Source organism: Micromonospora humi (assembly GCF_900090105.1).
Lineage (GTDB): Bacteria > Actinomycetota > Actinomycetes > Mycobacteriales > Micromonosporaceae > Micromonospora > Micromonospora humi.
On the sequence record NZ_FMDM01000007.1, the window covers coordinates 224464 to 338464 of the forward strand.

Here is a 114001-nt window from a genome sequence, read left to right on the forward strand (position 1 = left end):
GTCGCAGCCGCGTTCGGCGTAGAACGCCTCCATCCGGGATCGGGCCGCCCAGCGGGCGCCCACGTACACCCGGTCGATCGCCGGTCGGACCAGTCGCGCGTAACTCGCCGTCTTCTCCACGTCGCCGGACCTTACCGGCGGCGGGTGTTAAGCGGGGGCCCCGCCTATACCGGAGGCGTTAAGCGGGGGCCCCGCCTTACTCCGGGACGCGGCGGTAGGCGCCGTCGCTGGCGGAGGTGGCCATCGAGGCGTACGCGCGCAGGGCGGCCGAGACCGGGCGCTGCCGGTCGGTGGGGGTGTAGGGGCGGTCGCGCTTCTCCTCGGCCACCCGCCGTGCGGTCAGCTCGTCGGCCGGCACGTTCAGCTCGATGGAGCGGCCCGGGATGTCGATGACGATCTCGTCGCCGTCGCGGACCAGAGCGATCAGCCCGCCGGCGGCGGCCTCCGGTGAGGCGTGCCCGATGGACAGGCCGGAGGTGCCGCCGGAGAACCGGCCGTCGGTGAGCAGCGCGCAGGAGCGGCCCAGGCCGCGACCCTTGAGGAACGAGGTGGGGTAGAGCATCTCCTGCATGCCGGGGCCGCCCTTGGGGCCCTCGTAGCGGATCACCACCACGTCGCCGGCGACGACCTGCTTGGCGAGGATGGCGGTCACCGCGTCGTCCTGCGACTCGTAGACCTTCGCCGGCCCGCGGAAGGTGAGGCACTCCTCGGGCACCCCGGCGGTCTTCACCACGCAGCCGTCCGGCGCGAGGTTGCCGTGCAGGATCGCCAGCCCGCCGTCGGCGCTGTAGGCGTGTGCCCGGTCCCGGATGCAGCCGCCGGCCGCGTCGGTGTCCAGCGACGACCAGCGGTTGGTGGTGGAGAACGGTTCGGTGGTGCGCACTCCGCCGGGCGCGGCGTGGAACAGCTCGACCGCCTCCGGGGTGGCCTTGCCGCCCCGGACGTCCCAGTCGGCGAGCCACCGGTCCAGGTCGGGGGAGTGCACCGCGCGCACGTCGCGGTGGAGCAGGCCGGCGCGGTCCAGTTCGCCGAGGATGGCCGGGATGCCGCCGGCCCGGTGCACGTCCTCCATGTGGTAGTTCGGCGAGTTCGGCGCGACCTTGGCCAGGCACGGCACCCGCCGGGAGATGGCGTCGATGTCGGCCACCTCGAAGTCCAGTTCCGCCTCGCGGGCGGCCGCGAGCAGGTGCAGGATCGTGTTCGTCGAGCCGCCCATGGCGACGTCGAGGGCGACCGCGTTCTCGAACGCCGACCGGCCGGCGATCGCGCGGGGCAGCACCGAGGCGTCGTCCTCGTCGTACCAACGCTTGGCGATCTCCACGGCGGTGCGGCCGGCCTCGACGAAGAGTGACCGGCGCGCGGCGTGGGTGGCGAGCGTGGACCCGTTGCCGGGCAGCGCCAGGCCGATCGCCTCGGTGAGGCAGTTCATCGAGTTGGCGGTGAACATGCCGGAGCAGGAGCCGCAGGTCGGGCACGCGGAGCGCTCGATCTCGCCGAGCTGGTCGTCGGTGACCGCCTCGTTCGAGGAGGCGATCATGGCGTCGATCAGGTCGATCTTGGAGTGGACGACGCCCTCGATCGCCACCGTCTTGCCGGCCTCCATCGGGCCGCCGGAGACGAACACGGTCGGGATGTTCAGCCGCAGCGCGGCGAGCAGCATGCCGGGGGTGATCTTGTCGCAGTTGGAGATGCAGACCAGGGCGTCCGCGCAGTGCGCGTTGACCATGTATTCCACCGCGTCGGCGATCAGCTCCCGGCTGGGCAGCGAGTAGAGCATGCCGCCGTGGCCCATGGCGATGCCGTCGTCGACGGCGATCGTGTTGAACTCCCGCCCGACGCCGCCGGCCTCGGCCACCGCGTCGGCGACCAGGCCGCCGAGGTCCTTCAGGTGGACGTGACCGGGTACGAACTGGGTGAAACTGTTCGCGATGGCGACGATCGGCTTGCCGAAGTCGTCGTCGGTCATCCCGGTGGCCCGCCAGAGGGCCCGGGCGCCGGCCATCGTCCGACCATGGGTGGATGTCCTCGACCGCAGCTCAGGCATGGGTACCAGTCTTACACCGCCGGACCGGCCGTCCCCGGCCGTGCACCCTGTGTCCCAACAGTTGCACACCCGGTGCCCCACGGAGGGCGCGAATCCGGCAGAGTTGACGCGTGCAGTCGTCCCCGGGGATGGTCACCGTCACGGCGCTGAGCGGTCTCGCCGCGGCCGGCGCCGTCGTGCTGCTCGCCGGGTCGGCCCGCCGCGGCCCCTGCCGGCGCCGGCAGGCCCACGTGCTGCTCGCCGTCGCCGGTGGAGCCGCCCTGGTCAGCCTCCTCCTCGGCCTCGGTGGCCTGCTGCTCGCCGGCGACCACTGGGCGCACCGGCAGGGCCAGCGCACCGGCTGGGCCATGCTCGTCTCGGCGTCCGTCACGGTGGCCGGGCTCGGCCTCGGCGCCGCGCTGCTCCGGCTGCCCGGCGCGGCCGCGACCCGGGCCGCCACCGCCCGGCTGCTCCTCGACGGCGTCATCATGGCCACCGCGCTCTGGTTCGTCGGCTGGGTGGCGTTCAGCGAGCCGACCCGCCTGCTCGGCGCGGCCACCCCGGTGGGCTGCCTGCCCATCCTGCTGGCCACCGTCAGCGCGGCGCTCATCGCCGGGCTGACACTGATCCTGGTGCTGCGGGCCGCCCCGCCGCGCGGCTGGCTGGCCCTGCTGGGTGCCGGGGCGATCGCGGTGCCCGTCGGCGGCCTGGGGGTGTCCGCCGGGCTCTGCCAGGGCGGCCCCGGCATGCTCGCGGCGGGCGCCGCGGTGACCGCCGCCGGCCTGCTGGCCGTCGCCGTCGCCGGGCGCCGGGCCGACACGACGCGGTTCGACGTCGACCTCATCCGCCGCGACGGCGAGTACGCCTTCGTGCCGATGTTCGCCATCGCCGCCTCCGCGATGTACCACCTCACCCAGGGTGGCCGGTTCGACGGGTACGGCATCCTGGCCGGCAGCGTCGAGGGGTTCGCGCTGGTGGCCCGGCAATACCTGGCCCTCAACGACGTCCGGGGCTACGCCGTCCGGCTGGCCGAGCGGGAGGCGCACTTCCGCGAGCTGGCGCACACCGACCCGCTCACCGGCCTGGCCAACCGGCGCGGCCTGCTGCGTGCCCTGCAACGGTGCGCCGAGACCGGCGTGCCCTGCGTGCTGCTCGGGCTCGACCTGGACGGCTTCAAGAACGTCAACGACATGCGCGGGCACGACGTCGGCGACGCCGTGCTGGCCGAGGTGGGCCGGCGACTGCGCGGCAACCTGCGCCCGGGTGATCTCGCCGCCCGGCTGGGCGGCGACGAGTTCGCGGTGCTGATGCACTCCTCGGCCGAGCCCGGCCCGGTGGCCGATCGCCTGCTCGGGGTGCTCGGGCGCCCGTACGAGGAGGCGGACGGGCCGGTCTTCCTCTCGGTCAGCATCGGGGTGGCCGGCAGCCACGGCAACCACGACGTCGAGCTGCTGCTGCGCAACGCCGACCTGGCGCTGCGCTACGCCAAGCAGCGCGGCAAGAACCGGATCGAGCGCTACGACGCCACGTACGACCAGTTGCTGAGCCGGCGGACCCGGCTGGAGCACGAGTTGCGCGGCGCGATCGAGCGGGACGAGCTGCGGTTGGTCTTCCAGCCGGTGGCCTCGCTGCCCTCGGTTCGGCCGGTCGGTGCCGAGGCGCTGCTGCGTTGGCACCACCCGGAGCTGGGCAACGTCCGGCCGGACGAGTTCATCCCGCTCGCCGAGGAGTGCGGGATGATCGCCAAGCTCGGCGCGTGGGTGCTGCACCAGGCCTGCTACCAGCTCTCCCGGTGGTTGGCCGACGGGCACGACGTCTGGGTCTCGGTGAACGTGTCGCCGCGCGAGCTGCACGCCCCGGAATACGTGGTCCAGGTCGCCGACGCGCTGCGCGCGCACCACGTGCCGCCGCAGCGGCTGGTGCTGGAGGTGACCGAGCACGCGGTCGCCACCGACCTGGACGAGCTGATCCGGCGGCTGACCGCGTTGCGGCTGACCGGGGTGCGCATCGCGCTGGACGACTTCGGCGCCGGCTACTCCTCGCTGGGGCAGCTGCGCCGGCTGCCGATCGACATCCTGAAGATCGATCATGGCCTGGTAGCCGAGCACGAGCCGGTGCGGCCGGTCGGCAGGGAGGGCCCGGCGTTCGCGCCGATGGTGGACATCGTCATGCGCCTCGGCCACCAGTTCGGGCTGGAGGTGATCGCCGAGGGTGTCACCAACCCCACCGAGCTGGCCGCCGTGGTGGCCGCCGGCTGCCGCTTCGGCCAGGGCGCGCTCTTCGGCTGGGGGGTGCCGGCCGAGCATCTGGAGGCGATGCTGGAGGCGGCCACCTCGCCCGGCAACCGGCCGGCGCCGCTCCCGCCCGCGCCGCCGCCCCCGCCGGTGCGCACCCCGTCGCCGCTGCTGCCCCGGCTGCGCAACAACCCGCCCGCGCCACGCCCTCCGATTGACGCGTCGCCGCAGCTCGCGCCGGGTGCGGACGTGGTGCCGGCGGCCGACACGCCCACGTCCGTGAACCAGAATGTGGGATCAGTTGACTCATCGCGTGAGATGCGTCAGGCTTAGCCACATGTCGTCGAACCGGTCGCTGCGAGTACTTACCTGAGCGCACTCTCCTCCTGAGAGTGCGCTGGCCCCGTGCATCCTGCACGTGGGCTTTTTTGTTGCCGTCGCCCGCGTCACCCACTCACAGCCGAAGGCCTGAACCGCCATGACGAGACCCACGCCAGAGACCCTCGCCCACTCCGCCCGGCGGGCCCGCCCGGGCGCCGGCGCGGCCGGCGACGCCGACCACGCTCCCGCCCCCCGCCCGGGCGCCGCCCCGGCCGGCAACCGGGCCGTCCCGGCCGGCGCCGACACCACCGCCACGCCCGTACGGCAGTCCGCCACCGCGCAGGTCTCCGGCGCCGGCTCGCTGGTGCGGTCGCTCGAGGCGCTCGGCGTCGACGTGGTCTTCGGCATCCCGGGCGGCGCGATCCTGCCCGCGTACGACCCGCTCTACGACTCCACGGTCCGGCACATCCTGGTCCGCCACGAGCAGGGCGCGGGGCACGCGGCCACCGGCTACGCGCAGGCCACCGGACGGGTCGGCGTCTGCATCGCCACGTCCGGCCCGGGCGCGACGAACCTGGTCACCCCGATCGCCGACGCCTACATGGACTCGGTCCCGATGGTGGCGATCACCGGCCAGGTGGCCCGGCCGTCGATCGGCACGGACGCCTTCCAGGAGGCCGACATCCAGGGCATCACGCTGCCGATCACCAAGCACAACTTCCTGGTGCAGACCGCCGACGAGATCCCCCGGGTGCTGGCCGAGGCGTTCCACCTGGCCTCGACCGGCCGGCCCGGCCCGGTGCTCGTCGACATCCCCAAGGACGTCCTCCAGGCGCCCGCCACCTTCGCCTGGCCGCCCACGCTGGACCTGCCCGGCTACCGGCCCACCCTGCACCCGCACGGCAAGCAGATCCGCGAGGCGGCGCGGCTGATGACCGCGGCCCGCCGTCCGGTGCTCTACGTCGGCGGCGGCGTGCTCAAGGCCGGCGCCACCGAGGGGCTGCGCCGGCTGGCCGAGCAGACCGGGATCCCGGTGGTCACCACGTTGATGGCGCTCGGCGCGTTCCCCGACTCGCACCGCCAGCACCTGGGCATGCCCGGCATGCACGGCACCGTCGCCGCGGTCTACGGTCTGCAGAAGGCCGACCTGATCGTGGCGCTCGGCGCCCGCTTCGACGACCGGGTGACCGGCAAGCTGGACTCGTTCGCGCCGGACGCCACCGTGGTGCACGCCGACATCGACCCGGCGGAGATCGGCAAGAACCGGCACGCTGACGTCCCGATCGTGGGCGACGCGCGGCACGTGATCGACGAGTTGATCGCGGCGGTGACCGCCGAGCAGGCCGCGCACCCGGCCGCCGACCTGGCCGACTGGTGGACGCAGCTCGACGACCTGCGCGCGCGGTACCCGCTCGGCTTCGAGGAGCCGTCCGACGGCACGCTCTCCCCGCAGCACGTGATCAAGCGGCTGGGCGAGATCGCCGGGCCGGACGCGATCTACGTGGCCGGCGTCGGCCAGCACCAGATGTGGGCCAGTCAGTTCATCTCGTACGAGAAGCCGAACACCTGGCTCAACTCCGGCGGCCTGGGCACCATGGGTTACGCCGTGCCGGCCGCGATGGGCGCGAAGGTCGGCAAGCCGGACACCACGGTGTGGGCGGTGGACGGTGACGGCTGCTTCCAGATGACCAACCAGGAGCTGGCCACCTGCGCGCTGGAGGGCATCCCGATCAAGGTCGCCGTGATCAACAACGGCAACCTGGGCATGGTCCGGCAGTGGCAGACCCTGTTCTACGGGGAGCGCTACTCCAACACCGAACTGGGCACGCACAAGCACCGCATCCCCGACTTCGTCAAGCTGGCCGAGGCGCTCGGGTGCATCGGGCTGCGCTGCGAGAACGCCGCGGACGTGGACAAGACCATCGAGGCGGCCATGGCGATCACCGATGCCCCGGTGGTCATCGACTTCGTGGTCGGCAAGGACGCGATGGTCTGGCCGATGGTGGCCGCCGGCACCAGCAACGACGAGATCATGTTCGCCCGGGGCGTCCGCCCCGCGTTCGACGAGGACGACATCTAGGTCATGAACGAATGCAGCGAGGGCCATGAGGGCATGACGAGGAAGGTGCAGTCATGAACGAATGCACCGAGCGCAGCGAGGGCCATGAGGGCATGACGAGGAAGGTGCAGTCATGAACGAATGCACCGAGCGCAGCGAGGGCCATGAGGGCATGACGAGGAAGGTGCAGTCATGAACGAATGCACCGAGCGCAGCGAGGGCCATGAGGGCATGACGAGGAAGGCACAGCAATGACGCTGCACACGCTGTCCGTGCTGGTGGAGAACAAGCCGGGCGTGCTGGCCCGGGTGTCCGGGCTGTTCTCCCGGCGCGGCTTCAACATCGACAGCCTCGCCGTGGGCGAGACCGAGAACCCCGACGTCTCCCGCATCACCATCGTGGTCAACGCCGAGTCCTCGCCGCTGGAGCAGGTGACCAAGCAGCTCAACAAGCTGGTCAACGTACTCAAGATCGTCGAGCTGGACCCGCAGGTCTCGGTGGCCCGGGAGCTGCTCCTGGTCAAGGTCCGGGCGGACCGCAGCGCCCGCGCCCAGGTGCTGGAGACGGTCGGGCTGTTCCGCGCCCGGGTGGTCGACGTCGCACCGGACACGCTGACCATCGAGGCCACCGGCACGCCGGACAAGCTCGACGCGCTGCTGCGTGACCTGGAGCCGTTCGGCATCAAGGAGATGGTCCAGTCCGGCACGGTGGCCATCGGCCGGGGCTCCCGCGCCATCACCGCCGGCCCGGCGTTGCGCGCCGCCTGATCCGTACCCACCAGTTTTTCGACGGGCCGACGGGCACCGCCGTAGGAAAGGGAAGTCAATGAGCGTTGAGGTTTTCTACGACGACGACGCCGACCTGGGCCTGATCCAGGGACGCACGGTCGCCGTGATCGGTTACGGCAGCCAGGGTCACGCGCACGCGCTGTCGCTGCGCGACTCCGGCGTCGACGTGGTGATCGGCCTGCCCGCCGGCTCGAAGAGCCGACCCAAGGCCGAGGAGCAGGGCCTGCGGGTGCTCAGCCCGGCGGAGGCGGCGGCCGAGGCCGATGTCATCATGATCCTGGCGCCGGACACCGCCCAGCGCGCCCTCTACACCGACGCCATCGCGCCGAACCTGGCGCCGGGCAAGGCGCTCTTCTTCGGGCACGGCTTCAACATCCGGTACGGCCTGATCAAGCCGCCGGCCGAGGTGGACGTGGCGATGGTGGCCCCGAAGGGCCCCGGTCACCTGGTCCGCCGCCAGTACGTCGACGGCAAGGGCGTGCCCTGCCTGGTCGCCGTCGAGCAGGACGCCAGCGGCAACGCGTTCGGCCTCGCCCTGGCGTACGCGAAGGCGATCGGCGGCACCCGGGCCGGCGCGATCCGGACCACGTTCACCGAGGAGACCGAGACCGACCTCTTCGGCGAGCAGGCGGTGCTCTGCGGCGGCGCGGCGGCGCTGGTGCAGACCGGTTTCGAGGTGCTCACCGAGGCCGGTTACGCCCCCGAGGTGGCCTACTTCGAGTGCCTGCACGAGCTGAAGCTCATCGTCGACCTGATGTACGAGGGCGGCATCGCCCGGATGCGCTACAGCATCTCCGACACCGCCGAGTACGGCGACCTGTCCCGTGGCCCCCGCGTGGTGGACGCCCGGGTCAAGGAGGAGATGCGCAAGATCCTCGGCGAGATCCAGTCCGGCGAGTTCGCCCGCGAGTGGGTGGCCGAGGACGAGGCCGGCCGCCCCAACTTCGCCAAGTGGCGGGCCGAGGGCGCGGCGCACCCGATCGAGGAGACCGGGCAGAAGCTGCGGGCCATGATGAGCTGGGTGGACCGCCCGATCACCGAGACCGCCTGATCCGGCGCGCCGCGCGGCCCGACGCTCTCCCCGGCGTCGGGCCGCGCGCTGTCAGGGCGGGCCAGAGCGCTCGCCACCGACCGCCTTCTCGACGGCGGCGATCTCGTCCCGCACCCGCTCGGCCTCGGCCCTCCGGTCGAGCCGCCACAACGTGCCCCCGAGGTTGCGCAGCGGCGTGAGCAGCTCCGCCGCCTCGATCCGCGCCGGGTCGGCCCGCAGCAGGTCGAGGCACTCCCGGTAGATCTCCACCGCCTCCTCCAGCCGACCAAGGGCGTGTACCCGGTTGCCCAGGTTGCACAGCGCCTCGGCCAACCCCAGCCGGTAGGCCACCGGATCGTCGGCGAACAGCTCCCGGCGGACGGCCACGCACTCGCGCAGCAGTTCGGCCGACCCGTGCGGATCACCGGCCAGGTTCACCGCCAGGGCCAGCGCGAAGAGGCACCCCCCGAGCAGGCCCCGGTACGCCGGGTCCGCGCCGGCCAGCAACCGGGCCAGCTCGACTGCCTCCCGCCCGTCCGCCACCCCGCCCCCTTCCGTGCCGGACCCCGTCGGAACGTTTCCGGCCGGTCCGTCCGGCGGCGATGTCCCGTCCCGGAGCGGCAGCTCCGCCGTCGACGCGCCGGAGTCCGCGTCGGCCGGCGCCTCCGCCGCCGATCCGTGGGAGTCCGCGTCGGCCGGTGGTTCGGACACGGCCAGCGCGCAGCGGATCAGCAGGGCGCGGGCCAGCCGGGGGCGCCAGACCTCCGGAAGCCGCTCGACGTGCTCCCGGCAGATCGGAAGGGCCTCGGCCAGCAGGACGCCGACCGCCGCCCGCTCCTCGGCCGCGAGCCGCAGGTCGAGCAGGTCGAGCAGTGCCCGGGCCAGGAGATCGTCGTGGCCGTTGCGGGCGAGCGACGCCGCCTCGGTCAGATGAGCGGTCGCCTGGTCCGGCCGGCCAGCCCGGGCGGTCAGGTCGCCGAGAACGAGCAGCCCGTGGGCCAGTTCGGCGCGGGAGCCGGGCCTTCCGGCCGCCACCAGCGCCCGCCGGTCGTCGACCGCCTGCTCCGCCAGCCGCACGGCCGCCTCCGGATCGCCCAGCTGCGCCCGGCACTCCGCCTCGATCAGCACGGCCCGGGCCAGCAGCGGTCGCCCCTGCCCCGGCAGGAACCGGCCCAAGGTCTCCCGGTCGACGCGGGACCCCTCGATCAGGTCGAGGGCTTCGCGCACCGGCCCGGTGACCGACAGTCCCTGGGCGAGGTCCGTCGCGGCGGACACGGCGAGGGACGTCCACTGGAGCCGCCGGTAGGCGGAGAGGCTCCGGTGCAGTTCCAGCGCCTCCCGTCGGACGGTGTTCGCCTCCTCCGTCCGGCCCAGCGCCTCCTTGACGTCACCGATCGTCAGTAGCGCCCGCGCCAGCCGCATCCGCTCCATCGGGCGCAGCGGTCCGCAGGCGCGCCACGTCGATCGGGCCCGCAGCGCCAACCTGAGCGCCTCCCGCACCTCCCCGCGCAGGTGGAGGTTGAGCGCGAGGAGTCCGCGAGCGGTGGCGAGCACCACCAGCGCCGACCGGTCGTCGGTGTCCTCGACGTACCCGATCGCCTCCCGGAGCTGGTCGATCGCCTCGGTTGCAGGGGCGCCGTCGGGGGCGACGGCCCGGGCCGTCAGGGCCCGGGCCAGGGCGACCCGGTGCTGGTCCGGCCGCTCGGCGGCCAGTCGCCGGCAGAGCACCACCGCCTCCCGGGCCGCCGCGGCGCGCCGGGCGTCCGACCCCGGCAACCCGCTCACCTGATGGGACCGGGTGACCAAGACCTCGGCCAGCCCTGGCCCCCAGCGCTGCGGGCCGAGTCGGGCCAACGGTCGTAACAGCGCGATCCGGACCACGAGCGACATCAGCGGCTCCCTCCCCGTGCCGGTGCTGGTTCCGTTGTACGGGGGCGTCGCCAGTCGCCGCGCACGTGAACGGCGGATGTCGGGCGTGCGACGTGCTGTGTGAGGGCGCTCACCCGGCAGTCCGGGACCCGGAGGGCGGACCGCCCCCTACCATCCTTGGTGTGGTGCCCCGGCGCACCCGACGGCCATGGCACGGATCGGCGCAGGGCGCAGCGCGGCGTCCCGACGCCCCAGGCCGAACCGACACCGAGCGTCTACGAGGACCGATGAATCCTGTCGTACTGATCGCCGAAGAACTCGCCCCCGCCGCCATCGAGGTGCTCGCCCACGACTTCGACGTGCGCCACGTGGACGGCACCGACCGCCCGGCTCTGCTCTCCGCCCTCTCCGAGGCCGACGCGGTGATCGTACGCAGCGCCACCCAGATCGACGCCGAGGCGATCGCCGCGGCGCCCCGGCTGAAGGTGGTCGCCCGGGCCGGCGTCGGCCTGGACAACGTCGAGGTGCCCGCCGCCACCGCGCGGGGTGTCATGGTGGTCAACGCTCCCACCTCCAACATCGTGTCCGCGGCGGAGCAGGCCGTCGCGCTGCTGCTCGCGGTGGCCCGCAACACCGCCAGCGCCAGTGCCGCGCTGAAGGCCGGCGAGTGGAAGCGGTCCAAGTACACCGGGGTGGAGCTGCAGGGCAAGACCGTCGGCGTGGTCGGCCTCGGCCGCATCGGCGTGCTGTTCGCCCAGCGCATCGCCGCGTTCGGCACCCGGCTGATCGCGTACGACCCGTACATCCAGCCGGCCCGCGCCGCGCAGCTCGGCGTACGCCTGGTCGGCCTGGAGGAGCTGCTGCGGGAGGCCGACTTCATCTCGATCCACCTGCCGAAGACGCCGGAGACGGTGGGCCTGATCGGCGAGAAGGAGCTGGCGGTCGTCAAGCCGGGCGTCCGGATCGTCAACGCCGCCCGGGGCGGCCTGGTCGACGAGCAGGCGCTCGCGGACGCGATCGCCGAGGGCCGGGTCGCCGGCGCCGGCATCGACGTCTACGCGAAGGAGCCGTGCACCTCGTCGCCGCTGTTCGCGTTCGACAACGTGGTGGCCACCCCGCACCTGGGCGCCTCCACGAACGAGGCGCAGGACAAGGCGGGCCTCGCGGTGGCGAAGAGCGTCAAGCTCGCGCTCCAGGGCGAGTTCGTGCCGGACGCGGTGAACGTGCAGGCCGGCGGCGTCGTCGCCGAGGACGTCCGCCCGCTGCTGCCGCTGGCCGAGAAGCTGGGCCGGGCCTTCACCGCCCTCGCCGGTGGGGTGGCCGCCAGCGTGACCGTCGAGGTGCGCGGCGAGATCGCCGGCCACGACGTGTCGGTGCTGAAGCTCGCCGCCACCAAGGGCCTGTTCAGCTCCGTGGTGGAGGAGCAGGTCACCTACGTCAACGCGCCGCACCTGGCCGCCGAGCGGGGCGTCGAGGTCACCCTGGCCACGCCGGCCGAGACCGTCGACCACCCGAACCTGGTGACGGTGCGTGGCGCGCTGCCGGACGGGCGGACCGTCCGGGTCTCCGGCACGGTGGCCCACACCGGCGCCCGCGACGTGCTCAAGCTGACCGAGGTGGACGGCTTCGACGTGGAGATCGGCGCGGAGGGCATCCTGGTCTTCCTGCGCTACGTCGACCGGCCCGGCGTGGTCGGCACGGTCGGCACGCTGCTCGGCGAGGCCGGTGTCAACATCGCCGCCATGCAGGTGGCCCGGCGGGAGGCCGGCGGTGAGACGCTGATGACGCTCACCGTCGACCAGGCGCTCGGCGCCGACCTGCTCACCTCCGCCGCCGACTCGATCGGCGCGGTCGCGGCCAGCGCGGCCGACCTGCGCGACGAGTAGTCCGGACAGGACGATCGGGGCCCGGCCGGTCACGGCCGGGCCCTTCGTCGTGCGCTGCCGGGCGGGGGACCGCGGTGACCGCGCCGGTCAGGCGCGGACGCGGGCCGGCGGCGGGTAGACCGAGCCGTCCTGCGCGTCGAAGAGCATCAGGTCGTGCTCGCCGGCCAGCCGCTCGATGTCCAGCAGGACCTGGTCCGGGCACGTGGGATGCAGGTTCATCTCGACGTGGTCGGCGGCCGCGTGCAGCGGCGCCACCTCCCACGGGGTGTCCGGCCGGGCCGGACGGTCGGGATAGCTCGCCGTGATCGCCCGGTAGAAGCCGACCACCCGGGGGTCGGGGTGCTGCTCGCCGTGCCACCCCTCGCGGCACTGCCGCACCGCCGCCCGCACCTGCTCCGGTGTCGCCCCGTTCGGCAGGGCCCACACGCTCAGATCGAAACTCACGGCGGACAGCGTGCCATCCCGGCCGGCCCGCGTCACTTCTGCCCCACCTCGGGGATTCACCTGCTGATTGTTGACACGGTGACGATGGGTCCGCTGTGGAGACTCTTGCGTCGAGTTGCGTCGATTCGCTAGCGTACCGGTGCGGTGCACGGCTGAGTCGATTTCCCGGCCCGTCTTCGGGTGGCGTGGTCGGGCGTCCGACCTGTCGGCCCGCACCCCTCGATTGCGCGAGCCACGCGCATTCGTCGCTGACCGGCCCCCACGGTCGTTGCCGAGACCGCGGGGGCCGATCGCGGCCCACGCCCCGGATGCGAGAGCGGGACGTCGCCGCGCGTCAGCGGCGGCGGTGCGCGAAGAGCGCGCGGTAGTCCGATCCGTCGCGGAACCAGGCCAGGCCGGCCGGGCCGGCGGCGTAGAGCGCGGTGGCGTAGGCGTCGGCGACGGCCAGGTCCGGGCCGACCACGGTGGCGGCCACCAGCCGGTCGGTCGGCTCGCCGGTGTGCGGGTCGACGACGTGCCCACGCCGCCCGGTGACCCCGGAGGTGCCCACCGCACCGGCGGTCATCTCCAGCACCAGCGGGGCCCGGCGCGCCTCGGTGGGGTGGTGCACCGCGACCCGCCACGGGCCGCCGTGCGCGGCGTGTCCGCGTACCGTCAGGTCGGCGCCGCTGAGCACGGCGTAGTCGTGGATGCCGGCGGCGCGCAACCGCGCCGCGGCCCGCTCCACCGCCCAGCCGCCGAGCAGGCCGCCCGGGTCGAAGCCGCCCGGCACCGCCCACGCGTCGAACCACCCGTCGGTCGCCGCCCGCATCGCCGCGCAGCGATCGACCAGGTCGGCCAGCGGTGGGTACGAGTCGGGGCTGATCTCGTCGCGGCGCAGTCGCGACACCAGGCTGCCCGGCTGGTTGGGGCCGTAGGTGAGGTCGACGGCGCGCAGCTCGGCCACGGCGTCGCGGAGCGCCTCGCCGACGCCCCGGTGGCCGAACCAGTCGGGCGCGTTGAGCAGCAGCGTGTATTCCGCGGTGGTGGTGCTCACCGTGTGCCGGACGCTGATCCGGTCCCCGGCGGCGGTCCCGTCCCGTTCCACCCGGTGGCTGCGGGCGCCGAGGCGCAGGTCGGGGCGGGGCTGGCGGAACGCGGACTGGTCGACCCAGCGGGTCCGGGGTTGCTCGTCCGCCCAGTGCGTCCGCCGCTGGTCGATCCGCATGACACCCGCCCCCTCGCTGGCCGCCGCCGCGTCGCGGCGATGCCGGTCCCGGCCCCCGTCGACCCGGTCGTCCTGACCATAGGCAGTGGAGATGACCGCACCATGAATGCCGGCTGGGAGCCTCCTGTGCGTCGGGCTTCCCGCATTCTGGAAGACTCGTACCGGGAGACGGGACGGCGACGTACCGTTGCGCAGAACGACGAGGTGAGGAGCGCCAGGTGGCACGCATCGCGGTGGTGGCCGGCGACGGCATCGGTCCCGAGGTGGTGGGTCAGGCCCGCAAGGTCCTCGACGCGGTGCTGCCCGGGATCGAGGCCACCGGGTACGACCTGGGCGCGGCGCGCTGGCACCGCACCGGCGAGGTGCTGCCCGACTCCGTCCTCGACGAGTTGGCCGGCCACGACGCCATCCTGCTCGGGGCGGTCGGCGACCCGACCGTGCCGCCGGGTGTGCTGGAGCGCGGCCTGCTGCTCAAGCTCCGGTTCGCCTTCGACCAGTACGTCAACCTCCGCCCGTCCCGGCTCTGGCCCGGCGTGACCGGCCCGCTGGCCGCGGTGAAGCCCGGCGAGGTGGACCTCGTGGTGGTCCGCGAGGGCACCGAGGGGCTGTACGCGGGCGCCGGCGGCAGCCTGCACCGGGGCACCCCGGCCGAGGTGGCCACCGAGGAGAGCCTGAACACCCGGCACGGCGTGGAGCGGGTGATCCGCGACGCGTTCGCCCGGGCCGCCCGCCGGGAGCGGCGCAAGGTGACGCTGGTGCACAAGACCAACGTGCTCACCCACGCCGGCTCGCTCTGGTCCCGGGCCTTCGCCGAGGTGGCCGCCGAGCACCCGGACGTGACCACGGAATACCAGCACGTCGACGCCGCGGCGATGTTCCTGGTGACCAACCCGTCCCGCTACGACGTCGTGGTCACCGACAACCTCTTCGGCGACATCCTCACCGACATCGCCGCGGCGGTGACCGGTGGCATCGGGCTGGCCGCCAGCGGTTGCATCAACCCGGAGGGGCGCTACCCGTCGATGTTCGAGCCGGTGCACGGCTCCGCGCCGGACATCGCCGGCAAGGGCGTCGCCGACCCGGTGGCCGCCGTGCTCTCCGCCGCGCTGCTGCTCGACCAGCTCGGCCACGCCGAGGCCGCCGCGCGGGTCACCGCCGCCGTGGCCGCCGAGCTGGCCGGGCGTACGCCCGGGGCGCCGTTGCGCACCGAGGAGGTCGGCGACCGCCTCGCCGCCCACGCCGTAGCCTGACCCGGGCCGGCTTCCCTGGCCCGGTCACGGGCCGCCAGACCCGTTCCCGGGCCCGCTCCACCGCCGGCGCGGGGGCGGAGCTATCCGCTGAACGACCGTTCGGGGTAAGTTTCTGGCACCAGTGACGTCGGCGTGCGATCTCGCATGCCGTGGGACCGCAGGGAGGTCAGCGCGATGAGCGGTGGTGACAAGCTCGATTTCGAGATCCGTCCGAATCCCGCGCCGGTATCCGCCGCCGACCGGGCCGCCCTGCTGGCGAACCCGGGCTTCGGTCGGGTGTTCACCGACCACATGGTCACCGTCCGCTACGCCGAGGGCAAGGGCTGGTACGACGCCCGGGTCGAGGCGCGCGCGCCGATCCCGATGGACCCGGCGGCGGCGGTGTTGCACTACGCGCAGGAGATCTTCGAGGGACTGAAGGCGTACCGCACCGGCGACGGGTCGGTCACCATGTTCCGCCCGGAGGCCAACGCGGCCCGGTTCGTGGCGTCCGCCCGGCGGCTGGCCATGCCGGAGCTGCCGCCGGAGACGTTCGTGGACTCGCTGCGCAAGCTGGTCGAGATCGACCGGGAGTGGATCCCGGAGCACGAGGACGCCAGCCTCTACCTGCGTCCGTTCATGTTCGCCAGCGAGGTCTTCCTCGGGGTGCGCCCGGCCAACGAATACCTCTACTGCGTCATCGCGTCGCCGGCCGGCGCCTACTTCGCCGGTGGGGTGAAGCCGGTGACGGTCTGGGTCTCCCCGGACTACACCCGGGCGGCGCCCGGCGGCACCGGCGCGGCCAAGTGCGGCGGCAACTACGCCGCCTCGCTGGCGGCCCAGGCCGAGGCGATCGAGGCCGGCTGCGACCAGGTGGTCTTCCTGGACGCGGTGGAGCGACGGTACGTCGACGAGTTGGGCGGCATGAACGTCTTCTTCGTCTACGACGACGGCACGCTGGTCACGCCGCCGCTGGGCGGCACCATCCTGCCGGGCATCACCCGCGACGCGGTGCTGACCCTGGCCGCCGAGGCCGGGCACGAGGTGCGGGAGCAGCCGGTCAGCTTCGCCGACTGGCAGTCGGACGCGGCCAGCGGGCGGCTGCGTGAGGTGTTCGCCTGCGGCACCGCCGCCGTGGTCACCCCGATCGGCGGCGTGAAGTTCCCGGACGGCGAGTTCCTGATCGGCGGCGGCGAGCCGGGCACCGTCACGATGGCACTGCGGCAGAAGCTCGTCGACATCCAGCGCGGTCGCGCCGAGGACCGCCACGGCTGGGTGACCAGCGTCCTCTGACCGGCTCGACCGGCGCGGCCGGCCCCGTCCGTCGAGGAGGGGGCCGGCCGCGCCGCTCATTCGAGCAGGTGGGCGCGGAGCGCGTCGAGCTGTTCGGCGGTGACGCCGGCGTGGGTCAGGTAGCCCTCGACCGAGCCGTGGCCGGCGCGCAACTCCGCGAGGAACAGCTCCATCGCCTCGGCGGGGGAGGCCAGGAACGGCGGCGGGGGCTCCTCGGCGTCCGGCAGGGTGGCCCGCACCCAGGCGCTGAACCGCTCGGACGCGGCGGTGCTCAACGCGTAGTCGGCGACGATGTCGTCGTCCGGCACGCCGAGCACGGCCAGCGTGAGCGCGCAGACGATGCCGGTGCGGTCCTTGCCGGCGACGCAGTGCACCACCACCGGCGCGTTGGCGCTGTCGGCGATCAGGCCGACCGCCTCGGCCAGCCCGGCCGTGCCGGTGCGGGCCAGGTCGGCGTAGCGGTCGGCGAGGTAGCGGGCCAGGCTGACCCCGGACGACGAGTATTGCCGGGCGGCCCAGTCCTCGTGCTCCGGGTGGATGTGCCGGTAGGTCAACCCGTCGTAGGCGGGCACCCGGCCGTCGCGTTCCACCTCGGTGGGACGGCGCAGGTCGATCACCGTGCGGATGCCGAGCGCGGTGAACGCCGCCCGGTCGGTCTCGTCGATGCGGTGCAGCGAGTCGGAGCGGTAGAGCCGGCGGCGCCGGACGGCGCGCCCGTCGCGGGCGCGGTAGCCGCCGACGTCGCGGAAGTTGAACAACGCGGGAAAGGGAGTCTCCGGGGCGTCCACAGCTGACACGGTAACGGCCGGCGGCGGCATCGGTGTGCCCCCGCCGGCCGTGGCCGGTGCTGGTGTCAGATCCGGGCCGGGCCGTCCGGCGGCAGCGCGGAGTGGTTCTCGCCGTAGTAGCCGCCGAGCTTGTCCCGGTAGGCCGGGTCGGTGTGGTTGGCCTCGTCGTACTCCGGGGCCGCCTTGATCTGGTCCTTGTCCCGGTCGACGAAGACCTTCTGCGCGTCGTGGTCGACGTGGTTGACGGTGCCGGCCGGCAGCATGACCTTCTTGCCGAAGATCCACGGGCCGGTGTCGACGACCAGGTAGCTGTCGTCGACCTCGTGGCTCGCCTTGTCGATCTTGCCGATGCTGCCGTCGGTGGCCTCGACCTTGTAGCCGGTGAGGTCCGCGCTGGCCACGCCGGCCTCGTCGCGGTAACGCCACGGGTCGAACGCGCCGGCGGGCGCGCCGCCCGCGTAGGCGCCCTGGCCGCCGTCGGCGACCGGGTCGGTGGTGCCGTGCGTGGTGTGCGGGTCCAGCCTGTCCATAGGGGTGACTCCTGTCCCGGCGGGTGCCGTCGTGGGGAGCGAATGTGTCGTTGCTGCGTCGGTTCATACCCGTTGGCCGACTTTTCAATCCCGCACCGGCGTCCCGGAATGTGGATTGAGGCTCCCACCCAGCGGCGGAAGTGGCAGAGTACCGGTCGTGACCAGCTCCGTCCTGATCATTAGCAGCTAGCGCGCCGGCCTTTCCCCTCGCCGAGCGCGCAGACCTCCCGCATCCGCGGGGGGTCTTTTTGTTGCTCTCCCCAGGCACGAGAAGAGGACTCCGATGACCTTCCAGGTGTACGACACGACGCTGCGCGACGGCGCGCAGCGCGAAGGGCTCAGCTACTCGGTGGTCGACAAGCTGGCGGTGGCCCGCCTGCTCGACGACCTCGGGGTCGGCTTCATCGAGGGCGGCTGGCCGGGCGCGGTGCCCAAGGACACCGAGTTCTTCCGCCGCGCCCGCACCGAGCTGACGCTGCGGCACGCGGTCCTGGTCGCGTTCGGCGCCACCCGTAAGGCGGGTCGGGCGGTCGAGGACGACCCGCAGGTGCGCGGGCTGCTCGACGCGGGGACCCCGGCCGTGGCGCTGGTGGCGAAGGCGGACCTGCGGCACGTCGAGCGGGCGCTGCGCACCACCGCCGAGGAGAACCTGGCGATGGTCCGCGACACCGTGGCGTACCTGGTGGCGCAGGGGAGGCGCGTCTTCGTCGACGGGGAGCACACGTTCGACGGCTTCCGCCACGATCCCGGCTACACCGCAGCCGTGGCGCAGGCCGCGCTGGCCGCCGGCGCCGAGCGGTTCGTGCTCTGCGACACCAACGGCGGCATGCTGCCGTCCCAGGTCACCGCCGCGATCGAGGACCTGGTCGCGCGGACCGGGATCGCGCCGGAGCGGCTCGGCATGCATGCCCAGAACGACACCGCCTGCGCGGTGGCCAACACCCTCGCCGCGGTCGAGGCCGGCGTCCGGCACGTGCAGGGCACCGCCAACGGGTACGGCGAGCGCCCCGGCAACGCGGATCTGTTCGCGATCGTCGCCAACCTCCAGCTCAAGCTCGGCATGCCCGTCCTACCGGAGGGCTGCCTGGAACAGATGGTGCGGGTCTCGCACGCCATCGCCGAGATCGCCAACATCGCCCCCGACACCCACCAGGCCTACGTCGGGGCCGCCTCCTTCGCCCACAAGGCGGGGCTGCACGCGAGCGCGATCAAGGTCGACCCGTTGCTCTACAACCACGTGGACCCCGCCGTGGTGGGCAACGACATGCGGATCCTGGTGACCGAGATGGCCGGCCGGGCCAGCATCGAGCTCAAGAGCCGCGAGCTGGGTCTGGACCTGGCCGGCCATCCGGACGCGCTGTCCCGGGTCACCGGCCGGGTCAAGGAGTTGGAGGCCGGCGGCTGGTCGTTCGAGGCCGCCGACGCGTCGTTCGAGCTGCTGGTCCGCTCGGAGCTGCCGGACGCGGCGCCGGTCCGGCCGTTCGCGCTCGAGTCGTACCGGGTCCTCGTCGAGCACCGCGAGGACGGCGCGGTGGTCTCCGAGGCGACCGTCAAGATCCGGGTACGCGGGGAGCGGGTGATCGCCACCGCCGAAGGCAACGGCCCGGTCAACGCGCTCGACGAGGCGCTGCGGGTCGGGCTGGCCCGGCACTACCCGGAACTGCGCGAGTTCGAGCTGGCCGACTACAAGGTCCGCATCCTGGAAGGCAGTCACGGCACCGGCGCGGTGACCCGGGTGCTTGTGGAGACCGCCGGCGCCGGCCGGGACTGGACCACGGTCGGGGTGCACCCCAACGTGGTGGAGGCGAGCTGGCACGCCCTCGTCGACGCGCTCACCTACGGCCTCGACAAGGCGGGGGCCCCGCTCAACGCCGCCGGTAGCGGAAGGGGCCCCGCCTGACGTCCCGGCCGCTCAGGCCGCCGGCAGCCGCAGCTCGGTCAGCAGTGCCCGGTGGTCGCTGCCGGGCACCGGCCAGGTGCCGGCGGCGCGCACCGCGATGCGCCGGTCGACCAGCACGTGGTCGATGGTGACCGGCGGGATCGGGTCGCCGTCGTAGGGGCCCCACGTGCCGGCCAGCCCGGCGCCGGCCGCGTCGGCGGCGTCGGTGTAGCCGGTGTCGATCAGCGCGCGCAGCGCGGCGTGGTCCAGGGTGGCGTTGAAGTCGCCGGCCAGCACGCTCAGACCGGCGTTCGGGGTGGCCGGCGGCTGGGCCCGCTGGTCGGTCCACCACTCCGGCACCGCGTCGAATTCGTACGGCGCGCCCGGGTGCGCCGACTCCACCCGCAGCGGCGGCGCTCCCGGCACCGTCACTGTCGCGTACGCCTGGGTGAGGAAGTATCTCCGGTGGCGGCGGTGGCCGGGATCGCGCAGCGGATGGCGGGCGTACAGGCCGGAGCCGAAGGCGCCCGCCTCCGGGGTCAGCGACCGGTACGGCAGCAGGGTGGCCAGGCCCAGCCGGTCCAGGTCGGCGGCGAGCTGCGGGGTGAGTTCCTGGACGGTGAGCACGTCCACCCGGTGCGCCCGGACCAGTGCCACCAGCGCCGCCGCGTCGGCCGAGCCCAGCCGGAGGTTGGCGGTGAGCAGCCGCAGCGCCGGGCCGTTCGCGGCCGGCTGGTCGTCGGCGAACGCGCGGGGCGCCACCGCGCCGACCAGCGCCAGCGCGGCCAGCGCCGCGACCACCGCACCGGCGCGGCGCCGCAGCGCGAGCGCCAGCACCGCGACGGCCGGCGCCACCGCGGCGACGTACGGCGTGAAGGCCGTCGTCAGCACCAGCGGGCCTCGTTCCAGCCCGGTCAGGCGCAGCAGCGCCCAGGCGGCGACCGGCGCGGTCGTCAGCCAGCAGGCCGCCGTCGTCCACCGGCCGCCGCGGGTGCCGGCACGCGGGCGAGCGTTCACCGTGATCACGCCGGTCACCCTACCGAGGCCCGCGAAGCGGTTTTGTGAATGGTCGAGCGCTTCCTTCTCACAATTTCCGGCACGTTCGGAAACGGTCACTGACACGCGTTAGGCGCTATTGACCACCCCATTTCCCGGTGTTAGGTTCCACCTGTTGAGGCACTCAACTCTCCGTAGTAAGACCAGTTCAGCAGCGGTGCGCTCCCACACGGGTCCTCGATGATCCGCAATTGTTCGCGCCCGCCGTATCACCACGGTCAAAAAAGGGAGATCTGTCATGGCTACATTCTTCAAGCGAAAGGCCACGGTGGTGGCGCTCGCCGCGCTGTCCCTCACCGTGGCCGGTGGCGGGATCGCGGTCGCCGCCCAGCCCGAGGCGAAGCCGGGTCAGCCGGCCCGGGCGGGCGGTCAGCCGGCGGTCGGCGCGACCGAGCAGCGGGCGGCCCGGTCCGCCATGCGCGCCACCCTGGCGCCCCCGGCCGCGGGCCAGGTCGCCTGGGCGGTGGTGTCGTCCACCGGAACGCTGCTGCAGCACTCCGGCAACGTGGTGTCCGCGTTCCGGTTCGCGCCCGGGCCGGACGTGTCCCCGGGCCAGTACCAGGTGCTGCTCGACTACGACGTGAGCCACAAGGCGTACGTGGCGACCGTCGGCACCAACGACCCGAACAACGTCCCGCCCGGCGGCGAGGTGTCCGTCGCGCCGCGTTACCTGATCCCGAACGCGGTCTTCGTGCAGACCCGCACCTCCGGCGGTTCCTTCTCGCCCCGGCCGTTCCACCTCGTGGTCACCAGCTGACCTGCGCCACCACGCACCGGCCCTCGCCGAGACGGGGGCCGGTGTCGTGGTCCGTCCCGGTCCGGTGCGCCCCGCACCGGTTCGCGCCGTTGCCGCCGGATCGGGGAGGTCCTCCCGGTCCGGCCCGCCCCGGGCCGTCCTGGGGCTGATAATCCGACGTTTGTCGCGGCTCCGCCCCGGGAAGCAAGCACCGTGACGGACATCTCGGACACCCTGGCCAGCGTGCCCACCCCGGTCGATGCGGACGCGAGCGGCGTCGAGCTGGACCAGACCCTCTTCGAGGTCAAACGCGTGATCGTCGGGCAGGACCGGCTCGTCGACCGCCTGCTCACCGCGCTCGTCGCCGACGGCCACTGCCTGCTGGAGGGCGTGCCGGGGGTGGCCAAGACGCTCGCCGCGCAGACGCTCGCCACAGTGGTCGGCGGCACGTTCTCCCGGATCCAGTTCACCCCCGACCTGGTCCCGTCGGACATCGTCGGCACCCGGATCTACCGGGCGTCCACCGAGGCGTTCGATGTGGAGCTGGGACCGATCATGGCGAACCTGGTGCTCGCCGACGAGATCAACCGGGCCCCGGCCAAGGTGCAGTCGGCGCTGCTCGAGGCGATGGCCGAGCGGCAGGTCTCCATCGCCGGGCGGAGCTGGCCGGTGCCCGACCCGTTCCTGGTGCTGGCCACCCAGAACCCGATCGAGTCGGAGGGGGTCTACCAGCTTCCGGAGGCGCAACGGGACCGGTTCCTCATGAAGGTCGTGGTCGACTACCCGAGCGACGCCGACGAGCTGGCGATCCTCTACCGGATGAGCACGGAACGGCCCACCGCCCGCCCGGTGCTCGACCCGGTCCGGCTGCGCGAGCTGCAACGCCGCGCGGCCGACGTCTTCGTCCACCACGCGCTGGCCGAGTACGTGGTCCGGCTCATCCTGGCCACCCGCGACCCGGGCCGCTTCGGCCTGCCCGAGATCGCGCCGCTGCTGGCGTACGGGGCGAGCCCCCGCGCCACGCTCGGGCTGGTGGCCGCCGCCCGCGCCCACGCGTTGATCCACGGCCGGGACTACGTGCTGCCCGAGGACGTGCGCGAGTTGGCGGTGGACGTGCTGGCGCACCGGCTGGTGCTCTCCTTCGACGCGGTGGCCGACGGGGTCTCCGGCGAGGACGTGGTGCGTCGCCTGGTCGAGGCGGTGCCGCCGCCCCGACTGGTGACCGGACCCGCGCCGACGGCGCCGGACCTGGCGGCGGCGTGACCCGGCGGCCCGCTCCCGCCACCGCGCCGGCCCGGTTCGGCCCGGCCGCCCCCGCGCCGACCGGTCCCGGTTCGGCCGCCGCCCGCCCGGGCCTCGGCGTCACCGATCCGGGGATCGCCGACCTCGCCCCCGACCAGCGGCTGCGGCGGTTGGAGCTGACCGTGACCCGGCGGCTCGACGGGCTGCTGCACGGCCGTTACCGGGGCCTGCTGCCCGGTCCCGGCAGCGAGGCGGCCGGCAGCCGGGAGTACCGCCCCGGCGAGGACGAGGTGCGCCGGATGGACTGGGCGGTGACCGCGCGGACCACCGTGCCGCACGTGCGGGAGGTCGACGCCGACCGGGAGCTGACCACCTGGCTGCTCGTCGACGCCAGCGCCAGCATGGAGTACGGCACCTCCACACTGGACAAGCGGGAGCTGGCGGTGGCGGCGGTGGCCTGCGTCGGCTTCCTCACCGCCGGGGTGGGCAACCGGCTCGGCGCCCAGGTGCTCACCTCCGACGGGCTGCGCCGGTTCCCGGCCCGCAGCGGGCGCATCCATCTGCTCGGGATGCTCCGCGCGTTGCTCGACGCCCCGCGTACCGACGATCCGCCGGAGCCGCGCGCGCCGGGCCGGGCCGGCGGACGCGGCGCGCCCCCGGCCTCGGGCCTGGTCGACGGCCTGGCCGGGCTCCAGCGGGTGGCCGCCCGGCGAGGGCTGGTGGTGGTGGTCTCCGACTTCCTCGACGAACTGCCCGACGATCCGGACGCGGCGCCGCCCTGGGCGGCCGCGCTCCGCCGACTGGCGGTACGGCACCAGGTGCTCGCCGTGGAGGTGACCGACCCGCGCGAGCTGGAGCTGCCGGACGTCGGACTGGTCACCCTCGTCGACCCGGAGACCGGGCGGCACCGCGAGGTGTGGACCGGCGACCCGGCGCTGCGCGAGCGGTACGCGCGGGCCGCCGCCGCCCAACGCGACCAGGTGCGCCGCACCCTGCACCGGGCCGGCGCCACCCACCTGGCGCTGCGCACCGACCGGGACTGGTGCGCGGACGTCGTCCGGCACGTGCACGAGCAGCGCCGGCTGGCCACCGCGCCGGCCGCGGCCCGGGGAGGTGCCGCGTGAGCTGGCAGTCGCCCGCCCGGCTCTGGCTGCTGCTCGCGGTCGCCGCGCTGGTCGCCGGCTATCTGGTGGTGCAGCGCCGGCAGAGCCGGTACGCGGTCCGCTTCACCAACCTGCGCCTGCTGGACCGGGTGGCCCCACGCCGGCCGGCCTGGCGGCGGCACGTCCCGGCGGGTCTCTTCCTCGGCATGCTGGCGTTGCTGGTGGTCGGGTTCGCCCGGCCCGAGGCCGAGGTGCGGGTGCCCCGGGAGCGGGCCACCGTGATGGTCGCGGTGGACGTGTCCACCTCGATGCTCGCCGGTGACGTGGACCCGGACCGGCTGACCGCGGCGAAGGAGGCCGGCCGGAAGTTCGTGGACGGGCTGCCGGACGAGTTCAACGTGGGGCTGGTGGCGTTCGCCGGCAGCGCGGCGGTGCTGGTGCCGCCGAGCACCGACCGGGAGGCGTTGCACGAGGGGATCGAGCGGCTCGCCGAGGGGATCACCGGCGTGCAGGGCACCGCGATCGGCGAGGCGATCAGCACCTCGCTGGGCGCGGTGAAGAGCCTGGACGCCACGGCCGCGAAGGACCCGCCGCCGGCCCGGATCATCATCCTCTCCGACGGCGCGAACACCTCCGGGATGGACCCGATGGAGGCGGCCGACCAGGCGGTGGCGGCCAAGGTCCCGGTGCACACCATCTCCTTCGGCACGCCCGGCGGCTCGGTGGACCGGGGCGGCCGGGCGATCCAGGTGCCGGTGGACGGGCAGACGCTCAAAGCGGTCGCCGAGGAGACCGGCGGCGGCTTCCACGAGGCGTCCACCAGCCGCGAGCTGAAGGACGTGTACGAGGACATCGGCACCTCGGTGGGCTACCGCACGCAACGGCAGGACATCTCCGCCCGCTTCATCGGCCTCGGGCTGGTCCTGGCCATGGGCGCCGCCGCCGGATCGCTGCGGTGGTTCTCCCGACTGCCCTGACCGCGCTTTGCGAGGCGGACGACGCACGACACGTGAGGAGCCAGGCATGGCAGTGCAGACCGGACTCGGTGAGCCCCGCGGCCCGTGGTTCGTCTCGCCCGAGCTGGACCCGGACGGGCGCGGCGGCTGGTCCGACGTACCCGGATCCGGCGGGCCGGCGGGGCGGCGGAGCTGGCACGGTCGGTTGCTGAGCGCGGCGGCGGTGGTGGCGCTCTCCACCGTCTCCGGCGCGGCGGCCGGCACCTGGGCGGCCGACCGGGACGCGCCGGGCCCGTCGGCGGCGTCCGCCGCCCCGGTGCCGGCCGAGCTGGTCACCGCCGCCGGCAAGACGGTGCCCGGGGTGGTCTCGGTGATGGTCGGGGGGAGGTCCGGCGCCGGGGCGTCCGGCTCCGGCTTCGCCATCGACAACGAGCAGCACATCGTCACCAACGACCACATCCTGGCCCGCGGCGGCTCCGGGCCGGTGACGGTGGAGACCTCGGACGGGCGCCGCCTCGCCGCCGAGGTGGTGGGTCGGGCGCCGGACAGCGACCTGGCGGTGCTCAAGGTGCCCGCGTCGGCCGGGCTGCCACCGCTGCCGCTGGCCAGGGCGAACGCGACCCGGGTGGGCGAGCCGGTGCTGGCGGTCGGCTCGCCGCTCGGGCTCTCCGGCACGGTCACCGCCGGTATCGTCAGCGCGCTCAACCGGCAGGTGCGGATCGGCAACGGCCGGCACACCGCGGTGCAGACCGACGCCTCCATCAACCCGGGCAATTCCGGCGGGCCGCTGGTGAACGCGCGCGGCGAGGTGGTCGGGGTGAACACCGCCATCGCCACCATCGACGGGAACGGCTCGATCGGCATCGGCTTCGCCATTCCGATCGACCAGGTGCAGCAGACCGCCGACACGATCATCGGCAAGGGGGGCTGAGCTGCGCGGACGGCCCGAAAACTGTCGGATATCCGGCGTGGGAGCATCGGACCATGGAAATATTACGCTGAGTATGAATACTGGCGGAGGTGGAGCAAGCTGTCATCGCGGCCCTCCTCCTGGTGGGCCTGGTCATCGGCGCCGGAGTCGGCGCGGCGTACGCCCGTGCCCAGCGCGGCTGGAAGGACTATCAGACGGTCCGGACCAGCGTGCCGGGCGCGCGGCGCAACGCGTGGTCGGCGATCCGCGCGGTGGCCGTCAAGGCCGCCGTGATCGCCCTGCTGCTGGTCGGCGCCGCCGCGTACGCGGCGTCCGGCTCGGACGAGGAGCGGGCCGGCCCCGCCCCGACGGTGACCCCGAGCCCGAGCCACCGCCCGGGGCGCTAGCCTCGGGGCGTGGACGACGGACTGCGGGTGACCGACCGGCTCGTGGTGCCGGCCGCCGAGCTGCGGGAGCGGTTCTCCCGGTCCTCCGGGCCCGGTGGGCAGGGCGTCAACACCACCGACTCCCGGGTGGAGCTGAGCTTCGACCTGGCCGGTTCGCCGAGCGTGCCGGAGGCGCTGCGGGAACGCGCCCTCGGTCGGCTCGCCGGCCGGCTGGTCGACGGCGTGCTGACGGTGGCGGCCAGCGAGCACCGCGCGCAACTGGCCAACCGGGAGGCCGCCCGGGAGCGGATGGCGGCGCTGCTGCGCGAGGCGGTCGCCCCGCCACCGAAGGCGCGTCGACCGACCCGCCCGTCGCGGGGCGCGAAGGAGCGCCGGCTGGCCGACAAGAAGCGGCAGTCGCAGCGCAAGCGGGATCGGGGCCGTCCGGAGGATTGAGCCAAGGGCTTCGAAGCGCTTCAATGCGTACGGGAGCGTCAGGGCCGTCACCGACCGATCGTCACGTGACAGGAGTCCCCCACGCATGTCCCGAAACCGCCTGCGCGCCGCACTGACCGCGGTCACCGCACTGCTTTTCCTGCTCACCCTCGGCCCGGCTCTCGTCTCCACCGCCCCACCCGCCGTCGCGGCCGCCGCCCCGGTCCGCGTCATGCCGCTCGGTGACTCCATCACCGGCTCGCCCGGCTGCTGGCGCGCCGTGCTCTGGAACCGCCTCCAGTCCACCGGCTACACCGACGTCGACTTCGTCGGCACCCTCGGCCCGCAGGGCTGCGGCGTCACCTACGACGGCGACAACGAGGGCCACGGCGGCTACCTGGCGACGAACATCGCCAACCAGAACCTGCTCCCCGGCTGGCTCGCCGCCACCCACCCCGACGTGGTGCTGATGCACCTCGGCACCAACGACGTGTGGAGCAACATCGCGCCGGCCACGATCCTGGCCGCGTACTCGAAGCTGGTGGACCAGATGCGGACCGCCAACCCGGCCACCACCGTGCTGGTCGCGAAGATCATCCCGATGAATCCGTCCAGCTGCCCGGAGTGCGGGCAGCGGACGATCGCGCTCAACGCCGCCGTCGACGGCTGGGCGGCCGGGAAGACCACCGCCGCCTCGCCGATCGTGGTGGTGGACCAGTGGACCGGCTTCAACACCGCCACCGACACCTACGACGGGGTGCACCCGAACGCCGCCGGCGACCAGAAGATGTCCGACCGGTGGTATCCGGCGCTGACCGCCGCGCTGCGCCGGACCACCCCGACGCCCAGCCCGACGCCGACGCCCACGCCGACCTCGACGCCGACCGGCTCACCGACGCCGACGCCCACCGGCTCGACGACCGGGCCGCCGCACCCGGCCGACAGCCCGTCGCCGACGCCGACCGTCGGTGGCTGCGTCGCCACCTGGCGCACCGTCGGGCAGTGGCCGGGCGGCTTCCAGGCCGAGATCACGGTCCGCAACAACGGCGCCGTGCCGATCCCGTACTGGGTGGTCCGGTTCTCGCTCACCGGCGGCCAACGGATCACCCAATCCTGGAGCGCCCAGCTCGCGCAGGGCGGAACCGCGGTCACCGCGCGCAGCGCGACCTGGAACGGCGCGCTGGCCCCGGGTGCCGAGGCGACGTTCGGCTTCCTGGCCGATGGCGCGGTCCCGAATCCGGTGCCGCTGCCGGCCTGCGCCCTTGGCTGAGGGCAGGCCTCCGGTTCGCCGATCCGGCTCGCCGATCCGGCGGGCGGAGGCGGCCGGGCCCATCGGTCGTCACGTGGCGTGACGGCGGGAAGAGGGGCACCACTTTTCCGCGGTATGCCTCCTGGTCATAATTATGACCAGGAGGCATACGGGTCGGGAGCGCGAATCTCCCGCCACTCGACACGCCCGGCGGCACCTCGACGTCGGCTCGGCGCGCGGGCCGCACCGCGCCCGCCGGACGAGCGGTCTCAGGCCGGCGCGGCGCGGTCCAGCGCGGCGAGCAGACGGGCCCGCAGGCGGGCGGCCCGCTCGGCGAAACCGCGCTGGGCGGTGGCGTACTCCGCCCGGCCCTCCGGGGTCTCCACCCGCACCGGCGGGTGGCCCAGGTCGGCCAGGTCGTACGGGCTGGCCCGCATGTCCAGCTCGCGGATCTCCCGGGCCAGCGCGAACGCGTCCGCCACCAGCTCCGACGGCACCAGCGGGGAGAGCTTGTAGGACCACTTGTAGAGATCCATGTTGGCGTGCAGGCAGCCGGGCTGCTCCAGCGCGTGCTGGCTCTCCCGGCTCGGCTGCAGCACGTTGAGCGGCCGGGCCGGCGCGGTGAAGAACCGGAACGCGTCGAAGTGGCTGCACCGGACGCCGCGTTCCTCGACCACCGCCGCCGTCGCCGCCGGGCTCAGCCGCAGCGGCCAGGCGTTGTGCCGCACCTGCTCCTGGGTCTGCCGGTAGACCATCGCCCACTCGTGCATGCCGAAGCAGCCGAAGTGCGCCGGCCGCCCGGCGGTCGCCGCCAGCAGCGCACGGATCCAGGCGATCGACTCGGCGCGACGCGCGCGTACCCGCTCGGTGTCGAGGGTGAGCCCGGCGGCGCTCGCGGTGTAGTCCGCGCCGAAACCGGCCGGGTCGGCGTCGCGCAACACCACGCCCGCGCCCGGATGCCAGCGGCGCAGCTGGGCCGGGCGGTGCGAGTAGTAGGTGAAGAGGAAGTCCGCCACCGGGTGCTTCACCCCGGCGCGACGGCGGGCCAGGTGCGGCGCCAGCCAGGCGTCGACCCGCTCCTCGTGGTCGCGCCGGCGGGCGTGCCAGTCGGCCGCGTCGAGCACGGCGGCGGGGGCGAGGGCGGCGGTCACCGACCCAGGGTACGACCGCCGCCCGGCCCCTCGTCAGTCCACGTCCACCCGCACGCCGGCGGAGAACACGCCGCTGCGCAGCTCCAACTGCTTCGGCGGCTGCGCCCCGTGCACGGTGAACACCAGCGGCAGCAGGACCCGCCGCCCGGCGGCCACCGGTTGGGCGAACACGTCCCGGCCGAGGTTCGCCACCCGGGTGGCGTTCTCGTCCGCGGCCACCCAGTTGCCGCTGGGCAGGTACGCGCGCTGCAACTGCCCGTGCCAGGTCTGCTGCTCCGAGGTGACGTTGCGCACGCCCACCGTGGCCAGGCAGGGCTGCCCGCCGCCCGGGGCCGCCGGCACCACACCCGCGCCGCAGCTCATCCGGTAGACGGTGAACTCGAACGCGGTCTCCCGCAGCGGCACCCCCAGCCCGCCGTTGACCGTGCTGCCCACCCACGCGCCGCTGGTCGGCTGCTTGGTGGTGTCCATCGCGGCGACCCGCTGCGTGGCGGTCCACGCCGCCGCGCCGACCACGCCGGCCAGCACCGCCGCCGCCACGCCGACCGCCAGCCAGACCGGCGGCCGGCGACGCCGGGAGGCGGGCGTGGGGAGTGCCGGCCGCGGGTAGATCGTGCCCCGGTCGTCCGGGCCGCCCACCCCGGCGGCGACCGGCGTCCCGCCGGCACCCGACGGACCTTGCCGGCCGGTCCCGGCAGCGCCCGTCGGACCGGTCGGACCCGCGCCGGCCCGGGCCACACCCGCCGGCGCGCTGCGGGCGCGCTGCCGGCGGCGTCGCGCCGCCCACCAGAGCACCCCGCCGGCGACCACCAGCACCGCGGCGAACGCGGCCAGCAGCACCGGCGGGCGGCGCCAGGCCGGTGCCGCCGTCGCCTGCGCCGCCGGGGCGGTGGCGGTGCCCACCCAGGTCGCCGTGGCGCAGTCGTACGGCCGGGTGCCGTCGGTGCCGTAGACGCAGGTGGGTGCGGTCACCGAGCGGCCCGGTCCGGTCACCGCGAGCGCGGTGTGCAGCGCGGTGGTGCTCCGCGCCGGCAGCCGCAGCCGCCAGGTGACCTCGCCGGCGGTCGCCCCGACCGGGCCGGTGGCCTGCCCGCCGCCGGTCACCGTGGTGGCCCGGGAACCGCTCGGCAGCTCCTGCCGCACCATCGTCTCGACCGGTGCCGTACCGGCGTTGCGGACCTCGATCCGGTAACCCGGAGCCGGAGTGCCGGCCGCGCCGACGGCCACGCTGACCGGTGGCATCGTCGGCTGGACCGGCGCCGGTCCGGTGGTCGGCACCGCCGGGGGCACCGCCGGCACGCCGGTCGGGATCGGGGTGGCCGCCGTGGCCGGCCGGGCGGGTGCGGCGACCGCGGCCGGCGGCGGGGCGGGCCGGGTGGCCGCAGCCTCCGCCCGGGGCGCCGCCGGGGGCAGCGCGGGCACGGCGGCGATGACGCCGAGGCAGTTCACGAGCACTGCCAGGGTCCTGTGGTGTCGTCTCGATGCAGGCATACCAACGAACCTCCGGAACCGAAGCTATGGGCCGGGGGCCGTCGGGCGGGTACGAAGGCGGCATTCCCGCCCCGGCCGGCGGGATCCGGCGTACCCTGGCGCGCTCGACCGCGAGCGGCGTCACCTGCCGGTGTCCGGCGGACGGTCCGGCGGACCGGGATAGATTGGCCGGGTGCGTATCGCTCGTTTCGCTCATGCCAAGGGAATGTCGTTCGGGGTCGTCGAGGGCGAGATGGAGGCCGGGCCGCAGGGCCTGACCATCGCCGAGATCGAGGGCCACCCGTTCGGGCAGATCCAGTTCTCCGGCGCCCGGTGGGCGCTCTCCGACGTCCGGCTGCTGTCACCGATCCTGCCCAGCAAGGTGGTGTGCGTCGGCCGCAACTACGCCGAGCACGCCGCCGAACACGGCAGTGAGGTGCCGAAGGAGCCGCTGCTCTTCCTCAAGCCGTCCACCTCGGTGATCGGCCCGCGCGACGCCATCCGCCTGCCGATCTTCTCCAAGCAGGTCGAGCACGAGGCGGAACTCGCCGTGGTGATCGGCGCCCCCGGCGCCCGGCGCGCCGACCGGGCCGCCGCCGAGCGGGCCATCTTCGGCTACACCTGCGCCAACGACGTCACGGCGCGTGACCTCCAGCGCTCCGACGGGCAGTGGACCCGGGCCAAGGGCTTCGACTCGTTCTGCCCGATCGGTCCGTGGATCACCACCGGGCTGGACGTCCGCGACCTGGAGATCCGCTGCGAGGTGGGGCGTGATCCGGAGGAGATGGAGGTGCGTCAGCTCGGCCGGACGAAGGACATGGTGTTCGACGTGCCCGGCCTGGTGTCGTACGTCTCGCACGTGATGACGCTGCTGCCCGGCGACGTGGTGCTCACCGGCACCCCGGCGGGGGTTAGTCCGCTCACCGAGGGGGATACGGTCACCGTGCGGATCGAGGGGATCGGGGAGCTGAGCAACCCGGTGGTCCCGGTCGCCTGATCCGGCGCCGATGCCTCGTTTCCGCAGCTCACGTGCGGTTCGGGGGGTTGGATTTGGCCTGTCGGCACCGGGAGGGTAAAGTTCATTCCCGGCGCCGCAAGGGGCCAATGGGGTATGGGGTAATTGGCAGCCCGACTGATTCTGGTTCAGTTAGTCTAGGTTCGAGTCCTGGTACCCCAGCGCAGCCGCGGGTTCGCGAGAATCCCGGCCGCTGGATTCCGGCAGTTGCCGCTGCCGGAGTGCACGAAAAGTTCTGGCCCCGTCGTCTAGTGGCCCAGGACGCCGCCCTCTCAAGGCGGTAGCGCCGGTTCGAATCCGGTCGGGGCTACAGCACCGTCAGCCCGTCCCGTTACTCGGGGCGGGCTGTTCTGCTGTTCGGCCCTCGTGCGGGGGTGACCCCCCTCGGCGGCGCCGGACGTGGTGCCGCTAGACTACTGCCGCACCGCCCGCGCGGGTGGTGAAGCAGGAAAAGTGCCTGGCCCCGTCGTCTAGTGGCCCAGGACGCCGCCCTCTCAAGGCGGTAGCGCCGGTTCGAATCCGGTCGGGGCTACGTTTCGAACGGCCCGTCTCGCGGAGCGAGACGGGCCGTTCGCCGTTCCGGGTGGGTCAGAGGCCGGAGAGGCGTTGGCCGGCGCGGACGACGGCCATGGCGTGGCGTTCGCCGGGGCGGCGGCCGAGCCGCTCGATCGGGCCGGAGATGCTGACCGCCGCGATCACCCGGCCCGTCCGGTCCCGGATCGGCGCCGAGACGCTCGCCACACCGGCCTCCCGCTCGGCCACGCTCTGCGCCCAGCCACGCCGGCGCACCTCGGCCAGGGTGCGGCCGGTGAATTTGGCGCGCGGCAGCAGCGGCATGACCGCCTCCGGCGGCTCCCAGGCGAGCAGGATCTGCGCCGCCGAGCCGGCGGTCATCGGTAGCACCGAACCGACCGGGACGGTGTCCCGCAGGCCGCTGGCGCGCTCGGCGGCGGCCACGCAGATCCGCTCGTCGGCGCGGCGCAGGTAGAGCTGGGCGCTCTCCCCGGTGGCGTCGCGCAGCGCGGCGAGCAGCGGCTCGGCCGCGGTGAGCAGCACGTCGGGGGCCGCGTTGGCCAGCTCGCCCAGGCGTGGGCCCGGGCGCCACCGGCCCTGCGTGTCCCGGACGAGCATCCGGTGGATCTCCAGCGCCTGTGCCAGCCGGTGCGCGGTGGCCCGGGGCAGCTTGGTGCGTTCAACGAGTTCGGCCAGGCTGGCGCCGTCGACACAGGCGGCCAGGATGACCACCGCCTTGTCGAGAACGCCGACACCGCTCATACTGTGTCCCACAAGCCGAAATTTACCTCCCAGAATTTAGGATGTCCAGATGGTGGGAGTCACTCGACCGAGGACCCTGGCCGAGAAGGTCTGGGACGCGCACGTGGTCCGCTCCGCCGCCGGCGAGCCGGACCTGCTCTTCATCGACCTGCACCTGCTGCACGAGGTGACCAGCCCGCAGGCGTTCGACGGGCTCCGCCTGGCCGGGCGCGGGGTCCGCCGGACCGACCTGACGATCGCGACCGAGGACCACAACACCCCGACCGGGTACGACGACCCGGCCTTCCGCGCCCGACGCGGCGACCTGCTCACCATCGCGGACCCCACCTCCCGCACCCAGATCGAGACGCTGCGCCGCAACTGCGCCGAGTTCGGCGTACGGCTGCACCCGCTGGGCGACGAGAACCAGGGCATCGTGCACGTCATCGGCCCGCAGCTCGGTCTCACCCAGCCCGGCATGACGATCGTCTGCGGCGACTCGCACACCGCCACCCACGGCGCGTTCGGCGCGCTCGCCTTCGGCATCGGCACCAGCGAGGTCGAGCACGTGCTCGCCACCCAGACGCTGCCGCAGGCCCGGCCGCGGACCATGGCGGTGAACGTGGTCGGCGAACTGGCGCCCGGCGTCACCGCCAAGGACCTGGTGCTCGCGCTGATCGCCCAGGTGGGCACCGGTGGCGGGCGCGGCCACATCGTGGAGTACCGGGGCGAGGCGATCCGCGAACTCTCCATGGAGGGGCGGATGACGATCGCGAACATGTCCATCGAGTGGGGCGCCAAGGCCGGCATGATCGCCCCGGACGAGACCACGTTCGCGTACCTCAAGGGGCGGCCCCACGCGCCCCAGGGGGCCGACTGGGACGCGGCCCTCGAGCACTGGCGGACGCTGCCCACCGACGAGGGCGCGACGTTCGACACCGAGGTGACACTGGACGCGAGCCGGATCACCCCGTTCGTCACCTGGGGCACCAATCCCGGTCAGGGCGCGCCGCTGGGCGCGACCGTCCCGGATCCGGAGGACTTCGTCACCGAGCCGGAGCGGGTCGCCGCCCGGCGGGCGTTGGAATACATGGACCTCACCCCCGGCCTGCCCCTGCGCGACCTCGCCGTGGACGTGGTCTTCGTCGGCTCCTGCACCAACGGCCGGCTGGAGGACCTGCGGGCCGCCGCCGACGTGCTGCGCGGGCGCCGGGTCGCCGACGGCGTACGCATGCTCGTGGTCCCCGGCTCCGCCGCGGTCCGGGAGGCGGCCGAGATCGAGGGGCTGGACCAGGTCTTCACCGACGCGGGCGCCGAGTGGCGGTTCGCCGGCTGCTCGATGTGCCTCGGGATGAACCCCGACACGCTGAAGCCGGGGGAGCGTTCCGCCTCCACGTCCAACCGCAACTTCGAGGGCCGCCAGGGCCGGGGCGGGCGCACCCACCTGGTGTCCCCGCCGGTCGCCGCCGCCACCGCCGTGGTCGGCCGGCTCGCCGCCCCCGCCGACCTGTAGAAGGGCAGCCGAGAGATGGACAAGTTCACCGCACACACCGGCACCGCCGTGCCGCTGCGCCGGTCCAACGTGGACACCGACCAGATCATCCCCGCCGTGTACCTCAAGCGGGTGACCCGGACCGGCTTCGCCGACGGGCTCTTCAACGCGTGGCGGGAGGACCCGGCATTCGTGCTCAACAACCCCGCTTATTCGGGAGCGTCGATTCTTGTCGCCGGCCCCGAGTTCGGCACCGGCTCGTCCCGCGAGCACGCCGTCTGGGCGCTGCGGGACTGGGGCTTCCGGGCGGTGATCTCACCCCGGTTCGGTGACATCTTCCGGGGCAACGCCCTCAAGGAAGGACTCCTTCCGGTGGAGTTGGAATTGAAGGCCGTTGAGGAACTGTGGGATCTGGTGGAATCCGAGCCGACCACCGCCATCACGGTCGACCTCACCGCCCGTGAGGTCCACGCCGGGGACGCCACCTGGGCATTCCCGCTGGACGACCACAGCCGGTGGCGGCTGATGGAGGGCTTGGACGACATTGGACTCACCCTCCGCCACGAGCCCGAGATCGGCGCGTACGAGGCCGGCCGGCCGGCCTTCCTGCCCTCGATCGCCTGACCTCAGAGCCCTTTTCGCCCCCACCGGCCCGACCGGTGGGGGCGAATCCGTTACGACACAAGGGCTTTTTTCCACCGAATGTTTGTGTCCAGGCAGCACAGGGCATACGGTGCGCGCAGAATGGCTCGCGTCGAGTCAGTTGCACAATCGGGAGGAAGTCGTGAACAAGGCCGAGCTCATCGAGGCGCTCGCCGTTCGCCTGGGGGACCGGAAGACGGCGACGGCCGCGCTCGACGCGGTACTCGCTGAGGTCCAGGCGGCGGTCACCAAGGGCGAGAAGGTGGCGATCACCGGTTTCGGAGCGTTCGAGAAGCGCGTCCGTGGGGCCCGAACAGCCCGTAACCCGCGGACCGGCGAGGCGGTGAAGGTCAAGAAGACCTCCGTCCCGACCTTCCGGGCGGGTGCGGGCTTCAAGGAGATGGTGGCCAGCGGGAAGGTTCCGAAGGACACCAGCGCCGCGAAGAAGACCGCAGGCGCCGCCAAGACCACGGCGGCGAAGAAGACCACGGCGGCGAAGACCACCGGGGCCGCCAAGAAGACCACGGCGGCGAAGGCCACCAAGACCGCCGCGGCGAGCAAGAAGGCCGCGCCGGCCAAGAAGGCCGCCGCGACCAAGACGACCGCGGCGGCGAAGAAGACGACCGCGGCGAAGTCCGCCACGGCGAAGAAGACCACCGCGGCCAAGAAGACGACCGCGGCGAAGTCCGCCACGGCGAAGAAGACCACGGCGGCGAAGAAGGCGCCCGCGAAGAAGGCTCCGGCCAAGAAGGCCGCCAGCCGGCGCTGACCGGACGGCCCGCACGAGGGCGCCCACCGTTCGCGGTGGGCGCCCTCGTTCGTGGGTACGCGTTGACCGCCCGCCGCACCGCCCCGCAGAATCGCCGTGCCGAAACCCCCGTCGGTCACGAGAAGAGGCGCCCGTGCGGCACCGTCACCTCTCCACCCTCACGCTCGCCCTGGGCGTCGCGGTTCTGCTGGACGTGCTGCGGGTCTGGCTCCCGTCGGTCATCACCCTCTTCGGCCGGGCCGCCGAGACCCCCGCCGAACTGCTCGGCGCGTTCGCGCTCGGCTGGTTCGTGCTCGCACTCGGCGCGCCGGCACTGGTGCGCCGCCTCGGCGCCCGCCCGGTCGGCCTGGCCGCGGCCGGCGTGCTCGCCGCCGTCCGGCTGGCGCTGACCGCCGCACCCGGTGGCCCCACCCAGCTCTGGCTCGCCTGCGCCGGGCTGCTCGCCGGCCTGGTCTGGCTCGCGTCCGTCGCGGCGTCGGTCGACCGGCCGGTCCCCGGGCTGGCGCTCGGCCTCGCCGGTAACGCGGTCGGGCACGCGCTGCTGGGCACCGAGGACCTGGTCTGGCGCGGCGGAACGCTCGGCTGGACCCTGAGCGCGGCGCTGGTGGCCGCGTTCCTGGTCGCGGCGGTCGCGGACCGGCCGGGGGGACCGGCCGCGCCCCCGGCGGTGGCGGACCGGCCCGCACAGCCGATCGCGCCCTCGACGGATCCCGCGCCGGCTGATCCCGCGCCGGTTGATTCCGCGCCGGTTGATTCCGCGCCGGTTGATTCCGCGCCGGCGGATGCCGCGCCGGTTTCGCCGGTCGGCTCGGCGCCGTCCGCCGAGGTCGCCGGGTCGGTGCCGTCGCCGATATCGGCGGGCGGGCGCCGGGCGTGGCTGCTGTGCGGCCCGGCACTGCTGCTGGCGAACCAGATCGCGCTCGCCCCGGCGGTGTGGTCCGCCGCCGCCGGCGTCGGCCCGTCCGGCTTCCCCGGGCTCGCCCGCCCCGGCGGCGGGACGGTGCTGGGGGCGTACGCGGTCGGGTTGTTCCTCGGGGGCGCGCTGTACCGGCCGCCGGTCCGCCTCGCCCGGGTGGTCTGGCCGGTGGCGTTGTTCGCCGGGGCGGTGCTGTTCGCCGCCGGGCGGCTCGGGCCGGCGTACCTCGTCACCGCCGCCGGTCTCGGTGGTTGCCTGGCGCTGACCGACACGGACGAGCCGGGCCGCGGCGGCGTGGACGGGCGGGCGGCGGCGCGGCGCGGTCGCGCGGCCGTCGCCGGCATGCTCGTGTTCGCGGTGGCCACGATCGTCTACTACGCCGCCTACGACCTGGGGTACCCCAACGGGTGGGTGCCGGTCGCCACGGCCGTCCTCGTGGTCCTGGTGGCGCTCGGCGCGCCGTCCTGGTCGGCGCCGACGCTGTCCGATCCGGTGCGGAACTGGCTTCTCGTCAGCCTGGCGGGGCTGACCGGGCTCGGCATGCAGTCGCATGTCCCGTCGACGACCCCGCCGATCGCCGGCCGGCCGTCGGCGGTACGCGTCACCACCTACAACATCCGGATGGGCTTCGGGCTCGACGGCCGGCTCGACCTGGACGCGGTGGCCCGGCAGCTGCGCGGGTCGGACGTGGTGCTGCTCAGCGAGGTCGACCGGGGCTGGTGGCTCAACGGTGGCCACGACACGCTGGCGCTGCTGGCCGGGCGGTTGCGGATGCCGTACGTCTTCGCGCCCGCCGCGGACCCGGTCTGGGGCGACGCGGTGCTCAGCCGGTTCCCGGCGCGTTCCGGCCGGACCCGGCCGCTGGCCGCGCACGGCGCGCCGACCGGCGCGCAGGCCCTCGGCGTCACGCTCGACCTCGGCGGCCGGGACCTGGCCGTGGTCGCCACCCACCTGCAGCCGCCGCCCGGCCGCGACCCGGTGGAGCAGGCCCGCGAGGTGGCCGAGTTCGCCGCCGGGTACGCGGCCGGCCGGCCGCTGGTGCTCGGCGGCGACCTGAACACCGAGCCGGGCGCACCGGCGTTCGCCGAGTTCGCCCGCGTCGGCCTGGTGGACGCGCTGGCTGCGGCCCGACCGCTGCGCACCAGCCCGGCCGACGACCCACGCACCGAGATCGACCACGTCTTCGTCTCGCCGGGGCTGACCGCCGCCGAGGTGCGTGCCCCGCGCACCGAGGCCAGCGACCACCTCCCGGTGCGGTTGACCGTGGCGCTGCCCGACCCGCCTTCGCGTTAGGCGGGGCCCCCGCTTAACCGCGCCGGTTAAGCGGGGGCCCCGCCTATACCGAAAGCGTTAAGCGGGGCCCCCGCCTTACAAGCGGTCGGGGGGGAGGAGGCGGTCGCCGGCGAAGGCGAGCAGCCAGCCGCCGCCCTTGGCGGTGACGAAGTCGCCCGGCCCGCCGGTGAGCCTCTCCAGCGCACCCGGGATCACCTTGCCCTGGCTGCACACCGCGACCGGCTCGGCGGCGGCGGCCACCGCGGCCAGCCGGGCCGCGGTGGCCAGCACGCACTCCTCGGCGAGCTGGCCCGGCTTCGGCTCGTCCAGGTCGCCGCAGACCTCGATCGGCAGGTCCAACCGGGCCGCCGACGGATCCAGCGTCTGCACGCACCGGCGGGCCGAGGCGGAGAGGAGGCGCACCGGCCGGACCAGCGTCACCAGCGGGACCAGCGCCCGCGCCTGGGCCCGGCCCTCGGCGTCCAGCGGCCGGCCGGTGTCCGGCCCGCTCCAGGTGCCCCGTTTCCCGGCGTGCGCGTGTCGGACCAGCAGCACCGTCGCGGTGACCGGTGGCAGCGCCGCGAACGCGCCGATCACCTCGGCGTCGTGCGGATAGCTGACCTGGCGGGCCGCGGCGTCGACCGGGAACCAGGCCACCTCGTCCACCTCGGTGCCGGGTTGGAAGCCGCCGCTGCCGACCGCCCGCATCGACCACCAGTCGACCGCCTTGGCCCGGCCCTCGCTGCGGTAGCGGACCGTGGGCAGGCGCACCTGCGGCACCGCCCGGACGTCGGTCTCCTCGGCGACCTCCCGCACCGCGGCGGCGAGCGGGTGCTCGCCGGCGTCCAGCTTGCCCTTGGGCAGCGACCAGTCGCCGTAGCGGGGACGGTGCACCAGGCACACCTCGACGCCGGCCGGGCCCGGTCGCCAGACCACGCCGCCCGCCGCCCGGATCCGCACCGGCTCGTCGTCGCTCATCGGATCACCGTATGCCCGCCCGCCGCTCGGCACGGCCTGCTCAGTCCGCCCGACCGCCGACCCGGCGCAACAGCAGGTCCTGCAGGTGGGTCAGCGGCGTGTCGCCGTCGCCGGTACGCCGGTGCCAGGTGCCGTCGGCGGCCAGCTCGAACGCGTCCACGTCGCTGTCGAACGCGGCGGCCAGCACGTGATCCAGCTCGGCCCGGGCCACCGGGTCGCTCACCTGCACCAGCGCCTCCACCCGGCGGTCCAGGTTGCGGTGCATCAGGTCGGCCGAGCCCATCCAGAACTCGGCGTCGCCGTTGTTGCCGAACCGGAAGATGCGGGAGTGCTCCAGGAACCGGCCGAGGATCGACCGCACCCGGATGTTCTCCGACAGCCCCGGCACCCCCGGGCGCAGCATGCACATGCCCCGGATCAGCAGGTCGACGTGCACGCCGGCCCGCGACGCCCGGTAGAGCGCATCGGTGATCTCCTCGTCGACCAGCGCGTTCACCTTGAACTGCACCAGCCCCGGCATGCCGAGCCGGACGTGCTCGATCTCCCGGTCGATCCGCTCGATCAGGCCGCTGCGAATGCCCTGCGGCGCGACCAGCAGCCGCCGGAAGGCGGTCTGCCGGCTGTAGCCGGTGAGCACGTTGAACAGGTCGGTCAGGTCGGCGCCGATCTCCGGGTCGGCGGTGAGCATGCCGAAGTCCTCGTAGAGCCGGGCCGTCTTCGGGTGGTAGTTGCCGGTGCCGATGTGGCAGTAGCGCCGGATCTGGTTGCCCTCCTGCCGCACCACCAGCGCGGTCTTGCAGTGCGTCTTCAGGCCCACCAGGCCGTAGACCACGTGACAGCCGGCCCGTTCCAGGGTGCGTGCCCAACCGATGTTCGCCACCTCGTCGAAGCGCGCCTTCACCTCGACGAGCACCACCACCTGCTTGCCGGCGGCGGCCGCGTCGACGAGCGCGTCGACGATCGGGGAGTCGCCGCTGGTGCGGTAGAGCGTCTGCTTGATGGCGAGCACGTTCGGGTCGGCGGCGGCCTGCTCGACGAAGCGCTGCACGCTCGTCGCGAACGAGTGGTAGGGGTGGTGCACCAGCACGTCGCCGTCGCGCAGGGTGGCGAAGACGCTGCGCGGCACCTCGCCCTCGGCCAGGCGCGGGTGGGTGGCCGGCACGAACGGCCGGTCCTTGAGGTCGGGGCGGTCGGCCTCGCCGTAGACCTGCCAGAGCGCGGAGAGGTCGAGCAGGCCGCGCACCCGCAGCACGTCGTGGTCGTCCATGTCCAGCTCGCGGACGAGCAGCTCCAGCATGTGGTCGGAGATGGAGGCCGCCACCTCCAGCCGCACCGGGGGACCGAAGCGTCGCCGGGCCAGCTCCCGCTCCAGCGCCTGGAGCAGGTCCTCGTCGCGGTCCTCGTCGACCTCCACCTCGGCGTTGCGGGTGACCCGGAACAGGTGGCACTCGACGACCTGCATGCCGGAGAAGAGCTGCCCGAGGTGGACCGAGATGAGGTCCTCCACCGGCAGGAACCGGACGCCGGGCCGGTCGCGGGCGACCCGCACGAACCGGGGCACGTTGTTCGGCACCTTGACCCGGGCGAACAGCTCGGAGCCGCCGTCCGGGTCGCGTACCGAGACGGCCAGGTTCAACGACCGGCCGGAGATGTACGGGAACGGGTGCGCCGGGTCCACCGCGAGCGGGGTGAGCACCGGGAAGATGTGCTCCCGGAACCAGGTGCGCAGCCGCTCCCGCTCGGCGTCGTCCAGCTCGCTCCAGCGCAGGATGCGGACGTCTTCCTCGGCGAGCCGGGGGAGCACGTCGTCGACGAAGCAGGCGGCGTGCCGGGCGACCAGGTCGGCGGCCTTCTCGGTGATCAGTTCGAGCTGGGTGCGCAGCGGCAGCCGGTCACCGCCGCGCACCGGCAGGCCGGCGGAGAGCCGGCGCTTCAACCCGGCCACCCGGACCATGTAGAACTCGTCCAGGTTGCCGGCGAAGATGGCCAGGAACTTCGCCCGTTCCAGCAGCGGCGTGCGGGGGTCCTCGGCGAGCGCCAGCACCCGGGCGTTGAAGTCGAGCCAGGACAGCTCCCGGTTGAGGAAACGGTCCTCCGGCAGCGGCGCGGCGGTCGGCGGCTCGTCGTCGGGGCCGGCGACCGGGCCGGGCCCCTCGACCGGGTCGAGCGGCTCGTCCAGCCCGCTGGCGCCGGCCGCGTCCGGATCGGCGTCGAGGCGCTCCTCGGGCGGCCGGGCCTGGCGGAACCGCCCGTCCGGGCCGCGGGTCGGGCGGCCGTTGCGGGTCGTGCCGGGGTCGAGGAGGGGCGGCGGGCCGTCGGGGTGCTCGCGAGGGGTGCTCACCACCTCATGATTCCCTGACGAGGGTGAACGGAAAATGAACTCCGGCCAGGTTGTTCAGGCCATCGTCGGCAAGGTCACCCGGACGACCTCGCCGGCGGCGTCCCGTTCCACCCGCAGGCGCTGCCCGAGCCGCAGCAGCCGCAGCCCGGACGCGTCGAACGCGCGCGCCGGGAACGCCAGCTCGGTGCCGTCGTCGAGCAGCAGCACCCCGCTGCGGGTCGACGCGTCGTAGGTGGCCACCGTGCCCTGCATGCCAGCACCGTACCGGACCGGGTCGCCGGTTGAGGCCAGCAGCGCGCCCGTGCGCGGGCCCACCCCGAGCCGGGCGGCGGCGGACAGGTCGGCCGCGGTGTCCACGTCCCGGCGCAGGCTGGGCCAGTCGCCGGAAAGCGGCAGCGCCCCGCTCGCCGCGTGCGCGCCGGCCGAGCCGGGGCCGAAGCGCGGCGCCAGCGGCACCCCGGCCGGCGCGGCCAGCAGCACCGTGCCACCGCCCGGGGCGTCGGCCACGAACCCGCGTACCCCCTCGGTCGCCCGCAGCGCCGCGGCCAGCTCGCCCGGGCGCAGCGCGGGCAGGTCGGCGGTGACGCCGGCCACCGCGGCGCGCGGCCCGGCCGCCGTCGCGCCGTGCCGGAAGGCGGCGTTGAGGCCGGCGCCCGCGTCGGCGGTGACGGCGGCGCCCGCCGCGGTCACCGTCGCGGCGACCCGGGGGTCGTCGGTGACCACCAGCACCCGGCCGACCGCCGGGCAGGCCAGCGCCGCGCGTACCGTGTCGGCCGACAGCGCCAGCGCCAGCTCCTCGTGGGGTACGCCGGGCAGCGCGCCCCGCAGGCGGCTCTTCGCCGCCGCGAGTCGCTTCACCGGCATCACCACGGTCCAGCTGGGCTCAGGCACACCGACCATCCTGCCAGCGCCCGGCGGTACCCTCACTGGCCGGACCGGGGGCGAGCAGGCATGATTCTTCCCCGGGGCGCGTGGGGCGGAACGAGGAGGCACTGTGGCACCGCGGAGGCTGGGATTCTGGCAACGGTTCGCCGTGGTGCTGGTGAAGCCGGTGTTGACCGTCTGGACCCGGCGCACCTGGCGGGGCATGGAGCACCTGCGGCGCGACGGCGGCATCATCATCGTGCCCAACCACATCTCGCACGCGGACCCGCTGGTCTCCGCGCACTTCATCTACGACGCCGGGCGGTGGCCGCAGTTCCTCGGCAAGGCCAGTGTCTTCAAGGTGCCGGTGATCGGCTGGATCCTGCACCGGTGCCGGCAGATCCCGGTCGAGCGGGGCAGCGTCGAGGCGGTCAAGTCGCTGGACAAGCTGATCGCCGCGCTGGACGAGGGAGGCGCCGTGGTGATCTACCCGGAGGGGACCACCACCCGGGAGCCGGAGCTGTGGCCGATGAAGGGCAAGACCGGCGCGGCCCGGCTGGCGCTGGCCACCGGCGCCCCGGTGATCCCGGTGGCCATGATCGGCCCGGAGCGGATGTTCGACCCGCGTACCGCCCGGATCGGGCTGCGCCCGCGTACCCCGGTGACGGTGGTCGCCGGGCCGCCGGTCGACCTGGGCCGGTGGGCCGGCGCCACGCCGACCCGGGCGATCCTGGAGGAGATGACGGACACCATCATGCTGCGGATCCGGGACCTGGTCGCGGAGATCCGCGGCGGCACGCCACCGCCGCTCTGGCAGCGCCCGGCCCGCACCGGCGCGCCGGAGGTCTCCGAATGAGCGGGCACGTCGCGGTGCTGGGCGCCGGGTCGTGGGGGACCGCGTTCGCCAAGATCCTCGCCGACGCCGGCCGGGACGTGACGGTCCTGGCCCGCCGGCCCGCGGTGGCCGAGGCGATCCGCGACGGGCGGCACAACCCGGAGTACCTGCCGGACGTGCGCCTGCCCGAGCGGGTCACCGCCACCGGCGACGCCGCCGAGGCGATCGAGGGCGCCGAGGTGGTGGTGCTCTCGGTGCCCTCGCAGACGCTGCGCGGCAACCTCGCCGAGTGGACCCCGCACCTCGCGCCCGACGCCACGCTGGTGTCCCTGATGAAGGGCATCGAGCTGGGCACCACCAAGCGGATGAGTCAGGTGATCATGGAGACCGCCGGGGTGCCGGCCGACCGGGTGGTCGTCGTCTCCGGGCCCAACCTGGCCCCGGAGATCGCCGCCGAGCAGCCGGCCGCCACCGTGGTCGCCGGCACCGACAGCCGGCGTACGGCACTGGTCCAGGCGTCGATCCGGACGCCCTACTTCCGCCCGTACACCAACGACGACGTGATCGGCTGCGAGCTGGGCGGGGCGGTCAAGAACGTGATCGCGCTGTCGTACGGCATCGCCACCGCGATGGGCTTCGGCGACAACACCCGGGCCATGCTGATGACCCGGGGCCTGGCCGAGACCGCCCGCCTCGGCGTGGCGCTGGGCGCCGACCCGATCACCTTCGCCGGGCTGGCCGGCATGGGCGACCTGGTCGCCTCCTGCTCCTCGCCGCTGGCCCGCAACCGCACGTTCGGCGAGCACCTGGGCCGGGGCGAGACGCTGGAGCAGGCCCAGGCGGCCACCCGGCAGACCGCCGAGGGCGTGAAGAGTTGCCTGGCCATCCGGGACCTGGCCCGGGCGCACGGGGTGGAGATGCCGATCACCGAGCAGATCGAGCGGATCTGCCACGAGGGGATGGATCCCCGGCTGGCCGTGGACGCGCTGATGAGCCGCACCGCCAAGCCGGAGTCCTACGAGTGAGCGCGGGCTGGGGGGACGGCACCCGCAGCGTGCGCGCCGGGCTCCCGGACGCCGTACCCGGGCAGCCGTTCCTGCCCGGCCCGGTCTTCGCCGCGCCCTACCACCTCGACCCGTGGCGCGGCCCGGCGGCGGCGCCCGACGGGTACGGGCGGCCGGACAACCCCACCCGCCGGCTCCTGGAGGCGGCGATCGGCGAGCTGGAGGGCGGCGACTGCCGGGTCTTCGCCAGCGGCCAGGCGGCCATCACCGGGCTGCTGCTGACCGTGCTGCGACCCGGCGACACCGTGCTGCTCCCCGCCGACGGCTACTTCCCGGTGCGCGCGTTCGCCACCGACACCCTGGAGCGGATCGGGGTGCGCGTCGGTCTGGTGCCGACCGCCGGGCCGTACCCGTCGTTCGAGGGCGTGCGGCTGGTGCTGCTGGAGACGCCGGCGAACCCGGGCCTCGACGTCGCCGACGTGCCGGCGCTGGCCGCGGCGGCGCACGCCGCCGGCGCGTTGTTGGCGGTGGACAACACCACCGCCACCCCGCTCGGGCAGCGTCCGCTGGACCTCGGCGCGGACGTGGTGGTCGCCTCCGGGACGAAGGCGCTCACCGGCCACTCGGACCTGCTGCTCGGCTACGTGGCGACGCGCGACGACGCGCTGCGGGACGCGGTGACCGGTTGGCGGACCACCACCGGCGGGGTGCCCGGCGCGTTCGACTGCTGGCTGGCCCACCGTTCGCTGGCCACCGTCGACCTGCGGCTGGCCCGGCAGGCCGCCAACGCCGAGGCGCTGGCCGGGCTGCTCGCCGGTCGGCCGGACGTCGCGGGCCTGCGCTGGCCCGGGCGGCCGGCGGACCCGGCGTACCCGGTGGCGTCGGCGCAGATGCGCCGGATGCCCGGCGTGCTCTCCTTCGACCTGGGTGACGCCGACCGGGTGGCCCGGTTCCTCGACGCGTCCCGCCTGGTGGCCGCCGCCACCTCGTTCGGCGGCCTGCACACCACTGCCGACCGGCGGGCCCAGTGGGGCGACGACACCGCACCCGGCTTCGTCAGGCTCTCCTGCGGCATCGAGGACCCCGCCGACCTGGTCGCCGACGTGGCCGCGGCACTGGACGCCGCCACGGGCTGACGGCGGGCCGGGCGCTGGGCTATCGTGACGGCAGCCACGGCCCGTGCGGCCCCGACACCGAGGAGGTGAGTCCGATCCACCAGCAGAGGACCGGCGCTCCCTCCGAGTCCGTGTCGCCCCGGGGCTGAGGCGACGCCGGGGGCGCCGACGAGCGTTCCCCGAAAGGCTTGCCATGGCATCCACCGTGTTCACTCCCGACCGTTCCGCCCTCGTCCACCGGCTGCGCGCCGCCGGCTGTGTCTTCGCCGAGGACGAGGCGGAGCTGCTGATCGCCGCCGCCGACTCGGCGCGGGCGCTGGCCCGGCTGGTCGACCGCCGCGTCGCCGGCCTCCCGCTGGAGCACCTGCTCGGCTGGGCCGAGTTCTGCGGGCGGCGGGTCGCCGTCCACCCGGGCGTGTTCGTGCCGCGCGGGCGTACCGCGTTGCTGGTCGCCGCCGCGGCGGCGGTCGCCGGGCCGGCGCCGGCGGTGCTCGACCTGTGCTGCGGCTCCGGCGCCGCCGCGCTGGTGCTGCACGACCGGCTGGCGCCCCGGTGGCTGGGCGCCGCCGACGTCGACCCGGTCGCGGTGGCCTGCGCCCGGCGCAACCTCGACCCGCTGGGCGTGCCGGTCTACCAGGGCGATCTGTTCGACCCGGTGCCGGCCCGCTGGCGTGGCCGGCTGGACCTGGTGGTGGCGAACGCCCCCTACGTGCCGAGTGACGCGGTGGCGACGTTGCCGGTCGAGGCACGGGTGCACGAGGCCGCGGTGGCGCTGGACGGTGGCGCGGACGGGCTGGCGGTGCTGCGCCGGGTCGCCGCCGGCGCGGCCGAGTGGCTGGCGCCGGGCGGGCACCTCGCGGTCGAGGTGAGCGCCGAGCAGGCCCCGGCGCTCTGCGCGGCGGTGACCGCCGTCGGGCTCGACCCGAGCGTGGTGCGCGACGAGGAGTGGGAGGCGACCGCCGTGACCGCGCGCCGTCCAGGCTGACGTCGGCGTGGCGGGTGGCCGCGCCGAGAACTAACCTCGGGTCAGGCTCGACGGGGAGGCGGTGGCGGTGGGCAGCGCAGGGGTGCCGGTGGTGGTGGGGCTGGACAACGGCGGCACGAGCAACAACGCCACCGTGCTGACCGTCGACGGCCGTTTCCTGGTGGACGGGCTGCTGGAGATCCCGAGCGAGGTCGGCGCCGGGCCGGAGGCGGCGATCGAGGCCCTCGCGCGGGCGCTCGACGGCGTGCTGGCGCACACCGGGGTGCCGCGCGAGCTGGTGCGCGCGGTCGGGCTGGACACGCCCGGTCCGGCCAGCGCCACCGGGGTGATCTCGTCGCGCGGGTCGACCAACTTCGCCCAGCCGGCGTGGCGCGGCTACGACGTGCGCGGCGCGCTCGAGCGACGGCTCGGCCTGCCGGTGGTCTACGCCAACGACGGCAACGCCGCCGCCCTCTACGCCCATCACGTGCACTTCGGCGCGGACGCGATGGCCCGCTCGTCGGTGTCCGCGATCGTCGGCACCGGCCTGGGCGGGGGCGTGGTGCAGAGCGGTCGGGTGGTCGGTGGTGCGGCCGGCATGGCCGGCGAGTTCGGGCACGTGCACATCCCGCTGGACGGGCTGCTGGAGCCGGGTCAGCCGGCGCCGGTCTGCGCCTGCGGTTTCACCGGTGACGCGGAGAGCGTCGCCTCGCTCACCGCGATCCGGCGCAACCTGCTGCCGTACTGGCTGTCCCGGTATCCGGAGCACCCGCTGGCCGCGGAGGAGCCCGCCCGGGCCGCGAAGCTGCTACGCGAGCACGGCGAGCGGGGCGACCCGCTGGCCCGCCAGGTTTTCGGCCAGCAGGCCCGGGCGCTGGGGCGGCTGTTCACCATCGCGGCCAACTTCACCGACCCGCACGCGTACTTCGTCGGCGGCGGCGTGGTGGAGGCGGCGCCGGAGTTCCGCGACTGGTTCCTCGCCACGGTCGCCGCGCACACGGTGCTCCGCGACGAGCAGCGTGCCGTGGCGACGTTCGCCCTGGTGCCCGACCGTGACATGGCCGGCGCCCGGGGCGTCGCCATCGCCGCCCTGGAGGCGGTGAAAGGCGGGACCCCCGCTTAACACCTTTCGCATAGGAGGGGGCCCCGCTTAACAGGCGCGGCGCGTGCCGTCAGGCGCGCGGGGGCGCGGTGGTGAAGGCGGCCCAGGCGGCCGGCGGGAAGACCAGCACCGGGCCGGCCGGGTCCTTGGAGTCGCGCACCGCGACCGACTCCGGCAGCGGCGCCATCTCCACGCATGCGCCTTCGTCGCCGCTGTGGCTGCTCTTGCGCCAGCCGGTCGGCGTGGGGTGGGGCCGGTTCGTGCCGTTCATGCGGTCACCTCTCATTCAGCAGACGGAGGAGCTGGTCCCGACTGGCCGCCGGGCTCAGCGCCACGGTCCGCAGGTGCTCCATGATCTTGGTGCAGGTACGCAGGTCGCCCGGCCGGTCCAGCACCATCTGACCGGCGACGGTCTCCACCGAGGCGATGATCGGGTCCTCGGGGTCGGCGAACTCCAGGATGTGCAGCGATCCCCGGGTGCCCCGGTGGTAGCCGGCGGCCAGCGGGATCACCTGCACGGTGATGTTCGGGAGCTCGGACATCTTCAGCAGGTGGTGGAGCTGGTCGGCCATCACCGAGTGGCCGCCGACGGGCCGCAGCAACGCGCCCTCGTCGATGATGGCGTCGAGGATCGGCGGGTCCTCCCCGGAGATGCGTTGCTGACGGTCCAGCCGGAGCTGCACGCGTTGCTCGACCTGTTCGTCGCTGAGCGTGTGCGGGCCACCGCGCATCACTCCGCGGATGTAGTCGGCGGTCTGGAGCAGGCCCGGCACCACCGACGGCTCGAAGTTGGCAATGCCGGTGGCCTCGGCCTCCAGCGCGATGAAGTCGATGGTGCGGCGGTCCAGCAGGTAGGAGTAGGACACCCACCAGCCGGGCTTGCGGGCGTCCTTGGCCAGTTGCACCGCCGCTTCGATCTCGTCGGGTCCCACGCCGTAGCTGGTCAGCAGCGCGCGCACGGTGGCCGGGCTGATCAGCGTCTGGGCGTTCTCGTAGCGGGACAGGGTGCTCCGGGTGCTGTTGATCTCATCGGCCGCGGTCTCCAGGGTGAGGCCGGCGGCCTCCCGGTGGGTCCGTAGCGCGATGCCGAGCCGTCGGGCCCGCGCGGTCTTCGACGCCATGCATCGATGGTCGCACATCCGGTGGGAGAATGGGCATGAGAGAAAGCCGATGAGAGTTGCATTCACGCCTGTCCACCTGTCAATCTGTGACAGCGTCCTCACCGCCGGTTGTCGTGGCGACGGTGGTGGTGAGTGACCGGAGGGGATGGGGCGCGCGGCGATCGGGTTTTACTCCCCCACGACCCGATCGTCGCGTGCCCGTACCGGTCCACCAGGCGGGGAGGGGTTACGCGATGACGGTGACGGCCTGCCACCCCGGCGACGGGGGTGGCCGGAGATGACCCGGTTCCTGGTGGTCCTCACCGACGTGCGACCGGTCAACGGTCACGAGCGCGACGAACGCACCACCCCCGAGCGCCGCCGGCAGGTGGTCGGCGCGAGCAGCCGAGAGGCGGCCGAGCGGATCGCCGGCGCGTTCATGGCGCTGGGCATGGTCCGCGCCGGCCGCCAGCGGGTCAAGGTGATCGCGGTCGGCCGTCGGCCCCGGCATCCGGCCTCCTGAACCACACCGGGCCCGACCCCTGGACGCGGCGACCGGGGTCGGGGAGCCGGGCGGCCGGTGGCAGGTCCCGCCGCCGGTCGCCCGGGCCGCCGTCCCGGGTGCGGTCGGGACGGCGGCGTACCGGGTGGCCGAGGGCCGATACCGAGTCGTTACTCCCCGTATAAGTTGTCTTGACCGTTTGCCATGCGGCACCGCGTCTCCCCGGGTATCGGCCACCGCTCCCGACGACGCACAGTAAGGTCAACCGGGTGAGCGCCACCGGCGTGCACGGCCAGCCGCAGCCGCGAACGATGAGGTGACCATGACCACCCCAGGCAAGACCCGTGTGGCGATCGTCTTCGGCGGCCGCAGCCCCGAACACGGCATCTCCTGCGTCAGCGCCGGCAGCGTGCTGGCCGCCCTCGACCCGGACGAGTTCGAGGTCGTCCCGGTCGGCATCACCCGGCAGGGGCAGTGGGTGCTCGCCAGCGGCGACCCGGCGCAGCTCGCCATCGCCGACCGCAAGCTGCCCGAGATCACCGCCGGCTCCGGCGCCGAACTGGTGCTGCGCGCCGACCCGGCCGCCGGTGGCCTGATGGTGCTCGACCCGGCCCAGGGCCCGGTGGCGCTGGCCGACGTGGACGTGGTCTTCCCGGTGCTGCACGGCGCGTACGGCGAGGACGGCACCATCCAGGGCATGCTGGAGATGGCGGACATCCCCTACGTCGGTGCGAACGTGTTCGCGTCCGCCGCCGCCATGGACAAGGAGTTCACCAAGAAGCTCTGCGCGGCCGAGGGCATCCCGGTCGGCCCGTACGCGGTGCTGCGCGCCGGCATGTCGCTCACCGAGGAGGACAAGGAGCGCCTCGGGCTGCCGGTCTTCGTCAAGCCGTCCCGGGCCGGCTCGTCGTTCGGCATCACCAAGGTCGACGACTGGGCGCAGCTCGACGCCGCCCTGGCCACCGCGCGGGAGATCGACAGCAAGGTGCTGGTCGAGGGCGCCGTGGTGGGCCGCGAGATCGAGTGCGGCGTGCTGGAGGGCGAGGCCGGCGGCGCGCCCGAGGCGTCGGTGCTCGCCGAGGTGCGGATGATCGGCGACCGCGACTGGTACGACTTCGAGGCCAAGTACATCTTCGCCGACGAGGTGACCGAGTACGACGTCCCGGCCGGCCTGCCCGACGCGGTGACCCGGCAGGTGCGCGACTACGCCACCCGCGCCTTCACCGCGCTGGACTGCTCCGGGCTGGCCCGGGTCGACTTCTTCGTCACCCCGGAGCTGGACGTCTATCTCAACGAGATCAACACGATGCCGGGCTTCACCCCGACGTCGATGTTCCCGCGCATGTGGGCGGCGAGCGGGCTGGAATACCCGAAGCTGGTCAACCGCCTGATCCGCACCGCCCTGCAGCGCCGCGCCGGCCGCTGACGGCCGGCGCCGGTCTCACCCGGAGCAGCCCGAGGGGACCTGCTTCGCCGAGGGCACCGCGCTGACGATCGCGTCCGAGATCGGGGTGACCCACTGCAACGGCTGCTCGTACGCCTTCGGCACCCGGACCCGGACCGGGGTCTCCCGGTCGACGGTGGTCAACACCGTCGCGTCGGCCTCCTGCACCGAGTGCCAGCAGACCTTGTTGACGGTCCACACCTCGTCGGTCGGTTGCACCAGCGGCGCGCTCCCGCCGCAGGCCACGGTGAGCGCCGGGTCGCCGTAGGCGGCGTTCTGCTCGGGGCCCGCGGTGACCGGACGCTGCCGCAGGTCACGCACGCTGTCGGGCAGCTGCGACACCAGCGCGCGGCAGAGGACGGCCGGCCGCTGGGCCAGTGCCGGGGCGGGCAGCTCGACCGGTGCGCTCGACTGCGCCCGGGGGCTGGTCGAGGCGTTCTGCGTGGCCTCCGGCGACTCGGGGGCCAGCTTGGCGAACGTGAAGGCGGCCACCGCCAGGGTCACCGGCACCGCCACCACTGTCGCCCAGAGCGCGGCACGGCGGGTGCTGCCGTCCCGGCGCGGGGTGTCGTCCGTCTCGTCCACTTACAGTCGCACCACCGAACACGTGAGGGTGCGGGTGATGCCGGGCACCATCTGCACCTTGCTGACGATGAGTTTGCCCAGCTCGTCGACGGTGTTCGCCTCGGTGAGCACGACCACGTCGTAGGGCCCGGTGACGGCGTCGACCCGAACCACGCCGGCAAGGTCCGCGATCAGACCGGCCACGTCACGCGCCCGACCGACCTCGGTCTGGATGAGGATGTACGCCTGTACCACGACTCGACCTCCGTCCGTCGCCGCCTGGGGCGGCCCGAAGGGTGAAACTACCGCACCGGGCGAGGGTGATCCCTATCGGTCGCCAGGTGGACGCGGTGAGCGAGCACACGTCGGTACGGGGACAGGGGTGGGACGTGCGGGACGACGGAGCGGGACGAGGGGACGGCATGACGGTCGCGGGTGTCGGGGAGTTCGGGCTGATCGACCGGGTGACCGCCCGGCTGTCGTACGGGGAGAGCTGCCTGCTCGGCCCCGGCGACGACGCCGCGCTGGTGGCGGCGCCGGACCGGCGGGTGGTCGCCTCCACCGACGTGCTGGTCGAGGGGCGGCACTTCCGCCGGGACTGGTCGTCGGCGCGGGACGTGGGTCACCGGGCGGCGGCGGCCAACCTGGCCGACGTCGCCGCCATGGGGGCCACCCCGACCGCGCTGCTGGTCGCGCTCTGCATGCCCGCCGAGCTGGATCCGGCCTGGGCCGAGGAGTTGGCCGACGGGCTGGGCGCGGAGGCGGCCGGGATCGGCGCGAGTGTGGTCGGCGGCGACATGTCGGCCAGCCCGACGCTGACCGTCGCGGTGACCGCGCTCGGCGACCTGGCCGGCCGGGCACCGGTGGTCCGGTCCGGGGCCCGGCCGGGGGACGTGGTGGCACTGGCCGGGCGGACGGGCTGGGCGGCGGCCGGCTACACCGTGCTGTCTCGGGGCTTCCGCACGCCCCGCCTGCTGGTCGAGGCGTTCCGCCGGCCCGAGGTGCCGTACGCCGCCGGGCCGGCCGCCGCGGCGGCCGGCGCCACCGCCATGATCGACGTGTCGGACGGGCTGCTCGCCGACCTCGGGCACGTGGCGAGGGCCAGCGGGGCGGCGATCGACCTGCACCGGGACGCGTTCGAGGTGCCCCGGCAGATGCGCGACGCGGCGCAGGCGCTCGGCGTCGACCCGTACACCTGGATCCTGGCCGGCGGCGACGACCACGCCCTGGCGGCGACGTTCCCGGCGGGCGCGGCGCTGCCGGACGGCTGGCGGCCGGTCGGGCGGGTGACCGACGGCGCCGGCGTCACCGTCGACGGCGCCGGCTACGACGGCCCGCCCGGCTGGGACCACTTCCGGTAGCCGGTGCGCGGCAGTGATCTGCGTCCGACCTCGGGGGCGGGGAACGGCCCGGCGCCGGGGCCGGTCGTAACCTGAGCCGGTGAGCGAGATCGAGATCCTCCCGCGGCGCTTCGACGCCCCGGAGTCGCAGGCGTTGATCCGGGCGGCGCTCGCCGACCTGGGCGCGCGGTACGGCGGCAGCGGCGACGAGACGCCCGTCGACGCGGCCGAGTTCGTCCCGCCGGCCGGCGCGTTCCTGGTCGCCTACCTGGACGGGCGGCCGGTGGGCTGCGGCGGCTGGCGCAGCCACGGCGAGGACGGGGACGCGGCCGAGCTGAAGCGGATGTACACCGACCCGGCCGCCCGGGGCCGGGGCGTGGCCCGTTCCGTGCTCGCCGCTGTCGAACGGTCCGCGCGCGACGCCGGCCGCAAGCGGATCGTGCTGGAGTGCGGCGACAAGCAGCCCGAGGCGATCGCCCTGTACACGACGTCCGGCTACGAGCGGATCCCAAACTTCGGCTACTACCGGGACGCGCCGGGCTGCCTGTCGTTCGGTCGTACCCTCTGACCGTCAGCCGACGGTGATGCGGATCTCCCCGGCGGCCCGGCGGGCGGCGACCGCCGCCTCGTCCGGGGTGGCGCCCCAGGCCATCAGGTGCCCGCTGCGGTGCGCCGAGGAGAGCAGCTCCGGCACGGTCTGCCCGACCTTCGTCTCGACCTGCACGTCGAGCACCCCCGGCACCCGCAGCGCGGCCCGTCGGCCGTCCACCGCGGTGACCCGGCCGGGCGGGGCGACCAGGAACTCGATGGCCGCCGCGCCGGTCGGCCGCTGCGGCAGCGCCGGGCGTTCGCCGCACAGCACCCGCAGGTACGCCTCGATGACGTCCCGCTCGTAGGCGATCGAGATGAGCGCGGTGATCATGTCGCCGGGCATCCGGGCCGCGCACTCCACGAGCGTCGGCACGCCGTCGACCAGGATCCACTCGCTGTGCAGCATGCCGCTGCGGAAGCCGGCCGCCTCGGCGAGGCGGACCGCCGCGGACCGCAACGCGTCGTGCTCGGCCGCGGGCAGCGCGGACGGCACGGTGTGCCCGGTCTCCACCGGGTACCGGCCGCCGGCGACCCGCTTGTCGGTGACGTTCGCGAAGAGCACCTCGCCGTCGGCGACCAGCAGTTCCACGCTGTGCTCGGAACCGACCAGCAGCTCCTCGACCAGCACGCCGGTGGGCAGGCCGCGCTCGGTGGCCTCGGCCGGCTCGGGCGGGGTGGCGCTGGCCGCCCAGCGGGCCGGCAGCTCGGCCGGGTCGGTGATCAGCTGCACGCCGAGGCTGCCCGAGCGTCGGGTCGGCTTGAGCACGCACCGGCCGCCGTGCGCCCGGGCGAACGCGACCGCCCGGTCCGGGTCGTCGACCAGCTCGTAGGCGGGGTTGGCCAGGCCGATCTCGTCGGCGAGCAGGCGCATCCGGTGCTTGTCGGAGAAGACGTCCGCGGCGGTCGCGCCGGCGCCGGGCAGGCCGAGCCGCTCGGCCAGCCGGGCGGTGGCGCTCACCGCGTACTCCAGGCCGGGCAGGACCAGCCGCGCGCCGGCCAGGCCGGGTTCGCGGGCGACCAGGTCGTCGACGTCCAGGCCGGTCTGGTATTCCGCCGCCACCAGCCGGCCGATCAGCGGCAGCTCGGCGGCGAACCGGGTCAGCTCGCGGCGGCGGATCACGTCCGGCTCCTCGACCAGCACCACGCTGCCGGCCGGCAGCTCCTGGTCGAACCAGCGCAGTGAGCCGAACGACCCGCCGACCACCACCAGTTGCTCGCGACCCAGATCGAGGTGCACCGGTCGTTCCTCCCCACGGCTCGCGCCGGAACCGGACGGCCGACGCAGCAGCACCCTAACCGGCGGACGCCAGCCGGTCGCCGTACGGTCGGTCAGCCGTCGACGCGGGTCGGTGGACACGACAGAAGCCGGCGGCCCCGAGGGGGCCGCCGGCGACCGACGATGTCCGGTGGTGCTGCCGGGTCAGGCCCGCGCGACCTTGCCGGCCTTGATGCACGAGGTGCAGACCTGGAGCTTCTTGGTGGTGCCGCCACCGGCCGGGGTACGCACCGACTGGATGTTCGGGTTCCAGCGGCGGTTGGTCTTCTTCTTGGACCAGGGCACGTTGTGGCCGAAGCCCGGCCCCTTGCCACAGACGTCGCACACGCTAGCCACGGGATACTCCTGGGATTGAAACGTTCATGAGGTCGCCGCCAGGCGCAGCCCGGGCAACCTGGTCAGGTTACCCGATGCCGGTCCGTACGCCCAACCGGCCCCGCGCCGAGCCCGCCCAGCGTACCGACCGGCCGGGCCGGACCGCCGCGCCGGTCGGACACGCCGGGCGGAGGCGGACGACCCCGGCGCGTGTCGGCGCGCGCCAGTAGGCTTCCCGACGTGCTGGACACCCTCGACGCGGCCGCGGTGCGCCGCTGGTGCACGAGCGGGCTGGCCGCCCTCCGGCGGCACCAGGGCGAGATCGACGGCCTGAACGTCTATCCGGTGCCCGACGGCGACACCGGCACCAACCTGGTGCTCACGTTCACCTCGGCGCAGCAGGCCCTGGCGATGGACCTGGGCACCCTGCCCGACGACGGGCACACCCCGCACGGGCACGCGCTGCGGTTGATGGCCCAGGGCGCGCTGCTCGGCGCGCGGGGCAACTCCGGCGTGATCCTCTCGCAGATCCTGCGCGGCCTCGCCGACCGGCTCGGCACCGCGCCGGCCGTCCGGGGCCGGCAGCTCGCCGCCGCGCTGACCGACGCCACCACCGCCGCCTACGCGGCGGTCGCCCGACCGGTCGAGGGCACCCTGCTCAGCGTGGTCGCCGCCGCGGCCGGCGCGGCCCGGCGGGCGGACAGCGACGACCTGCGCGCGGTGGCCCGGGCCGCCGCCGAGGCGGCCGCCCGGGCGCTGGCCCGCACCCCGGAGCAACTTCCCGAGCTGGCCCGCGCCGGGGTGGTCGACGCCGGCGGGCGCGGGCTGTGCCTGCTGCTCGACGCGCTGGTCGAGGTGGTCACCGGGGAGAGCCCGGAGCAGCCGGCGCCCGCGCCGCCCGCGCTCCGCCGGCCCGGGACCGCCGTTCGGGAGACCGGCTCCGAGGCGTACGCCTACGAGGTGCAATACCTGCTCGACGCCACCGACGAGGCGGTGGCCCGGCTGCGCGACGAGCTGGCGGCGCTCGGCGACTCGCTGGCGGTGGTCGGTGACGGCGCCGGCACCTGGAACGTGCACGTGCACGTCGACGACGTCGGCGCGGCCGTCGAGGCGGGCGTGGTCGCCGGCCGGCCGCACCGGATCGCGGTGACCCGCTTCGCCGACCAGGCCGCCCCGGCGACCGAGCGGGCGGCGCGCCCCGAGGGCCGGGCGGCCGTGGTGGTGGCGACCGGCGCCGGCATCGCCGAGCTGTTCGCCGCCGAGGGCGCCGTGGTGGTCCCCGCCAACCCGTCCACCGGCGAGCTGCTCGACGCGGTCCGGGCCACCGGCGCGGCCCGGGTGGTGGTGCTGCCGAACGACCCGAACACGCAGTCGGTGGCGAGCGCCGCGGCGAAGGAGGCGCACGGCCTCGGGGTGAAGGTGAGCGTGGTGCCCACCCGATCCCCGGTGCAGGCGCTCGCGGCGTTGGCCGTGCGCGACCCGAAGCGACGCTTCGAGGACGACGTCATCGCGATGGCCGAGGCGGCCGGCGCCTGCCGCTACGCCGAGGTCTGCCACGCCGGTCGGGAGGCGCTCACCGTCGCCGGCCCGTGCCGCCCGGGTGACGTGCTGGCCCTGGTGGAGGGCGAGGTGCACCTGATCGGGCAGGATCTGACCGACACCTGCACCGCCGTGGTCGACCGGATGCTCGGCGGCGGCGGCGAGCTGGTCACGTTGCTCTGCGGGGCGGACGCCCCGGCCGGGCTGGCCGACCGGGTGCGTGCCCACGTCGAGCGGTCCTGGCCGTTCGTCGAGGTGCAGGCCTACGAGGGCGGCCAGCCGCACTACCCGCTCCTGCTGGGGGTCGAATGACGAGCGAGCCGTCGACGGTGGACACGCCGCTGAAGAAGCTGGTGGGCGAGAAGACCGCCAAGGCCCTGGCCGGCCACCTCGACCTGCACACCGCCGGCGATCTGATCTACCACTTCCCGCGCCGCTACGACGAGCGCGGCGAGCACACCGACATCCGCTCGCTGGACGTGGGGGAGCAGGTCACCGTGCTGGCCCAGGTGCAGCGCACCGCCGTCCGCCCGATGCGGCAGCGGCGCGGCAACCTGCTGGAGGTCACCGTCGGCGACGGCTCCGGCGGTGTGCTCACCTGCACCTTCTTCGGCAACCAGGCGTGGCGGGAGCGGGAGCTGCGCCCGGGCCGGTGGGGGTTGTTCGCCGGCAAGGTGACCGAGTTCCGGGGCAAGCGGCAGCTCAACGGCCCGGAATACGTCCTGCTCGGCGAGGGTGGCGACGGCGAGGCGGCGGCCAACGAGGAGGTCGAGGAGTTCGCCGGCGCGCTGATCCCGGTCTACCCGGCCGCCGCCGCGGTGCCGACCTGGGTGATCGCCCGCTGCGTCCGGGTGGTGTTGGACACGTTCACCCCGCCGGACGATCCGCTGCCGGCCGCCGTGCGGGCCACCCGCAACCTGGCCGGCATCGGCGACGCGTTGCGCGAGATCCACCGGCCGACCAGCAAGGAGGCGCTCTACCGGGCGCGCCGCCGGCTCAAGTGGGACGAGGCGTTCGCGGTGCAGCTCACCCTGGTGCAGCGCAAGCACCGGGCGGCGGCGTGGCCGGCGCGATCCCGGCCGGCGAAGGCCGGCGGCCTGCTGGACGCGTTCGACGCCCGACTGCCCTACGAGCTGACGTCCGGCCAGCAGGTGGTGGGGCGGGAGATCGCCGCCGACCTGGCCACCGCCCACCCGATGCACCGGCTGTTGCAGGGCGAGGTGGGTTCCGGCAAGACGGTCGTGGCGCTGCGCGCCATGCTCCAGGTGGTGGACGCCGGCGGTCAGGCCGCGCTGCTCGCCCCGACCGAGGTGCTCGCCGCCCAGCACCACCGCGGCATCCTCGACCTGCTCGGCCCCCTCGGCCGGGCCGGTGAGCTGGGCGCCGCCGACGACGCGACCCGGGTGGAGCTGGTCACCGGCTCGCTGGGCGCGGCGGCCCGGCGGCGCGCGCTGGCCGAGGTGGCCGAGGGGCGCGCCGGCATCGTGCTCGGCACGCACGCCCTGCTCTACGAGGGCGTCGACTTCGCCGACCTGGGCCTGGTCGTGGTCGACGAGCAGCACCGGTTCGGCGTCGAGCAGCGGGACGCCTTGCGCGCCAAGGCCGACCAGCCGCCGCACGTGCTGGTGATGACCGCCACCCCGATCCCGCGCACGGTCGCCATGACCGTCTACGGCGACCTGGAGACCTCCACGCTGTCCCAGTTGCCGCAGGGCCGTTCGCCGATCGCCTCGCACGTCGTTCCGGCCGCCGACAAGCCGGCCTTCCTCGACCGGGCCTGGCGCCGGCTGCGCGAGGAGGTCGGCAAGGGCCACCAGGCGTACGTGGTCTGCCCGCGGATCGGTGAGGGCCCGGTGTCCGACGAGGAGCCGCCGCGGGAGGACGACAACGGCCGCCGGCCGCCGCTCGCGGTGACCGAGGTGGCCCCGCTGCTCGCCGAGGGGCCGCTGCACGGGCTGCGGATCGGGGTGCTGCACGGGCGGCTGCCGGCCGACGAGAAGGACGCGGTGATGCGCGCCTACGCCGCCGGCGAGCTGGACGTGCTGGTGGCGACCACCGTGGTGGAGGTGGGCGTCAACGTGCCCAACGCCACCGTGATGATCGTGCTGGACGCCGACCGGTTCGGTGTCTCCCAGCTGCACCAGTTGCGCGGGCGGGTGGGCCGGGGTTCGGCAGCCGGCCTCTGCCTGCTGGTCACCGAGGCGGCCGAGGGCTCGTCCGCCCGCGAGCGGCTGGACGCGGTGGCCTCCACCACCGACGGGTTCAAGCTGGCGGAACTCGACCTGGAGCAGCGCCGGGAGGGCGACGTGCTGGGCGCCAGCCAGTCCGGCCGGCGTTCGCACCTGCGGCTGCTGTCGCTGAGACGCGACACCGACCTGATCCGGGACGCCCGGGCCGAGGCGATCACCCTGGTCGAGGAGGATCCGGAGCTGGCCCACCATCCGGCGCTGGCGGCCTCGGTCGCCGCGCTGGTCGACGAGGAGCGCGCCGAATATCTGGAGAAGGGCTGAGTCGGGCTCGGCTAGGCTCCGGCAGATGTCGATCTTTTCTCACGATCGCGGGGTGCTGCTGCTGGCTCGGGGCGACGAGGTCCTGGTGGACCGGGTCACCGGCGCCGCCGACGAGTCCACCGGGGCGCCCTGCACCCCGGCCACCCGGTTCCAGATCGCCTCGATCAGCAAGCAGATGGCGGCCGTCGCGGTGCTGCTGCTCGCCGAGCGGGGCGTCCTGCGCCTGACCGACCCGGTGGTGCGCTGGCTGCCCGACCCGCCGTCGACGTGGTCCGGCATCACGCTGCACCACCTGCTCACCCACACCTCGGGTCTCGGTCACTGGGAGGAGCACCCGGCGATCGATCTCGCCGCGCCGACCGAGCCGGACGCCCTGCTCGCCGCGTTCGCCGACGTGCCGCCGCTGTTCCGGCCCGGCGCGGGGTGGCACTACAGCAGTCCCGGCTACGTGCTGCTGGCCCGGACGGTCGAGCGGGCGACCGGCCGGCCGTACGCCGAGTTCCTCGCCGAGGAGGTCTTCGCGCCGCTCGGCATGACCGGCAGCTTCGCCGGGTCGGGCGACGGACGGCCGGACGTGGCGGTCGGGCACGAGGGCGGCCGACCGGTGCCGTCGTGGGACCTGGCGACCGTGAGCATGGGCGCCGGTGACGTCTGGTGCACCGGGGCGGACCTGCTCACCTGGCTGGACGTACCGCGCCGGGGGAGGCTGCTCGCCCCGGCTTCGGTGGCCGCGATGACCGCGCCGCACGCGCCGACCGGCAAGCCCGGCGAGGCGTACGGCTACGGGTTCTTCGTCGGCCCGCTGGCCGGCCGGCGGGCGGTGCACCACTCCGGGGACAACGGCGGCTACAAGGCGTTCGCCGCCTGGCTGCCCGACACCGACCACCGCCTGGTGCTGCTGACCAACCAGGCCGAGATCGATCCGGTGGCTGTCACGTCCGTGCTCGACTCCGACCGGGTGTGATCCACACCAGGTGGTGTGACCCCGCCACCTCGGCGTGCGGGAGTGGACCACGCGGCGAGGGCGCGCCGACCGGGTGGTCGACGCGCCCTCGGGCGATCGGAACGGATCAGGCGGTGAAGCTGATCCGGCGGCGACGGGCCACCACGTAGAGCACCGCGCCGGCGCCCAGCAGCAGCACGGCACCACCGGCGATGGCGCCCGCAGCGGGGCCGGTCACCGGCAGGCCGCCACCCTGGCCGGAGCAGTCCTTCGGCTGGGTGTACGGGATGGTCTCGGAGTCCTCGACGACGTCGTACTTCACGGTGACCTTGAGACCCTGGTAGGCGTCGAACTCGACCGAGGTGGTCTTGCCCGGCTCGGAGACCAGCTTCTTGGTGACGCCCTTCTCCGTGGTCAGCGTGGCGGTGAAGGGGACGCCCTTCGCCGGGTTCTCCACGGTGAAGGTCATCGATTCGCAGTCCTGGTCCAGCTTGAAGATCGGCTCAGCCGGGGCGGACGGGGTCGCCGACGGGCTCGGCGGGGTGGACGCGGACGGCGTCGGGGTGGGCGCCGGCGGCTCGGTCGGCTCGGGCGTCGCGCTGGCGCTCGGGGTCGGCGTCGGGGAACTCGGCGACGGCGACGGGCTCTCCTCGACCTCGCAGTTCCGGCTGGGCTGGGCCACCACGGTGCGCTCACCGTCGTGCGACTGCCGGCCCCGCTCCCAGTGCGCCCCGACGGTCAGCTTCAGCTCGGGGATCTCACCGGTGAACGTGTGGGTCTGGGTGCCGGTCAACGGCCCCTCGCTCTGCTTCTTCAGCTCCGCGCCCACGGACAGGCCGCCGGTGATGTCGCCGGGCACGGTGGACTCGAGCTTGGTGATCCGGCCGGAGATGTCGCGCTCGCTGCTGATCACCGACCAGGTGACGGTGACCTTGCCGTCCTTGGTGGCGCAGTAGCTGCCGGAGGGCTCGGGGTGGTGGGCGGCGGCCGGGGCGGCGACGGTGGCCACGCCGGCGAGGCCGATCAGCGCACCGGCGGTGAGGACGGCGGCACGCCGGAGGTGGAGACGGTTCACGTCTTCTCCTGAGGGGGGAGGATGGGAGAGGAGTGCGGCGGACGGACCGGAGTCGCGCGTCCGCACGGCAACCGGGCAGACCCTAGCGAGATCGACACCGCGGGCGTTACCGCGATCTACGGGTCGTAAAGGGTCCGTTATGAATCCGAGATCATTGATGTACGCGCGGTCACCGATCGTCGCTGCGGGTGGTGTGCCGACCGCTTCCTCCGGTCGCGTAGCGTCGGGGCATGCGCAGGGGACGACGGTGACCCGGATCGTGGCCGGCACGCTCGGTGGGCGGCGGATCGCCGCGCCGCCCGGCGCCGGCACCCGACCGACCTCGGACCGGGTGCGGGAGGCGCTGTTCAGCGCCGTGCAGGCCGACCTCGACCTGGCCGGGGCACGCTTCGCCGATCTCTACGCCGGCTCCGGCGCGGTCGGTCTGGAGGCGCTGTCCCGGGGCGCCGCCCACGTGCTGCTGGTCGAGTCGGACGCCCGGGCCGCCCGGGTGGTCCGGGAGAACATCGCCGCGCTGCGGGCCGCCCCGGCCGCCCGCCTGGTCACCGGCAAGGTGGGCAGCGTCCTGGCGGCCGGGCCGGACGGCGGGCCGTACGACGTGGTCTTCGCCGATCCGCCCTACGCGGTGCCGGACGCGGAGATCACCGCGATGCTGGCCGCGCTGGTCGACGGCGGCTGGCTCGCCCCGGACGCCCTGGTGGTCGTGGAGCGGTCCAGCCGCACCGGACCGGTCGGCTGGGTGGAGGGCGTCACCGGGGAGCGCAGTCGGCGCTACGGCGAGACCACGCTTTGGTACGGTCGCCGATCATGAGACGTGCGGTCTGCCCGGGCTCGTTCGACCCGGTCACCAACGGTCACCTCGACATCATCGGCCGGGCGAGCCGACTCTTCGACGAGGTGATCGTCGGTGTGTTGATCAACCAGTCGAAGCAGGGGTTGTTCAGCGTCGAGGAGCGCATCAAGATGCTCCGCGAGGTGACCGCCTCGTACGACAACGTCCGGGTGGAGTCGTTCCGCGGCCTGCTCGTCGACTTCTGCCGGGACCAGCAGGCGAGCGTGCTGATCAAGGGCCTGCGCGCGGTCAGCGACTTCGACTACGAGTTGCAGATGGCCCAGATGAACGTCGGTCTGGCCGGCGTGGAGACGCTCTTCATGCCGACCAACCCGCTCTATTCGTTCCTCTCCTCCAGCCTGGTCAAGGACGTGGCCAAGTGGGGCGGCGACATCTCCGCCCACGTCCCCGACCTGGTCCGCGAGCAGCTCGTCACCCGCCTCCGCCCCTGACCCGCCCCGACCCGCCCGCCGATCTTGCACTTGCGGCCCGCCGTTCGTCCGTTCCGACCGGAATGCCGGGGCGGAAAGTGCAAGATCGACGAGAGTGGGTGGGGGCGGGGGCGACGCGCCGGGCGGGGGCGGGTAGGGCGGGAGTGGGCGGGGCGCGACATGATGGGGGTTGGCGCCGAAAATGGGCGCAGGCCGCATCATGGAGGGCGGCCGACGAAGACAGGAGTGAGGCGCCGGTGGACCCGCTCGATCGCATCGACGAACTGATCGCCATGGTGGAGCAGGCCCGCTCCGTCCCGATGTCGCGCAACAACTGCATGGTCGACCGCGGCGAGATGATCGCGGCGCTCGACGAGATGCGTGCCGAGCTCCCGGCGGACCTGCGCCGCGCCGCCGCGCTGCTGGAGGAGCGGGACAAGATCATGGAGGCCGGCAAGCGCGAGGCCGACCGGATCATCAGCGAGGGTGAGGCGGAACACGCCCGGCTGGTCTCGGTGAACGAGATCACCGTCTCGGCCGAGCACGAGGGCGCCCGGATCATCGCCGAGGCGCGCGCCGAGGCGCAGCGCCTCCGCGAGGAGGTGGACGACTACGTCGACACCGCGCTCGCCAACTTCGAGCAGTTCCTGACCCGGGCGCTGGCCTCGATAGAGCGCGGCCGGGACAAGATGCACGCGCTGCGCGAGATCGGCACCTTCGCTGGGGACGAGGCCGAGCGCCCGCTACCCTTCTGAGCGGCGCACGGGCCGGTCGCCGACAGCCGGCTGCCGCCGGGCCCGGGGCGGGCACGCCCCCGGTTCGACGGTCCGCCCCCCTGCCAGGTAACCTTTTTTGTCGGCCTCTCACGGCCGGAGTCTGACTATGCCCAAACATTCGCCTCGCCAACTCGACCCCAGGGCGCCGCTGGTCCTCGACACGAGGGACCTGCCGCGTCGCCCTGGCGCGTTGCGTGAGCTCCGGCGGGTCGTGACGGCACCGGCGGACCTCGGTGTGGAGTTGATCAGCGTGCCGGAGGGCGCGGACCTCGACCTCGACCTGAGGTTGCAGTCGGTGTCCGAGGGTGTGCTCGTCTCCGGGACCGTCGCCGGTCCCGTCAAGGGCGAGTGCGGCCGTTGCCTGCGCGAGATCGACGACTCGGTGGTCGTCAACGTCCAGGAGCTGTACGCGTACGAGGACAGCACCACGGACGAGACGACCGACGAGGACGAGGTGGGCCGGATGCAGGGCGATCTGATCGACCTGGAACCGGCGTTGCGGGACGCGGTGGTGCTCGCGCTGCCGACCAACCCGCTCTGCCGGGAGGACTGCCCAGGCCTGTGCCCCGAGTGTGGGGTGCACTGGGACGATCTGCCGGCCGACCACAGTCACCAGCAGATCGACCCGCGTTGGGCGGGCCTGTCGCAACTGAACCGTACAGAGGAGTAGGAACCGTGGCCGTCCCCAAGCGCAAGATGTCGCGCAGCAACACCCGCGCCCGCCGGGCGAACTGGAAGGCCTCGGTGGTGGCGACCGTTGCCTGCCCGCAGTGCAAGTCGCCGAAGCTGCCGCACGCCGCCTGCTCCGTCTGCGGCACGTACAACGGCCGCCAGGTCCTCGAGGTCTGACCTGGACGCCGAGTGACGCCCCCGACCACTTCTCGGGTGGCGCGCGCACCACGGCTGAAGCCCGGTGCCCCGGCTCCCTCCGCCGCCGGCCGTTCCCCGGCCGGCCGGCCGTCGGAGCCGGGCACCGCGCGGATCGCCGTCGACCTCCTCGGCGGGGACGATGCTCCCGCCGTCGTGGTTGACGGCGCTCTGCGGGCGGTGCGCACCGATCCTGACCTGCGCCTGCTGCTCGTCGGTCCGACCGAGGTCGCCGACGGGCTGCTCGGTGCGCTCGACCCGACGCAGCGTGCCCGGGTCACGGTCCGCCCGGTGCGGGCCGCCGTCGGCATGGCCGACCATCCGACCGCCGCCCGCGGCGAGAGCACGGTCCGCACGGCCGTGCAGGCCGTCCAGGACGGCTTCGCCGACGCCGTGGTCTCCGCCGGCTCGACCGGCGCCACCGTCACCGCCGCCGCGCTCGGCCTGGGCCGCTGGCCCGGGGTACGCCGACCCGCGCTGGTCGCCACGCTGCCCGCGGTCGACGGGCCGGTGGTGCTGCTGGACGTCGGCGGCACCCTGGAGCCCGGCCCGGCCACGCTGGCCCGGCACGCCGTCCTCGGCGCCGCCTACGCGGCCGTGGCCCACGCCGTCGCCGCGCCCCGGGTGGGGCTGCTCTCCGTCGGCCACGAGGCGGGCAAGGGCGACCGGTTGCGCCGGGCCGCCGACCCCGCCCTCGCCGCCGTGCCGCTGCCCTGCGGCGCCCGGTACGTCGGCCTGGTCGAGGGGTACGACATCTCCCTCGGCACCCGGGTCGACGTGGTGGTGACCGACGGATTCACCGGCAACGTCCTGCTGAAGGCCATCGAGGGCGCGTACGCCATGGCCGGTGGGCCGCCGGCGAACGGCGGCGCGCCCCGCGCGGCGGCCCTGCTCGGGGTGGCCGGCACCGTGGTGGTGTGCCACGGCGCCGCCGGCCCGGACGACGTCGCCTCGGGCATCGCCCTGGCCGCCCACCTGTGGCGTCGTGACGCCGCCGGTACGGTCCGTGCCCTGCTCGCCGAGATCCCGCACGATCCCGCACCTGACCGCAACGACACCGAGGTAGCACCATGACCAACGAGAAGCGGCGGCGTGCTCCCGTCAGCCACCTGGAGGCGGCCTTCGGCGTGTCGCTCGACCCGGAGCTGCTGGAGCGCGCGCTGACCCACCGCTCGTACGCGTACGAGAACGGCGGCCTGCCCACCAACGAGCGGCTGGAGTTCCTGGGCGACTCGGTGCTCGGCGTGGTGATCACCACCGCGCTCTTCCACAACCACCCCGACCTGCCCGAGGGGCAGCTCGCGAAGCTGCGGGCCAGCGTGGTCAACATGCGCGCGCTGGCCGACGTGGCGCGCGGGCTCGGCCCGGACGGGCTCGGCGCCTACCTGCTGCTGGGCAAGGGCGAGGAGGCCACCGGCGGCCGGGACAAGGCGAGCATCCTCGCCGACACGTTGGAGGCGCTGCTCGGCGCCATCTACCTCCAGTACGGGCTGGACACCGCGGCCATCGTGATCCACCGGCTCTTCGACCCGCTGATGGCGGAGTCGGCCGGCCGGGGCGCGGCGCTGGACTGGAAGACCAGCCTCCAGGAGTTGACCGCGGCGTTGGGTCTGGGCGTGCCGGAATACCGGATCGAGGGCACCGGCCCGGACCACCTGAAGACGTTCACCGCCTGGGTGGTGGTGGCCGGCAACCGGTACGGCGGCGCGGAGGGGCGCAGCAAGAAGGAGGCCGAGCAACGGGCCGCCGAGTCGGCCTGGCGGATGCTGACCGAGCAGGCGGAGGCGACCGCGCGGGCGGAGGCCGAGGCGCGGGCGGAGGCCGAGGCCGAGGCGCGGGCCGAGTCCGGGGCGGTCGACCCGGAGGACGCCGAGGCGGGCGCCGGCCGTGCCTGAGCTGCCCGAGGTGGAGACCGTCCGGCAGGGGCTGGCCCAGTGGGTCGTCGGCCGGCGGATCACCACCGTCGAGGTGCGCCACCCGCGGGCGGTACGCCGGCACGCGCCGGGCGGGGCGCACTTCGCCGACGTGCTGGCCGGCCGGACCGTCACCGGCGTACGCCGCCGGGGCAAGTACCTGTGGCTGCCGCTGGACAGCGGGGACGCGGTGATCGGCCACCTCGGCATGTCCGGCCAGCTGCTGCTGCAACCGGCGGACGCGGCGGACGAGCTGCACCTGCGGGTCCGCTTCCGGTTCGCCGACGACGGTCCGGAGCTGCGCTTCGTCGACCAGCGCACGTTCGGCGGGTTGTCGGTCTCCGCCGGTGGGGCGGAGCTGCCGGCCGAGATCGCGCACATCGCCCGGGACCCGATGGATCCGGAGTTCTCCGACGACGGGTTCGTGGCCGCGCTGCGCCGCCGGCGTACCGAGATCAAGCGGGCGTTGCTGGACCAGACGTTGATCTCCGGGGTGGGCAACATCTATGCCGACGAGGCGCTCTGGCGGGCGCGGTTGCACGGCGCCCGGCCGACCGACGCGCTGACCGGTCCGGCGGCGCTGCGGCTGCTCGGCCACGTACGCGACGTGCTGGGCGAGGCGATCAAGCAGGGCGGCACCAGCTTCGACGAGCTGTACGTCAACGTCAACGGCGAGAGCGGCTACTTCGACCGGTCGCTCAACGCGTACGGCCGGGAGGGGGAGCCCTGCCCGCGCTGCGGCGCGCCGATCCGGCGCGAGGCGTTCATGAACCGGTCCTCCTACAGTTGCCCGCGCTGCCAGCCGCGCCCTCGGGGCAGCCTCCGGGGATGACCCGGAGCCGCTTCGGGGTTGCGCCGGTGTGCTGCGCCGGAGGGTCCCCGGCGGCGCGCCGGAGCGTACCCTGAAATGCCCTTTTTCCGATGATCGGTGCGGCCGGTTCCGGCCGCCCGGGTAGGGCCTGCCTCATCGGGGAGGAGCCGGGGCCGTTCCCCGATGTCCGGGCCGCGTCCGGTGCCTAGCGTCGGCAGACGTCGGCACGGGGCCGACGTCTGGAGGGGGAACCCGGATATGGGCAGGCGACCGGTGACCGTGCGGCTGGCACGGTGGAGTGCGGAGCATCCCTGGCGGGCCATCGCGCTGTGGGTGGTGTTCGTCGCGGTGTGCTTCGTCGGCGGCAACGCCGCCGGGCTGAACGAGGCCACCGACGCGGATCAGGCGATCGGCGAGTTCGGGCGGGCCGAGCTGATCGTCGACGGTGGTGACTTCCACGATCCGGCCACCGAGAACGTGCTGATCACCGCGCGGTCGGGGGCGCTGGACCCGGCCGCGGCGAAGGCCGTCGCGCAGGACGCCGCGGGCCGGCTGCGGCAGGTCGAGGGCGTCGCGTCGGTGGGTACGCCGATGCCGTCGCGGGACGGGACGGCGCTGCTGCTGCCGATCACCATGGCCGGCGACCCGGAGACCGCCTCCGACCGGGTGCAGCCGCTGCGGGACGCCACCGCCCAGGTGCAGGAGGCGCACCCGGAGCTGCGGGTGGAGCAGGTCGGTGGCCCGTCGATCGACAAGGCGCTGGACGACACGCTCGGCAAGGACTTCAAGCGGGCCGAGCTGCTCAGCCTCCCGGTGACGCTGGCGATCCTGATCATCGCGTTCGGGGCGCTGATCGCGGCCGGCGTGCCGGTGCTGCTCGCGCTCTCCTCGGTGGCGGCCGCGATGGGCCTCTCCACGCTCGCCTCGCACCTGGTGCCGGCGACCGACACCACGGCCAGCGTCATCCTGCTGATCGGCATGGCGGTGGGCGTGGACTACTCGCTGTTCTACGTGCGGCGCGAGCGCGAGGAACGGGCCAAGGGCCGCTCCGGCCTCGACGCGGTGGAGATCGCGGCGGAGACCTCCGGGCACGCCGTGGTGGTCTCCGGCACCGCCGTGATCATCTCGATGGGCGGCCTGCTGCTCGCCCAGGACGCCATCTTCTCGTCGCTGGCCGTCGGCTCGATCCTGGTGGTCGCGGTGGCGGTGATCGGCTCGCTGACCGTGCTGCCGGCGTTGCTCGCCAAGCTGGGCCGCTGGGTGGACCGGCCCCGGGTGCCGCTGCTGTGGCGGCTCACCGCCCCGCGCGGCGGGCGGCCGGCGCGGCCCCGGTTCTGGCCGGCCGTGCTGCGGCCCGCGCTGCGCGCACCGGTGGCCACGCTGCTGATCTCGGTCGCGTTGCTGCTCGCGCTGGCCGCGCCCGCGCTGGGCATGAAGCTCAAGTTCCCCGGCGCCGAGGACGTGCCGCGCACCACGCCGGCCATGCAGGCGTACGACCGGCTCACCGCGGCCTTCCCGAGCAACGGCACCAACCACACGGTGGCCGTGCGGGCGCCGGCGGACCAGGCCGACCGGGTGCGGGCCGCGCTCACCGGCCTGGCCGGCCGGGCGGCCACCGACCCGCTCTTCGCGCCGGCCGAGGGGGACGGCCCGGAGATCAGGGTGTCGGCCGACCGGCGGGTGTCCGTGCTGGACGTGGCCACCCCGTACGCGAGCCGTTCCGACGAGGCCTCCCGGTCCCTGCACGAGCTGCGCCGGGACCTGGTGCCGGCCGCGCTGGACGGCATCCCGGGTGTGGAGTACGCAGTCGGCGGCGGGGTGGCCGCCAGCGAGGACTACGCCGACCACATCTGGGCGAAACTGCCGGTGGTCGCCGCGTTCGTGCTGGCGTTGACGTTCCTGGTGATGGCCTGGACGTTCCGGTCGGTGGTGGTGGCGCTCACCTCCATCCTGCTCAACCTGCTCTCCGCCGGCGCCGCGTACGGCCTGCTGGTGCTGGTCTTCCAGAGCCACTGGGCGGAGGGGTTGCTCGGCTTCACCTCGATGGACGCGATCGTCACCTGGCTGCCGCTGTTCCTGTTCGTGGTGCTGTTCGGGCTCTCCATGGACTACCACGTGTTCGTGGTCAGCCGGATCCGCGAGGCGGTCGACCGCGGCATGCCCAACCGGGAGGCGGTGGCGGAGGGGATCACGTCCTCGGCCGGCGTGGTGACCAGCGCGGCGATCGTGATGGTCGGGGTCTTCTCGATCTTCGCCACGCTCAGCATGATCGACTTCAAGCAGCTCGGCATCGGCCTGGCGGCGGCGATCCTGCTGGACGCCACCATCATCCGGGCGGTGGTGCTCCCGTCGGTGATGACGCTGCTGGGCGACGCGAACTGGTGGGCCCCGCGCTTCCTGCGCCGTCGACCGGCCACCCCGACGGTCGAGCCGCCGCCCGCGCCGTCGCCGGAGTTGGTCGGCGCCCGCTGACCCGGCGCGTCGGACCGCCCCGGCCCGCTTCGGCCGGGGCGTAGTCCGACCGCCGGGCCTCGGCCCGGCCCCGGCTCGCCCTCGGCCTCGGCCGGTCCGGGGTTGACTTTCCGGCCTGGCTGTGCTGGTCGCCGAGGAGACGTCCGCTCAGACGGGCTATACCTGAGAGGCATAATTATGCCTCTCAGGTATAGCGAGCTGAAGGCATCTGTCCCGGGAGCGGGTCACGGACAGTAGTCGCCGGCCGGTGTGCTCGCCGGGACGGGAGCGACCGGGACCGCCGACCGTCCGAGGGGTGGTCGGGGCCGGAAGCCGGCAGGATTAACGCGCCTGGTGGCGGGGCATCTGGGCCGCCATGGATGAAGAGCTCTCGCCGGAGGCGCTTACGACCGCTCCGGCTCTCCCCACAGGCCGGAGCGCGTCATGAGCGCCGACGTGCAGACCGGCACCGTACGGACCAACGTGCCGGCCCGCCTCGACCGGCTGCCGTGGTCCCGCTGGCACTGGATGATCGTGATCGGTCTCGGCACGGTCTGGATCCTCGACGGCCTCGAGGTGACCATCGTCGGCAACCTGTCCGGCAAGCTGGCCGAGCCGGGCAGCGGTCTGGACATCACCCAGAGCCAGGTCACCGGCCTGGCCGCCGCGCTCTACGTGGCCGGCGCCTGCACCGGCGCGCTCTTCTTCGGCTGGCTCACCGACCGGTTCGGCCGCAAGAAGCTCTTCCTGCTGACCCTCGGCCTCTACCTGGTGGCCACCGCGCTGACCGCGCTCTCGTTCGACACCTGGTGGTTCTTCCTCTTCCGGTTCCTCACCGGCATGGGCATCGGCGGTGAGTACGCGGCCATCAACTCGGCCATCGACGAGCTGATCCCGGCCCGCCACCGCGGCCGGATCGACATCATCATCAACGGCACCTTCTGGCTCGGTGCGGCGATCGGCGCGCTGCTGACCGTGCCGCTGCTCAACGGCCTGCCGACCAACCTCGGCTGGCGGGTGGCGTTCGGCCTGGGCGCGGTGCTCGGCGTGGTGATCCTGCTGGTCCGGCGGCACGTGCCGGAGAGTCCACGCTGGCTGTTCATCCACGGGCGGGCGGACGAGGCGAACCGCCTCGTCGACTCGGTCGAGAGCGAGGTCGAACGGGAGACCGGCAAGGACCTCGCCGAGGCCGACAACTACATCGAGATCCGGCAGCGGAAGAGCACCAACTTCCTGGAGATCGCGAAGACGCTGTTCCGCCGCTATCCGAAGCGCGCGACGCTGGGTTTCTCGCTCTTCATCGGCCAGGCGTTCCTCTACAACGCGATCACCTTCGGCTTCGCCCAGATCCTGCAGACCTTCTTCGACGTCCCGCCCGGCAACAGCGGATACTTCTTCGCGGTCATCGCGGTCGGCAACCTGTTCGGCCCGCTGCTGCTCGGCCGGCTCTTCGACACGGTCGGCCGGGTGCCGATGATCGCCGGCTCGTACATCGGCTCGGGCGTGCTGCTGCTCGGCACCGCCTGGCTCTTCCACGCCGGCGTGCTCACCGCGGTGACCATGACCGCGTGCTGGTGCGTGGTCCTCTTCTTCGCCTCCGCCGGCGCCAGCGCGGCGTACCTGACGGTCAGCGAGATCTTCCCGATGGAGACCCGGGCCATGGCCATCGCGTTCTTCTACGCGATCGGCACCGCCGCGGGCGGCATCACCGGCCCGCTGCTCTTCGCCAAGCTGGTCGGCAGCGGCCAGGTCGGCGATACCGTGCTCGCATTCGTGATCGGCGCCTCCATCATGATCATTGGCGGTCTGGTGGAGCTGGCGCTCGGCGTCAAGGCCGAGGGGAAGTCCCTGGAGGACCTGGCCACTCCGCTCAGCGCCGAACAGGCGGGCGTGCCGGCGCAACGTGGCGCGGACAGCTCGACCTCGACCACCGGCGCGAGCGCCGGCTGACCCTCCGACGACGCGCCGCCTCCGCCCGTCCTCCGGGCCGGGGCGGCGCGTCGTGTCACGGCAGCGGGCAGGGCTCCCGCCAGGCGTCCAGAGCCCGGTCCTTGCGGATCGAGGCGAAGCCGTAGCCGGTCGCGGTGACGCAGGACGCGGCCCGGTCACCGGTGTACTCGACGTGGAAGACCGGCTTGTCGGCGTCGACGAACGGCAGCAGCTTGGCGCACTCGCGGCGGCGTACGCACTCCTGGTTGACCGCGAAGTCGAAGTCGGGGGCCAACGCGGCCACCTGCGCCACGTCGTCCACCAGGCCGGGGGAGAGGTCGAGCCGACGGGCCAGCCCGGCCAGCCGGCGGTTGAACAGCAACTGCTCGTCGAAGCCCAGCGGGAAGCCGGAGCGGTGCCGGTAGCCGTCCGCGTCGTCGAGCGCCACCGCGCCGAAGCCCTTGCCCCGGCAGAGCCGGAACCGGTCGGCCAGCACCGGCGCCAGCGCGTCCCAGCGCCGGAGGTCCAGGAACCGACTCCCCGGACGGCCCGGCACCGCCGCGCCGCGCAGCGCGGCCGGAAAGCGGGTGGCGTCCGCGTCGCCGGCCGCGTACGTGCCGACCCGGACCTGGCAGACCAGCCGGCGGCCCCGGGCGCGCAACGCGGCGGTCTCGGCGGAGGTGGTCCGCACCGGATCGAGGAGGAAGACGTCCGCGTCCACTGACACGTCCACCGGGCCGGCGAGCTGCCACTGCCACGTCCAACGGCGGGCCGACGCGGCCGGCCAGGGGGTGGGCGCTCCGGGTGGCACGGTGACCCGCTCCCGGCACGCCGGGACGGGCGCGAGCAGCAGCGCGGTCAGCGCCAGCGCCACGCCCCGGCACGGCCCTCGTCGGCGGACGTGGGCCGGCCGGGAGCGCGGCACGGCACACGCCGGCCGGATCCGCAATGACAGCTCCCCGGACGCGGGCGACCCGACGCCGCCCCCGCCCGGTCAACGAGCGCCGGCCCGGTCACGACGCGCCGGTCAGCGCGGCGTGCCGAAGTCCTGCGTCCAGTACGGCCCGTTGCTGCGCGCCACGCCCACCCCGATCTGGGTGAACGAGCAGTTCAGGATGTTCGCCCGGTGTCCCTCGGAGTTCATCCAGGCGTCCATCACGGCGGCCGGGCTCTGCTGGTTCCAGGCGACGTTCTCGCCGTACGCCCGCCACGTGTAACCGACCCGGTCGAGCCGCTGGCCCACGTCGCTGCCGTCGCTGCCGTCGTGCGACATCTTCTTGTGGTCGGCCTGGTCCTGGCTGTGCCGCTGGGCGGCGAGCGTCAACTTGGAGTTGACGGTCAGCGCCTTGCAGCCGGCCTTCGCCCGCTCCTGGTTCACGATGTCGACGACCTGCTGGAGTTCCGAGCTGAGGCCGCTGCCGGAGGAGGTGGTCCGGGCGCCGGTGTTGCTCGGTGCGCTGCTGCGCTCCAGCTGCCGCGACGGGGCCTTGGTCCGGCTGGGCCGGGGCGTGGCCTTCTTCGTCGGGCTGGGCTTCACGGTGGTCGGCACGGCCGTCGGGCTGGCGGACGGGGGGACCAGCGCGTCGGCGGACGGTTCGCTCCCGGTCTGCTCCGGCGCGTCCGGGGCGACGATTGCCGGCGCGTCGGCGGAGGTCCGCTCGGCCGGGCCGTCGCCACCGGGCAGCAGCACGGCACCGACTCCCAGGCTCACCACCAGCGTCGCGGCGGCGGCGGCGCCGCCGATCACCAGCGGGCGGGAGAGCCGTCGCCGCTGGCGGTGCCGGTTGTCGTCGGGCGGGGTGTCGGTCACCGGTTGCCAGGCCGCGGTGGGCTGTGCCCAGGCGCCGGCCGGCTGCTCCTCGCCGTTCCACCGGTCCCGCTGCTCGTCGCCGTTCCACCGGTCCCGGTCCGCCGGATAGGGGCCGGCCGGCGCGAACGGCGCAGGCGGGCCGTATCCGGTCTCGGCGGCACCGTGGCCGTGGTCCGACGCGGCGGCGTAACCCGGCTGCGCGGCGAGGTGCCCGGTCCGCTCGTCGGCGTATCCCGGCTGCTCGGTGGCGTACCCGGGCTGCTCGGTGACGTATCCGGGCCGCGCGGCGGGGTCGTACCCGGCCGGGCCGTGTCCAGGGCCGTCGACGTCGCCGTAACGGCCGGCGTCGAGGGTGGGCGGCAGGTGGCCGGCGGGCGGTTGGGCCGGTTCGTCCCCGAAGAGGTACGACGACCGCGGCTCGGGCCGGTCGCTGAGCCACGCCGGACCCTGGTCGGTCGGCTGCTCCGGGCGCCGGGAGGCGTCATCCGGGTCGATCGGGTCGGTCCAGCGGTACACGCCTGTCCCCTCCACGGGTCGGTTGCGGGCCGGGGTGACGCTACGGGTGCGCCCGAGCTGCGGCAACGTGGCTAAGAAAGAGTTAAGGCGAAGCCGACCGCAAGGGTGAGGCGTTCACACATTCCTCAGGGCGTACAGTAAAGGCGTCCGGACAGAGCGTGTCCGCGCCTTGTGGCAGCCCCCCGGCGAGTGGCCCGGCCGACGTGGAGATGATCTACGGCCTGCGTCAACTTGACGAAGGAGGGGGGTTCGGCTCAATATGTAGGTGTCGCCAGTCGCGCCCAGTCATGCCCCGACACATCGGAGCATTGGCAGCCGCGAACATCATGGGCGCGCGTTGGCCGGCCTTTCCGGCAGCGCATATCGAGGAGTTCAGCATGGCGAAGGCCCTCTACGGCCACGTAGGTGCAGCGTCCGACCGGCGTCTGCTCGACGAGGCCACCCGACTGCGTGCCAGGGTTCAGGCACTGGAGTTCGAGATCACGCGTCTGCGCGCCGAGAACGATCGGCTCGCGGCGGCGGCGGCGGAGGCGGACGACCTCCTCCGGCTCGCCGAGCCCGCGCTGACCTGAGTTCCGGTCGTCGGAAAACTGAATCGCACCACACCGAAAAGCGCGCCGACACTTCAGTGCCGGCGCGCAGCCATGTACGTACCCTTTTCGCCGTTGTTCGCAATTCTCGATCTTGCGGTGGCTCCGGGAAATTGCGTCCGGTAATTGTGATCTTGCGGTTTTCGCCCGACCGGGGCGGCGGATACGGAAAGCGGACAGCCCCCCGCCGGGTGGGTCGCGTGCCGGTGCGCTCCCGGTCGCGGGTTAGTCTGCGGGTTCACCAGGTCCGCGCAGCCGGCGACGGTACGGCGACCACCGGACGAGGATCGAGAAGGTGCATCTCAAGAGCCTGACGGTGCGGGGCTTCAAGTCCTTCGCCTCCGCCACGACGCTGAAGCTGGAGCCGGGGATCACCTGCGTGGTGGGCCCGAACGGCTCCGGCAAGTCCAACGTCGTCGACGCCATCGCCTGGGTGCTCGGCGAGCAGGGCGCCAAGGCGCTACGCGGCGGCAAGATGGAGGACGTCATCTTCGCCGGCACCGCCGGGCGGGCGCCGCTGGGCCGGGCCGAGGTCACCCTCACCATCGACAACACCGACGGCGCGCTGCCGATCGAGTACACCGAGGTCTCCATCACCCGCCGGATGTTCCGCTCCGGCGAGAGCGAGTACGAGATCAACGGTGACTCCTGCCGCCTGCTCGACATCCAGGAGCTGCTCTCCGACTCCGGCATCGGCCGGGAGATGCACATCATCGTCGGGCAGGGCCGGCTCGACGGCATGCTGCACGCCAAGCCGGAGGACCGCCGGTCCTTCATCGAGGAGGCGGCCGGCGTCCTCAAGCACCGCAAGCGCAAGGAGAAGGCGCTGCGGAAGCTCGACGCGATGCAGGTGAACCTCAACCGGCTGACCGACCTCACCGCCGAGCTGCGCCGCCAGCTCAAGCCGCTGGGCCGGCAGGCCGAGGTGGCCCGGCGCGCCGCCGCCATCCAGGCCAACCTGCGCGACGCCCGGCTCCGGCTGCTCGCCGACGACCTGCACACGCTGCGGACCACGCTCGACAGGGAGATCGCCGACGAGACCGCGCTGCGTGAGCGGCGTGAGCAGATCGAGGGCGAGCACGGCGAGGTGCAGGGCCGGCTCGGCGAGCTGGAGGCGGCCCTGGCCGAGGACGCCCCGCTGCTCGCGGCCGCCCAGGACACCTGGTACCGCCTCTCCGCGCTGCAGGAGCGGTTCCGCTCCATCGAGCAGCTCGCCCGGGAACGGCTGCGTCACCTCAGCGCCACCGGCGACGACGAGCGCCCCGGCCGCGACCCGGAGCAACTGGAGGCGGAGTCGCGGCGGGTCCGCGAGCAGGAGGAGGAGCTGCGCGCCGCGCTCACCGACGACCAGATCCGGCTCGCCGAGGCGGTCGAGCACCGGCAGGAGCTGGAACGGCAGCTCGCCGCCGCCGAACGGGAACTGGTGACCGCCGCCAAGGCCATCGCCGACCGGCGGGAGGGGCTGGCCCGGCTGACCGGTCAGGTCAACTCCGCCCGGGCCCGCACCACGAGCGCGGGCGAGGAGATCGAACGGCTCGCCGCCGCGCACACCGACGCGCTCGGCCGGGCCGAGAAGGCGCAGGCCGACCTGGACGCGGTCGCCGAGCAGTCCACCGAGGCCGACCGGGACAACGCCGACCTGGACGCCCGGCACGCCGAGGCGGTGGCCGTGCACGAGCAGGCCCAGGCGGCGGTGCGCAGCCTCACCGACGGTGAACGTGCCGCCGAGAAGGACGCCGCGACCTGGAAGGCCCGCGAGGAGGCGCTCGCGCTCGGCCTGCGTCGCAAGGACGGCGCCGGGGCGCTGCTGGCCCGCGCCGACCAGGTGCCCGGCCTGCTCGGCAGCCTGGCCGGGCTGCTCACCGTCGCCCCCGGCGACGAGGCGGCGCTCGCCGCCGCGTTGGGCGGGCTCGCCGACGCGGTGGCGGTCAGCGGCGTGGACGAGGCCGTCGAGGCGATGCGGCTGCTCAAGATCTCCGACGCCGGGCGGGCCGGCCTGCTGGTCGGCAGCCCCGCCGGGCCCGGCATGGACGGCACCGCCGACGCGCTGCGCCCGAAGCTGCCCGACGGCGCCCGCTGGGCGCCCGACCTGGTGGAGTGCGCCGCCGGCATCCGCCCCGCCGTGCACCGGGCGCTGCGCGACGTGGCGCTCGTCGACGACCTCGCCGCCGCGGCCGACCTGGTCGCCGCGAACCCGGAGCTGCGCGCGGTCACTCCCGACGGCGACGTGGTCGGGGCGTACGCGGCGGCCGGCGGGTCCGCCAAGGCGCCCAGCTTCATCGAGGTGCAGGCCGCCGTCGAGGAGGCCCGGACCAACCGGGCCACCGCCGAACGCGCCGCCGCCGAGCTGCGCGACCAGTTGACGCAGGCCCGCGAAGAGGTGACCGTCGCCAAGGAGGCGGTGCAGCACGCCGCCGCCGCCAAGCGGGAGGCGGAGAGCCACCGCAACGCCGCCGCCCGCCGGCTCGCCGAACTGGGCGCGGCGGCCCGCTCGGCCAAGGCCGAGACCGACCGGCTCGGTGAGTCGCGGTCCCGCGCCGAGGCGGCCCGGGAACGCGACCTGACGACGCTCGCCGAGTTGGAGGAGCGGCTGCGGCTGGCCGAGACGACTCCGATCGACGCCGAACCGTCCACCGAGGAACGTGACCAGCTCGCCGCGATGGTGCCGCAGGCCCGGCAGAACGAGATGGAGGTCCGGCTCGCGGTGCGTACCGCCGAGGAGCGGGTCGCCTCGATCGCCGGTCGGGCCGACTCGCTGGCCCGGCAGGCCACCGCCGAGCGGGCGGCGCGGGAGCGCGCCGCCGCCCGGCGCGCGGCCCGCACCCGGGGCGCGGAGATCGCGCGGGCCGTGGTCGGCGGCACCCGCGAGGCGCTCACCCGACTCACCGTCTCCCTCGCCCGGGCCGAGGAGCACCGCGACGCCGTCGCCCGCGAACGCGCCGCCCGCGAGGCCGAGCTGTCCGAGGTACGCGGCGCGGCCAAGCGCCTCGCCGCCGAGCTGGAGCGACTCACCAGCCAGGTGCACCGGGACGAGGTGGCCCGCGCCGAGCAACGGCTGCGCATCGAGCAGTTGGAGGCCAAGGCCGCCGAGGACTTCGGGCTGGACGTGCCCACGCTGGTCGCCGAGTACGGCCCGGACCAACCGGTCCCGCCCACCGACGCCGACGTCGCGCTCGCCGAGTCCGACGGCCGGCCGGTGCCCGAGCCGGTCCGCTACGAGCGGCCGGTGCAGGAGAAGCGGGCCGCCAAGGCGGAGCGGGAGTTGACGCTGCTCGGCAAGGTGAACCCGCTCGCGCTGGAGGAGTTCGCCGCGCTGGAGGAACGCTTCAAGTTCCTCTCCGAGCAGCTGGAGGACCTGAAGGCCACCCGGCGTGACCTGCTCACCGTGGTCAAGGACGTGGACGAGCGGATCCTGGAGGTCTTCGCCAGCGCGTTCGAGGACACGGCGCGGGAGTTCGAGCAGGTCTTCACCGTGCTCTTCCCCGGCGGCGAGGGGCGGCTCATCCTCACCGACCCGGAGGACCTGCTCACCACCGGCGTCGAGGTGGAGGCCCGGCCGCCGGGCAAGAAGATCAAGCGGCTGTCGCTGCTCTCCGGCGGCGAGCGGTCGTTGACCGCGGTGGCCATGCTGGTGGCGATCTTCCGCGCCCGGCCCAGCCCGTTCTACATCATGGACGAGGTGGAGGCGGCGCTCGACGACGTCAACCTGGGCCGACTGATCACGTTGCTGGCACAGTTGCGGGAGAAGAGCCAACTGATCGTGATCACCCACCAGAAGCGGACCATGGAGATCGCCGACGCGCTCTACGGCGTGACCATGCGCAGCGGCGTGACCCAGGTGATCAGCCAGCGGCTCAACCGGGCCGAGGACGACGGGCAGGAGACAGACGAGTGAGTCGGGAACGCGCCACGGCGCTCCTGGTGGACTTCGACGGCGTGCTGCGCCGCTGGGACCCGGCGGTGGCCGCCGGCGTCGAGCGGGAGTACGGGCTCACCGAGGGTGTCCTCGGTGAGATCGCGATGTCCTGGGGGCTGCTCCAGCCGGTGCTCGTCGGACAGATGAGCCACGCCGCGTGGATGGCGAGCGTGGCCGACGCGCTCACCCCCTCGCTCGGCGACCCGGCCCGGGCCCGCGCGGCGGTCGACGAGTGGCAGCGCTACCGCGGCGAGGTCGACCCGGACGTGCTGGCGTTCGTGCGCGAGGTGCGGGCGGCCGGCATCCGGGTCGGGCTGGGCACCAACGCCACCGACCTGCTCGACGCCGACCTGGCCGCGCTGGGCCTGACCGACGAGCTGGACGTGGTGGTCAACTCCTCGGTGGTCGGCGTGCACAAGCCGGCGAAGGAATACTTCCAGGCCGCCTGCGCGGCGCTGGACACCCCGCCGGCCCGGGTGCTCTTCGTCGACGACCAGGACCGCGCGGTGGCCGGCGCCCGGGTCGCCGGGCTCTCCGCGCACCGCTGGAGCGGGCCGGCCGACCTGCGTTACCTGCGCGCGGCACTGGCCTACTGAGCCGGCCGCCCCGCGTCAGTCCGGCGCGGGGCTGGCCGGTGTGGCCCCGCGCAGGGCGTCGGTGAGCCGCCGCGCCAGGTCGTCCGGGAGCGTGCCCTCCCGCTTGAGCACCGTCATCACGTAGCCGCGCAGCACCAGGCTGAAGTTGACGTAGTGCGGCGAGACCGGCCGGAGCCGGGCGCGGTCGACAGCGTCCCGCAACAGCGGCAGGTAGGGGTAGTTCTCCTTGATGATCGCGTCGCTGTAGACGACGGCCCGGGTGGCGGCGAAACCGCCCTTCTCGAAGAGCGTGCGCTGGCTCTCCTCCCCGGTCAGGTACTCGATCAGCGCCTGCGCGGCCCGGGGCTGCCTGCTCTGCCGGGCCACCGCCAGGTTCTGCCCGCCCAGCACGCTCGGCCCGGGCAGCGCCGTGACGCCGACCCTGGACGCGGCCGGCGACGCCGGCGCGGACGCGTCCGCACCGGTCAGCTTGCGGTACGCGACCGGCCAGTTGCGCATGAACGCGACCTCGCCCACCGCGAAGGCCTCCCGGCTCTGGTCCTCGTTCTGGTTGAGGGCGCCGCTCGACACCACGGACGCCCCGGTGGCCGACGGCGTCAGCGACCGGAGCGCGTCGGCCAGCCGCTTCGGGTCGACCGAGACCCTGCCCCGGTCGTCGACGCGCAGCTCGCCGCCGTGCGCCCAGAGCGCCTCCAACGCGTTGACGGTCAACCCCTCGTAGCCGGCGAGCTGGCTGGTGAAGCCCGCCTTGAGCCCGGAGGCCCGCCCGTCGAGCAGCCGGGTCGACTCGGCCTCGATCTTCGGCCAGTCGAACGGCGGCTTCAGCCCGAGGTCCCTGCGGTAGTAGAGCAGCCCGGCGTCGGTGTTGAACGGCAACGCCCACAACCGGCCCTGGTAGCGGCAGGTGCGCAGCGGCTTCTCCAGGAACGCCTCGTCCGGGGGATCGGCCAGTCGGCGCTCGTCGATCGGGCGCAGCAGGTTCTTCTCCGCGAACGCCGCCGTCCAGGTGACGTCGAGGTTGAACACGTCGATGTCCTGGTCGTTCTCGCGCTCACCGCGGTTGATCATCTCCGCGTACTGGGCGTCCGCCGCCTCGTTCAGGCTGATCATCCGGGCCTGGTTGTGCGGGTTCGCCGCGTTCCAGAGCTTGAGCAGCGCCTGCCGCTGCTGGCCCTCGCTGTCGTCCCGGCCGGTGAGGACCACCAGGTCACCCGGTTCCAGGCCCTTCGGGCCGGCGACCTTCCACAGCAGGAGGGAGCACGACGCGGCCACCAGCACGCCGCTGAGCAGGCCCAGCCCGAACGCCCGCCACCAGCGCCGCCGTTCCCTCCCCGGCGTCGGCCTGGCCCTCCGAGTCGATGGCATCAGTCCGCTCCCTTCCACAGCGCGGTGAACAGCCGGTCCAGCGTCGGATCGAGGCGGTCGGTCCGGGTGTCGTAGCAGTCGCCCCCGGTGCCCTGCGCGAGGCGGTCGAGCGGGGAGCCGGCGCAGTCCGCGTCCCCCACCGCGAGGACGTAGAGGCGTACGCCGGACAGCTCGGCCACGGTCGGTGGTGGCCGCCCGGAGGTGTCCTGGCCGTCGGTGACCACCACGAGCGCGCGCAGCGGGTCGCCGCCGCCGCCCCGGAGCTGGGCCACGCCCTGCCGGATGGTCTGGTGCAACGGAGTGTCGCCGGCCGGCCGGATCCGCGCCACGGCGGCGCGCAGGCTGCCGGCGACCGTCGCGCCGGGCGGACCGATCGGCACGATCGGTCGGGCGTTGGCGGCCACCGTGGAGAACGTGCGGAGGCCGAACTCGTCCCGCCCGCCCACCCGCTCCACAGCCCGCCCGACCCCGTCCACCGCCACCTCGAACCGGCTCCGGCGTCGATCCTCGCTCGGCTCGCGCATCGAGCCGGACGCGTCCAGCGCCACCAGGACCCGCCCCGGCCGGTGCGCGCGGCGGTAGACCTCGCGCACCCGGTCCTGCTCCCCGGCGACCAGCTCACGCAGGGGGCGGACCCGGGCGAACGGCCAGTCGAACAACGCGCCGTTGGCGCGGACCACGGGCGTGGTGGCGGTCACGCCCGGCGGCCGCAGGCCGACCCGGAGCAACGCCTGCTGCCCCTCCTCCTCGTGGACCAGCCAGCGGGCGAAGGTGGACGCCGCCGCCCGTACGGCGGGGCTCTGCACCGCCGCCGGCCAGCGGAGCCGGGCGACCGTGAGGAAGAGCAGCGGAGAGTCGGACGGGTAGAACGCCTGCAGCCGTTCCGTCGCCGGTGGCGGCTGCTGGGCCGGACAGCCGGCGCCGAGCGGCCGGCCCTGGTTGTAACGCACCAACGCCTGCTCGGTGAGCACCACGGCGGGTATGCGAACCCCCGCGCCGCCGGTGGGGGCGGTGGCGCGCGTCCGCTGCCGGCAGAGCACGGCGAGGTCGTCGCCGATCGGGTACGAGCCGGCGTCCAACGCCTCGTCCACCCACCGCTCGACGTCCTGCCGCGCGGTCGACGCGGACGCCAGCCCCCGCTCGTCGCCGTAGAGCGCGTAGGTGGCCAGACGGGCGGGCGCCGACACGGCCGGATCCGCGCGGACCACGCCCTCGCCCCCGGAGATCACCGGTTGGGCCGTCGCGCCGGCGGCGTCTCGGAACAGCTCCCGCCACGTCCGCCCCATCCGGCGCGCCGCCTCGACCGCCCCGCCGGCGGCGACCTGCGCCTGCGGGACGCCGAGCACCAGCGGCGACGCGGCGATCTCGTTGACCTCGTCCACGACGCCCGCGCCGGCCGGGCCCAGCCGCGTCACGTCGACCGCCGACTCCGGCAGCCACAGGTCCGGGTGCGGCCCGACGTCCTGGAGGTAGCGGCGCCCCGGCGCGCCGGACGAGTCCCAGTCGGCGCCGATGCCGGCGCGGACGTCGTCGGCGGCCGCGGGATAGAGGTAGAGCCGGGCCAGCGGGCAGCCCCGGTGCTGCCGCGCGGACCACCGCTCGAACGCGTCCGCCACCTCGCGGTACGGCTCCAGCCCGGCGGCGGAGGTGGCCACCCGCACCTGCGGCGGCTGGAAGCAGTCGGCCCCGACGGCGGCAACCGGGCCGGAGTAGCCGGCGGAGGCACACAGCAGCGCCCAGACCGCGAGGATCGGCACGACCACCCGCCGGGGCAGCGCGCCGCGGGTGGCGGGGCGCGACGTCACGGCGGCGACCAGGCGCCTCCACCGGTGCAGCGGGCCGTCGTCCGGCGGTGGGGGCGCCTCCCGGCCCGCCCAGGCCACCCGGATCACGCCCTGCTTCCGGTGGACCGAGAGGGTGGGACGCTGCCGCCTGCTCACCTCGTGGACCCGCTCGTCGACATACCGGTAGAGCTCGTCGGTGTCGACGATCCCGTCGCCGTTGCGGTCCGCCCGCCCGGTGCGCAGCCCGTCGACCACCGCCCGGGTGAAGACGCCCTGACCGTCCCGCTCGAAGCTGAGTTCGGTGCCGGCGCAGGAGGTGATCACGACGTGCCCGCGCCCGCGGAACGGGCCGGTCAGGTCGGCGTCGTGCGCGCCCCGGGCCCGCTCGTCGCGGGCGAAGGCGCCGCTGTAGCAGCAGTCGAGCAGCACCACGATCTGCTTGGCCCGGCTGTCGGCCATCTCGTGCCGGATGTCGGCGGCGGACAGCGCGGTCGCCCGGATCAGGTGGCTGTCGTGCTCGGAGTCGCGGGCGGCGAAGAACAGGTCGCCCGCCGCGTCCTTCAGCCCGTGCGCCGAGATGTGCAGGAGCAGCAGGTCGTCGGGCTCGGTGTTGTGGAAGAAGACGGCGACGGCGCGACCCACGTCGTGGACCGTGCGGTTGCGCAGCACGCGTACGTCGTCGAAGGCGCCGATCGCCGGGTTCTCCAGCACCTCGCGGAGGGAGTCCGCGTCCGCCACGGTGCCGGGGAGGGAAGCGAACTGAGGATCCGCGTAGGCCTCGTTCGCGATGATCAGCGCTCGTCTCATCGTTCCGGTGGGAACACCCGGTCGACGAACGCCTCGATCAGCCGGCGCTGCTCGTCGGCGGTGGCGTCGTCGATGATCAGCTCGTGCTCGCCGATGCGCACCTCGACCCGGCCTCGACCGCGCCGCCGCTGCCACTCGCCGACGACGCGGAGCACCCCGGCGACGAGGTCCGCCTGGGCGGCCAGGACGGCGAGCAGCGTGCCCAGTTCGGCGAGTTCGCCGGCCCGGGAGCCGTCCGGCGCGACCGTGGCCGACTCCGCCTGGCGGACCGAGCGGACGGCGTCGAGCTGGTGCAACTCCCGGCGCAGGCGGTGGGCGGCTTCCTCGGTCGTGTCGGCGTCGTCATCGAGGGTGACGAACCGACCCACCACTGTGTCCATTGATCGAACGTTATCAGCTCTCCGCCAACCGGCCGGTAACATTCCGTACACAGTGGTGGCTCGACCCGGTCGGGCGGGCCCCGTGTCCCGCCCGACCGGGCGACGGCTCACCGCAGGCCGGGCACCTCGGCGACGGTGAACGGTGGGGCGGCCGGGTCGGCGAAGAGCTGGCTCTCCACCCAGAGCAGACGATCGGCGTCGCGGGCCACCGCGGTCGGCGACCGTCGGGTGCCGACCGGACCGGACCGGCCCACCACCCGGGCGGTGTGCCACCCCGCGTCGAGCCGGGCCACGTTCACCGCGAACCGGGTCACGCCGGCGGCGTCCGTCTGGTTGACCACCCCGTACAGCCGCCGGCCCTCCAGCAGCAGGCCGTCCGCACCCATCCGGCCACCGGTCACCTCGACCTCGGTCACGGCCCGGGCCGTCAGGTCGACCCGGAACAGGCGTTCACCGCCCTGCTCCGCCACCAGGGCGACCCGGCCCGACGGCTCGCTGACGACGCCGTTGAGGAACGTCGGCGCGGCCGGGAAGTCGCCCGGACGCACCCACGGGACGAGCGCGCCCACCCGCCCGCCGTCGAGCGCGGCGCGCCACAGCGTGCCGGTGGCGGAGTCGGTGACGTAGACGGCGTCGCCGGTGACCACCAGGTCGTTCAGGGCCGCGCCGCCGGCCGCCGTCCGGCGGGCCAGCAGGGTGCCGTCCGGGCCGTACACGAAGAGCGTGCCGGTGAGCCAGCCGGCGACGAAGATCCGACCCTGGCGGTCGGTCCGGATGCCGGCGGCACTGGTCCGGCCGTCGGTGCCGGCGGCCAGGAACGGGCGCAGGGCCGCCCGCCGGGTGTCGCCCCGGTAAACCGCCCCGGTGGCCGAACTGGTGACGTACATGGTTCCGGCCGGGGTGACGGTGAGCCCTTCCGGGAACACGTCCGGTTCGGCGGAGACGACGTAGACGACGGGGCGGCCGGTGGTGGGGGCGGGTTCCGGCGCGCCGGCGGTCACCGCCGTCAGGACCACCGCCGCCGCCGCGAGAAGTGTCTTCACCCCACGGAGCGTCCGGCGGTGGCGACCCGACCGGAAGCCCCTTTCGGGCCGGGCCGAAAGGTGGCTACCGTTCGCCGGTGACCACCCTGCGGCTCAACGCGACCGACCTGAGCCGGACCGTGCTGCACGCCGGCCCGGCGGTCCTGGTCGAGTTGGCGATGGCCGCGCAGCGGCTGGTCCTCGCCGACGTGCCGACCCACCTCACCGCATGGCGGGCCCGCACCCGGGCGGCGCTGCGCCCCGACATGCGGCCCTACCTCGACCTGTGCCGGACGCCGTACCTGCTGCCGGACTTCCTCACCCCGCCCCGCTTCGACGGCGACCTCGCCAGCCTGGTCGACCAGGTCGCCGGCACGCCGGACGAGGTGCTCGCCGCCGAGCTCGGCCCGCTGGTGGAGTCGGGCGCGCTGCCCGCCCGGGTGGCGCCGCTGGCCGCCGGGGAGGCCGCCGCCCGAGCCCAACTGCGTGCCGCGATGCTCGCCTTCCACGGCGTGGCGCTCGCTCCCTACTGGACGGAGGTCGAGACCGCGGTACGCGCCGACCGGGCGGTACGCGGCCACGTCCTGGCCGGTGGTGGCCTCGACCGGGTGCTCCGCGACCTCAGCCCGTACCTGGCGTGGGCCGAGACGGGGGAGAGCTACGCGCTGTCGTACCGGTGCGCGGTCGCCGACGACATCGAGCTGACCCCCGGCGGACGCGGGCTGACCCTCGTGCCGTGCCACCTCGCCCCGCAGCCGTTCCTGCTGGCCGACCCGACGGGCCCGCTGGTGCTGGTCTACCCGATCCGGCCGGGCCCGGAGCACCTGCGATCCCGCGCGCCCCTGGCGGACCTGCTCGGGCGTACCCGGGCGGCGGTGCTCGCGGCGACCGCCGACGCCCCCGGCACCTCCCAGCTCGCGCGCCGGGTCGGTGTCTCCGCCGCGACGGCCAGCGAGCACGCGGCGACCCTGCGGGCCGCCGGCCTGATCACCACCCGGCGGGCGGGCGCGTCGGTGCGGCACTGCCTCACCCCGCTGGGCGAGCAGTTGTTGCGGGCGGGCGGCCCGGCGGAGGCCGGACCGGGGTGACCGGTGGCGGGGCCGTCACCCGGCCCGGTCAGGATCAGTGCGCCGCCGCTCCGCCGCCGGCGACCACCCGGTCCAGCAGGTTGGCGGTGGCCCGGGCCAGGCGGGCGTCGGCCACCGCCGGGTCGGCCAGCGCCCGGGTCCAGCCCAGCGAGCCGGCGGCGAACACCCAGGCCCCGGACGCGGCCCGGTAGAGCCGGCTCTGCTGCACCTGCGGCGTGCCCTGGTGCCGGTAGGGGGATTCGGCCAGCAGCGCCTGCTCCGTGGCCTCGGGGCCGGCGAAGCGGGCCATGCGTTGATCGGCCTCGCCCCACACCACCTCGGGGATCAGGTCGCCGTCCCGGACCCCGGCGCCGGCCCAGAACCAGTGCCCGGCGCCCCGCACCACGAGCGGGGCGTACCCGTCCACGGTGCTGACGTACTGGGCTCCGATGAACTGCTGCTCGGCCTGGCCGGCCGTGCGCCACCTCGTGGTCGGCGGCATCGGCCCGGACGCCGGCCGGCTCTCCTTGGCGCACCGGACCAGGCGGTCGTCGCTGTCGTCCGCGCCGTAACGGATCCGCCAGTAGCAGTTGTTCGCGCCCAGGAAGACCAGGCTGGTGCCGGCGTCGCGGGCGCCGACCACCGCCCGGCGCATCGGCGCCGACCAGTACTCGTCGTGGCCGGGGAAGACGACCGCGCGGAACCGGGCCGGATCCACCCGCCCGGTGTGCAGGTCCTCGCTCGTGGCGTACCCCAGGTCCAGGCTCAGCCCCTCCACCCAGCGGACGAAGCCGATGTCGTGGTCGGCCAGGGCCGGCAGGCCGCAACCGGAGTACGGGCGGTCGTGGCTGACGGCCCGGGCCCGGCGCTCCCCGCTGCGGTGCCCGGCGGCGTCGAAGCCGTAGTAGAGGCTGGCGCCGGTGCGCCCGTCCTCCGGCCACCGGTTGTAGGCCTGCCAGGTGCTGGTCGGCAGCACGACCAGCGCCCCGCCGCCGGCCACCGGCGGGCGCACCACGAACGGGATCCACTGGTGGTGGCCGGAGGCGCCGGCGAGCAGCGCGAGGTAGAGGCCGCTCACCCAGTCCGGCGGCACCGTCGGTCGCCACCCCGGGCGCCAGTCGCAGCGCACCGCTCCGGTCGCCGGATCCACGCGCGGCGGGCCCTGGGGAGCACCGTCCAGCCACGGGCTGACCGCCATCTGCCGCGCGCCCGCGCCCCGGTAGTGACCGAGCCGGAAGACGGTGATCCGGTACTTCTGCGGTTGGGCGACCGAGACGTGGAACCGCAGTTCCGCGCCGGGGGCGACGCTCGTGGCGTGCGCGTAGCCGGCGATCTCGCCGCGCCCGTCCTGGGCGAACCGCAGCCCGGTCAGTCGGAAGTCGGCCGCGCCCGGCCTGGTGTTCTCGACCACGACAGCGCCGGCCGGGCGGCGCGTGGTCGCCCGGACCGGCGCGCTCGGATCACCCGGTCCGGTGCCCAGCGCCGTCGCCCCGAGCGCGCCGATGATGCCCAGCGCCCGCCGTCGAGTGTGCCCCATCCCGGTCCCCGTCCACCTGGTCGCCCGTGCGCCCGACGGTTCCGGTGCCGCGGGTGCGGGCCCGGCGGGGCCGGGGTGATCGGAACCGGCCACGGCCGTTCAGCCGCTAGACGTACCGGGTCGGCGCGGCGTTGCCGGGAACGGTCACTTGTGGACGATCAGGTGTCGGGTGTCGGCCGTTCGGCCGAGCGGGTGGGTGGCCGGGTCAGGAGCCGGTGGCGCCGTCGATGCGCTCGCGGATCAGGTCGGCGTGGCCGTTGTGCCGGGCGTACTCCTCGATCATGTGCACGTACACCCACCGCAGGCTGATCTCGCGGGTGCCGCCGTCGCGCCGGGTGTGCGGGAACGTGTGCTCCAGCGGCAGGTCGGCCACCGCCAGGTCGGCCGCCTCGATCTCGGCGGTCAGGGTGGCCAACGCCTCGGCCGGGTCGGCGTCGGCGATGTCGTTGAGGTCGGCGTCCGGGTCGACGCTGTAGTCGTACATGTCGGGCAGGTCCAGGCCGGCGGCGTGGTGGCGGAACCACCAGCGCTCCACGTCGGCCATGTGCCGCACCAGGCCGAGCAGGGTCAGCCCGGAGGGCTCGACGCTGCGGGTGCGCAGTTGCTCGGCGGTCAGCCCGGCGCACTTGAGGCGCAGGGTGTCGCGGTGGTTGTCGAGCCAGCCTTGCAGCATGGCGCGCTCGTCGGCGATGAACGGCTCGTCGCGGCGGTCGACGTCGGGTGCTCTCCAGGTCATGATCGCAGATGTTAAGCGGGGGCCCCTCTACCACGCGAGGCGTTAAGCGGGGGCCCTTCCTTGCACCTCAGGGGACGACGACGACCGGCCAGCGGCCGGCGCGTACCAGGCGGGTGGCGACCGAGCCGACCAGCTTGTGGCCGGCCTGCTCGGAGGAGCCGACCACGACCAGGTCGGCCCGGTGCTCGTCGGCGGCCCGGCCCAGCTCGGTGTACGCGTCGCCGCGCCGGCACAGGAACGTCACCGGCAGGTCCAGCTCCTCGGCCCCGCGCCGGCACTCCTGCCGCAACTCGTCGGCGAGTTCGTCGTGGGTCCGCTGCACCGCGCCGGCCACCACCCCGGACATGATCCCGCTGTAGGGGGCCGGCGAGCTGACGAAGACCGCCACCAGTCCGGCGCCCTGCCGACGGGCGAGCCCGGCCGCGTAGGCGGCGGCCCGCATCGAGGTGCGGCTGCCGTCCACGCCGACCAGCACCACCCGGGGCCCGTCGGTGCCCCGCTCGAAGGGCAGCGGCCGGGCCTGCGGGCCGTACCGCTCGCGTTCCGGTGCGCTCATCGTCAGTCCCGCCCTCCGGTCCGGATCACCACCGCGTCGTTGCCGGCCGCGACCGTCGACTCCCGCTCGACCTCGGCGGAGACCGGTTCGCTGGTGGTGCGGCGCAGCGGCACCTCCCGGATCAGCACCACCGCGATCAGCGCGAGCAGCCCGAACGGGGCGGCGGCCAGGAAGATGTCGCCGGCGCCGTGCCCGTACGCGGACTCCACCACGGCGCGGATCGGGGCGGGCAGGGCGTGCACGTCCGGCAGCGCGCCGCCGCCACCGGAGGCGGGGGCCGGGACGCCGATCCGGCTCAGTCCGTCGGACAGGTAGCCGGTCACCCGGTGGCCGAGCAGCGCGCCGAGCGCGCTCACGCCGACCGCGCCGCCGAGGCTGCGGAAGAAGGCCACCACCGAGCTGGCCGCGCCCAGCTCGTGCGTGCCGACGGTGTTCTGCACGGCCAGCACCAGGTTCTGCATGGTCATGCCGAGACCGAGGCCGATCAGCGCCATGAAGATCGCGAGCCGCCAGTACGGGGTGTCGGCGCGCATGCTGCCCATCAGCGCGAAGCCGGCGGTGAGCAGCGTCGAGCCAGTGACCAGCCACCGCTTCCACCGGCCGGTGCTGGTGATGATCCGGCCGACCACCGTGGAGGCGACCAGCAGGCCGCCGATCATCGGCAGCGTCATCAGGCCGGCCATGGTGGGGCTCTCGCCGCGGCTGATCTGGAAGTACTGGCCGAGGAAGACCGAGGCGCCGAACATGCCGACGCCGACCGCGATGCTGGCCACCACGGCGAGCGTGATGGTGCGGTTGCGGAACAGCCGCGGCGGGATCATCGGCTCGGCGGCCCGCTGCTCGACCCGGACGGCGAGCGCCCCGAGCAGCACCGCGCCGGCCACCATGACCGCGCTGGTCCAGGAGATCCAGTCGTACCTGTCGCCGGCCAGGGTGATCCAGACGAGCAGCAGGGAGACGGCGGCGGTGATCAGGGTGGCGCCCCACCAGTCGATGGTCACCTTGCGCTTGACCACGGGCAGGTGCAGCGTCTTCTGGAGCACGATCAGGGCGAGCACGGCGAACGGCACGCCGACGTAGAAGCACCAGCGCCAGCCGAGCCAGTCGGTGTCGACGATCACGCCGCCGATCAGCGGGCCGCCGATGGTGCCGACCGCCATCACCGCGCCGAGGTAGCCGCTGTAGCGGCCACGCTCGCGGGGGGCGATCATCGTCGCCATGATCACCTGGGCGAGGGCGGTGAGGCCGCCCGCGCCGACGCCCTGCACCACGCGGCAGGCGATCAGCTCGCCGGTGGACTGGGCCTGACCGGCCAGGACCGAGCCCAGCACGAAGACCACGAGCGCGAGTTGGACCAGGATCTTCTTGCTGGTGAGGTCCGCGAGCTTGCCCCAGATCGGGGTGGTGGCGGTGGTCGCGAGCAGGGTGGAGGTGACCACCCAGGTGTACGCGGACTGGGTGCCGTGCAGGTCGGTGATGATCCGCGGCAGCGCGTTGGAGACGACCGTGGAGGAGAGGATCGCGACGAACATGCCCAGCAGCAGGCCGGAGAGCGCCTCCAGGATCTGCCGGTGGGACATGTCGACGGCGGTCGCCGTCCGGGTGGGCGCTGTCGCCTGCGTCATCGTGGAGTGCCTCCGAGAGGAGAGGAGTTGCGGGTTGCCTCGGGCAACCGTATGGCTTGGTTGCCTTGAGCAACAACCGCGAGTGGTGCGGCTCCTATTCCCCCGGGGCGGGGTCAGAACGTCTCGTTGAACCGGTGCATCAGCCGGGCGAAGGCCGCCACGTCCTCTTTCGGCCAGTCTTCCAGCGATCGTCGGATCTGTCCGAGTCGGGCGGCCCGGGCCGCGTCGAAGCGCCGAGTGCCCTCCTCGGTGAGGCTGAGCTGCGCGGCCCGCCGGTCGGACGGGTCCGGGTCGCGACGGACCAGGCCCAACGCCTCCAGGCCGCCGATCTGCCGACTCAGCGTGCCCTTGCCGATGCCGAGCTTGACGGCCAGGTCGGTGAGCCGGATCTGGCCCGAGCGGCGCAGCCAGAGCAGCAGCCCGTAGGCGTTCGGCTCGAGATTCGGGTGGACCTCCCGGGCGATCTCCCAGGACAGCGCCCGGCCGCGGCGCAGCAGCGCGGTCAACTCGTGTTCCACGGCGCGCAGCGTCTCGTCCACGGTCAGAGGATAGTCATGCCTCGTCGCTGAGCTGCTGGCGCGCCACCGGCCGCAGCGCGCCGTCGCTGGTGGTGCCCTCGATCACCACGGCGGCGGACCGGCCCCGGTGCGTCAGCGTGGCCACCGCGTTGCCGAAGTAGGGCCCGGCCAGCTTCCGCCACCGCACCGGCGGCCGGCGCACCCCGGCCGAGCGGGCCAGCGCCCGGGTCGCCGTGGTCGGCCCCGGGTTCCAGCCCAGCGTCATCAACGGGCGCATCCCGGCCGGCACCTGGTTGTGGATCGGCGAGCAGGTGAGCTGGTGCACCGGCGTCTTCACCCCGCGGTCGGCGAACCGGGCCCGGGCCACGTACGAGTGGTGCACGTCGCCGGAGAGCACGCTGATCGACGCGGGGCGCGGGTATGCCGGACCGGCCCCCACCCGCGCGCCGGTGCGCGCCTCGGCGCCGCTGCCCAGCCGGGCGAACAGCTCGCCGAGCGCGTCGAACGAGCGCCGGAACGCCGCCCAGTGCTCCAGGTCCCAGGCCCGGCGCATCCGCTCGGCCAGCTTGGCGACCCAGGGTCGGTCGGAGTCGGCGAGGCGCTCGTTCCACGCCTCCACGTGGTGGATGCCCGGCGGCATCAGCCAGGGCAGCGAGGTGCCCACCACCAGGTGGTCGTAGGCGCCGTGGGCCTGGTCGAGGAACCACGACCACTCGCCCGGCGGCAGCATCGCCCGGCTGCCCGGCAGGAGCACCCGGCTGGACCGGTTGTCCAGCATGACCAGGCGGGTCCGCCCCAGGTCCAGCGCGTAGCTCCACTGATATTGCACGGCCCGCCAGCGCTCGGTGTCGTGGGCCAGGTCGGCCTCGGTGTCCACCCGCTCGCCGAACTCGTGCAGCACGCCGGTGGCGTCCTCGGCGGCCACCACCTTGGCGTAGACCGGGTCGGCGGCGATCTCGTCCGGGCTCAGGTTGCCCAGGTGCTGGTAGACCCAGTAGGAGGCGAGGCCGCTGCGGATCCGCTCGGCCCACCACGGCTGCTCGCGCATGTCCGCCCGCCACGACTGCGAGGTGTTCCAGTCGTCGATGACCTCGTGGTCGTCGAAGATCATCACGCTCGGCACGGTGGAGAGCAGCCAGCGGATCTCCGGATCCCGCCAGGACTCCAGGTAGAGCTTCGTGTACTCGTCGAAGCTGACCACCTGCGTCGCAGGGGCGTCCTTCGGCCGCCGACGGCGGCGCTTGAGCAGCTTGCGCACGGTCGGCGAGGTCTCGTCGGCGTAGACCTGGTCGCCGAGCAGCACCAGCAGGTCGGGGAGCGCGACCTCGTCGGGCGCGGCCATCACCCGCCGGGCGTACGCGTCGAGCGCGTCCGGCGGCAGCTTGCGCGCGGTGGAGTGCTGGGTGGTCTCCCGGCAGGAGCCGAAGACCAGGCGCACCGGCTGGTCGCCGTCGTCGGCCGCGCGGGTGCGGATCACGCTGGGCGGGAACGCGTCGTCCGGCAGCGGCCAGGCCACCTCGTCGTCGACCAGCACCTGGTATTCGGTGGCGCTGTCCGGGGTGAGCCCGGTCACGACCACGATCGCGTAGTGGTGGTCGTACGCCGAGAAGGTGGGCGAGCTGCCGGTGGCGCCGTCGGCCGTGCGGACGGTGACCACGGCGGGCGCGCTCGTCTCCACCCAGACGGTGGCCCGCGTGTCGACGACCCGGCGCAGCAGTGGGCCGATGAGCAGGCGGGAACCGGGCACGACGTTACCTCCGACAAGATCGATTGGGTCTTCCTACCCGGCCGGCGGTTGCGGTACGCCTTCCAGCAGCGAGCGTACCCGCAGGTTGTTCGCGTGCCGAGGCCGTGAGTGGGACGCCGTCGCCGGCATCTGACAGGATTTCGGGCATGAAGGAATACCTCCTCGTCGCTCTCGCCCTGCTCGGCGTGCTGATCATCGGTGGCCTGAGCCTCGTGGTGCCCCGGCTGCGCCGGCGCCCGGAGCCGCCGCTGCCGACCACGGAGGTCGACACCCGCACCGAGGAGGACCTGGCCGGCCCGCCGGTGGAGGCCCCCGAGGCGGAGCTGAGCACCGGCGTGGTGGTCGAGGCGCCGCCGGTCGGCGCGCCGCCGATCGAGGTGCCCGAGCCCACCGCCGGCCGGCTGGTCCGGCTGCGCTCCCGGCTGTCCCGCTCCCAGAACGCGTTCGGCAAGGGCCTGCTCGGCCTGCTCAGCCGGGACCGCCTCGACGAGGACACCTGGGAGGAGATCGAGGACAGCCTGATCACCGCCGACGTCGGCATCGACTCCACCCGCGAGATCGTCGACCGGCTGCGCGAGCGGACCCGGGTGCTCGGCACCCGCACCGGCGACGAGCTGCGCACGCTGCTCGCCACCGAGCTGGTCAACGCGCTCGACCCGAGCCTGGACCGGTCGCTGCGGACCACGTCGACCGACGGCGTCCCGGCGGTGCTGCTGGTGGTCGGCGTCAACGGCGCCGGCAAGACCACCACCTGCGGCAAGATCGCCCGGGTGCTGGTGGCGGACGGCCGCACCGTGCTGCTCGGCGCGGCCGACACGTTCCGGGCCGCCGCCGCCGACCAGCTGGAGACCTGGGGCGGCCGGGTGGGTGCGGAGACGGTCCGCGGGCCGGAGGCCGCCGACCCGGCTAGCGTCGCGTTCGACGCGGTCAAGCGCGGCATCGAGGTCGGCGTCGACACCGTGCTGATCGACACCGCCGGCCGGCTGCAGAACAAGGTCGGCCTGATGGACGAGCTGGGCAAGGTCAAGCGGGTGGTGGAGAAGCACGGCCCGATCGACGAGACGCTGCTGGTGCTGGACGCCACCACCGGCCAGAACGGCCTGGAGCAGGCGCGGGTCTTCACCGAGGCGGTCAACGTCACCGGGGTGGTGCTGACCAAGCTCGACGGGACGGCCAAGGGGGGCATCGTGATCGCCGTGCAGCGCAAGCTCGGCATCCCGGTCAAGCTGGTCGGCCTCGGCGAGGGCAAGGACGACCTGGCCCCGTTCGACCCGGCGCAGTTCGTCGACGCGCTGCTCGGCACCGAGCCGCTCGGCCGGGACGCGTAGCCTCTCCCGTGACGACTGACGATCGCGCCTACGCGGGGTGGCGCGACCCCAGCCACCCGTCGCCACGCCTCGGGAGACCGTACGTGACTTCGCAGGAGATCCCGCTGCACGGCGGGAACGTGAGCACCGTGGTCCGCGTGGGCGACACGGTCCGGCGCAACGCCGGGCCGTGGACGCCCTCGGTCCACGCCTTGCTGCGCCACCTGGAATACGTCGGCTTCACCGGCGCCCCGCGCGCGCTCGGCATGGACGAGCGCAACCGGGAGGTGTTGTCGTACCTGGAGGGGGAGTGCGGGGAGTACCCGCTCGCCCCGCACTGGGTCACCGACGAGGCGCTGGTCACCGTGGCCACCATGCTGCGGATGTTCCACGACGCCCAGTACGGCTTCACCCCGCCGCCCGGCGCGGTCTGGCGCTCGTTCGGCCCGCCCCCGCCGGACACCGAGGTCATCTGCCACCACGACGCCGCCCCGCACAACGTGATCTGGCGGCCCGACGGCACGCTCGGGTTGATCGACTTCGACCTCGCCTCGCCGGGCGCCCGCATCTACGACGTGGCGTACGCGGCTTGGACCTGGGTGCCGATCTTCTCCGACCGGGACTCGGTCACGCTCGGCTGGAAGCGCCCCGACCGGCCGCGCCGGCTGCGGCTCTTCGCCGACGCGTACGGGCTGATCCCGCGGGACCGGCACCGGCTCATCCGCACCATCCGCAAGCGCATCGTCGACCACGTCGAGGGCATCCGGCGGATGGCCGCCGCCGGCGAGCCGGCGTTCGTCCGGATCGTGCACAAGGGCCACCTCCGCCGGCCGATGCGGGACCTGCGCCTGCTCGACTACGAGCGGCACCACCTGGAGTACGCGCTGCGCTGAGCAAGATCGGCGTTCTTCACACGCCGGAAACAACCCGTCACGTGTCGGAAATCGAGCGGTGTCGGTACAGGAAACAGCGGCCGACCAAGCTTCCGCGCAACCGGCGTACGGGCGACGCTGCCCCGGAAGCCGCGAAGGAGGGAACTTCACCTTTAGGAGGCCAGCGTGCCTGAAGCACCGACGATCGACGGCGGCAACACCGTTTGGCTGCTGGTTTCGACCGCTCTCGTGCTGCTCATGACCCCCGGCCTGGCGCTGTTCTACGGCGGCCTCAACAGGTCCAAGGGCGTGCTCAACATGATGATGATGAGCTTCTCGGCCATCGGGCTCATCTCTGTTCTGTGGTGGTTCTACGGATTCAGCGTCGCGTTCGGCAGCGACGTCAACGGGCTCTGGGGCGACCCGGGCGCCTACCTCGGCACCAAGACGTTCCTCGCCGAGACCGACCTCTGGGGCGCCACGGCGGAGAACCCCAGCGGCATCGGCATCCCGCTCTACGTGTTCATGGCGTTCCAGATGGTCTTCGCGGTGATCACCGTCGCGCTGATCAGCGGCGCCATCTCCGACCGGGCCAAGTTCTCCGGCTGGTTGCTCTTCGCGTTCGGCTGGGCCACCCTGGTCTACTTCCCGGTCGCGCACTGGGTGTGGGGCGGCGGCGTCATCGGCGCCAAGCTGCACGCGCTGGACTTCGCCGGCGGCACCGCGGTGCACATCAACGCCGGTGCGGCGGCGCTCGGCGTGGCGCTGGTGCTCGGCAAGCGGGTCGGCTGGCCGCGCGAGGGCATGAAGCCGCACAACATCCCGCTGGTCGCGCTCGGCGCCGGCCTGCTCTGGTTCGGCTGGTTCGGCTTCAACGCCGGCTCCGAGCTGACCGTCGACTCGGTGGCCGGCCTGGCGTTCCTCAACACCCAGCTCGCCACCGCCGCGGCGGTGCTCGGCTGGCTGCTGGTCGAGCGGATCAAGGACGGCCGCCCGACCATGGTCGGCGCGTCCTCCGGCGCGGTGGCCGGCCTGGTCGCCATCACCCCGGCCTGCGGTTTCATCGCCCCCTGGGCGGCGGTCCTGCTCGGCGGTGTGGCCGGCGCGGTCTGCGCGCTCGCCATCAGCCTGAAGTACAAGCTCGGCTACGACGACTCGCTCGACGTGGTCGGCGTGCACTTCGTCGGCGGCTGGATCGGGTCGCTGTGGCTCGGCCTGTTCGCCACCAACTCCGTCAACAGCGCGATCGGTGACGTGGTCGGCGCGTCCGACGGCCTGTTCTACGGCGGCGGCGTGACCCAGCTCGGCCGGCAGGCGCTGGCCGGTCTGATCGTCACCGTCTGGTCGGGCGGCGTCGCCTGGCTGCTCGCCTTCGCGATCCAGAAGACGATCGGCTTCCGGGTGTCGGCCGAGGCCGAGGTCGACGGCATCGACGTCGCCGAGCACGCGGAGAGCGCGTACGACCTGTCGCCCACCACGGGCAGCAGCGGCGGTGCGTTCGCCATGGCCGGGATCGGCGGCACCAGGCCGAACCCGGAGCCCGCCGACGAGGCGGACGAGTCCGCGCCGGTCAGCGAGAAGGTCGCCGGTTAACGTTCCAGGGATGGAGGGGTTGGACATGAAGCTGGTGACCGCGGTCATCAAGCCGTACCAGTTGGACGCGGTGAAGGAGGCCCTGCACGCGCTCGGCGTGGCCGGGCTGACCGTCAGCGAGGTGCAGGGCTACGGCCGGCAGAAGGGGCACACCGAGGTCTACCGGGGTGCCGAGTACACGGTCGAGTTCCTGCCCAAGATCCGGGTCGAGGTGCTCACCGACGAGATCGACGTCGACAAGATCGTGGACGCCATCGTCGGCGCCGCCCGGACCGGCAAGATCGGCGACGGCAAGGTCTGGGTGACCGGCGTCGAGGAGGTCGTCCGGGTGCGTACCGGCGAGCGCGGGCTCGACGCCCTCTGACGACGGAACCCGCGGACGTGACCTCGTTGACCACGGCCACCGGCCCCACCGGGTCCGGTGTGCCCGTGGTCAACGAGGTCGTCGGCGTACCCGGTGGGATCGGCGAACCGGCCCGGTCCGCCCGGGCCGACGCGCTCGACGCCTGGCTGCGCCGGATCTTCCCGGGGCGGCCCGGGGTCGCGCTGGTCGCGGTGGGCGGACTCGGCCGCCGCCAGTGCGCCCCCTACGGCGACCTCGACCTGGTGCTGCTGCACGCCGGTGTGGCCGGCATCGACGAACTGGCCGCATCGCTCTGGTATCCGATCTGGGACGCCGGGCTGCGGCTCGACCACTCGGTGCGGACCGTCGCCGAGGCGCTCTCGGTGGCCCAGGACGACGTCAAGGTCGCGCTCGGCCTGCTCGACGCCCGACACGTGGCCGGCGACCCGGCCCTGACCGGGCAGCTCGCCCGCACCGCCACCGACCACTGGCGGCGCACCGCCATCCGCCAGCTGCCCGGCCTGCGCGAGATCACCGCGGCCCGCTGGGAGGCCCACGGCGAGCTGGCCTTCCTGCTGGAGGGCGACCTCAAGGAGGCCGCCGGCGGCCTGCGGGACGTCGGCATCCTGCGCGCCATCGCCACCGCCGGCGTCACCGACGCGCTCCGCCCGGCCGTGCACGCCGCGCACCGGCGCCTGCTGGACACCCGCGACGCCCTGCACCAGCAGGTCGGCCGCCGGGTCGACCGGCTGCTCGCCCAGGAACGCGACGGCGTGGCCGCCCTGCTCGGGCTGCGACAGCCCCAGCTCGGCGCGCCCGTCGGGGCCGCGTCCGACGGCGCCGCGGCCGACGGCGGCGCGCCCGTCCGGGACGACGACGCCCCGCCGCCGGTCGCCGAGGGGGACATGCTGCTGCGGCTGGTGGCCGGCGACGCGCGGACGGTCAGCCACGCCCTGGACGACGCCTGGCGGGCCGCCGACCGGCTCCGGTCCGGCCGGCACCGCGCCGCCCCCGGCCGGCCGGTGCGCCGGCCGGTCGCTCGCGACGTCGTCGAGCAGGACGGCGAACTGGTGCTCGCCCGGACCGCGATCGGGGCCCGCCCCGACCCGAGCCTGTCGCTGCGGATCGCGGCGGCGGCGGCCACCACCCGGCTGCCCATCGCCCGGGCCACCTGCGAGTGGCTGGCCGCCTACTGCCCGCCGCTGCCCGCGCCGTGGCCACCGGCCGCCCGCGCCGCGCTGATCACGCTGCTCGGCGCCGGGCCGGGCCTGGTGCCGGCCTGGGAGACCTGCGACCGGTACGGGCTGATCGACGGCTGGCTGCCCGAGTGGACCCGGCTGCGCAGCCTGCCCCAGCACAACCCGGTGCACCGGTTCACCCTCGACCGGCACCTGGTGCAGACCGCGTACGAGGCGAGTCGGCACACCCGCGAGGTGGAACGACCGGACCTGCTGCTGCTCGGCGCGTTCCTGCACGACATCGGCAAGGGACTCGCCGGCGACCACTCCACCGTCGGCGCGCCGCTGGCCGAGGCGGTCGCCGCCCGGATCGGGCTGCCCCCGGCCGAGGCGACGCTGATCGGCACGCTGGTCCGGCTGCACCTGCTGCTGCCCGACGTGGCCACCCGGCGCGACCTGTCCGACCCGAAGACGGTCGCCGGTGTCGCCGAACGGGTCGGCGACACCGGCACCCTGGAACTGCTGCACGCCCTCGTCCAGGCCGACGCCGCCGCCACCGGCCCGGCCGCCTGGTCCGGCTGGAAGGGCCGGCTGGTCGCCGAACTGGTCGCCCGGGTACGCACCACGCTGGACACCGGCGTGGTGCCCGCCCCGCCGGCCCCCGACCCGGCGCTGGTCGCCGGGCCGCTTCCGGTCGTACACCTGGGGGAGGACCGGGTGGCAGTGGCCGCCGCCGACCGACGGGGGCTGCTCGCCACGGTGGCCGGCTGCCTGGCCCTGCACCGGCTGGAGGTGATCTCCGCGGACGCCGCCACTGTCGACGGCCGGGCCCTGGTCGAGTGCCGGGTGCAGCCGCGCTACGGGCTGGCCCCCGACCCGATCGCGCTCGGCGCCGACCTGCGTCGGGCGGTCGCCGGCGACGTCTCGGTCATCCAGCGCCTGCGCGGCCGGGCGCTGGCGGCGCGGAGCCAGGGGGCGGCCCCTCGGGTGGTCTGGCACCGGGAGGCGGCCACCGACGCGGTGCTGCTGGAACTGCGGGCCGCCGACGCGGCCGGCCTGCTCTACCGGGTCACCTGCGCGCTGGACGAGGCCGGTGCCCAGGTGCGCGCCGCCCGGATCTCCACCCTCGGCGGCGACGTGGTCGACGCGTTCTACCTGGTCGGCGGCGCGCCCTCGGACGAGCACCGCGCCCGCGTCGAGGCCGCCGTCCTCGCCGCCGTGTAAGGCGGGGCCCCCGCTTAACGTTTCCGGTAGAGGCGGGGCCCCCGCTTAACACCCCCCGGGCTACGCCCGCCGACGTACGCGGGGAGCCGTCGCCGGGCCGACGCGCGGGGCGGCCGGCGGCGGGAGGCTCATCGGCATGAACCTGCCAGTGCGGACCGAAGGGCTCACCAAACGGTACGGCGGTCTCACCGCCGTGCGGAATCTCGACCTGACCGTGCGGGCCGGCGAGGTGTACGGCTTCCTCGGCCCCAACGGCGCCGGCAAGACCACCACGCTGCGCATGCTGCTCGGCCTGATCCGGCCCAGCGCCGGCACGGTGCGGCTGCTCGGCCGCACGCCCGGCGCCGGGCGGCTCACCGGCGTCGGCGCGCTCATCGAGGGGCCGGCGTTCTACCCGTACCTGTCCGGCCGGGACAACCTGCGGGTGCTGGCCCGCTACGCCGGGGTCGGCGCGGACCGGGTCGCGGCGGTGCTCGACCTGGTCGACCTCGCCGACCGGGCGGGCGACCGGTACGCCGGCTACTCGTTGGGCATGAAGCAGCGGCTCGGGGTGGCCGCCGCGCTGCTGAAGGACCCGCGCCTGCTGATCCTGGACGAGCCGACGAACGGCCTCGACCCGGCCGGCATGGCGGACATGCGGACCCTGATCCGGCGGCTCGGCGCGGCCGGGTCGACAGTGCTGGTCTCCAGCCACCTGCTCGGCGAGGTGGAGCAGGTCTGCGACCGGGTCGGCGTGATCGCCCGCGGCGAGCTGGTGGCCGAGGGCAGCGTCGACGAGCTGCGCGGCGCGGCCGGGTTGCGGGTGCTCGCCGACCCGCCGGAGCAGGCGGTGGCACGGGCCCGGGAACTCGTCGGCGCGGACCGGGTACGGGTCGTCGACGGCGGGTTGGAGCTGACGATCGCGCCGGAGCGGGCGGCCTGGCTGAACGCCGAGCTGGTCGGCGCCGGGCTCGCCGTGCGCGAGCTGCGGCCCCGGGAGCGGGACCTGGAGCAGATCTTCTTCGACCTGGTGGAGAGGGGTACGGCCGATGTCGCGTAGTCTCCGCGCCGAACTGGTCAAGCTGGTCCGCAGGCCGGCCGCCTGGCTGCTGCTCGCCATCACGCTGGCGCTGTCGCTGATCTTCACCTATCTCTTCCCGTACGCCGGTGCGGCCGGTGGCGCGGACGGCCCGAACACCGACCGGGCGCTGCCCGCGATGTTCCCCGACCACCTGGTCGGCAACTCGCTCGGCGGCCTGCCGGTCTTCCTCGGCGCGATCCTGCTGATCCTCGGGGTGCTCACGGTGGGCGGCGAGTACGGCTGGGGCACCTGGAAGACCGTGCTCACCCAGGGGCCGACCCGGCTCGAGGTGTACGCCGGCAAGCTGCTCGCCCTCGCGCTCGCCGCGCTGGCCGTGGTGCTCGCCGTGTTCGCGGTCGGCGCGGTGGCCGCCGCGCTCATCGCGTCCGCCGAGGGGCAGCCGGTGCGCTGGCCGTCGGCCGGTGACCTGGTGGTCGGCGTGGGCGCGGGGTGGCTCATCGCGACGATGTGGGCGATGCTCGGTGCCGTGCTCGCGGTCGCGTTGCGCGCGGTGGCGCTGCCGGTCGGCCTGGGTCTGGTGTGGATGCTCGCGGTGCAGAACCTGCTCGCCGCGATCGCCGCACCGCTCGTCGACTGGGTGGCGACCGCCCAGCGGGGACTGCCGGGCCCGAACGCCGGGGCGCTGGCGGCGGCGCTGGGCGCGCCCGGGGACACCCCCGGCGTGGCGGCCACCGTCGGCGGGGGGCAGGCGGCGGTGGTGGTCTCCGCGTACCTGGTCGGTTTCGCGGTGGTCGGCGCGGCGTTGCTGCGCCGGCGGGACATCGGCTGAGTCGGGGGACGGGGAGTGGACGTGGACCGCGGGCCCGGTGACCGGCGGCGGTGGCTCCTCGACGGGCTGTTCGCCACGGCGCTGCTGGCGATCGGGCTGGCCGGCACCGCGCCGGCCGGGCTGAACCAGGGCGTGCACGCCGGGCCGGTCGCCTACCCGCCGGTGGTGGTGGCGGCGCTCGCGTTGGCGGTACGCCGGCGCTGGCCGCTGCCCACCCTGGCGGTGGTGGTCGCGGCGACCACCGGGTACCTGATGCTCGGCCAGCCGTACGGTCCGATCCTGCTGTCGTTCTTCGTCGCGGTCTACACGGTGGCCGCGCACCTGCCGGTCCGGACCGCGGCGGTGGCCGGCGCGGTCGCGCTGGCGGCGCTGGCGCTGTACGTCTTCGCCGGCGTGCGACCGCCCGGCGCGGTCGGTCTCATGCCGGTGGCCGCCTGGGTGGTGGTGCCGTTCGCGGTCGGGGTCACCGTGCGGCTGAGCCGGGAGGCCGCCGCCCGGAGCCGGAGCGACGAGGCGCGCCGGCTGGCCGACGCGGAGCGGCTGCGGGTGGCCCGGGAGGTGCACGACGTGGTGGGCCACGGGCTCGCCGCGATCCACCTCCAAGCCGAGGTCGCGCTGCACCTGCTGGCCCGCCGGCCCGAGCAGGCCGAGGCGGCGCTCACCGCGATCAGCCGCACCAGCAAGGAGGCGCTGGACGAGTTGCGGGTCACGCTCACCGTGGTGCGCCGCGAGGAGACGACCGACGGGCGCGCGCCGGTGCCGGGGCTGGCGCAGCTCGGGCACCTGCGCGAACGGCTGGCCGGCGCCGGGGTGCCGGTCACCGTCGAGACCACCGGGGAACCGCGTCCGCTGCCGGTGGCGGTGGACCTGGCCGCCTACCGGGTGGCGCAGGAGGCGCTGACGAACGTGCTGCGCCACGCCGGCCCGGCCACCGCCGCGGTCCGCGTCGGGTACGCGCCGGGCGAGGTCACCGTCGAGGTCACCGACACCGGCCGGGGCCGGCCCGCCCCGGCGGACCGGACCGCCGGCTCCGGCCTGGCCGGCATGCGCGAACGGGTCACCGCGCTCGGCGGTACGTTCGACGCCGGCCCGGCCGTGTCCGGCGGTTTCCGGGTGCACGCCACGCTGCCCACGGGGGAGGCCACATGATCCGGGTGCTGCTCGCCGACGACCAGGACCTGGTCCGGATCGGGCTGCGGGCGCTGGTGGAGAGCGAGGACGACCTGACCGTCGTCGGGGAGGCCGCGGACGGGCTCGCGGCGGTGGCGGTGGCCCGCCGGGAACGCCCGGACGTGGTGCTGATGGACGTGCGGATGCCCGGTGTGGACGGCATCGAGGCGACCCGCCGGATCGTCGGCGACCCGGCGCTGGCCGGCACCCGGGTGGTGGTGCTGACCACGTTCGAGCTGGACGAGTACGTCTTCGACGCGCTGCGGCACGGCGCCAGCGGCTTCCTCACCAAGGACACCCGGCCGGTGGAGCTGCTGCGGGCGATCCGACTGGTCGCGGAGGGGGAGGCGTTGCTGTCCCCGTCGGTGACCCGCCGGGTGGTCCGGGAGTTCGCCACCCGGCCGGCCCGGGTGCCGCGCCCGCATCCCCGGCTGGACGCGCTGACCGACCGGGAACGGGAGGTGGTGGGCCTGGTCGGGGAGGGGTTGAGCAACGCCGAGATCGCCGAGCGGTTGGTGGTCAGCCCGGCGACCGCGCGTACCCATGTCAGCCGGGCCATGGTCAAGCTCGGCGCCCGGGACCGGGCGCAGCTGGTGGTCTTCGCCTACCAGTCGGGGCTGGTCGTCTCCTGATGCTCCGGCCGGGTCGGAGCGGGGGTACGGGCGGCGGGCTACCCTAACGGTGGGCTGGACAGCCGGCCCGGCCGCTGTGCCCGCCGATAACGACAAACGGGATGTTCGCGTGTTTGACACCTTGAGTGACCGCCTGTCCGGGATCTTCACCAAGCTCCGCGGCAAGGGTCGGCTCACCGACGCCGACATCGACGCCACCGCGCGCGAGATCCGGATGGCGCTGCTGGAGGCCGACGTCGCCCTGCCGGTGGTCAAGGGCTTCATCGCGAACGTCAAGGAGCGGGCCCGCGGCTCCGAGGTCTCCGAGGCGCTCAACCCGGCCCAGCAGATCATCAAGATCGTCAACGACGAGCTGATCAACGTTCTCGGTGGCGAGGGCCGGCGGCTCCAGTTCGCCAAGAACCCGCCGACGGTGATCATGCTGGCCGGCCTCCAGGGCTCCGGCAAGACCACGCTCGCCGGCAAGCTGGCCCGCTGGCTCAAGGGCCAGGGCCACCAGCCGCTGCTGGTCGCCGCCGACCTCCAGCGCCCCAACGCCGTCGGGCAGCTCCAGGTGCTCGGTGGCCGGGCCGGCGTCGAGGTGTACGCCCCGGCGCCCGGCAACGGCGTCGGCGACCCGGTGCAGGTCGCCCGCGACTCGATCGAGCACGCCAAGCGGGCCGCCCGCGACATCGTCATCGTGGACACCGCCGGCCGTCTCGGCATCGACGCCGAGATGATGCAACAGGCCGCGAACATCCGCGACGCGGTCCAGCCCGACGAGGTCATCTTCGTCATCGACGCGATGGTCGGCCAGGACGCGGTCCGCACCGCCGAGGCGTTCCGTGACGGCGTCGGCATCACCGGCGTGGTCCTCTCCAAGCTCGACGGCGACGCCCGCGGCGGCGCCGCGCTCTCCGTCCGCGAGGTCACCGGCCAGCCGATCCTGTTCGCCTCCACCGGCGAGAAGCTGGAGGACTTCGACGTCTTCCACCCCGACCGGATGGCCAGCCGGATCCTCGGCATGGGCGACGTCCTCACCCTGATCGAGCAGGCCGAGGCGGCCTTCGACGCCGATCAGAAGGAGAAGATGACCGCCAAGCTGATGGGCGGGGAGACCTTCACGCTGGAGGACTTCCTCGATCAGCTCATCGCGGTCCGGCGGATGGGTCCGATCGCCAACGTGCTGGCCATGATGCCCGGCATGGGGCAGATGAAGGACCAGATCGCCGAGCTGGACGACAAGCACTTCGACCGGGTCACCGCGATCATCCGCTCGATGACCCCGGCCGAGCGCACCACCCCGAAGATCATCAACGGCTCCCGCCGGGCCCGCATCGCCAGCGGCTCCGGGGTCACCGTGATGGACGTCAACCAGCTGCTCAACCGCTTCGCCGACGCGCAGAAGATGATGAAGCAGATGGGCGGCATGATGGGCCTGCCCGGTGGCGGCCGGCGCAAGGCGACCAAGTCGCCGAAGAACAAGCGCAAGGGCACCAAGGGTGGCGGTCGGCCGCGCACCGGAGCCGGCGCGGCGGGCGGATTCCCCGGCGGCATGCCGCAGCTCCCGCCGGGCCTGGACCCGGGCGACCTGGCCGGCGGCCAGGGCCTGCCGCCCGGCTTCAAGCTGCCGAAGATCGACTTCAACAAGCTCGGCAAGGGCGGCGACAAGGGCCCGCGCTGACGCGTGTCGGTGACGGTGGGCGACGTCATCCTCTCCTAGGGTGATGTCGCCCCCTGGAAGGAGATGTCAATGACCGCGGCCCCGATCCTGCCGGAGCGGCACGAGTGGACGGTCGACGACCTGGGCGACCTGCCCAAGGACCTTCCGTACGAACTGATCAACGGAAGGTTGATCGTGCCGTCCCCCACTGCCCTGCACCAGGACCTGTGTGTCCGCCTGCTGCTCGCGCTCGAGGTCAACTGCCCGCCGGAGTTCCTGGTGAGCATCGACCTGTCCATGCGGGTCGACCGTCGCAACGAGCCGCGCCCGGACGTGGTGGTGATCCGGCGCAAGCACGCCGGCCGGTCGCCGGTCCCGGTCGAGGACGCGCTGCTCGCCGTCGAGGTCGTGTCGCCGACGTCACACTTCCGCGACCTCTACGACAAGGCGAGGGTCTACGCCCGCGCCGGCGTCGCCTCCTACTGGGTGGTGGACCCGCAGCACGAGCGGATCGCGCTCACCGAATACACGCTGGGCGGCGGCACCCGCGAGTACGAGCAGGTGACCCACACCGAGGATCTGTTCGTCACGGAGCGGCCGTGGAAGGTCTCGGTCGACCTGCCGGCGCTGACCGCGCGTCGCAACGACCTGCTGGCCGGCGAGGACGGGTGATCGGGTAGGACTGTGCACATGGCTCTGCATGTGCGCGGTGTGTTCCTCCCCGACGACGAGGTCCGGGACGCCTGGCTGGTCGGCGACCGGGTCACCTTCGAACCGGTGCCGGGCGCCGAGACGGTGGCCGACGGCGGTTTCGTGCTGCCCGGCCTGACCGACGCGCACTGCCACATCGGCATCGCCCGGGGTGGCGCCCCGATCACCTCGCTCGACCAGGCCCGCGAGCTGGCCCGGATCGACCGGGACGCCGGCGTGCTGGCGATCCGCGACGCCGGCTCGCCCTACCCGTACCCCGAGTTGGAGGACGAGCCGGACCTGCCGCGACTGGCCCGCGCGGGCCGGCACGTCGCGCCGCCCAAGCGCTATTTGCGCGACATCGGCGTGGAGGTCGGCGCGGCGGAGGTGGCCGCGACGGTGGCCGCGCAGGCCGCGGCCGGCAACGGCTGGGTCAAGCTGGTCGGCGACTGGATCGACCGGGGCGTGGGCGACCTGGCACCGGCCTGGGACCCCGACACCATGACCGCGGCGGTCGCCGCCGCGCACGCCGCCGGGGTACGCGCCGCGGTGCACACGTTCTCCGAGTCGGCCGTGGAGATCATGGTGCGGGCCGGGGTGGACTCGGTGGAGCACGGCACCGGGCTGAGCCTCGACCTGATCGACCTGATGGCCCGGCGGGGCACCGCGCTGGTCCCCACCATGATCAACATCCGGACCTTCGGCCACATCGCGGAGCAGGCCCGGGCGAAGTTCCCCGGGTACGCCGACCACATGCTGGCCCTGCGCGACCGCTTCCCCGAGGTGGTCCGGGCGGCCCACGAGGCGGGCGTGCCGATCTACGTGGGCACCGACGCCGGCGGCGGCATCGACCACGGGCTCGCGGCCGAGGAGATGCTGCTGCTGCACGAGCAGGCCGGGATGGCCGCCGAGGACGTGCTCGCCGCCGCCTCCTGGCGGGCCCGTGAGTGGCTCGGCTTCCCCGGCCTGGTCGAGGGGGGCCTCGCCGACCTGGTGGTCTATCCCGACGACCCGCGCCGGGACCTGCGGGTGGTGCGGACGCCCAGCCGGATCGTGCTGCGCGGCCGGGTGGTCCGCTGACCCGGGGCGTCCGGCGTGACTCGGCGCGGCCCTGGTCGCTCGGTGCCGCCCCGGGTGGGCCCGTGCGGCGCGGTGCGGTGTGCGGGGCGGCCGGGCGCCCGCGCGGTGCCTCAGCGCGGCGCGGCGGCGGCGAGGAAGAGGTGCACGGCCAGGTCGGCCAGCTTGCCGGCGGTCTCGTCCACCGGGGCGCCGGGCAGCACGATGTGGCTCACCACCAGGCGGACGATGCTGTCCGCCGCGAAGGCCAGCGCCGCCGGGTCGGCGTCGGGCAGGTGGCGCCCCGCCCACTCCAGCAGCGCGGCTGTCGACTCGGCGAGGACCAGGTCGGCGCGGGTGGTCAGGTAGGGCAGCAGCTCGTCCGAGCCGCCCCGGGCGCTGGTCAGGATCGCCTTGACCAGCGGATTGTCGGCGGCCGAGGCGAGCGTGCGGCGGATCGCCGCGGACGCGGCGGCGTGGACGTCGGCGCCGTGCTCGGCCAGCGCGGCGCGGACCTCGCCGACGAACCGGTCCACCTCGTGCCGGGCGAGCGCCTCGGCCAGGCCCGCCTTGGTGCCGAACTCGTTGTAGAGCGTCTGCCGGCTCACCCCGGCGGCCTCGGCCACCGCACCCATCCGGACGCCGTCCCAGCCGCCGGCCACGGTCTGCGCCCGGGCGGCCTCGACGATCGCGTCCCGTGCCTCACCCATCGCCGTCGAAGTCTACGGCCGACCGGGGCGACACGGCGCGGGCCGGCTCCCCGGCGCAGCGGCGGTCCACGCGGCGCATAGGATGTGCGGTCATGGCACGCGTGCTCACTCCCCGTGCGGAGGACTTTCCCCGCTGGTACCAGGACCTGATCGCCAAGGCGAAGCTGGCCGACAACGGCCCGGTTCGGGGCACCATGGTCATCCGACCGGCCGGCTACGCCATCTGGGAGCGGATGCAGGCCGAGATGGACGCCCGGATCAAGGCGGCCGGGGCGGAGAACGCGTACTTCCCGCTGTTCATCCCGGAGAGCTACCTCAAGCGCGAGGCCGAGCACGTCGAGGGCTTCTCGCCGGAGCTGGCCGTGGTCACCCACGGCGGCGGCAAGCAGCTCGCCGAGCCGGTGGTGGTGCGCCCCACCAGCGAGACGGTGATCGGCGAGTTCATGGCCAAGTGGATCGACTCCTACCGGGACCTGCCGCTGCTGCTCAACCAGTGGGCGAACGTGGTCCGCTGGGAGCTGCGCCCGCGGATCTTCCTGCGTACCAGCGAGTTCCTCTGGCAGGAGGGGCACACCGCGCACGCCACCCGGGACGACGCCCGGGCCTACGCCCGGCGGATCCTGCACGAGGCGTACGAGGACCTGATGGTCAACGTGCTGGGCATCCCGGTGGTGGTCGGCCTGAAGACCGCCCGGGAGCGCTTCGCCGGCGCCACCGCCACCTACACGTGCGAGGGCATGATGGGCGACGGCAAGGCGCTGCAGATGGGCACCAGCCACGAGCTGGGCCAGAACTTCGCCAAGGCGTTCGACATCAGCTACTCCTCCGCCGAGGGCGGCCGGGAGCACGCGTGGACCACCTCCTGGGGCACCTCGACCCGGATGCTCGGCGGTCTGATCATGTGCCACGGCGACGACAACGGGCTGCGGGTGCCGCCGAAGCTGGCGCCGGTCCAGGCGTACGTGATGGTCGTCAAGGACGGCGAGGGCGTGAGCGAGGCCGCGGCCAAGCTCCGCGACGCGCTGCGCGACGCCGGTGTCCGGGTGGCGCTGGACGACCGGACCGACACCGCGTTCGGCCGCCGCGCGGTCGACGCCGAGCTGCGCGGCTACCCGGTCCGCGTCGAGGTCGGCCCGCGCGACCTGGCCACCGGCAACGCGGTGGTGGTCCGGCGTACGGACGGCTCGAAGGCACCCACGCCGGTGGCCGACGTGGTCGGCGCGGTGCTGGCCGCGCTGGACGCCGACCAGCGGGCGCTGCACGACCAGGCGCTGGAGTTCCGTCGGTCCCGCACCGTCGAGGTGTCGACGCTGGCCGAGGCGATCGAGGCGACCGCCACCGGCTGGGCGATGGTGCCCTGGTCGGCGGTCGGCGTGCCCGGTGAGGCCGAGGCGAACGCGCAGGGCGTGACGGTCCGCTGCCTGCTGCGCGCCGACGGCTCGGTGCCGGACACCGAGGACGAGCCCGACCTCGTGGCCATCCTGGCCCGCGCCTACTGAGGTGTAAGGAAGGGCCCCCGCTTAACGCATTCGGTAGAGGCGGGGGCCCCTGTTAACGAGCCAGGGATGGTGAGCGTGCGCTTCGAACCCGGCCGGCTGGTCCTGCACCGCAACGTGCGGCACGGGCGGATCGGGTGGGTCCGGTCGGCTCGCGTCGTCTCCGACGACGAGCGCGGGCTGCTGCTCTGGGTGGCCCGGGGCGCGCCGGCGGGGCATGAGGTGAACGCGGCCGGGCTCGGCATGCGGGCGGTGTCGTTCGCCGAGTGGGTCAGCCCGTCGTACACGGTCGCGCTCGGCACCTGGAACGGGCCGCCGGTGTTGAAGTTCCTGCCCGTCGGGGCCGCCCACTCGGTGTGGTGGTTCCGGAACGAGGAGGGCCGGTTCCAGAACTGGTACGTCAACCTGGAGGAGCCCGGCGTCCGGTGGGACGACGGCGCGGTGGCCGGGGTCGACATCGTGGACCAGGATCTCGACGTGGTGGTCCACCCGGACCTGAGCTGGGAGTGGAAGGACGAGGACGAGTTCGTCGAGCGGCTCGCCTTCCCGGAGCACTACTGGGTGACCGACGACAAGGCGGTACGCGCCGAGGGGGAGCGGGTGATCCGGATCGCCGAGGCGGGCGCGTTCCCCTTCGACGGGACCTGGTGTGACTTCACCCCGCCGGACGAGTGGGATGTACCGGACAAACTGCCGCCCGGGTGGGACCGGCCGTCGGCGCGCTGAGCGGTGTCGTTCGTCACCTTCCCGGCCGTCCGGGGCGCGCGGTGCGGGTCCGGTGCGAGCGTTCCGGTCGGGATCTGGCAGAATGGACCGCTGGTATCCGGCGCGCGTCCGGCGCCCTCTAACCCGGGCGCGTCGCCAGTTCACCGAGCAGTCTCCGGCCCAAACCCCACTGTGCCGGTCGGCGCTCACCCGCCACACCGCCCGCAACGGGCCGGTGAGATCGCAACAGGAGCGAAACAACTGTGGCCGTAAAGATCCGGCTCCTGCGGATGGGCAAGATCCGCAACCCGCAGTACCGCATCGTCATCGCCGACTCGCGCACCAAGCGTGACGGTCGCGCGATCGAGTTCGTCGGTGTGTACCAGCCGAAGGAAGACCCTTCGGTGATCGAGGTCAAGTCGGAGCGGGTCCAGTACTGGCTGTCGGTCGGCGCGCAGCCGAGCGAGGCCGTGCAGCGCCTGCTCGAGCTGACCGGTGACTGGCAGAAGTTCAAGGGCCTGCCCGCCCCGCCGCCGCTGAAGGTCGCCCCGGAGCGGGCCGACCGCAAGGCGGCGTACGAGGCCGAGGCGAAGGCCGCGGCCGGCGTGGCGGACACCCCCGCGAAGCCGGCCAAGAAGGCCGCCAAGGCGGAGGCCCCGAAGGCGGAGGCCGAGGCGCCGAAGGCGGAGGAGCCCAAGGCCGAGGAGCCCAAGGCCGAGGCGCAGACCGGCGCCGAGTCCGGTGAGCAGGCCTGACATGGCACTGCGTCCCGCCCTGGAGCACCTGGTCAAGGGAATCGTCGACCACCCGGACGACGTCCGGGTGCGGATGGTCGATTCCCGCCGGGGCAAGCGGCTCGAGGTCCGCGTGCACCCGGAGGACCTCGGCACGGTGATCGGGCGGTCCGGCCGGACCGCCAAGGCGCTGCGCCAGGTGATCGGCTCCATCGGCGGACGTGGAGTGCGCGTCGACATCGTCGACTCGTACTGATGCTTCTCGTCGTCGGCCGGATCGGCAAGCCGCACGGCATCCGCGGTGAGGTCACCGTGGAGGTGCGCACCGATGAGCCCGAAGCACGGTTCGCCCCCGGTTCGGTGCTGGTCACCGAGCCGGGGGTGGTCCCGGCCGAACCCGGCGCCTGGCGGGTGCCGCCGACGCTGACCGTGGAGTCGGCGCGTTGGCACCAGGGCCGGCTGCTTGTCGCGTTCGAGGGCGTGCGGGGTCGCGACGTCGCCGAGGCGTTGCGCAACACGCTGGTCGGCGTGGACAGCGCCGACGTCGACGCGCCGGAGGACCCGGAGGAGTTCCACGACCACCAGTTGGTCGGGCTCGCCGTGGTCACCCCCGCCGGGGAGCGGATCGGCGAGGTGGACCGCATCGACCACGCCCCCGCCTCCGACCTGCTGGTGGTGCGGCGTCCCGAGGGGCGCACCGCGCTCGTCCCGTTCGTCAAGGCGATCGTGCCCGAGGTGGATCTCGCCGGCGGTCGCGTCGTCGTCGACCCGCCCGCCGGTCTGCTCGACCTGTAGCCGGCTGGAGCCACCCGCATGCGCGTCGACATCGTGTCGATCTTCCCGGAGTACTTCGCCCCGCTGGACCTGTCGCTGATCGGCAAGGCCCGCGCGAACGGGCTGCTGCGGCTGGCCGTACACGATCTGCGGACCTGGACCCACGACGTGCACCGCACGGTCGACGACACGCCCTACGGCGGCGGCCCGGGGATGGTCATGCGGCCGGAGCCGTGGGGTGAGGCGCTCGACGCGCTGGCCCCCGACGAGCTGAGCCCGGACGGGCACACGCTGCCCCGCCTGCTGGTGCCGTCGCCGGCCGGGGTCCCGTTCACCCAGGCGATGGCGCACGAGCTGGCCGCCGAGTCGCACCTGCTCTTCGCCTGCGGCCGGTACGAGGGCATCGACCAGCGGGTGCTCGAGCACGCCGCGACGCGGATGCCGGTGACCGAGGTCTCCCTCGGCGACTACGTGCTCTTCGGCGGCGAGGTGGCCGTGCTGGTCGTCCTGGAGGCGGTCACCCGGCTGCTGCCCGGGGTGCTGGGCAACGCCGGCTCGCTGGACGAGGAGTCGCACGCGCACGGGCTGCTGGAGGCGCCGCTCTACACCAAGCCGGCGACCTGGCGCGGGCTCGACGTGCCCGAGGTGCTCCGCTCGGGCGACCACGGCCGGATCGCCCGCTGGCGGCGCGACGAGGCGCTGCGGCGGACGGCGGACCGCCGGCCCGACATGGTCGGCGCGCTGTCCCCGGAGAGCCTGGACTCCCGCGACCGGGCGGCGCTGGACCAGGGCGGATTTCCCTCGCCGCCGGAGCATGTGGCAAAGTAGAGGGGTTGCCGCTTCCGTCCACGCCGTGGGCGGCTGCGAGGACTCCCGACCCGGGGCCGGCGACGCCGGCCACCATCCGGGGGTCAGAATCACCCGTTCGCGCACCGACTGACGGTGCGCCGTGAGCCTCACGAGGACGCAGCGATGAACATCCTGGACGCCCTTGACGCCCAGTCGAAGCGTGCCGACCTGCCCGACTTCCGTGCCGGTGACACCGTCAAGGTGCACGCGCGAGTCGTCGAGGGCAGCCGGTCCCGGGTCCAGATCTTCCAGGGCGTCGTCATCCGTCGCCAGGGTGACGGCCTGCGCGAGACCTTCTCGGTCCGCAAGATCAGCTTCGGTGTCGGCGTGGAGCGGACCTACCCGCTGAACAGCCCGGGCATCGACCGGATCGAGATCGTGACCCGCGGTGACGTGCGCCGCGCCAAGCTCTACTACCTGCGCGAGCTGCGCGGCAAGAAGGCCAAGATCAAGGAGCTGCGGGAGAAGCAGCCGGCGAACTGAGCTTTCGTTCGCCACGCCGCCCGGGCTGCGCGGATGTCGTATCGACCAGATCGCATTACCCTGGTCGGTACGGGCGCAGCCGGACGGCACGAAGCGGTCCACTGCCGCCCGTGGGGCCTCCGCGAGGAGACTCCCGGGCGGTAGTGTCGTTTCCGCGGACCGGAGAGTGGCATGGTGCAGATGCTTGACGAGGACGGCACCGCCGATCCCTGGCGCCGGCGAGCCCGGCGCTCCCGGCGGCAGATGCCGCTCTGGCAGGAGTTGCCGCTGCTGCTCGTGGTGGCGTTCTGCCTGGCGGTGCTGATCCGCACGTTCCTGCTCCAGGCCTTCTTCATCCCCTCCGGGTCGATGGAGAACACCCTGCTCATCGGCGACCGGGTGCTGGTCAACAAGGTCGTCTACGACATGCGCGACCCGGTCCGTGGCGAGGTCGTGGTGTTCCGGGGCACCGACCGCTGGGTGGCCCAGGAGGCGCCGGCCCCGCCGACAAACATGGCCGGCAAGGTCGGCCGTACCCTCGGCGACCTGGTCGGGGTCGGGCGCCCCGGCGAGAAGGACTTCATCAAGCGGGTCATCGGGGTGCCCGGCGACAAGGTCTGGTGCTGCGACAAGGGCCGGGTGGTGGTGAACGGCACGCCGCTGCAGGAGCAGGAGTACGTCTCCGAGGACTCCCCGGTCGAGTTGCCGCCCAACCCGAAGGAGTGCCGGTCCCGGCAGTTCACCGAGGTGGTGGTCCCGCCGGGGCAGATCTTCGTGATGGGCGACCACCGGCTGGTGTCACAGGACGCCCGGTGCCAGGGGCCGGTGCCGATCGACAACGTCATCGGCCGCGCCTTCATGATCGTCTGGCCGTCGCAGCGGTGGACCAGTCTGCCCGTACCGAAGACCTTCACGGACCTGCCCCGCCCGGACGCCGCGCCGGCCCGACCGGCCCCGGTCGACCCCGACCCGGTGGGCGGAGTCGTCCTGATTCTCCCGGTCGCGGCTACGCTGACTGTTCTCGCGGGTTCGGGGCGACCGCGCCGCACCCGGGGACGTAGGCTCCTCCCGTGATTGACGAGCAGACCGAAAAGCCGCGCAGCTCCTTCTGGAAGGAACTGCCCATCCTCCTGGGTGTGGCGATCCTGGTCGCAGTGCTGGTTCGTGCCTTCGTGCTGCAGACCTTCTTCATCCCGTCGCCGTCCATGGAGAACACGCTCAAGATCGACGATCGGGTGCTGGTCAACAAGCTGGTCTACGACTTCCGCTCGCCGCACCGCGGCGAGGTGATCGTCTTCAAGGCGCCCACCGAGTGGAGCGGCAACCCCAACGGCGAGGACTTCATCAAGCGGGTGATCGGCGTCGGCGGCGACCACGTGGTCTGCTGCGACCGGGCCGGCGGCCAGGAACGGCTGATCATCAACGGCAAGCCGATCGACGAGCCGTTCATCTTCCCCGGCAACAAGCCGGCCGACCAGGATTTCGACGTCACCGTGCCGGCGGGCCGGCTGTGGGTGATGGGTGACCACCGGGAGGCCTCCGGCGACTCGCTGGAGCACTGGCAGCAGTCCGGCGAGGACATCAACGAGGCGACCATTCCGGAGGGCGAGGTCGTCGGCCGGGCCTTCACCATCTTCTGGCCGTTCAACCGGGCCACCTGGCTCACCGTGCCCAAGCAGTTCGACGGCATCCCGAATCCCTGAGTCGTCGGGACGGCGTGGTCGTTCGTCGGTGGCGTCTGGCAGGCTGGTGCGGTGACCGTCTACACCCCTCGACGCGCGGCCCGGGTGCTGCTGGTCGACGCGTCCGGCCGGGTGCTGCTGTTCCGCGGCAGTGATCCGGCCCGGCCGGGGCACCGATACTGGTTCACCCCGGGCGGCGGGCTCGACCCGGGGGAGAGCCCGGCCGAGTGCGCGGCGCGGGAGCTGGCCGAGGAGACCGGCCTGCGGCTGACTCCGGCCGAGTTGGGCGCACCGGTCTGGTCCGAGACGATCGAGTTTCCGTTCGACGGTGTCTGGTACCGCCAGGAGCAGGAGTTCTTCCTGGCCCGGGTGCCCGGCTGGGAGGTCGACACCGCCGGCTTCAACGCGGTCGAGCGGGCCACCGTGCACGGGCACCGCTGGTGGACGGCGGCCGAGTTGGCCGACACCGCCGAGCGCTACTACCCGCCGGACCTGCCCGCCCGTCTCGACCGGGCGCTCGCCGGGAGCGGCCCGTGCTGACCCCGCCGCGCACCGTGGTGCGCCGCGACGGCGGCCTCTACGCGCTGGAACGGGCCCTGCAACGCCGGGGCTTCCGCCAGGTGGCGGGCGCCGACGAGGCCGGCCGGGGGGCGTGCGCGGGGCCGCTGGTGGCCGCCGCCGCGATCCTGCCCGAGGGGCGGCGCGGCGAGATCGACGAGCTGGCCGACTCCAAGCTGCTCACGCCGGCGGCCCGGGAGCGGGTCTACCACGAGGTGGTGGCCCGGGCCCTGGCGTACGCCGTGGTGATCATCCCGGCCGAGGAGGTCGACGCGCGGGGGTTGCACGTGTGCAACCTCGCCGCGATGCGCCGGGCGCTCGCCTCGCTCGCCACCCGCCCCGACTACGTGCTGACCGACGGCTTCGGCGTGGACGGGCTCGACGTGCCGGGGCTGGCGGTCTGGAAGGGCGACCGGGTGGCCGCCTGCGTCGCGGCCGCGAGCGTGCTCGCCAAGGTCACCCGGGACCGGATCATGGTGGACCTGGACGGGCGGTTCCCGGGCTACGGCTTCGCCGAGCACAAGGGCTACATCACCGCCGAGCACAGCGCCGCGCTGCGCGAGCTGGGGCCCTGCCGGGAACACCGCTTCTCGTACGTGAACGTGGCCGCCGCCTCCGGGCGCGACGGACGGCCGCCCCGCGCCCGGAGGCCGGTGGGACGGGCGGAGCCGGCGCTCTTCGGGCGGCCGGACGAGCCGATGGAGCACTCCGGCGCGCCAGGGGGTACCGTCGGCGTGGCGTTGGGCGAGCAGCCGCGACCTCCGGCGTCGGTGGGGGAAGATGTGGTCATGAAAGGCGGAGTGCGATGAGCGCGGAAGATCTCGAGAAGTACGAGACCGAGATGGAGCTGCAGCTCTACCGGGAGTACCGCGACATTGTCCGCCAGTTCTCCTACGTGGTGGAGACCGAGCGCCGCTTCTACCTGGCCAATCAGGTGGACCTGCACGTCCGCAACTCCGACGGCGAGGTCTACTTCGAGGTCGAGATGCATGATGCCTGGGTGTGGGACATGTACCGCCCCGCCCGTTTCGTCAAGAACGTCCGGGTAATGACGTTCAAGGACGTCAATGTGGAAGAGCTCGAAAAGCCCGACATCTCGCTTCCCGCAGATTCCGGTTTCGGCGGCTGAGCGCGACCGGCCCGCACGGCTCGCCGCCGGCGGCGGATCACTCCGCCGGCACCACCACCGCGACGCGCTGCACCAGGTTGTTCGCGAACCCGCCCCGGTTCCACGGCTGCTCGACCGGCTGGCTTCGCCCCGAGGCGTCCGTCGCCCGGGCCCCCAGCACCCACCGCCCCGGCTTCGCCGTCCACGCCACCGACCATCGGCGCCACCCCCAACCGTCCCCGGTCGACTCGTCCAGGCTCGCCGGCACCCACGAACCGCCGCCGTCGAAGGTCACCTCGACCGACGTCACCGGCCCGTAGCCGGACCAGGCCCGACCGTCCACCGTGCACGGGCCGGGTCGCAGCACCCGGGTGCGGGACATGAAGTCCGGAAAACCCGGCGGGCGCACCAGGGCGCGCGGCTCGATCCGGGTCACCGGCACACCGGGGTCGTCGGCGTCGGCCCGCAGCCGGTAGGCGACCGCGTTCTGGTAGCCCTCGAACGGCTCGGTCGTCACGTGCACGTCCCGCAACCACTTGACGTGCGCCATGCCGTACCAGCCCGGCACGATCAGCCGCAGCGGGGCGCCGTGCTGCGGCAGCAGCGGAGCGCCGTTCATCTCGTACGCCAGCAGCACCTCCTCGCGCAGCGCGTCGGCCACCGGCAGCGCCCGCTGGTAGTCCTGCTCGACACCGCGCTCCACCCCGTGGTCCGCGCCGGTGAAGACCACGTCCACCGCGTCGTCGGA

At 74.1% G+C, this 114001-nt stretch carries 105 protein-coding genes, 3 tRNA genes and 1 pseudogene (2 of these 109 running past the window's edge); 74 read left to right on the top strand and 35 right to left on the bottom strand.

What is annotated here, in order from left to right; genetic code table 11:
• Together GA0070213_RS16005 and ilvD are read right to left on the bottom strand one after the other, a co-directional pair.
• A protein-coding gene (locus GA0070213_RS16005; protein WP_091063889.1) for a hypothetical protein crosses the window boundary here: on the bottom strand, positions 1-120 show its beginning. It extends 603 nt beyond the left edge of the window; the window shows 120 of its 723 coding nt (coding positions 1-120); the start codon lies at positions 118-120; the stop codon falls past the left edge of the window.
• Positions 121-196: 76 nt separating this feature from the next.
• Positions 197-2044 (bottom strand): dihydroxy-acid dehydratase, encoded by a 1848-nt coding sequence (gene ilvD, locus GA0070213_RS16010; RefSeq protein ID WP_091063893.1) that lies wholly within the window; start codon positions 2042-2044, stop codon positions 197-199.
• Positions 2045-2172: 128 nt separating this feature from the next.
• Here ilvD and GA0070213_RS16015 point away from each other — a divergent pair, with 128 nt between their 5' ends.
• From GA0070213_RS16015 to ilvC, 4 genes are all read left to right on the top strand, one after another.
• Complete coding sequence (locus GA0070213_RS16015) at positions 2173-4590, top strand: putative bifunctional diguanylate cyclase/phosphodiesterase (protein ID WP_175441368.1); 2418 nt, start codon at positions 2173-2175, stop codon at positions 4588-4590.
• Positions 4591-4735: 145 nt separating this feature from the next.
• A complete protein-coding gene (locus tag GA0070213_RS16020) occupies positions 4736-6658 on the top strand; it encodes an acetolactate synthase large subunit (protein WP_091063898.1) in 1923 nt (640 codons plus the stop codon).
• A 230-nt stretch (positions 6659-6888) separates the two neighbouring features.
• On the top strand, positions 6889-7404 hold the full coding sequence (gene ilvN / locus GA0070213_RS16025; protein WP_091063901.1) for an acetolactate synthase small subunit: 516 nt from the start codon (positions 6889-6891) through the stop codon (positions 7402-7404).
• A gap of 58 nt (positions 7405-7462) precedes the next feature.
• Positions 7463-8476, top strand: a complete 1014-nt coding sequence (ilvC, locus tag GA0070213_RS16030; RefSeq protein ID WP_091063905.1) for a ketol-acid reductoisomerase — start codon at positions 7463-7465, stop codon at positions 8474-8476.
• A gap of 51 nt (positions 8477-8527) precedes the next feature.
• Here ilvC and GA0070213_RS16035 read toward each other — a convergent pair whose 3' ends face one another.
• Positions 8528-10345 carry a tetratricopeptide repeat protein gene (locus GA0070213_RS16035; RefSeq protein WP_091063909.1) on the bottom strand — a complete coding sequence of 606 codons (1818 nt, stop codon included), beginning with the start codon at positions 10343-10345 and terminating at the stop codon, positions 8528-8530.
• A 266-nt stretch (positions 10346-10611) separates the two neighbouring features.
• Here GA0070213_RS16035 and serA point away from each other — a divergent pair, with 266 nt between their 5' ends.
• The gene (gene serA, locus GA0070213_RS16040; RefSeq protein ID WP_091063914.1) at positions 10612-12210 is read left to right on the top strand and encodes a phosphoglycerate dehydrogenase; all 1599 of its coding nucleotides are present in this window, start codon (positions 10612-10614) and stop codon (positions 12208-12210) included.
• Between the two features lie 87 nt (positions 12211-12297).
• On the opposite strand, the gene GA0070213_RS16045 is transcribed toward serA, so the two are convergent.
• Both GA0070213_RS16045 and GA0070213_RS16050 read right to left on the bottom strand, forming a co-directional pair.
• A complete protein-coding gene (locus GA0070213_RS16045) occupies positions 12298-12654 on the bottom strand; it encodes a hypothetical protein (RefSeq protein ID WP_175441356.1) in 357 nt (118 codons plus the stop codon).
• 334 nt (positions 12655-12988) lie between these two features.
• Positions 12989-13861, bottom strand: a complete 873-nt coding sequence (locus GA0070213_RS16050; RefSeq protein WP_091063922.1) for an FAD:protein FMN transferase — start codon at positions 13859-13861, stop codon at positions 12989-12991.
• A gap of 218 nt (positions 13862-14079) precedes the next feature.
• Here GA0070213_RS16050 and GA0070213_RS16055 point away from each other — a divergent pair, with 218 nt between their 5' ends.
• Positions 14080-15111, top strand: coding sequence for a 3-isopropylmalate dehydrogenase (locus GA0070213_RS16055; RefSeq protein WP_091063924.1), 1032 nt, complete (start codon positions 14080-14082; stop codon positions 15109-15111).
• A 174-nt stretch (positions 15112-15285) separates the two neighbouring features.
• Positions 15286-16383 carry a branched-chain amino acid aminotransferase gene (locus GA0070213_RS16060; RefSeq protein ID WP_091064443.1) on the top strand — a complete coding sequence of 366 codons (1098 nt, stop codon included), beginning with the start codon at positions 15286-15288 and terminating at the stop codon, positions 16381-16383.
• 56 nt (positions 16384-16439) lie between these two features.
• Here the strand turns inward: GA0070213_RS16060 and GA0070213_RS16065 are convergent, their stop codons facing one another.
• Positions 16440-17171: a tyrosine-protein phosphatase gene (locus GA0070213_RS16065; protein ID WP_425412835.1), complete on the bottom strand. Its 732-nt coding sequence runs from the start codon at positions 17169-17171 to the stop codon at positions 16440-16442.
• Between the two features lie 65 nt (positions 17172-17236).
• Positions 17237-17701, bottom strand: a complete 465-nt coding sequence (locus GA0070213_RS16070; protein ID WP_091063928.1) for a PRC-barrel domain-containing protein — start codon at positions 17699-17701, stop codon at positions 17237-17239.
• 283 nt (positions 17702-17984) lie between these two features.
• Here GA0070213_RS16070 and cimA point away from each other — a divergent pair, with 283 nt between their 5' ends.
• A complete protein-coding gene (cimA, locus tag GA0070213_RS16075; protein ID WP_091063931.1) occupies positions 17985-19601 on the top strand; it encodes a citramalate synthase in 1617 nt (538 codons plus the stop codon).
• 12 nt (positions 19602-19613) lie between these two features.
• Here the strand turns inward: cimA and GA0070213_RS16080 are convergent, their stop codons facing one another.
• Positions 19614-20606, bottom strand: coding sequence for an endonuclease/exonuclease/phosphatase family protein (locus GA0070213_RS16080; RefSeq protein ID WP_425412836.1), 993 nt, complete (start codon positions 20604-20606; stop codon positions 19614-19616).
• Positions 20607-20874: 268 nt separating this feature from the next.
• Between GA0070213_RS16080 and GA0070213_RS16085 the strand changes: the two genes are divergently transcribed.
• The 8 genes from GA0070213_RS16085 (at position 20875) to GA0070213_RS16120 (ending at position 27674) form a co-directional block, all read left to right on the top strand.
• Positions 20875-21393, top strand: a complete 519-nt coding sequence (locus GA0070213_RS16085) for a hypothetical protein (protein ID WP_091063933.1) — start codon at positions 20875-20877, stop codon at positions 21391-21393.
• 192 nt (positions 21394-21585) lie between these two features.
• Entirely contained in the window at positions 21586-22635 is a 1050-nt protein-coding gene (locus tag GA0070213_RS16090; RefSeq protein ID WP_091063936.1) for an AAA family ATPase, read from the top strand.
• A gap of 113 nt (positions 22636-22748) precedes the next feature.
• Positions 22749-23738, top strand: coding sequence for a DUF58 domain-containing protein (locus GA0070213_RS16095; RefSeq protein WP_091064455.1), 990 nt, complete (start codon positions 22749-22751; stop codon positions 23736-23738).
• Positions 23735-24694, top strand: a complete 960-nt coding sequence (locus tag GA0070213_RS16100) for a VWA domain-containing protein (RefSeq protein WP_091063940.1) — start codon at positions 23735-23737, stop codon at positions 24692-24694. Before GA0070213_RS16095 ends, GA0070213_RS16100 begins: the two co-directional genes overlap by 4 nt.
• Before the next feature lie 46 nt (positions 24695-24740).
• Positions 24741-25604, top strand: coding sequence for a S1C family serine protease (locus GA0070213_RS16105; protein WP_091063943.1), 864 nt, complete (start codon positions 24741-24743; stop codon positions 25602-25604).
• 89 nt (positions 25605-25693) lie between these two features.
• A complete protein-coding gene (locus GA0070213_RS16110) occupies positions 25694-25990 on the top strand; it encodes a hypothetical protein (protein ID WP_091063946.1) in 297 nt (98 codons plus the stop codon).
• A 9-nt stretch (positions 25991-25999) separates the two neighbouring features.
• Positions 26000-26425 (top strand): alternative ribosome rescue aminoacyl-tRNA hydrolase ArfB, encoded by a 426-nt coding sequence (gene arfB / locus GA0070213_RS16115; protein WP_091063950.1) that lies wholly within the window; start codon positions 26000-26002, stop codon positions 26423-26425.
• An 85-nt stretch (positions 26426-26510) separates the two neighbouring features.
• Positions 26511-27674 (top strand): cellulose binding domain-containing protein, encoded by a 1164-nt coding sequence (locus GA0070213_RS16120; RefSeq protein WP_091063953.1) that lies wholly within the window; start codon positions 26511-26513, stop codon positions 27672-27674.
• Between the two features lie 248 nt (positions 27675-27922).
• Here the strand turns inward: GA0070213_RS16120 and GA0070213_RS16125 are convergent, their stop codons facing one another.
• Positions 27923-28804 (bottom strand): 3-methyladenine DNA glycosylase, encoded by an 882-nt coding sequence (locus GA0070213_RS16125; RefSeq protein ID WP_091063957.1) that lies wholly within the window; start codon positions 28802-28804, stop codon positions 27923-27925.
• 33 nt (positions 28805-28837) lie between these two features.
• Positions 28838-30295: a hypothetical protein gene (locus GA0070213_RS16130; RefSeq protein ID WP_091063960.1), complete on the bottom strand. Its 1458-nt coding sequence runs from the start codon at positions 30293-30295 to the stop codon at positions 28838-28840.
• 172 nt (positions 30296-30467) lie between these two features.
• Here GA0070213_RS16130 and GA0070213_RS16135 point away from each other — a divergent pair, with 172 nt between their 5' ends.
• The 4 genes from GA0070213_RS16135 to GA0070213_RS16150 all read left to right on the top strand — a co-directional run bounded on the left by GA0070213_RS16135 (position 30468) and on the right by GA0070213_RS16150 (position 31821).
• Positions 30468-31271: a fumarylacetoacetate hydrolase family protein gene (locus tag GA0070213_RS16135; RefSeq protein WP_091063963.1), complete on the top strand. Its 804-nt coding sequence runs from the start codon at positions 30468-30470 to the stop codon at positions 31269-31271.
• A 108-nt stretch (positions 31272-31379) separates the two neighbouring features.
• Positions 31380-31451: transfer RNA gene (locus tag GA0070213_RS16140), tRNA-Gln, on the top strand.
• Between the two features lie 75 nt (positions 31452-31526).
• A tRNA-Glu gene (locus GA0070213_RS16145) sits at positions 31527-31599 on the top strand.
• Between the two features lie 149 nt (positions 31600-31748).
• Positions 31749-31821: transfer RNA gene (locus GA0070213_RS16150), tRNA-Glu, on the top strand.
• 56 nt (positions 31822-31877) lie between these two features.
• On the opposite strand, the gene GA0070213_RS16155 is transcribed toward GA0070213_RS16150, so the two are convergent.
• Positions 31878-32564, bottom strand: a complete 687-nt coding sequence (locus tag GA0070213_RS16155) for an IclR family transcriptional regulator (protein ID WP_091063967.1) — start codon at positions 32562-32564, stop codon at positions 31878-31880.
• Positions 32565-32613: 49 nt separating this feature from the next.
• Between GA0070213_RS16155 and leuC the strand changes: the two genes are divergently transcribed.
• The 4 genes from leuC (at position 32614) to GA0070213_RS16175 (ending at position 37655) form a co-directional block, all read left to right on the top strand.
• A complete protein-coding gene (gene leuC, locus GA0070213_RS16160) occupies positions 32614-34056 on the top strand; it encodes a 3-isopropylmalate dehydratase large subunit (RefSeq protein WP_091063970.1) in 1443 nt (480 codons plus the stop codon).
• Positions 34057-34071: 15 nt separating this feature from the next.
• On the top strand, positions 34072-34659 hold the full coding sequence (gene leuD / locus GA0070213_RS16165; RefSeq protein WP_091063973.1) for a 3-isopropylmalate dehydratase small subunit: 588 nt from the start codon (positions 34072-34074) through the stop codon (positions 34657-34659).
• A gap of 160 nt (positions 34660-34819) precedes the next feature.
• A complete protein-coding gene (locus tag GA0070213_RS16170; protein ID WP_091063976.1) occupies positions 34820-35446 on the top strand; it encodes an HU family DNA-binding protein in 627 nt (208 codons plus the stop codon).
• A 133-nt stretch (positions 35447-35579) separates the two neighbouring features.
• The gene (locus GA0070213_RS16175; RefSeq protein ID WP_091063980.1) at positions 35580-37655 is read left to right on the top strand and encodes an endonuclease/exonuclease/phosphatase family protein; all 2076 of its coding nucleotides are present in this window, start codon (positions 35580-35582) and stop codon (positions 37653-37655) included.
• 75 nt (positions 37656-37730) lie between these two features.
• Here the strand turns inward: GA0070213_RS16175 and GA0070213_RS16180 are convergent, their stop codons facing one another.
• The 3 genes and pseudogenes from GA0070213_RS16180 to cofC form a co-directional block, all read right to left on the bottom strand.
• Complete coding sequence (locus GA0070213_RS16180; protein ID WP_175441359.1) at positions 37731-38612, bottom strand: NUDIX hydrolase; 882 nt, start codon at positions 38610-38612, stop codon at positions 37731-37733.
• A gap of 40 nt (positions 38613-38652) precedes the next feature.
• Positions 38653-40953 carry an RNA degradosome polyphosphate kinase gene (locus GA0070213_RS16185; RefSeq protein ID WP_425412837.1) on the bottom strand — a complete coding sequence of 767 codons (2301 nt, stop codon included), beginning with the start codon at positions 40951-40953 and terminating at the stop codon, positions 38653-38655.
• A gap of 270 nt (positions 40954-41223) precedes the next feature.
• Positions 41224-41853: pseudogene (gene cofC / locus GA0070213_RS32225) on the bottom strand (2-phospho-L-lactate guanylyltransferase); the annotation flags it as partial.
• Positions 41854-41947: 94 nt separating this feature from the next.
• Between cofC and GA0070213_RS16195 the strand changes: the two are divergent.
• From GA0070213_RS16195 to GA0070213_RS16215, 5 genes are all read left to right on the top strand, one after another.
• Entirely contained in the window at positions 41948-42673 is a 726-nt protein-coding gene (locus GA0070213_RS16195; RefSeq protein WP_091063991.1) for a lysophospholipid acyltransferase family protein, read from the top strand.
• Positions 42670-43677 (top strand): NAD(P)H-dependent glycerol-3-phosphate dehydrogenase, encoded by a 1008-nt coding sequence (locus tag GA0070213_RS16200; RefSeq protein ID WP_091063994.1) that lies wholly within the window; start codon positions 42670-42672, stop codon positions 43675-43677. The genes GA0070213_RS16195 and GA0070213_RS16200 overlap by 4 nt, the downstream gene beginning before the upstream one ends.
• Positions 43674-44792, top strand: coding sequence for a cystathionine gamma-lyase (locus GA0070213_RS16205; RefSeq protein ID WP_091063998.1), 1119 nt, complete (start codon positions 43674-43676; stop codon positions 44790-44792). The genes GA0070213_RS16200 and GA0070213_RS16205 overlap by 4 nt, the downstream gene beginning before the upstream one ends.
• A 172-nt stretch (positions 44793-44964) precedes the next feature.
• Positions 44965-45756, top strand: coding sequence for a putative protein N(5)-glutamine methyltransferase (locus GA0070213_RS16210; protein ID WP_091064001.1), 792 nt, complete (start codon positions 44965-44967; stop codon positions 45754-45756).
• Positions 45757-45823: 67 nt separating this feature from the next.
• Positions 45824-46858, top strand: a complete 1035-nt coding sequence (locus GA0070213_RS16215) for an ROK family protein (protein WP_091064459.1) — start codon at positions 45824-45826, stop codon at positions 46856-46858.
• Between the two features lie 49 nt (positions 46859-46907).
• On the opposite strand, the gene GA0070213_RS16220 is transcribed toward GA0070213_RS16215, so the two are convergent.
• Both GA0070213_RS16220 and GA0070213_RS16225 read right to left on the bottom strand, forming a co-directional pair.
• Entirely contained in the window at positions 46908-47108 is a 201-nt protein-coding gene (locus tag GA0070213_RS16220; protein ID WP_091064005.1) for a DUF397 domain-containing protein, read from the bottom strand.
• A gap of 4 nt (positions 47109-47112) precedes the next feature.
• The gene (locus tag GA0070213_RS16225) at positions 47113-47958 is read right to left on the bottom strand and encodes a helix-turn-helix domain-containing protein (RefSeq protein ID WP_091064008.1); all 846 of its coding nucleotides are present in this window, start codon (positions 47956-47958) and stop codon (positions 47113-47115) included.
• Between the two features lie 277 nt (positions 47959-48235).
• Here GA0070213_RS16225 and GA0070213_RS16230 point away from each other — a divergent pair, with 277 nt between their 5' ends.
• The gene (locus tag GA0070213_RS16230; RefSeq protein ID WP_091064012.1) at positions 48236-48460 is read left to right on the top strand and encodes a hypothetical protein; all 225 of its coding nucleotides are present in this window, start codon (positions 48236-48238) and stop codon (positions 48458-48460) included.
• Positions 48461-48761: 301 nt separating this feature from the next.
• Positions 48762-49865: a D-alanine--D-alanine ligase family protein gene (locus GA0070213_RS16235; protein WP_091064463.1), complete on the top strand. Its 1104-nt coding sequence runs from the start codon at positions 48762-48764 to the stop codon at positions 49863-49865.
• A 15-nt stretch (positions 49866-49880) separates the two neighbouring features.
• Here the strand turns inward: GA0070213_RS16235 and GA0070213_RS16240 are convergent, their stop codons facing one another.
• Together GA0070213_RS16240 and GA0070213_RS16245 are read right to left on the bottom strand one after the other, a co-directional pair.
• Positions 49881-50468: a DUF3515 family protein gene (locus tag GA0070213_RS16240; protein ID WP_091064014.1), complete on the bottom strand. Its 588-nt coding sequence runs from the start codon at positions 50466-50468 to the stop codon at positions 49881-49883.
• A complete protein-coding gene (locus GA0070213_RS16245; RefSeq protein WP_013284547.1) occupies positions 50469-50702 on the bottom strand; it encodes an Lrp/AsnC ligand binding domain-containing protein in 234 nt (77 codons plus the stop codon).
• 167 nt (positions 50703-50869) lie between these two features.
• On the opposite strand from GA0070213_RS16245, the gene GA0070213_RS16250 reads away from it, so the two are divergent.
• Positions 50870-51808: a thiamine-phosphate kinase gene (locus tag GA0070213_RS16250; RefSeq protein ID WP_091064017.1), complete on the top strand. Its 939-nt coding sequence runs from the start codon at positions 50870-50872 to the stop codon at positions 51806-51808.
• Between the two features lie 79 nt (positions 51809-51887).
• Entirely contained in the window at positions 51888-52355 is a 468-nt protein-coding gene (locus tag GA0070213_RS16255; protein WP_091064020.1) for a GNAT family N-acetyltransferase, read from the top strand.
• Positions 52356-52358: 3 nt separating this feature from the next.
• Here the strand turns inward: GA0070213_RS16255 and GA0070213_RS16260 are convergent, their stop codons facing one another.
• Together GA0070213_RS16260 and rpmB are read right to left on the bottom strand one after the other, a co-directional pair.
• Positions 52359-53615 (bottom strand): ATP-grasp domain-containing protein, encoded by a 1257-nt coding sequence (locus GA0070213_RS16260; protein WP_091064467.1) that lies wholly within the window; start codon positions 53613-53615, stop codon positions 52359-52361.
• Between the two features lie 183 nt (positions 53616-53798).
• The gene (gene rpmB / locus GA0070213_RS16265) at positions 53799-53990 is read right to left on the bottom strand and encodes a 50S ribosomal protein L28 (protein ID WP_091064024.1); all 192 of its coding nucleotides are present in this window, start codon (positions 53988-53990) and stop codon (positions 53799-53801) included.
• A gap of 219 nt (positions 53991-54209) precedes the next feature.
• On the opposite strand from rpmB, the gene GA0070213_RS16270 reads away from it, so the two are divergent.
• Genes GA0070213_RS16270 through GA0070213_RS16280 form a run of 3 tightly spaced genes read left to right on the top strand, consistent with a single transcriptional unit; the run spans position 54210 to position 58982 of the window.
• Positions 54210-55820, top strand: coding sequence for a DAK2 domain-containing protein (locus tag GA0070213_RS16270; RefSeq protein ID WP_091064027.1), 1611 nt, complete (start codon positions 54210-54212; stop codon positions 55818-55820).
• Entirely contained in the window at positions 55817-58018 is a 2202-nt protein-coding gene (gene recG, locus GA0070213_RS16275; protein ID WP_091064030.1) for an ATP-dependent DNA helicase RecG, read from the top strand. Before GA0070213_RS16270 ends, recG begins: the two co-directional genes overlap by 4 nt.
• A 25-nt stretch (positions 58019-58043) precedes the next feature.
• Positions 58044-58982, top strand: a complete 939-nt coding sequence (locus GA0070213_RS16280) for a serine hydrolase domain-containing protein (RefSeq protein WP_091064036.1) — start codon at positions 58044-58046, stop codon at positions 58980-58982.
• Between the two features lie 106 nt (positions 58983-59088).
• On the opposite strand, the gene GA0070213_RS16285 is transcribed toward GA0070213_RS16280, so the two are convergent.
• Entirely contained in the window at positions 59089-60036 is a 948-nt protein-coding gene (locus tag GA0070213_RS16285) for a cell wall anchor protein (RefSeq protein WP_139128683.1), read from the bottom strand.
• A gap of 247 nt (positions 60037-60283) precedes the next feature.
• On the opposite strand from GA0070213_RS16285, the gene rsmD reads away from it, so the two are divergent.
• The 10 genes from rsmD to GA0070213_RS16335 all read left to right on the top strand — a co-directional run bounded on the left by rsmD (position 60284) and on the right by GA0070213_RS16335 (position 70067).
• On the top strand, positions 60284-60847 hold the full coding sequence (rsmD, locus tag GA0070213_RS16290; protein ID WP_091064042.1) for a 16S rRNA (guanine(966)-N(2))-methyltransferase RsmD: 564 nt from the start codon (positions 60284-60286) through the stop codon (positions 60845-60847).
• Positions 60844-61320 carry a pantetheine-phosphate adenylyltransferase gene (gene coaD, locus GA0070213_RS16295; protein ID WP_091064045.1) on the top strand — a complete coding sequence of 159 codons (477 nt, stop codon included), beginning with the start codon at positions 60844-60846 and terminating at the stop codon, positions 61318-61320. The genes rsmD and coaD overlap by 4 nt, the downstream gene beginning before the upstream one ends.
• Before the next feature lie 236 nt (positions 61321-61556).
• Positions 61557-62054: an SPFH domain-containing protein gene (locus tag GA0070213_RS16300; RefSeq protein ID WP_091064048.1), complete on the top strand. Its 498-nt coding sequence runs from the start codon at positions 61557-61559 to the stop codon at positions 62052-62054.
• 127 nt (positions 62055-62181) lie between these two features.
• Positions 62182-62745 (top strand): YceD family protein, encoded by a 564-nt coding sequence (locus tag GA0070213_RS16305; protein ID WP_091064050.1) that lies wholly within the window; start codon positions 62182-62184, stop codon positions 62743-62745.
• Between the two features lie 5 nt (positions 62746-62750).
• Entirely contained in the window at positions 62751-62924 is a 174-nt protein-coding gene (rpmF, locus tag GA0070213_RS16310; RefSeq protein WP_089156974.1) for a 50S ribosomal protein L32, read from the top strand.
• 54 nt (positions 62925-62978) lie between these two features.
• Positions 62979-64016 (top strand): phosphate acyltransferase PlsX, encoded by a 1038-nt coding sequence (locus tag GA0070213_RS16315; protein ID WP_245716423.1) that lies wholly within the window; start codon positions 62979-62981, stop codon positions 64014-64016.
• The gene (rnc, locus tag GA0070213_RS16320; protein WP_175441360.1) at positions 64013-64837 is read left to right on the top strand and encodes a ribonuclease III; all 825 of its coding nucleotides are present in this window, start codon (positions 64013-64015) and stop codon (positions 64835-64837) included. Before GA0070213_RS16315 ends, rnc begins: the two co-directional genes overlap by 4 nt.
• On the top strand, positions 64830-65687 hold the full coding sequence (mutM, locus tag GA0070213_RS16325) for a bifunctional DNA-formamidopyrimidine glycosylase/DNA-(apurinic or apyrimidinic site) lyase (RefSeq protein WP_091064062.1): 858 nt from the start codon (positions 64830-64832) through the stop codon (positions 65685-65687). Before rnc ends, mutM begins: the two co-directional genes overlap by 8 nt.
• A gap of 237 nt (positions 65688-65924) precedes the next feature.
• Positions 65925-68138, top strand: a complete 2214-nt coding sequence (locus tag GA0070213_RS16330) for an MMPL family transporter (RefSeq protein WP_091064064.1) — start codon at positions 65925-65927, stop codon at positions 68136-68138.
• Between the two features lie 423 nt (positions 68139-68561).
• Positions 68562-70067 carry an MFS transporter gene (locus tag GA0070213_RS16335; protein ID WP_091064074.1) on the top strand — a complete coding sequence of 502 codons (1506 nt, stop codon included), beginning with the start codon at positions 68562-68564 and terminating at the stop codon, positions 70065-70067.
• A gap of 55 nt (positions 70068-70122) precedes the next feature.
• Here GA0070213_RS16335 and GA0070213_RS16340 read toward each other — a convergent pair whose 3' ends face one another.
• The gene (locus GA0070213_RS16340; RefSeq protein WP_091064076.1) at positions 70123-70995 is read right to left on the bottom strand and encodes an endo alpha-1,4 polygalactosaminidase; all 873 of its coding nucleotides are present in this window, start codon (positions 70993-70995) and stop codon (positions 70123-70125) included.
• A gap of 78 nt (positions 70996-71073) precedes the next feature.
• Positions 71074-72372: a CAP domain-containing protein gene (locus GA0070213_RS16345; protein ID WP_091064079.1), complete on the bottom strand. Its 1299-nt coding sequence runs from the start codon at positions 72370-72372 to the stop codon at positions 71074-71076.
• Positions 72373-72749: 377 nt separating this feature from the next.
• Between GA0070213_RS16345 and GA0070213_RS16350 the strand changes: the two genes are divergently transcribed.
• From GA0070213_RS16350 to GA0070213_RS16360, 3 genes are all read left to right on the top strand, one after another.
• Positions 72750-72944, top strand: coding sequence for a hypothetical protein (locus tag GA0070213_RS16350; protein WP_091064470.1), 195 nt, complete (start codon positions 72750-72752; stop codon positions 72942-72944).
• A gap of 313 nt (positions 72945-73257) precedes the next feature.
• Positions 73258-76857, top strand: a complete 3600-nt coding sequence (smc, locus tag GA0070213_RS16355) for a chromosome segregation protein SMC (protein WP_091064081.1) — start codon at positions 73258-73260, stop codon at positions 76855-76857.
• On the top strand, positions 76854-77474 hold the full coding sequence (locus GA0070213_RS16360; protein ID WP_091064085.1) for an HAD family hydrolase: 621 nt from the start codon (positions 76854-76856) through the stop codon (positions 77472-77474). The genes smc and GA0070213_RS16360 overlap by 4 nt, the downstream gene beginning before the upstream one ends.
• Positions 77475-77489: 15 nt before the next feature.
• Here the strand turns inward: GA0070213_RS16360 and GA0070213_RS16365 are convergent, their stop codons facing one another.
• The 4 genes from GA0070213_RS16365 to GA0070213_RS16380 all read right to left on the bottom strand — a co-directional run bounded on the left by GA0070213_RS16365 (position 77490) and on the right by GA0070213_RS16380 (position 82853).
• Positions 77490-78839, bottom strand: coding sequence for an extracellular solute-binding protein (locus GA0070213_RS16365; RefSeq protein WP_091064087.1), 1350 nt, complete (start codon positions 78837-78839; stop codon positions 77490-77492).
• Positions 78839-81430 (bottom strand): caspase, EACC1-associated type, encoded by a 2592-nt coding sequence (locus tag GA0070213_RS16370; protein ID WP_091064090.1) that lies wholly within the window; start codon positions 81428-81430, stop codon positions 78839-78841. Before GA0070213_RS16370 ends, GA0070213_RS16365 begins: the two co-directional genes overlap by 1 nt.
• Positions 81427-81810 carry a hypothetical protein gene (locus tag GA0070213_RS16375; protein ID WP_091064098.1) on the bottom strand — a complete coding sequence of 128 codons (384 nt, stop codon included), beginning with the start codon at positions 81808-81810 and terminating at the stop codon, positions 81427-81429. Before GA0070213_RS16375 ends, GA0070213_RS16370 begins: the two co-directional genes overlap by 4 nt.
• 107 nt (positions 81811-81917) lie before the next feature.
• On the bottom strand, positions 81918-82853 hold the full coding sequence (locus GA0070213_RS16380; RefSeq protein ID WP_091064101.1) for an NHL repeat-containing protein: 936 nt from the start codon (positions 82851-82853) through the stop codon (positions 81918-81920).
• Positions 82854-82930: 77 nt separating this feature from the next.
• On the opposite strand from GA0070213_RS16380, the gene GA0070213_RS16385 reads away from it, so the two are divergent.
• On the top strand, positions 82931-83920 hold the full coding sequence (locus GA0070213_RS16385; protein WP_091064102.1) for an ArsR/SmtB family transcription factor: 990 nt from the start codon (positions 82931-82933) through the stop codon (positions 83918-83920).
• Between the two features lie 34 nt (positions 83921-83954).
• Here the strand turns inward: GA0070213_RS16385 and GA0070213_RS16390 are convergent, their stop codons facing one another.
• The 6 genes from GA0070213_RS16390 to GA0070213_RS16415 form a co-directional block, all read right to left on the bottom strand.
• Positions 83955-85436, bottom strand: coding sequence for a N,N-dimethylformamidase beta subunit family domain-containing protein (locus GA0070213_RS16390; protein WP_091064103.1), 1482 nt, complete (start codon positions 85434-85436; stop codon positions 83955-83957).
• 205 nt (positions 85437-85641) lie between these two features.
• Entirely contained in the window at positions 85642-86172 is a 531-nt protein-coding gene (locus tag GA0070213_RS16395; protein WP_091064104.1) for a DinB family protein, read from the bottom strand.
• A 67-nt stretch (positions 86173-86239) separates the two neighbouring features.
• On the bottom strand, positions 86240-86728 hold the full coding sequence (locus GA0070213_RS16400) for a universal stress protein (RefSeq protein WP_091064113.1): 489 nt from the start codon (positions 86726-86728) through the stop codon (positions 86240-86242).
• A gap of 2 nt (positions 86729-86730) precedes the next feature.
• A complete protein-coding gene (locus tag GA0070213_RS16405; protein ID WP_091064114.1) occupies positions 86731-88353 on the bottom strand; it encodes an MDR family MFS transporter in 1623 nt (540 codons plus the stop codon).
• Between the two features lie 113 nt (positions 88354-88466).
• A complete protein-coding gene (locus GA0070213_RS16410) occupies positions 88467-88892 on the bottom strand; it encodes a MarR family winged helix-turn-helix transcriptional regulator (protein ID WP_091064121.1) in 426 nt (141 codons plus the stop codon).
• A 13-nt stretch (positions 88893-88905) separates the two neighbouring features.
• Positions 88906-90618 (bottom strand): alkaline phosphatase D family protein, encoded by a 1713-nt coding sequence (locus GA0070213_RS16415; RefSeq protein ID WP_091064122.1) that lies wholly within the window; start codon positions 90616-90618, stop codon positions 88906-88908.
• Between the two features lie 146 nt (positions 90619-90764).
• Here GA0070213_RS16415 and ftsY point away from each other — a divergent pair, with 146 nt between their 5' ends.
• The 12 genes from ftsY (at position 90765) to GA0070213_RS16475 (ending at position 104199) form a co-directional block, all read left to right on the top strand.
• Positions 90765-91946: a signal recognition particle-docking protein FtsY gene (gene ftsY / locus GA0070213_RS16420; protein ID WP_091064130.1), complete on the top strand. Its 1182-nt coding sequence runs from the start codon at positions 90765-90767 to the stop codon at positions 91944-91946.
• Between the two features lie 8 nt (positions 91947-91954).
• Positions 91955-92818 (top strand): aminoglycoside phosphotransferase family protein, encoded by an 864-nt coding sequence (locus GA0070213_RS16425; RefSeq protein ID WP_175441361.1) that lies wholly within the window; start codon positions 91955-91957, stop codon positions 92816-92818.
• 165 nt (positions 92819-92983) lie between these two features.
• Complete coding sequence (locus GA0070213_RS16430) at positions 92984-94390, top strand: ammonium transporter (protein ID WP_091064147.1); 1407 nt, start codon at positions 92984-92986, stop codon at positions 94388-94390.
• 25 nt (positions 94391-94415) lie between these two features.
• Complete coding sequence (locus tag GA0070213_RS16435) at positions 94416-94754, top strand: P-II family nitrogen regulator (protein WP_174537509.1); 339 nt, start codon at positions 94416-94418, stop codon at positions 94752-94754.
• A 17-nt stretch (positions 94755-94771) separates the two neighbouring features.
• Positions 94772-97135 (top strand): [protein-PII] uridylyltransferase, encoded by a 2364-nt coding sequence (locus tag GA0070213_RS16440; RefSeq protein WP_091064148.1) that lies wholly within the window; start codon positions 94772-94774, stop codon positions 97133-97135.
• A 136-nt stretch (positions 97136-97271) separates the two neighbouring features.
• On the top strand, positions 97272-98174 hold the full coding sequence (locus GA0070213_RS16445) for an ABC transporter ATP-binding protein (RefSeq protein ID WP_091064152.1): 903 nt from the start codon (positions 97272-97274) through the stop codon (positions 98172-98174).
• A complete protein-coding gene (locus tag GA0070213_RS16450; RefSeq protein WP_091064156.1) occupies positions 98164-98985 on the top strand; it encodes an ABC transporter permease in 822 nt (273 codons plus the stop codon). The genes GA0070213_RS16445 and GA0070213_RS16450 overlap by 11 nt, the downstream gene beginning before the upstream one ends.
• 21 nt (positions 98986-99006) lie before the next feature.
• On the top strand, positions 99007-100134 hold the full coding sequence (locus tag GA0070213_RS16455; RefSeq protein WP_245716417.1) for a sensor histidine kinase: 1128 nt from the start codon (positions 99007-99009) through the stop codon (positions 100132-100134).
• A complete protein-coding gene (locus GA0070213_RS16460) occupies positions 100131-100787 on the top strand; it encodes a response regulator transcription factor (RefSeq protein ID WP_091064159.1) in 657 nt (218 codons plus the stop codon). Before GA0070213_RS16455 ends, GA0070213_RS16460 begins: the two co-directional genes overlap by 4 nt.
• A gap of 109 nt (positions 100788-100896) precedes the next feature.
• Positions 100897-102450: a signal recognition particle protein gene (gene ffh, locus GA0070213_RS16465; protein ID WP_091064162.1), complete on the top strand. Its 1554-nt coding sequence runs from the start codon at positions 100897-100899 to the stop codon at positions 102448-102450.
• Positions 102451-102519: 69 nt separating this feature from the next.
• Positions 102520-103101: a Uma2 family endonuclease gene (locus tag GA0070213_RS16470; protein ID WP_091064165.1), complete on the top strand. Its 582-nt coding sequence runs from the start codon at positions 102520-102522 to the stop codon at positions 103099-103101.
• Positions 103102-103119: 18 nt separating this feature from the next.
• On the top strand, positions 103120-104199 hold the full coding sequence (locus GA0070213_RS16475) for an amidohydrolase family protein (protein WP_091064168.1): 1080 nt from the start codon (positions 103120-103122) through the stop codon (positions 104197-104199).
• Positions 104200-104309: 110 nt separating this feature from the next.
• On the opposite strand, the gene GA0070213_RS16480 is transcribed toward GA0070213_RS16475, so the two are convergent.
• Complete coding sequence (locus GA0070213_RS16480; RefSeq protein ID WP_091064172.1) at positions 104310-104885, bottom strand: TetR/AcrR family transcriptional regulator; 576 nt, start codon at positions 104883-104885, stop codon at positions 104310-104312.
• A 92-nt stretch (positions 104886-104977) separates the two neighbouring features.
• Here GA0070213_RS16480 and proS point away from each other — a divergent pair, with 92 nt between their 5' ends.
• The 12 genes from proS to GA0070213_RS16540 all read left to right on the top strand — a co-directional run bounded on the left by proS (position 104978) and on the right by GA0070213_RS16540 (position 113274).
• Positions 104978-106384, top strand: a complete 1407-nt coding sequence (gene proS / locus GA0070213_RS16485) for a proline--tRNA ligase (protein WP_091064178.1) — start codon at positions 104978-104980, stop codon at positions 106382-106384.
• Positions 106385-106459: 75 nt separating this feature from the next.
• The gene (locus tag GA0070213_RS16490) at positions 106460-107107 is read left to right on the top strand and encodes a ribonuclease FAU-1 family protein (protein ID WP_091064477.1); all 648 of its coding nucleotides are present in this window, start codon (positions 106460-106462) and stop codon (positions 107105-107107) included.
• A 242-nt stretch (positions 107108-107349) separates the two neighbouring features.
• Entirely contained in the window at positions 107350-107841 is a 492-nt protein-coding gene (gene rpsP / locus GA0070213_RS16495) for a 30S ribosomal protein S16 (RefSeq protein WP_091064187.1), read from the top strand.
• Between the two features lies 1 nt (position 107842).
• Positions 107843-108076, top strand: coding sequence for an RNA-binding protein (locus GA0070213_RS16500; RefSeq protein WP_013732101.1), 234 nt, complete (start codon positions 107843-107845; stop codon positions 108074-108076).
• A complete protein-coding gene (rimM, locus tag GA0070213_RS16505) occupies positions 108076-108615 on the top strand; it encodes a ribosome maturation factor RimM (RefSeq protein WP_091064189.1) in 540 nt (179 codons plus the stop codon). Before GA0070213_RS16500 ends, rimM begins: the two co-directional genes overlap by 1 nt.
• Positions 108616-108633: 18 nt before the next feature.
• Positions 108634-109422 carry a tRNA (guanosine(37)-N1)-methyltransferase TrmD gene (trmD, locus tag GA0070213_RS16510; protein WP_091064196.1) on the top strand — a complete coding sequence of 263 codons (789 nt, stop codon included), beginning with the start codon at positions 108634-108636 and terminating at the stop codon, positions 109420-109422.
• A gap of 144 nt (positions 109423-109566) precedes the next feature.
• On the top strand, positions 109567-109926 hold the full coding sequence (gene rplS / locus GA0070213_RS16515) for a 50S ribosomal protein L19 (RefSeq protein WP_091064199.1): 360 nt from the start codon (positions 109567-109569) through the stop codon (positions 109924-109926).
• A gap of 171 nt (positions 109927-110097) precedes the next feature.
• Positions 110098-110979, top strand: coding sequence for a signal peptidase I (gene lepB, locus GA0070213_RS16520; protein ID WP_091064201.1), 882 nt, complete (start codon positions 110098-110100; stop codon positions 110977-110979).
• Positions 110976-111608, top strand: coding sequence for a signal peptidase I (gene lepB / locus GA0070213_RS16525; RefSeq protein WP_091064206.1), 633 nt, complete (start codon positions 110976-110978; stop codon positions 111606-111608). Before lepB (GA0070213_RS16520) ends, lepB (GA0070213_RS16525) begins: the two co-directional genes overlap by 4 nt.
• Before the next feature lie 51 nt (positions 111609-111659).
• Positions 111660-112127 (top strand): NUDIX hydrolase, encoded by a 468-nt coding sequence (locus tag GA0070213_RS16530; RefSeq protein WP_091064211.1) that lies wholly within the window; start codon positions 111660-111662, stop codon positions 112125-112127.
• Positions 112121-112954: a ribonuclease HII gene (locus GA0070213_RS16535; protein WP_091064213.1), complete on the top strand. Its 834-nt coding sequence runs from the start codon at positions 112121-112123 to the stop codon at positions 112952-112954. The genes GA0070213_RS16530 and GA0070213_RS16535 overlap by 7 nt, the downstream gene beginning before the upstream one ends.
• Positions 112951-113274: a DUF2469 domain-containing protein gene (locus tag GA0070213_RS16540; protein WP_007075222.1), complete on the top strand. Its 324-nt coding sequence runs from the start codon at positions 112951-112953 to the stop codon at positions 113272-113274. The genes GA0070213_RS16535 and GA0070213_RS16540 overlap by 4 nt, the downstream gene beginning before the upstream one ends.
• Positions 113275-113311: 37 nt before the next feature.
• Here GA0070213_RS16540 and GA0070213_RS16545 read toward each other — a convergent pair whose 3' ends face one another.
• A protein-coding gene (locus GA0070213_RS16545) for a sulfite oxidase (protein ID WP_091064216.1) crosses the window boundary here: on the bottom strand, positions 113312-114001 show its 3' portion. 417 nt of this gene lie beyond the right edge of the window; 690 of the gene's 1107 nt are visible here — the last part of the coding sequence; its start codon lies off the right edge, out of view; it ends in the stop codon at positions 113312-113314.

Excerpts from the sequence above, each read along its gene's own strand:
- GA0070213_RS16475 (WP_091064168.1), top strand. The coding sequence starts at position 103,120 with ATGGCTCTGCATGTGCGCGGTGTGTTCCTCCCCGACGACGAGGTCCGG.
- GA0070213_RS16350 (WP_091064470.1), top strand. The coding sequence starts at position 72,750 with ATGGCGAAGGCCCTCTACGGCCACGTAGGTGCAGCGTCCGACCGGCGT.
- trmD (WP_091064196.1), top strand. The coding sequence starts at position 108,634 with ATGCGCGTCGACATCGTGTCGATCTTCCCGGAGTACTTCGCCCCGCTG.
- GA0070213_RS16210 (WP_091064001.1), top strand. The coding sequence starts at position 44,965 with ATGGCATCCACCGTGTTCACTCCCGACCGTTCCGCCCTCGTCCACCGG.
- GA0070213_RS16085 (WP_091063933.1), top strand. The coding sequence starts at position 20,875 with ATGGCTACATTCTTCAAGCGAAAGGCCACGGTGGTGGCGCTCGCCGCG.
- GA0070213_RS16480 (WP_091064172.1), bottom strand. The coding sequence starts at position 104,885 with ATGGGTGAGGCACGGGACGCGATCGTCGAGGCCGCCCGGGCGCAGACC.
- recG (WP_091064030.1), top strand. The coding sequence starts at position 55,817 with ATGACGAGCGAGCCGTCGACGGTGGACACGCCGCTGAAGAAGCTGGTG.
- ilvN (WP_091063901.1), top strand. The coding sequence starts at position 6,889 with ATGACGCTGCACACGCTGTCCGTGCTGGTGGAGAACAAGCCGGGCGTG.
- GA0070213_RS16375 (WP_091064098.1), bottom strand. The coding sequence starts at position 81,810 with ATGGACACAGTGGTGGGTCGGTTCGTCACCCTCGATGACGACGCCGAC.
- GA0070213_RS16235 (WP_091064463.1), top strand. The coding sequence starts at position 48,762 with ATGACCACCCCAGGCAAGACCCGTGTGGCGATCGTCTTCGGCGGCCGC.
- ftsY (WP_091064130.1), top strand. The coding sequence starts at position 90,765 with ATGAAGGAATACCTCCTCGTCGCTCTCGCCCTGCTCGGCGTGCTGATC.
- rnc (WP_175441360.1), top strand. The coding sequence starts at position 64,013 with ATGACCAACGAGAAGCGGCGGCGTGCTCCCGTCAGCCACCTGGAGGCG.
- GA0070213_RS16130 (WP_091063960.1), bottom strand. The coding sequence starts at position 30,295 with ATGCCTGCATCGAGACGACACCACAGGACCCTGGCAGTGCTCGTGAAC.
- GA0070213_RS16200 (WP_091063994.1), top strand. The coding sequence starts at position 42,670 with ATGAGCGGGCACGTCGCGGTGCTGGGCGCCGGGTCGTGGGGGACCGCG.
- GA0070213_RS16450 (WP_091064156.1), top strand. The coding sequence starts at position 98,164 with ATGTCGCGTAGTCTCCGCGCCGAACTGGTCAAGCTGGTCCGCAGGCCG.
- GA0070213_RS16120 (WP_091063953.1), top strand. The coding sequence starts at position 26,511 with ATGTCCCGAAACCGCCTGCGCGCCGCACTGACCGCGGTCACCGCACTG.
- GA0070213_RS16540 (WP_007075222.1), top strand. The coding sequence starts at position 112,951 with ATGAGCGCGGAAGATCTCGAGAAGTACGAGACCGAGATGGAGCTGCAG.
- ilvD (WP_091063893.1), bottom strand. The coding sequence starts at position 2,044 with ATGCCTGAGCTGCGGTCGAGGACATCCACCCATGGTCGGACGATGGCC.
- GA0070213_RS16035 (WP_091063909.1), bottom strand. The coding sequence starts at position 10,345 with ATGTCGCTCGTGGTCCGGATCGCGCTGTTACGACCGTTGGCCCGACTC.
- GA0070213_RS16220 (WP_091064005.1), bottom strand. The coding sequence starts at position 47,108 with ATGAACGGCACGAACCGGCCCCACCCCACGCCGACCGGCTGGCGCAAG.
- GA0070213_RS16435 (WP_174537509.1), top strand. The coding sequence starts at position 94,416 with ATGAAGCTGGTGACCGCGGTCATCAAGCCGTACCAGTTGGACGCGGTG.
- GA0070213_RS16365 (WP_091064087.1), bottom strand. The coding sequence starts at position 78,839 with ATGCCATCGACTCGGAGGGCCAGGCCGACGCCGGGGAGGGAACGGCGG.
- GA0070213_RS16155 (WP_091063967.1), bottom strand. The coding sequence starts at position 32,564 with ATGAGCGGTGTCGGCGTTCTCGACAAGGCGGTGGTCATCCTGGCCGCC.
- lepB (WP_091064201.1), top strand. The coding sequence starts at position 110,098 with ATGGTGCAGATGCTTGACGAGGACGGCACCGCCGATCCCTGGCGCCGG.
- rimM (WP_091064189.1), top strand. The coding sequence starts at position 108,076 with ATGCTTCTCGTCGTCGGCCGGATCGGCAAGCCGCACGGCATCCGCGGT.
- GA0070213_RS16280 (WP_091064036.1), top strand. The coding sequence starts at position 58,044 with ATGTCGATCTTTTCTCACGATCGCGGGGTGCTGCTGCTGGCTCGGGGC.
- GA0070213_RS16015 (WP_175441368.1), top strand. The coding sequence starts at position 2,173 with ATGGTCACCGTCACGGCGCTGAGCGGTCTCGCCGCGGCCGGCGCCGTC.
- GA0070213_RS16390 (WP_091064103.1), bottom strand. The coding sequence starts at position 85,436 with ATGGGGCACACTCGACGGCGGGCGCTGGGCATCATCGGCGCGCTCGGG.
- rplS (WP_091064199.1), top strand. The coding sequence starts at position 109,567 with ATGAACATCCTGGACGCCCTTGACGCCCAGTCGAAGCGTGCCGACCTG.
- GA0070213_RS16070 (WP_091063928.1), bottom strand. The coding sequence starts at position 17,701 with ATGGACAGGCTGGACCCGCACACCACGCACGGCACCACCGACCCGGTC.
- leuD (WP_091063973.1), top strand. The coding sequence starts at position 34,072 with ATGGACAAGTTCACCGCACACACCGGCACCGCCGTGCCGCTGCGCCGG.
- proS (WP_091064178.1), top strand. The coding sequence starts at position 104,978 with ATGGCACGCGTGCTCACTCCCCGTGCGGAGGACTTTCCCCGCTGGTAC.
- GA0070213_RS16305 (WP_091064050.1), top strand. The coding sequence starts at position 62,182 with ATGCCCAAACATTCGCCTCGCCAACTCGACCCCAGGGCGCCGCTGGTC.
- GA0070213_RS16370 (WP_091064090.1), bottom strand. The coding sequence starts at position 81,430 with ATGAGACGAGCGCTGATCATCGCGAACGAGGCCTACGCGGATCCTCAG.
- GA0070213_RS16460 (WP_091064159.1), top strand. The coding sequence starts at position 100,131 with ATGATCCGGGTGCTGCTCGCCGACGACCAGGACCTGGTCCGGATCGGG.
- GA0070213_RS16335 (WP_091064074.1), top strand. The coding sequence starts at position 68,562 with ATGAGCGCCGACGTGCAGACCGGCACCGTACGGACCAACGTGCCGGCC.
- GA0070213_RS16225 (WP_091064008.1), bottom strand. The coding sequence starts at position 47,958 with ATGGCGTCGAAGACCGCGCGGGCCCGACGGCTCGGCATCGCGCTACGG.
- GA0070213_RS16400 (WP_091064113.1), bottom strand. The coding sequence starts at position 86,728 with ATGAGCGCACCGGAACGCGAGCGGTACGGCCCGCAGGCCCGGCCGCTG.
- GA0070213_RS16470 (WP_091064165.1), top strand. The coding sequence starts at position 102,520 with ATGACCGCGGCCCCGATCCTGCCGGAGCGGCACGAGTGGACGGTCGAC.
- GA0070213_RS16050 (WP_091063922.1), bottom strand. The coding sequence starts at position 13,861 with ATGCGGATCGACCAGCGGCGGACGCACTGGGCGGACGAGCAACCCCGG.
- ilvC (WP_091063905.1), top strand. The coding sequence starts at position 7,463 with ATGAGCGTTGAGGTTTTCTACGACGACGACGCCGACCTGGGCCTGATC.
- GA0070213_RS16230 (WP_091064012.1), top strand. The coding sequence starts at position 48,236 with ATGACCCGGTTCCTGGTGGTCCTCACCGACGTGCGACCGGTCAACGGT.
- GA0070213_RS16445 (WP_091064152.1), top strand. The coding sequence starts at position 97,272 with ATGAACCTGCCAGTGCGGACCGAAGGGCTCACCAAACGGTACGGCGGT.
- cimA (WP_091063931.1), top strand. The coding sequence starts at position 17,985 with ATGACCTTCCAGGTGTACGACACGACGCTGCGCGACGGCGCGCAGCGC.
- GA0070213_RS16180 (WP_175441359.1), bottom strand. The coding sequence starts at position 38,612 with ATGAGCGACGACGAGCCGGTGCGGATCCGGGCGGCGGGCGGCGTGGTC.
- coaD (WP_091064045.1), top strand. The coding sequence starts at position 60,844 with ATGAGACGTGCGGTCTGCCCGGGCTCGTTCGACCCGGTCACCAACGGT.
- GA0070213_RS16250 (WP_091064017.1), top strand. The coding sequence starts at position 50,870 with ATGACGGTCGCGGGTGTCGGGGAGTTCGGGCTGATCGACCGGGTGACC.
- GA0070213_RS16395 (WP_091064104.1), bottom strand. The coding sequence starts at position 86,172 with ATGACCTGGAGAGCACCCGACGTCGACCGCCGCGACGAGCCGTTCATC.
- serA (WP_091063914.1), top strand. The coding sequence starts at position 10,612 with ATGAATCCTGTCGTACTGATCGCCGAAGAACTCGCCCCCGCCGCCATC.
- GA0070213_RS16105 (WP_091063943.1), top strand. The coding sequence starts at position 24,741 with ATGGCAGTGCAGACCGGACTCGGTGAGCCCCGCGGCCCGTGGTTCGTC.
- GA0070213_RS16330 (WP_091064064.1), top strand. The coding sequence starts at position 65,925 with ATGGGCAGGCGACCGGTGACCGTGCGGCTGGCACGGTGGAGTGCGGAG.
- GA0070213_RS16405 (WP_091064114.1), bottom strand. The coding sequence starts at position 88,353 with ATGACGCAGGCGACAGCGCCCACCCGGACGGCGACCGCCGTCGACATG.
- leuC (WP_091063970.1), top strand. The coding sequence starts at position 32,614 with ATGGTGGGAGTCACTCGACCGAGGACCCTGGCCGAGAAGGTCTGGGAC.
- GA0070213_RS16500 (WP_013732101.1), top strand. The coding sequence starts at position 107,843 with ATGGCACTGCGTCCCGCCCTGGAGCACCTGGTCAAGGGAATCGTCGAC.
- GA0070213_RS16020 (WP_091063898.1), top strand. The coding sequence starts at position 4,736 with ATGACGAGACCCACGCCAGAGACCCTCGCCCACTCCGCCCGGCGGGCC.
- GA0070213_RS16060 (WP_091064443.1), top strand. The coding sequence starts at position 15,286 with ATGAGCGGTGGTGACAAGCTCGATTTCGAGATCCGTCCGAATCCCGCG.